The sequence below is a fragment of the Pseudoalteromonas sp. SA25 genome (assembly GCF_011378705.1).
GTDB lineage: Bacteria > Pseudomonadota > Gammaproteobacteria > Enterobacterales > Alteromonadaceae > Pseudoalteromonas > Pseudoalteromonas arctica.
In genome coordinates this window covers 1-114,639 of sequence record NZ_WTKV01000001.1, presented here as the reverse complement: position 1 = coordinate 114,639, position 114,639 = coordinate 1, and the positions used below count along the sequence as shown (strand labels likewise).

Genomic DNA, 114,639 nt, shown 5'->3' with positions numbered 1-114,639 from the left:
AATATTTAAATAGTACGGCGTAATTGTTTCAAGGCCGTATTTATCAGAGCTTGAAATAGTCGGGGTAAGTAAACCCGATTTACGGCGCTCATCTAGCGGGAATGTAAAATAAGGTAAATATAAAACAGGTGTATCGAGAATGCGTAATACGGCGTTATATGTTTCGCCCCAACCTTCTTCGCGCGAAAGGTTTATTTCGTCAGCTTCAATTTCCCATACTGGGGTGTCACTCGGGCAAGTAGTAAAGCTTGCATTCATGAGTAATAGGCCAGACTGATTAACAGTAAGCTTTTCAGCGCCGCCTTTACCTTGTTGTTCGGTTAGGCTGTAGTCGGCGCCTAACAAACTGACTTCTGAATTATTTAAATCGGCATTTAATCCGGTGCTGTTTACTTTACTTACGTAATCTTGATAAGTAATTGGCCCCGTTGCATTTAATAAACCACGCTGTTTGTCTATCAACGCAGTTTGTGCGGACAAACTCATCTTAAGGGTGTTAATATCAACATTGTCGGTAAATTCAGCGCTTTGAGTGCCAAGTAGCTCAACATCATCAGCTTGAATATCAACTTCACCAAGGTTAAGGCCTTCAAGTGGTTGCCAAGCTCTGGTTTGCATTGAAATGCCACAAAGGTTGTGTGCCAGTTCAGTTTCGGCAAGCGATGGTGCGCTAACTACGCTTAGCATCAATATGCCCCAGGTTTTGCTCATTTATCGACCTTAATACTGTGTGTTTAATATAATATACACATAATAAAGGAAAATAATGGCAATTACAGTAATTGACCTAATTAACTTAGTGAAAAATAGATATCTTATAAAATGACACGCTTTGAGAATTTACAACAATTTATAAACACACAGCTTAATGCCAAGTCGCATACTTTAAACGCGATCACGGGTGATGCTAGCTTTCGTCGCTATTACCGTTTAAATCACGATAATAAGCATTTAATAGTGATGGACTCAGATCCCAAAAAAGTGAATAACGAACCTTACATTTCGCTAAACCAGGTGTTTGTTGAGCAAGGTTTTTTACTTCCCACTATTATTGCAAGTGATGAAAAGCAGGGCTTTTTTGTTCTTAGTGATTTAGGGAGTACGCACCTAGCTGACATGCTTGATGATGCAAACCGCACCGAGCACTATCAAGCATTAATTAGTTTAAGCGCTCAATGGGCTAAAACGCCGGCAGCTTCTGCTATGCAAGCGTACAACGAAGATTTTATAACACTAGAACTTGATATATTTAGCCAGTGGTTAGTGAATGACTTTATTAATGAACCACTAAGCGCAGAGCAAAAAGTAATGTGGCAAACAAGTTCAGAGCTATTAATAAAGGCCATGCTTGAGCAGCCAACTGTTACCGTTCATCGCGATTACCATAGCCGTAATATTATGAACAGTAACGGCCAGTGGGCAATTATAGATTATCAAGATGCTGTACGCGGGCCGCTTTGCTACGATTTAGTCTCGCTACTACGCGATTGCTACTTTAAACTGCCTCAAAAAGAGTTAACAAGCTTGCTTGATTTTGCTTATCAGGAATTTACGGCTCAAAATTTACTGGCTAATACTTCATTTGGTGAGTTTAAATATTGGTTTGATTTAACTGGATTACAGCGCCACTTAAAAGCTGCGGGTATATTTTGTCGATTGTATTTACGCGATGGTAAAACAGGTTATTTAGATAATATTCTACCGACTCTTGATTACATTATTGAAGTAGCGGCAAATTACCCAGAGCTTAAAGCATTGAGTGAGTGGACAAAAAATACCATAGTGCCAAAAGTGACTGAAAAGTTAGCAAAGGAGCGCTCATGAAAGCGATGATTTTAGCTGCAGGGCGCGGACAACGTATGATGCCGCTTACGCAAAATATGCCAAAGCCAATGTTAAAAGTGGCCGAAAAGCCACTTATTGAGCACCATATAAATAATCTTAAAGCTGCCGGTATTACCGATATTGTAATAAACCTTGCGTGGCAAGGTGATAAAATAAAAGGCTACTTTAAAGATGGCAGCCAATTTGGCGTAAATATACTTTATAGCCAAGAAGTTGAAGGTGGCCTTGAAACTGCCGGCGGTATTATTGAAGCGTTACCGCTGTTGGGTGACTCGTTCATTGTAGTAAATGGCGATGTATACACCGACTACGATGTAAGTGCGCTAATGCAACTTCATTTACAACCCAGTGAGGCGCACATAGTGCTTATAGAAAACCCGCCACACAATCCAGATGGCGACTTTGCATTGAGTCATTTGCCGGCCGAGAGTCAAAAATATACATTTTCGGGGATTGGCAGATATCAGGCTGATTTTTTTAAAGGATTAACGCAAGGTATTCGCCCTTTAGGGCCTATTTTACGTGAAAAGCTAAATGAACATTTAGTCTCAACTGAGCTCTATATAGGGCAGTGGGATGACATTGGTACACCAGAGCGTTTAAACCAATTAAACAGGCGCCTTGAGGCGTAATAACTCAATTTTTAAGAAGGCAGTATTATAGATGTGGGGAAAAATTCTCGGTTTTTGTTTTGGCTTTATGTTTGGCAAAATATTTGGTGCCATTTTAGGTTTATACCTAGGTCATTTATTTGATAAAAGCTTAAAAAATAACTTTGATAAAGCAGGGGGCTTTTCTAGCTTATTTAGTGGTGACGATGTTCACGAGCGCCAAGCTTTATTCTTTTCAAGCTGCTTTGCTGTCATGGGGCACATTGCGAAGTCGAACGGCCGAGTCAGCGAAGTACATATAAAAGCGGCTAACTTGTTTATGGATGAAATGGGCTTAAAAGGCGAAGAACGCCGTGAAGCACAGCATGCATTTCAGTCAGGTAAAGAGAGCGACTTTTCACTTAAAGAAACAGTACACGATTTTAAAGAACGCTTTGCTAAACGAAACGATTTAATACAGTTATTTTTAGAAATACAAATTCAAATGGCGTTTTCTGACGGGGTGCTAGCCGAACAAGAAAAGCAATTATTAGCAGAAGTAAGTAAACAGCTAGGCATTTCTAAAACACACTTTGCATTTGTATTAAAACGTTATCAAGCTGAGTTTAACTTTAGAAAGCAACAACAGCGCTTTAATCAGCAGCAACAAAACCAAGGTCAAAGTAGTAGTTACCGTGAAGGTTCTGGCCAACATGTACCGCCAAATAATAATATGAACCGTGCGCAAGCATTGGCGTTATTAGGCTTAAGTAGCGATGCAACGCAGCGTGATATAAAAGTAGCGTACCGTAAACTTATGTCGCAACATCATCCAGATAAATTAGTATCGCAAGGTTTGCCAAAGCACATGATGGAACTGGCTGTTAAAAAGAGCCAAGATATTCAAGCTGCTTATGAGTATTTAAAAAAGTCGGCGTAAAAAACCGTCTATTTCTTTTGTTAGGCGTGCGTGTTGATCGGGTTGATCGCGCAAGCCAAACAACTGGCGTTGGCGGTAATCAAATTTTGCATTTCGGTCAACCCAGCGCTGACGATTTTTAAGGCTCATTAAAATGTCTGTGCTGTCATTTGCATAGTAAATATCAAGTAAGGCGGGTGTAACAAGTGATGCTGTTTGGCTCAAGCTTTCGTTACGCTTGGTATTAGGTAAGTAACTACTTAAACTGATAAATGCCTCAACTCTCTCGTCCGGAAAATCTGCATAGTACTCCAATAACACACCTGCACTCGTGCCTTGTGCTATAACCACTATATTACTGGAATCTTCCATAGCGGTTTGATAGAGCGCATTAAATCGAGAAATGAGATTTATTTTATAGTTATCAAGTATGTCGTCAGTTACTTTTTCAATTGCATTAACGTAATGAGGTTCTTCTTTTATTTTTGCAGGCTGCGATTGGGCGTTTGTTGCTGTGTCGGGTGATGCAAGTTCCTCGGCTTTACTAGGCGCAGCTTCGGTTTCGCTGGGCATTGCTTCGGCCATTTTACTTGCTTGCCAATCAATGTCGGGTACTGTCATTGCGTAGGTGCTGTAACCTAAATTATTAAGCTCTTTACGCAAGTAGCTCATACCTGAATTATTGGTAGGTGAAGAATGCCAGTCGGGTATAAGTATTACGATACCTCTAAAATCACTACTCATATACTCGCTGTAAAGGCTTAAAAATTCTGTTTCACCCGCCAATATAGGCTTTATTTCATCGCTTGGAAGTAGTCGCTCAATATCGCTATTTTCAATGCTTGATAGATTAGGTGGGGCAATATGTTCAGCCGCGCTGATGGGGTTAGCTAAAAGTAGGGCACAGCTGAGCTGTATATAAAAAGCCCTTTTTAAAAACCGTGGAAATAGCATAACGCACCTAACTAATGACAATTAGTTAGGTATCGGCAAGGTTATCTAAAAGTTTAATAGATAGAGCGAATTAGCTAGTGAATTTGAACCTGTTAAAACTCTAATTCGGCTTCAAAAGTAAGTACTTGCTCAGTTACGGGGTGCTTTAATTGCAGCATTTGTGCATGTAATTGTAAGCGAGGAGCGGCAGCAAGTGCCTCTTTGTGGGCGTAAAGTCTATCACCTAAAATAGGATGACCAAGGCTTAACATATGCACACGTAGTTGATGCGAGCGACCAGTGATGGGAGTTAGCTCTACACGGGTTGCATTTTCTTCACGCTCAAGTATTTTGAAATGCGTAAGCGAAGGTTTACCTCTGTCGTGATCAACCATTTGTTTTGGGCGATTAGGCCAATCACAAATAAGGGGTAAATCTACTGTTCCTGTTTCAGCTTCAAGTTGTCCGTATACACGTGCTATGTAACGTTTAGCTGTTTCGCGCTCTTGAAACTGCATACTTAAATGTCTGTGCGCTGCTTTATTCATGGCAAGGCACAGTATGCCAGAAGTCGCCATATCTAAGCGGTGCACTATTCTCGCTGTTGGAAAAACACGATTAACACGATTAATTAAGCTGTCGGCATGTTTAGGATCTTTACCTGGGACAGTTAATAACTCACTTGGTTTATTAACTATCAGTAAGTCGTCATCCTGAAAAAGTATTGTTAAATACGGACTCATAGGGGGATTGTAATTAACTAACACGGCCGACCTTAGTAATTTTGAAGGTCGCTATTTTAGTAGAGCAAGCCAACAGGCTCAAGTAAAAGTTTGGCTATATTGTTTTAACTAATAATCCAAGCCTTAGCTCCTTTAAAGCACTTTTATAGCTTAATTTCTTGCGCTGTTAATAATCGATATTCACCACTAGCCAAGTTTTCATCTAGGGTAATTTCCGCAATTTGCTCGCGATGCAGCTCAACTACTTTGTTATCTACCGCGTAAAGCATACGCTTAACTTGATGATATTTACCTTCACTTATTGATAAACGCAAGCCGTAATTAGCAAGTCTCTCTGCTATAGCTGGGCGGGTTAAATCTTTTTCGTTATGCAGCATGACGCCTGTACGTAATTGCTCAAGTGCTTCATCGGTAATAGGCTCTTGGGTTTCGACTAGGTAGGTTTTAAATTTATTGCTTTTAGGCGACGTAATTTTATGTGACCAATCGCCATCATTAGTAATAATAACTAACCCTGTGGTATCTATATCAAGACGACCTGCTACATGAAAGTCACTCATATTTGGCTCATCAAGTAAGTCAAAAACAGTTTTATGTAGCTCGTCACTGTTAGCACATACATAGCCAACAGGTTTATTTAGCATGTAATAGCGCTTACCTAAAAATACCAAAGGCGCACCTTGGTGCAGTACTTCATCTTGCTGGGCTAGCTGAAAATTATGTGATGTGATTACTTCGCCATTAACGCTTACTTCTTTTCGCTTAATACTCGCGCGAGCTTGGGTACGCGGTATTTCAGCTAAGTGGCTAATAAATTTATCTAAGCGGCAAGGGAATTTCATTTTGGTTCACATTTTTAGTCGGCTACAATGGGCGCGATTATAGCCGATAGTGAAATACCATGACAATGCACAGCACACAAATTTTAAACCTTTACCAAGCAAAAATAGACACAGGTGAACTGTGTTTTGATGCTGCGCAGCAAAATGCAGTGGAAGCTTTAAATACGCTAAGCGAGCAACTTCAAGCTCACACATCATGGTGGCAAAAAGCGACTTTAATAAAAGGTGTTTATTTATACGGACCCGTAGGGCGTGGTAAATCCATGTTAATGGATTTATTTTATAAAAACCTACCTATTGAGCAAAAGCAGCGGCTGCATTTTCATCATTTTATAGCACAAGTGCATGCCCAACTTTCGCAGCTACAAGGTCAAAAAAATCCACTAATCCTAATTGCAAAACAGTGGGCTAAAAGTATTCGAGTACTATGTTTTGACGAGTTTTTTGTAAGCGACATTGGCGATGCCATGATTATGGCCAGATTGTTCAATGCGTTGTTTGAACAAGGAGTTGTGCTGGTGGCCACATCGAACGCAAAGCCAGAGCAGCTTTATTACAACGGCCTGCAACGGGCGCGATTTTTACCTACTATCGATTTAATTAATAACCATTGCCATATAATTAACGTGGCAGGGGAGGACGATCACCGTTTTAGATATGGTAAAAACAGTCGTCACTATTTTATTAATTTATCAAATCACGATTTTGAAAGTAAGTTTTTAGCTTCGTATCCGGCTGTAACATGCTGCAATACAGTTAGTGTGCATGGGCGCAATTTACCTTATTTATTAAGAGCCGATAATGCCTTGATGATTGATTTTATGGCGCTATGTTCAGGCCCACGCAGTGCTAACGACTATATGTTTTTAGCAACGCAATTTGATGTGTTATATGTATCGAACGTGCCGCAAATGGGTGCTAAAGCAACGGGTAAAGTTATTGTTCACGGTATAGAAGATAGTTACCAACGCGAAAAACAAACACTTGATGAGCATACTTTTGACGACGAAGCACGGCGCTTTATTGCCTTAGTAGATGAGTTTTACGATTGCCATAAATTGCTAGTGATAAATGCGCAAACCGACATTGAACATTTATATAAAGGTAAAAAGTTGAGCTTTGAATATGCACGAACGCAATCACGCATAGTCGAAATGCAAAATTGGTAACGCTTTATATATATTGTAAACGAGCTTGCTCACGTGAGAAGCGCAGCTTTTAATATTTATAACTGATTACTTATTGGTTTCTCTAAAGCGAAGCACCCTCTAAACCTCTTTGTGAATAAATCACTTAAGATCTTATTGCACAAAGAGGAGTAAATGAGAAAACATTAAAGCATAGAAATTATGAGCTTTGCTCGTCACGCCAGCAAGCTGTGTCTACAAGAAAGTTTAACCACGGTGTTAAACTTACCCCTCTTGGCGCACTATATTCTCAAGGGCGCGAATATTAGTAATTAAGTCTTGGCGTTGTGGGTTAGCTTGTAATGCTTTTCTAAGATGCTTTAGCGCGCTCGGGTAGTCTTTAGAATCAATCGCTATTTGCGATAATCCAAGCCACGCCGATAGTTGGTAATCAGGTAGGGCTTGTGCACGAACGTACATAAGTTTTGCTTGGGTAAGTTGGCTTTTACTGCGATATATACTCGCTAAACTAAGTAGGGCATCACCTAAATTCGGGTTTATTTTAAGTGCGTTATTTAAGCTTTTAAGAGCACGTTTAGTATTACCTTGTTGCATAGCAATTTGTGCGCTGTATACAGAAAACTGGGCTTGTTCATCACGGGGTAGTTGCTTAGTTAATCTTTTTGCGCTGCCTATTAGATCTTTAGCTAAATCCCATTTTTGTTGAGATACAAGCCAGCCTAAAGTTTGCATCGTGGTATTAATAACCTCAACTTGCTGCTGTTTAGTGGCGTGTTTTAAACCTTGCTTTAATAAACTAACAGCGCGTTCACTGCTACCTTCACTTAAGTGCAACTGAGCTGCTAAAAGCTGGTTATTGGTATCTTTAGGGTTGAGCTTTAAGGCCACTTCAATAGCAGCAAGCGCTTGCTTTTTGTGATCAAGCTGTAATGCTATTTGTGCACGTTGCAACCAAAGTTCAGCATCATCAGGGGTTTTATTGAGTAATTCTTTTAATAATGCATTTGCCTGACTTAAATCACCCGATTCAATTAACGCAAACAATAGCCCTTGTTGATATTGGCTTGTTTCTGGCGCTAGCATGAGCGCCTGGCGGTACGCCGCTACTGCACTCCAAGGTTGGCTATGCTGCACGTGTATATAAGCAAGTTGCGCATAACTTTGTGCGTCAGCTTGGCCTAGTTCAATACTGTGAACTAGGTGTGTTTGTGCTTTGTCATACTTTGCTTGTTGCATGTATAAAAGGCTCAAACCTTGGTGAGCTTTTACTAAATCAGGTGAAGCTTTTAAACACGCTAAGTAAGCTAGTTCAGCGTTATTAAAGTCTTTTGTTGAAAGCAGAACTTGTGCACGTAATAAGTTTAAAGCAGTGCTATCTTGGCTTATATCACGGCCTTTAAATAGCGCAGCAACTTCACTGTAATTACCGGCTTGTATTAGTGGTTGTACTTGGCGAGCAAAACCGCGCTCGGTCGGCTCAATAAGGACCTCTGTAGGGCCTAGTAATTTATTATTTATAGCCAACTGCCATGTTGGATCGCTAGGCGATAACGTTACTTTTAGTGGCGTACTAGCAGCGCTTGCATGCACGCTACTTACACCTAATAAAGGGAGTGAGCACATTAAAGTAGTGATAACTGCGCGAGTTAATGGTTTTAGCGTTTTAAATATATTCATATTTTTCATTTTAATAGGCTTAAGGTTTAAATTCGATTGGCCAAATAAAGCGAGCGCGTACGGTTTCACCTTCTTTTTTAGGTGCACTAAAGCGGCTTTGTTTAATAATTTTGTCGATAGCTGGTTTAAGTTCAGGGTATGGGTTTTGTACTACCTCAATTAAACTTAACTTGCCACTTTCATCAATAAATACATCGAGTTTTACAGTAAATACATCAACACCTCGGCGGGTTAAGCTTTTTGGTAAAACGGCCTTGACGGGAGTAAGTAAAGTGGGGAGACCATCGAGTTGATTTAAGCTAAATGCATCCCAATTTACACTCATTGATTGCCACTGTGGCGCGCTTACTTTTACGTTAGGTGTATCGGGTTTTACAATACTTAAATTGCTGTTGATCTTAATTTTTACGGCTTGAATTGACGCGCCTGCACCTTCTACCGCTAAGCTTTGCATTGGCTCACTTGTTTGCTGTTGTGATATTGATGGAGGTGGGGGAGGTGGCAGTGCCACCATGGCAATCTCACGTACAACCACTTTGTCTTGTATATGGTGTTCGGCAAGTTGTCCAAGCCATAAAAGTAGTAATGCAGTACTAAGTACAATGAGGCTAAGGCCAAATGCAAAAAGTGGATGGCGATTGTTTTTTGTTTTTTGAGACGACTCAATCGTGTGCATATTATTGCTTCGTAGCTAAGTTAACTTGCGCCGCGCCTGCCAGCTTTGCTTCGTCAATTACTTGAACAAGTAACTCAGTAGGTACTGTTTTATCAGCTTGAATAACCACAGGGCGTTGTTGCTGTTTTAACATTTGCTCGACACTACTACGCACGCCAGCAACACCAATTTGGCTGCCATCAAAAAATACTTGTTGAGAGTCGGTTATTGCTAAAAATATAACTTGCTGCTCAAGGCGGCTGGCCGATACGGCTTGTGGTTTATCAACCTCAACTCCGCTTTCGCGTACAAATACGGTTGTAACAATAAAAAATATTAGCAATATAAATACTACATCAAGTAGCGGCGACATATCGATATGTTGCCCCGCTTCTTGCTCTAGCTTGTGCTTTAAACGTGATTGCATAGTGTTACCCTAACTGCTTACTTAACGTATGTAATTTAGGATTACGTTGTGAATACGCTAAATACGCTTGCATTAACCACGCGGGAATAGCGCACACAAGGCCCAATTGAGTTGTTAGTAATGCATCACCAATGGCGTCACTCATTAACTCGTTATGGCCCAGCGCCATTACTTTAAATGTATCAAGCAAACCAACAATGGTGCCTAATAAACCAAGTAGCGGAAGAGCGGCAGTTAAAATAGAGCTAACCTCTTGCCAGTAACCTTTGCGCTGCGCTTGGTATTGTTTAAGGTGCAGTAAGTCATGAAAAATCAGCTGGTATACAAATAAAGCGAGTAAAAGAATACACCAGCAAATAGGGTTACTAACGATTTTCTCAAACATTGGTTTCTCCTTTTTCTAGTTGACTTAGCTGTAATGCAAAGCCTTCTAGTTGGCTGTAGTACGCTTTTGCTTTACGTGATAACAGTGCATTTAATACCAATGCAGGGATGGCAACGACTAAACCCAATTCGGTTGTTATAAGTGCTTGTGCGATACCGCCCGATACAACTTCTGGGTCACCTGAGCCAAACAAGGTCATCATTTTAAATGTTTCGATCATGCCGCTAACAGTACCTAACAAGCCAAGTAGTGGAGCTACTGCAGCTGTAACGGCAATAGCGCCAATAAAGTTATCGAGTTTATGCTTATCGTGAATTAACTGATTAAATAATTGATCGTCTCGTACTTGGCCTTTTTCGCTTTGCAGCGTTAAGTTAAATAGCTGCTGCTGCATGCCTGCAAATTCACTGCTATTTTCAGCTTTAAAAAATTGCTGTAATTGCATTTGAGAGTGCATTTTAATTTTACTTAAACGTAGTAGCTGTGCGGCTTTTAATAGCGCAATGGTTAGTGCAAAGCAGGCAAATAAAATAATAGGGATAGCCCATAAACCGCCTTTTTCTAAGTGTTCAAGCGGACTTTCTTGTTGGGCTTGGCTAGTCACTAAGTGCGTTAAACTAGGATCAAAAGTAAGTAATGTTGAGCCTACACCGTTTTGCTTTAAAGTATTATCGAGTGGGTTATCGTCACTTGTTGATTGTACTAACGCTACTTTTAATGCATTAGATTCATCATCTAAATTTAATAAACCCATAAGTTTAGGTGTTTGCGTACTAAACCATGCAACAGGCCCTACTTGAAGGGTATTAGCTTGGCTTAATTCGCCATTACTTAGCACAACCGATTGTTTTTTAAACTGAGGATAAAGTGCCTGCTCTTGATTATTAATTTGCGATACAACACGGTTTAATAACTCGTTTTGGCTATTAGTCGACTCGTTACTGCTAGCACTATTGCTGGTATTTTTGCGCACAAAACGGCTAAGTAAGTTTAATTGATATTGCTGCTGCTGTTGCCAAGTGTCTAATCGGGTTTGTAACTGATCGAGGCTTAATGTGTTTTCGTCAGCTAAGCGGCGATTAACAGCTGCTTGTTCGCGTAATTTACTGAGCGATTGCTGCTTGGTAAAAATTTGCTTTGCAAGGGTAGCTTGCTCTTTTGAAATACTATTTTGAGTTTTATTTAGAGTACGTTGCGCTGTTTTTATATCACTTAAAATACTTTGTTTAGCATCATCACTGCTAGCTGCAAAAGAAATGTTTGCACTTAAAAGTAACACTGTGGCGCTAAATACTTTAATTATGCTGTTAGTAGCCATTATTTAGCCCCTTGCTGGTTTTTATTTACATAACTTAATATTGGGAGTGTTACCCAATCAGCAGCGCGCTTTTTTTGCTGTACAGCAATACCCAGTGCAACTTGCTCAGCATTAATGCTTGAGTCAAATTCCCACTGCCAACCTAAGTCACTTGGAAAACCAATACCTACGTAACTTAAATCTTCGCTTACAAACCATGCTTGTGCTGCACCTAAATAAAGCTGCTTTACCCACACTTCTTGCCCGTCAGGATGCTTAATAGCCATTTCGTGAATTGAAATACGTTGTTGAAAATCATTAAGTAGAGTCAGCATTTTTAGCGCTGTTTGTAATTTGTCAGTTGTACTGAGTTGTGAGTCGCTTAAATCACCAGTGTTATTCCAACTACTTAAAAGTGGCGGGGGTAATTGCACTTGTAATGAAAGTAATTGCTGAGAGATACGTGCTAGTTGATCATTTAATTGCTGTTGATCATTTTCAAGTTCTGATTGCTTAGTAACAAGTTGCTCGCGTTTTTGGGCAAGCTCACTGGTGCTTTTTTTTCTACGCTGATTAAGCTCGCTAAGTTGCTGCTGCTCAGCATTTAGAAGCGTTAAGGTTTGCTCCATGCTGCTTTTTTGTTCAAGCCAATGAGTATTTAATTCTGTGTTTTGATTTTCTATTTGTAGCCATTTATTAACGAGTTGTTCTAGCTCACTAACAGTGTCGGCTTTTACTGCCATGGTGCTACAAAGCGCGATAACTACGCTAATTGGTTTAATTAAGCTTCGCATTACTTAACAACAATCCTGAAAGTTACGACAAGCAATTACAGGGACGTAATTACTGTTAATTTTTGAGTGTGTATACAATATAGGAATTCACATAACAATGCAATTGATAACAGTTATCGTTTACATTGCGTTGTTTGAGTGGTAGGATTTCGCCGAAATTAAATATGTACCTTAAATTAACAATAGTTAAGTGCTTAATAAAAACTACGGAGTAACCATGAGTAAGCCATCGAATAAAGGGAATGCCTACATAAAGCCAATTGCAGCGGTTGTTACGGCAACGCTTTCAACTTGGGCAAGTGCACAGGATGTTCAAGAACTATCGGTAACTAAAGCAGAAACTAAAACTGAGTCTAGTTATGTTGTCGAAAAATCAACGTCGCATAAATACACTCAACCGCTACTCGATACAGCTAAAACTGTAACGGTAATTAACCAAGCGGTAATGAAAGATAGAAACGTAGATAGCCTACGTGATGCTTTGCGTAATGTTTCAGGTATTTCTTTAGCAGCAGGTGAGGGTGGCTCACCTACTGGCGATAGCATGTCGATTCGTGGTTTTAGTGCTACAAATGATATTTTTGTTGATGGTATTCGTGATGTTGCAGGTTACACACGTGATATTTACAACATTGAAGCCGTTGAAGTTGCAAAAGGCCCAGGCTCAGCAGTTTCTGGTCGTGGCGCAACAGGTGGTAGTGTTAATTTAGAAAGTAAAAAGGCGAAGTTGGACAATTTTAACGACGTTTCGCTACGTTTAGGCACAGAAAACGATTACCGTGGTCGTTTTGATACTAACATTCAAGTAAACGATACAAGCGCACTACGTATCAATCTTCTTACTGATAAAGGTGATGTTGCAGGTCGTGATCATGTTGAAAATGAAACAAATGCTGTTGCGCTTGCATTTGCAACAGGACTTGGTACAAACAGCCGTTTTGATTTAAACCTAGAGTATCAACGCCAAGATAATTTACCAGATTACGGTATTCCTTGGGTTTACAGTGATACGCCAGTAGCTGAACTTGCAGATAGCGCGCGCTCACCTTCTCCTGTCGACTTTGATAACTTTTACGGTAATATTTATCGTGATTACGAAGATATTGAAGCCTACTCAACAACAGCTCGTTATGAGTATGATTTTTCTCAAAATACTACGTTACGTGTGCAAGGTCGCTTAGGTAAAGTAAAACGTGAATCGGTAACAACTGCACCGCGTTATTTCTCGGTTACAACAGACACTGACATTACCTTTGCAGATGAAAAAACACGTGATACTGAAAATTCACTTGCTGCACTTCAAGTTGATTTAATTGGTAACTATGAATTTGCTGGCTTTACTCACGACGTAGTAGTGGGTGTTGAACTTGCAAATGAAACGTTTACACGCCATAACTTTGTTGCAACTACGCCTGATAACCTAATTGAAGATGGAATACGTAACGACTTATACAACCCTGATGCAACAATTGCATTTACGGGTGTGTACGGCCGTGACGGTACAAGCATTGAAGCTAAAGCTAAAAACCAAGCTATTTATGCATTTGATACAGTGACGCTTAACAAGCAATGGGAAGTTACAGGTGGAATTCGCTTTGATAGCTTCACTACGGATTATCACAACGATTACAATGATCCAAGCGCTTTAATTTCTACAAGTGACGATTTATTTAGCTGGAATGCAGCTGTAGTTTATAAACCTACAGAAAACGGCAGTGTATATTTAGGCGCAGGTAATTCATTCAATCCATCAGCGGAAAGCCTAACGGTATCTACGCGTTCAAATGCAGCTGATTTAGACGCAGAAGAAAGCCGCAGTTATGAATTAGGAACTAAATGGAGCCTGATGGATGGCCGCCTGCAAACTAATGCTGCACTTTTCCGTACTGAAAAAACCAATGCCCGTACTGATGACCCATTTGCAGATAGCTCAAGTGACGAAATACTCGGTGGTGAGCAGCGCGTTCAAGGTTTAGAGCTTTCAGCAACTGGCCTAATTACTAAAGAGTGGACTGTAATTGCTTCATACACTTACCAAGATAGCGAAGTAACTAAAGCATTAGGCGACGACGCAACTCAAATTGGTAACGAGCTTGCACGTACGCCTAAAAATAGCGCGAGTGTTTGGACTACGTACGATATGTCGGATAAATTATCGTTTGGTTTAGGTGCGCAATATGTAGGTGAGCGTTACAACGGTACTACGTCAACACGCTCTCGTGCGCCAGGTTATACTATTTTTGACCTGATGGTTGCGTATGACATATCAAAAGATTTGAGCCTGCAGTTTAATGGTGAAAACTTAGGTGATAAAGATTACGTTGATCAGTTAGGTGGTGGACACTTTGTACCAGGTGATGGTCGTAAGTTTAGCTTAACAGCGAGCTACTCTTTCTAAGAGTAAAATAAGTACGGCATAAAAGGGCAGAGTTAACTCTGCCCTTAATTATTTGATGAAAATGTGAGAGGGCGCACATGCTAGTTAAAATTCCAGAGCTACTAACGAAAGAAGAAGTGGCGTATTGTCATGAGGTTTTGCTTAAAGCGCAGTGGGCCGATGGCAGTATTACCGCAGGGCATCAATCAACCAAAGCAAAAAATAACTTACAGCTACCTGAAAATAGCCCTGAATGCCAAGAGCTTGGCGACATTATTATGGCAGCACTTGCGCGTAGTAATTTGTTTATGTCGGCAGCGCTCCCCGCAAAAATTTTTCCTCCGCTTTTTAACTGTTATCAAGGTGGGCAATCGTTTGGTGTGCATGTAGATAATGCGATTAGACAAGTGCCGGGTACGCCAGTAAAAATTCGTACAGATGTATCAATGACGTTATTTATTAATGACCCCGAAGACTATGAGGGCGGTGAACTTGTTATTGAAGACACTTATGGCTCACACAGCGTAAAGCTGCCAGCAGGCAGTATGGTGTTGTACCCTTCAACGAGTTTACATCGTGTAATGCCAGTAACGAGTGGGCGCAGATTAGCCTCATTCTTTTGGTTACAGAGCATGGTAAACAGCGACGAAAAACGTGGTTTACTCTTTGATTTAGATATGTCGATTCAAAGTTTGCGCAGCAAAGTAGAAGATAGCCCAGAGATTATTCAATTAACAGGGGTTTATCATAACTTGCTAAGACAGTGGGCGCAGACATAACGAAGATACTCGTTATTAAATATTGGATATTAGATACAAGTAATTAAAAGCTGTGCTTTTCGCGTGAGTAAGCTCTACGCCTACGACGCAGCCATAAAATTGAATTCGGTGTTTAAAATGCTCGGTATGCGCGGCTTGATGCCGCGCACCTATTGTAAGCGCAAAGCTTGTTTTACTTAACCCTTATAACCGTTAGGGTTATTTGACTGCCAACGCCATGTATCTTGCATCATTTCATCAATACCGCGCACTGCTTCCCAGCCAAGTTCATTAAGTGCTTTTTCTGGCGCTGCATAACACGCTGCAATATCACCCGGGCGGCGAGGTGAAACCTGATAGGGTACAGCTTGATCGCTTGCTTTAATAAATGCATTAACCATTTGTAGTACAGAGTAACCATTACCAGTACCTAGGTTATAAACTAATGCACCCGTGCTGCTGGCAATTTTATCAAGCGCTTTTAAGTGGCCAATAGCTAAATCTACAACGTGTATATAGTCGCGTACACCTGTGCCATCAATTGTGTCGTAGTCATCACCAAATACAGCGAGTTGCTTTAATTTACCTACCGCTACTTGTGCGATAAACGGTAAAAGGTTGTTTGGAATACCATTAGGATCTTCACCAATTAAGCCCGACTCATGTGCACCCACAGGGTTAAAGTAACGCAAAATAGCAAACGCAAAGCGCTCATCTGATTTGGCGATATCTTGTAGCATCATCTCAACCATCAGCTTAGATGTGCCGTACGGGTTAGTAGTACCGCCTACAGGAAAGTCTTCTTTAATTGGTAAGCTTGCAGGGTCGCCGTATACTGTGGCTGACGAGCTAAATACTAATTTAAATACACCAGCATCGCGCATTGCATCAACAAGCGTAAGCGTACCTTGTACATTGTTTTGATAGTACTCAATGGGCTTTGCAACCGACTCGCCTACTGATTTTAAGCCCGCAAAATGTATAACACTATCAACCGTGTGTTTTGCAAATACTGAATCTAAAAAGAATTTATCGAGAATATCGCCTTGGTAAAAAGTGGCCTCTTTGCCTGTAATATTCTTTACGCGCGCAAGTGATTCTTGTGATGAGTTACTTAAATTATCAATAACAACAACATCGTTACCTTGCTGTAAAAGTTCTAAAACAGTGTGCGAGCCAATATAGCCAGCGCCACCGGTTACTAAAATAGTCATGAAAGCTCCGTGGGTACCTTTTATCAATTGAGTTAATTTCACCATAAATAGAGGTGATTTACATGCTTTATCTGTAATTTCTATAGTTTAAATAACATCTTTTTTTAATAACGGTAAATTAAGTACTTTTGATTACATTTTACTCAGTACAAGTAACACTTTATACGTAAGATTAAGTTATAGTTAATAAACAAGTGCTAAAATGAGTCTAGTAATAGCTAATGCTAGGTTTACTCCAATCTACACTTTTGTGATTGGTCTACCTCTTTGGAGAAAGATATGAATTTAGTTAAAAAAATAGCAACAACAATGTGTATTGCATTACCTGCGCTTGCCCATGCTGGTGAGTCTGTTGTTAAATGGCATGACTTTAATGATTATCGTGATGTGCGAGCGTCAAACCAAACAAAGAGCTCATATCACAAAAGTGTGGCAGCAAGTTTCGAAAAGCATATGGCTAAACTAGCCGAGCAATTGCCAAAAGATTATAAATTAAACGTAGAGATTACAGATTTAGATTTAGCAGGTGATGTGCGTTATGGTGGTATGGACGAAATTCGTGTAGTAAAACCAATTTACTTTCCACGCATTAAGTTAAATTATTCGTTAACCGATAACGACGGTACAGTGCTAAGTAAAGATACTGATGTGGAGCTTAAAGATATGGGCTTTATGGATAAAATTAAAATGGGCCGCGACGAATCATTTTATTACGAAAAACGCTTACTAACAGAGTGGTTTGGTGAACAAATATTACCATTTTTATTTTTAAGCTTTACTTAAAAGTAGCTAACAACGTGAGTATTTGTTGTAACTTAATAACGGTTGTTTTCAGTTTTTCTTCATCAAAACCATCGTTAGATAAGCTTTCAACATCAGCGGCTACGTCAAGTACGTAAGGCTTAAAACGTTTAGCTTCAAAGCTAAAGCCTGAATCGGCAGTAAATAAGGCTTTAAACTTACCGTGACCTTGCTGTTGAAGCTCGTCGAGTTTTTTGTCAGCATCAAGTGCCTGACGATAAACAATTTTTAAGTTGGCATTGAGTTGTTCAATAATAGAATCCATGGTTTTCCTAAAGCTTTGCACTGCATTGCCGACATAATACTTGGATTACATTTAAAAGTCAGGTTTGTTATATGAATATATCAGGCACAAGTTTACCCGCTGTTTCTGGCTCAGGCCAAGGCAGTGAGCTTTACAGCGCTGCTTTATCTAAAAAGCAGCAGTTAGCAGATGGCGCGGCGGCTCTTGCACTTATTGAAGGTGCTGCACAATCGTCAAGTGCGCAAACACCGGCTAAATCGGTAACAGCATCATTGGGTAACAACGTAAATATATACGTTTAAATGCTGTTTTAAATTAGCTTAAGATCGATAGGTGTTTTGCTTTTTTGACCACCGATTTCTCTTACTAATTTAGGCACTAAAAATCCAGGCAGAGCTTTTAATAGCTCTGCCATTATCTCAATTGCTTGCGCTTCATTAATATCAAAGTGGCTTGCCCCTTCAACTTTATCTAGCAAATACAAATAATACGGCAATACGTCTGCGTCAAATAACGCTTCGCTTAAATTTATTTGCGCATCAACAGTATCGTTCACATCTTTTAAAATTACAGCTTGGTTTAGAAGCGTTACGTTTGCTTGTTTAAGCTTTTGCATGGCAGCTTTAAAATCAGCGTCTATTTCGTTGGCGTGGTTTATGTGATTAATAAAAATAATTTTTAATGGCGACTTTGCTAATCTCTCACATAACTCATCGGTAACTCGCGCAGGTATAACTACTGGCAAACGGCTATGAATACGCATTCGTTTAATTTGTGGTAATTGCTCAAGCTCATCTAAAAACCAGCTTATTGCGTCGTCTTTGGCCATAAGTGGATCGCCACCACTTAAAATCACTTCGTTTATATTGCAATCTGATTTTATATAGCTCAGTGTTTCAAGCAGGCTTTTTTTATTAAGTTGGTTTTCTTGATACGGAAAATGCCTTCTAAAGCAGTAACGACAATTGACTGCACAGCCGGTTTTAAACATTACTAAAACACGCGATTTATACTTATGTAAAAGGCCGGGTTGTTCGTTATCTTGCTCAAGTAGGGGATCTTTATTAAAACCCGACTTACTTAAAAATTCTTGATGGCGTGGCATAACTTGCAATAAAAGAGGATCGTTTGGATCGCCTTTGCGTATTTTTTTTATAAAAGGGATAGGCACGCGTACCGGAAATAAACTACGGGCTTTTAGGTCGTTTTCATGGACTTGGCTCGATAAACCGACCATTTCAAGCAAGGTTTTTGGGCAGGTAACTACATTTGCTAATTCTTTTTGCCAGTTTTTATGCAAATTTGCTTCATTTCTTTGTATCATTGGCATGTAGATTACTCGAAAAAATATAAATAGAGGAAACGATGGCGAATTATAGCACCAACGAGTTCAAGGGCGGCCTAAAAATTATGATGGACGGCGAGCCTTGCAGTATCTTAGAAAATGAAATGGTAAAACCTGGTAAAGGTCAGGCGTTTAACCGTGTTCGTATCCGTAAACTTATCTCTGGTAAGGTGCTTGAAAAAACCTTTAAATCGGGTGAATCAGTTGAAGGTGCTGATGTAATGGATACAGATTTAGCGTATCTATACACAGACGGCGAATTTTGGCATTTCATGAACAACGAAACATTTGAGCAAATTGCTGCTGACGAAAAAGCACTAGGCGATTCAGTAAAATGGTTAGTTGAAAATGATTTATGCACAATTACATTATGGAACGGCAGCCCTATTGCTGTTACACCACCTAACTTTGTTGAGCTTGAGATCACTGAAACAGATCCTGGCCTTAAAGGCGATACAGCGGGTACTGGTGGTAAACCAGCAACGCTTAGCACAGGCGCTGTGGTACGAGTTCCATTATTCGTACAAATTGGCGAAGTAATTAAAGTAGACACTCGTAACGGTGAATACGTAAGCCGTGTTAAGTAAGCTTTAACATTGTTTATAAAATCCCAGCTTACGCTGGGATTTTTTTTTGGAGAAAATATGTCAGCAGATCTTTGGGCCCCAAGCGCAAGCATTGAAACACTAAAACAACGCGCATCGATATTACGTAGCATCCGTGAATTTTTTTATGTACGTGATGTTTTAGAAGTAGAAACGCCAAGCTTAAGTGCTGCCAGTGTAACCGATGTGCACTTAGCTAGTTTTAATACCAAATTTGTAGGTCCAGGGCATGCTGGTGGGCTTCCTCTATTTTTACAAACATCTCCAGAGTTTGCCATGAAACGCTTGTTAGCAGCAGGCTCAGGCGCTATTTTTCAGCTTTGTAAGGCATTTAGAAATGAAGAAGCGGGTAGCCATCATAATCCTGAATTTACAATGCTGGAATGGTATCGCCCAGGCTTTGATGAATTTGCACTTATGGATGAAATGGATGAGTTAATGCAACTTGTTTTAGGCGTCGAGCCTGCAACTAGACTTACCTACCAGCAAGCGTTTGAAAAAGCACTCGGCCTCGATCCGTTAACAGCAAGCATAGAGCAATTAAAGCAACTAGCGTGTAAGCAGGGGTTTGCTGATATAGCCCAAAATGAAACGCATAAAGATACCTTACTGCAATTATTATTTTGTATGAAAGTGGAGCCAACAATAGGACAAGAAAAACCGTGTTTTGTTTATCATTTTCCAGCTTCTCAAGCGGCACTTGCACAAATTTGTGAACATGATGCACGCGTAGCAGGGCGCTTTGAGCTTTATTACAAAAATATGGAATTGGCTAACGGCTTTAACGAATTAACAAATGCTAGTGAGCAAGCTAAACGTTTTAATGAAGATAACACATACCGCGCTAACAACGGTTTAAAGCAAGTACCAATGGATACACGTTTAATTAAAGCGCTAGAACATGGATTACCACAATGCGCAGGGGTTGCTTTGGGTATAGATAGGCTTGTAATGCTCGCAACAAATAAAGAGAAAATTAAAGACGTAATAGCGTTTGATGTGCAAAGAGCGTGATGCTTAGCCTGTAGGCGTAGGTGGAATATTTGTAGGTGCGAATTTATTTCGCGCTCATGTAATTTAACTTTATAAAAAAGCGAGGTATAAAACCTCACCTACAATAAACATCAACCCCAACAACATACGCCAAACCTGTAGGTGCGAATTTATTGCGCGCTCGTGTAATTTAACTTTATAAAAAAGCGAGGTATAAAACCTCACCTACAAATAAACATCAACCCCAACAACATACGCCAAACCTGTAGGTGCGAATTTATTTCGCGCTCATGTAATTTAACTTTATAAAAAGCGAGGTATAAAACCTCACCTACAAATAAAAACACCGCGTTTAATTTAAACGCGGTGTTTTTATTTGCTTGCTGTAGCTTTCATTTGAAAGCCAACGGCTGTGCTTTACAGATTAAGCGTAAACGTAACACCTGCTACGCGAGGCTCACCTAATTGTGTGTAGGTATGCGTTGCGTAACCATCTTGTGGATCGTTACCAAACTCAAAGCCACGTGTAGGGACTGTTTCGTCAAACACGTTACGAGCCCATGCGCGAACTGCCCACATGTCAGCTTCGTAGCCAAAGCTTAAGTTAACTAAGTTGCTGCTTGGTGCCTGTGAGTTATGACTATCTGAGAAGTAGTAGTCGTCCTTACCTTCAACACCAATCATACCGTAAAGCTCACTTGTAAAGTTATAGCGAGCAGTAAACGCATACTGGTATTTAGGTGACTGAGCTTGCTCACGACCGTCTTGATTTAAACCTGATTGCGTTACAAAGTCGTCAATTTCAGTATTTAAGTAACCAGCACTACCCGTTAAAAATAGATTATCAGTTAGTTGGTAACTACCCTCAACTTCTAATCCGTAGTTGCTACCAGAACTTGCGTTATCAACATAACCGGTAAATTGCTGACCTTCTACTTGCCATGCTTTTAACTGAATATCGTCGCGGTGCATGTAAAATGCAGCTAAGCGAAGCGTAAATTTGTCATCAAGTGATGAACCTTTAACACCAAATTCGCCACTCCATAAATATTCAGGGTCGAAACTGGTGTGTTGCTGGAAAAAATCAGCGCTTAGGTTTAAGCCTTCATCTTTGGCTTTAGCAAGCGCTTCTGAGTTAATACCGCCAGCTTTGTAGCCACGCGTAATGCTGGTGTAGATCATAGTACGATCAATCACTTGATATTCAAGTGCTATTTTACCGCCAACCATCACGTCGTCAGTGTCTTGTATAAAGCCATTGCTATCGGTGTAGTCGCCTTGGTATTGCTCTACACGTAAACCTGTAATTAATGTTGTTTTAGGGCCAATTGGAGTCGCTACTTGACCATATACTGCAACGTTACTCGTTTCGTAAGTTGAAGAAAACGGGCTTGCTAACCATGTGTATTGGCGCTCTAAATCAACGTCACGGTTTTGGTAATAAATACCCGCAACCCACTTACCCGTTTTAGAATTAAACTGTAAATCTACAGACTGATCGTCGCGATCGCGGCTGTATAAATCAGTTGAGCTGTATCCATCTGGATGTAAGCCAGCAGCACATAACTTTGGCTCACTTGTATCGTTACATACCCAGTCTTCGTCAAAGCTGTAAAGTAATTCGGTATCGATAGCCGATAGGTTTAGATTTACATCAAAAGCGTCAAAACCCGTATAAGTATTCTTAACACCTATTGCGTAGCTTTCTTGATTATCTTGCCCTGGTTCATCAGCAACACTATTGCGGCTGTTATCAAGCGTAAACGCATCGTAGCCGTTGTTTATGTCAATATAGTGAAGGTTTAACTCAGTATTTAAATGCTTTGTAAGCTGGCTGTTTAATTTAAAACGCGCTACTTGTTCGTCTTGATTTTGTGTTTCGTCATTTAAGTACAGGTTATCTACGTAACCGTCTGACTTTCTACGAAAGTAGCTAACGCGTGCGCTAGTGTCATCTGTTAAGCCTGTGCTTGCTGCAATTCCTGCTTCGCGGGTGTTGTATGTGCCAGCACCTACTTGTAATTTTAAGCTTGGATCGCTTGTGGCTTTAGCTGAACCCATTTGGATCATACCGGCCATACCGTCTGCGCCAAAGCGTGTACCTTGTGGGCCACGATAAATTTCTACTTGGTCTATATCAAATAATAATGAGCTGCCACCAAGACCAGAATAGTTAATACCATCAATAACTAAGCCTACAGATGGATTAATAGGATCTACAAATTGTGAGCGAAGTCCCACGCCACGAATTTGGATGTAACGACCACGCGATGCACCAGATGCAAAATTTACATTGGCGGTACTGCCTAACATTTCGTCTAAGTAACTTGCACCACGTTGATTAATTTCATCTTCGCTGAATAAGCTCGCACTCGCGCTTAAAGTTTGAATGCTTTCGCGCTGAAAATCGCCGGTTACAACAATTCTTTCTAGGTCGCTATCATCAGCGTTAGCTGCAATTGGTGCACCAAGCAGCGGTAAAAGTGCGGCAGTAATTAAAGACAAACGTAAGTTCATTGGGTTACTTAACTCCATTTTAGGGACTCGTATGGTAGCAATTATTTAAACACATGTGCTATAAACGCGGCAATTATACGTTAAATAATCAGGATTACTAATATGACCTTTAAAGTTGACTTCAAAGTACGTGATTACGAATGTGACTTACAAGGTATCGTAAATAACAGTGTTTATTTTAATTATTTAGAGCATGCTCGCCATGAATTCTTGTACGCACACGGTATTGATTTTGCTCAATTAGCGAAAGATAAAATTAACCTAGTCGTGATGCGCAGCGAAATGGACTATAAACATTCACTATTACCAGGTGATGAATTTTATGTGGCTGTGGAGCCGCAGCGTATTAGTCGTTTAAAATTTGCGTTTAAGCAAACGGTTATACGTAAAAGCGATGAAAAAGTAATGCTCAATGCACTGGTTATAGGAACGTCTGTTAATGAAAAAGGTAGACCGTTTTTACCAGAGCAAATAGATAACGTATTTAAAACTACAACTTAGTACTTAATCGCATAACTTTTGAACTATCATAGAACAAAAATTTACATTTAAAACATGCATTTTTAACGGATAAAGGGCATAAATATTGTTACAATTACATTAATTAGACAATTAGTTAGTAGTAGCATGAAATTAGCAGCAATACCGATGCTTATAGTCGGTTTATGTGTTGGTTGCGCATCAACAGGGACGGTTACCAGTGAGCAGCTTAAATACACCCAATGGCAATTATCACGTGTTGATGGTTTAGCAATTCCACCTTCGTTTAATGCATCAATGAGCTTTATTGAAGCACTGCAAGTAAACGGTTTTGCTGGCTGTAACAAATTTTTTGGTGAAGGCTCGCTTGAAGAAAGTAACCTTACCGTAAGTAAATTAGGAATGACGCGCAAGTCGTGCGGCGAAGACCTTGATGAGTTTGAGCAGCAGTTATTACAAGCCTTAAAGCAAGGTGCCGAGCTTAAAATGCAAGGCCAGCAATTAGTCATGCAAGGCGAGCAAACATTTGTGTTTATCCCTAAATAATTTTAAGTTTTTGAAAAACAGCCCCTTGCGGGCAGTTTTTAACTGACGTACACTCAGCGCAGATTTGTTGGGTAACACCTTCAAATTAACGAACAGAATTTATATATCAATACTTGTCGGAGTGCCAAAGCTAAGTAATTAGTTTTTGGCTGAGATCGCGAAAGCGGGATCCGTGAACCTGATCAGGTTAATACCTGCGTAGGGAACAAGCTGCCTAAAATGGGACGCTTGTGCGTCTTTTTTTATGCGCACAATAAAGTGATTTTGTTTATTTTAGGCTGCAAAGTAGCATGTACGCTACTTTACGATCTTTCTCTATTCCTCGGAATATCTGACAAGACAACCCTTAAGCAATGAGGCAAGTCATGTCAAATACTACAAATAAAGCGTCACGCCGAGAAACTCGTGCTGCCGCGTCTGAATATATTTATAACTTAACGGGTCAACCGTTCCCAAATTCTCATAAAGTATACGTTGAAGGCACTCAACCTGGCGTGCGCGTTGGTATGCGTGAAATCACATTAAGTGATACGTTTATTGGCGGTACAGATGAAAACCCTGTTTATGAGTCAAACGATCCGCTACGTGTTTACGATACGTCGGGCCCGTATACCGATCCTAATTTTGAACTTGATGTACGCAAAGGCTTACCAAAATTTCGTGAACAATGGATTGAAAGCCGTGGTGACACTGAAATTTTAGAATCAGTGACGTCGCAATTTTCGCAGCAACGCATGGCAGATGAAGGGTTAGATCATATTCGCTTTGATCACCTTCCAAAAATTCGCCGTGGTGTCGCTGGTAAAAACGTAACGCAAATGCACTACGCACGCCAAGGGATTATTACTCCTGAAATGGAATACGTAGCCGTTCGCGAAAATATGGGACGTGCAGAAATTCGTAAAGAATTATTAGCAGCGCAGCATAAAGGCGAGTCGTTTGGCGCGAGTATTCCTGAATTTATCACTCCAGAATTTGTACGCGACGAAATAGCCCGTGGTCGCGCTATTTTACCAAATAATATAAACCATCCAGAAACAGAGCCTATGATTGTTGGGCGTAACTTTTTAGTTAAAGTTAACGCTAACATTGGTAACTCATCGGTTAGTTCATCTATTGAAGAAGAAGTAGAAAAAATGGTGTGGTCTACCCGCTGGGGTGCAGACACCGTGATGGACTTATCAACGGGTCGTTACATTCACGAAACGCGCGAATGGGTTGTACGTAACTCGCCTGTACCTATTGGCACAGTACCGATTTATCAAGCTCTTGAAAAAGTAAATGGTGTGGCTGAGGATTTAACGTGGGAAATTTTCCGCGATACGCTTATTGAACAAGCCGAGCAGGGTGTTGATTACTTTACTATTCATGCGGGTGTACTGCTTCGTTATGTACCAATGACCGCTAAACGTGTAACCGGTATTGTGTCGCGCGGTGGCTCAATTATGGCTAAGTGGTGTTTAGCGCATCATAAAGAAAACTTTTTATACACGCACTTTGAAGATATTTGCGAAATTTTAAAACAATACGATGTGTGTTTTTCACTCGGTGATGGACTTCGACCTGGTTCGATTGCTGATGCCAACGATGAAGCACAGTTTAGTGAGCTGCGCACATTAGGTGAACTGACTAAAATTGCGTGGAAGCACGACGTGCAGGTATTTATTGAAGGTCCAGGACATGTGCCAATGCACATGATTAAAGCCAATATGGACGAGCAATTAAAACATTGTGACGAAGCGCCATTTTATACATTAGGTCCGCTAACGACCGATATTGCACCAGGGTACGACCATATTACTTCTGGTATCGGGGCGGCTCAAATAGCATGGTACGGCTGTGCAATGCTTTGCTATGTAACACCTAAAGAGCATTTAGGTCTGCCAAATAAAGAAGATGTTAAAGAAGGCTTAATTACCTACAAAATAGCTGCACATGCCGCCGATTTAGCAAAAGGGCATCCTGGCGCGCAAGAGCGCGATAACGCCTTATCAAAAGCACGCTTTGAGTTTAGATGGCATGACCAATTTAATATTGGTTTAGATCCAGACCGAGCTCGCGAGTATCACGACGAAACTCTGCCGCAAGAATCAGGCAAAGTGGCTCACTTTTGCTCTATGTGTGGTCCTAAATTTTGCTCTATGAAAATTAGCCAAGAAGTACGCGATTACGCTAAAGATTTAGAAACACGCGGTATTGATCCTAATAACGCTGGCGACGCTATTGAAATAAAAATGGTTGATGTAGAAGCCGAAATGAAAGCTAAATCTGCCCAGTTTAAGCAAACAGGCTCAGAGATTTACCATAAAGCGGTATAAAGTAATTATCGCTAAAAGTTAGATGCAGACGTAGGTGAGGTGTTATACCTCGCTTCTTTAAAAGTTGAAGAAGTGCGAGTGAATTCGCACCTACTAATAACTGCTTTGGAGGTTTGTATGGTTTATAACATTGCGGTGGTTGGGTTTGGTTTAGCGGGCAGGTTAGCTGCGCTTACGCTGAGTAAACAGCACCATGTCACTGTTTTTGAAGCAGATGACGAGCATACTCAAAATAGCGCAGGTAAAGTGGCAGCAGCAATGCTTGCCCCGCTTGCAGAGTCGGTATTGTGCGAGGCTGATTTAGCTTTAATGGGTCTTGATTCAATGAAGCGCTGGCCCAGCATTATTGCCGAGCTTGAAAGTGACGTTTTTTTTCAGCAGCAAGGCACTTTGGTCATTGCGCACCAGCAGGACAAAGGCGATTTACAAAGCTTTGCACAGCGTATAAAACCGCTAGCTGATCACACTGCCGAGCATATAAATGCTCAACAAATTACAATGCTTGAACCTGAACTGGCAGGGCGCTTTAATCAAGGCTTATTTTTACCCTGCGAGGGGCAAATAGATAACCAAGCATTTTATAAAGCCAGCTTTGCACAGCTCAACAAACGCAAAGTAAAATTTGTATTTAATCAGCGCGTAACCATTAGCGACAACAAAATAAACAATCGACCATTCGATTATATTATTGATTGCCGTGGGCTTGGTGCTAAAAATACTCAAGATGATAAACCGCTTAGAGGTGTGCGCGGCGAAGTAGCAAGGTTATACGCACCAGAGGTAAGTTTAATAAGGCCCGTGCGTTTAATGCACCCGCGTTATCCAATTTATATAGCGCCTAAACCTAATCATGAATATGTAATTGGTGCGACTGAAATAGAGTCACAAGACAATGGTGCCGCTACAGTGCGCTCAACTCTTGAGTTACTTTCAGCGGCTTATACCGTACACAGCGGGTTTGCCGAAGCACGACTACTTAGTATTCAAACCGGATTACGCCCTGCATTTAGCGATAACCGCCCAGAAGTATCACAAGTTGGTAATGTAATTAGCATTAACGGTTTGTATCGACATGGTTATATGTTGGCGCCGGCATTAGTGGCGCAAGCAGTTTCACGAATAGAGTGAGAGTAGAATGAATATTACAATTAATGGCGAGCTACTTAATGTTAATAGCAAAGCACTCGTTGAGGTACTTCAAAGTTTTGGTGCAGTCGCGCCTTTTGCTGTGGCTGTTAATGGCGAATTTATTCCACAAAGTCGGCACAGTAACTATGTACTTAATGAAGGCGACAGTGTTGAGTTGCTGTCACCCATTCAAGGCGGATAAAGCTCATGCAAACTAAAGACTGTTTAACTATTTATGGAGAGCAAATAAAGAGTCGTTTATTAATAGGCTCTGCACTTTATCCGTCGCCCGACATTATGACCCAATCGATAGTCGCCTCTGGCGCTGAAATTGTAACTGTGTCGCTTAGGCGCCAACAAAGTGCAGCAGCGGGTGATGACTTTTGGCAGTTAATAAAAAATACCGGTTTGAAAATACTCCCTAATACCGCAGGGTGCCACAGTGTTAAAGAAGCGATAACGCTTGCAAAAATGTGCCGAGAGGTATTTGCCACCGACTGGATTAAGCTAGAGCTGATTGGCGATGATTACAATTTACAGCCAGACCCTTTTGCGCTACTTGAAGCCACAAAAATATTAATTAATGATGGCTTTAAAGTATTGCCTTATTGCACCGATGACTTAGTACTTTGCCAGCGCTTAAATGAACTTGGGTGTGAGGTACTTATGCCATGGGGGGCACCAATAGGCACCGGTAAGGGATTGTTAAATAGCTATAATTTAAAAACTATTCGAGAGCGCTTACCCGATACCACATTAATAGTAGATGCCGGTTTAGGTTTGCCATCGCATGCCTGCCAAGCACTCGAAATGGGGTATGATGCGGTATTATTAAATTCAGCCATTGCAGGGGCGGGTTGCCCAATTACTATGAGCCGCGCATTTAAAGCCGCAGTTGAAGCGGGGCGCTTTGCATACAAAGCAAGAGCGATGCCGGAAAAAGACGTTGCAGCCCCATCAACCCCAACAATGGGTATGCCATTTTGGCATCAGCAGTGAAGGAAAGAATATGAATAACGTAGTATGGACAATTGCCGGTTCTGATTCTGGCGGCGGTGCCGGTATTCAAGCTGATATAAAAGCAATGCAAAGTTTTGGTGTACATGGCTGCACAGCAATTACGGCGCTTACTGCACAAAATAGTTTAGGAGTAGAGGCTATTAATGCAGTGTCTACCGATATTATTGAATCGCAGTTACTAGCGCTTGAAAAAGACATGAAAGCCAAAGTGATAAAAATTGGCATGTTAGCCAATGTGCAGCAAATTCAGTTGATCAGCGAACATATAAGTCATTATAAAGCTAAATGGCCTGAGCCTCCCGTTATTGTATATGACCCTGTCGCTATTGCCTCAAGCGGTGACTTACTAACAGAAGAAGACACGGTAAGCGCAATAAAAGAATGCCTACTGCCGCTGGTGGATGTAATAACTCCAAATACACACGAAACACAGTTATTAACCGGTGTGTATTTAATTGGCCCGGCTGCAATAAAAGAAGCGGCTAATAAGCTATTAAGCTGGGGCGCAAAAGCCGTTGTTATTAAAGGCGGACATTGGGATTACCCAAGTGGCTACTGCATTGATTATTGTATTGATAGTAATACGCAAAGTGGTGAAGAATATTGGTTAGGCAATCAAAAAATACAAACACCGCATAACCACGGCACCGGGTGTAGCATGGCTTCGGTAATTGCTGCGTGTTTAGCTAAAGACTACCCATTGAAAGATGCCTTTATTTTAGCTAAGGCATATATAAACCAAGGGCTAAAACAGTCTGTTCGATACGGCGAGGGGATTGGACCGGTTGCTCATACATCGTTCCCTACTAATTTAGCTGACTACCCACAAGTAATTGAGCCAGGTAGCTGGCTGGGCGATGAACTAGATTTTGATGTGCCGCTTGATTTTAATATGGCTGCTGATTTTGCACCTTGTGAAAGTAAATCGCTGGGCTTATATGCGGTTGTTGATAGCACCGATTGGTTAGAAAAGTGTCTACAACAAGGCATTAAAACAGCGCAGTTACGCGTTAAAAATAAAACGCAAGACGAGCTGAATGAGCTCATTAAGCAAGCTGTTGAGCTGGGCAAGCAATACAACGCACAGGTATTTATAAACGATTACTGGCAGCTAGCTATTAAGCATGGTGCGTATGGTGTGCATTTAGGGCAAGAGGATTTAGACATTGCTAATTTAGCCGCTATTAAAGACGCTGGGCTAAGGCTTGGGCTTTCTACTCATGGCTTTTATGAAATGCTGCGTGCGCATAATTATCGCCCTAGTTATATGGCATTTGGTGCTATTTACCCAACCACAACAAAAGACATGACAGGGCAAATACAAGGTCTTGAAAAGCTGATTAAATTTGTACCGCTTATGCAAAGCTATCCAACAGTGGCAATAGGCGGTATTGACTTAAGCCGTGCTGAGCAGGTAGCGAAAACCGGCGTAGGCAGTGTTGCCGTAGTGCGTGCGATTACCGAGGCTGATAATTACGTAGAGGCTATAAGTGCTCTGCAAGTGGCCATAAGCAGTGCACATTAATATTAACAAGGGCAATACTAACAAGGCTGGTAAACGTGAATGAGCTAAGCGAAAAAGAAACCCTTCGTTATAGCCGCCATTTGTTGCTTGAAGAAGTTGGGCTTGAAGGGCAGTTAGCACTTAAATCCTCAACGGTTGCAGTAGTGGGGGCTGGTGGTTTAGGTAGCCCAGCACTTTTGTATTTAGCTGCGGCGGGCATTGGAACGCTTATTTTAATTGACGATGACGAAGTTGAGCTTTCAAATTTACAGCGCCAAGTGCTTTATAAAATAAACCACTTAGGGCAAAACAAGGTCGCTGCAGCGGGTAAAGTATTAGCGAGTCTTAATAATCAAATAGACATAGTAACGCATTGCCAAAAGTTAGATGAGAATAATGCAGTTAACATGCTAAAAGGTGCTGACATCGTACTTGATTGCTCTGATAACTTTAGCACTCGCTATAGTGTTAACCGTTATTGTATTGCTAATAAAACACCGTTAATTTCTGGTGCTGCATTGGCAACTAAAGGTCAGTTAATGGGCTTTGATTTTAGGCAAAGTGATAGCCCGTGTTATGGCTGTATTTTTCCACAAAGCGAAGCTACAGCGGTTATAAATTGCAGTAACGCAGGAGTAATTAGCCCGCTACTTGGTGTAATTGGCTCTATGCAGGCGCAACTTACGCTCAACTTATTACTGGGCTATGCAGAGGGATGTGTGTTTATAACCTTCGATGCGCTCACTTTAAAGCAACAGCACTTTAAAGTGATTAAAGATTCAGAGTGTAAAGAGTGTGGTAAATAGGTTTTTGAGGGGCTTGCGCCTGTTATTACATGTGGCGTTAAAAAATTAAAAGCTGCGCTTTTCGCGTGAGCAAGCTTCACGCCTACAGTACATCAAAACTCTTACACCAAGCTTGTATACGCACAGCTTGTATACGCACAGCTTGTATACGCACAGCTTGTATACGCACAGCTTGCTGGCGTGACGAGAAAAGCTCGTAATTTCTATGCCAGATGTCTTCTCTTTTGCTTCTCTTTGTGCAATAAGATCTTAAGTGATTTATTCACAAAGAGGTTAAGAGGGCGCTTCGCTTTAGAGAAGCCAATAAGTAAGTAAAGTATCAGTTATAAATATTAAAAGCGGCCCTTTTCGCGTAAGCAGGCTTTACGCCTACAAAAATAAAAAACCGCGTTTAAATAAACGCGGTTTTTTTATTTCTAATTAACGATTTATTTTAGTCGTTAATTTTTGCAAACGCAGTACCTAAGCGAGTAACCACTTCTGGTAGTTGATCGTCCAGTATTTCAGCTTTATCAGCACCCCATGCTAGTACCACAGTAGAGCCTAATTTAAAGCGACCCATCTCTTCACCCTTTTTAAGCGTGATAGCGTTATCGCCAGTGGTTGGGTATTTCCAACTAAATACATCGCTACCTGCTGGTGGCGTGACAGTGCCTGCCCAAATAGTTTCTATGCTGGCTACAATTGTTGCGCCAACAAGTACCATTGCAAGCGGACCAATTTCAGTTTCAAAAATTGCGACTACCCGTTCGTTACGTGCAAATAAGTTAGGCACGTTTTGCGCTGTAAGTGGGTTTACTGAAAATAAATCACCTGGCACATAAATCATTTTGCTTAGTGTGCCATCAACTGGCATATGAATACGGTGGTAATCTTTAGGCGCTAAATAAATAGTGGCAAACTTACCGCCTAAAAATGGTGTTGTATCATCTTGAGAGCCGCCTAGCAGCGCTTGTAAGCTGTAATCATGTCCTTTAGCTTGTATTAGCTGTCCGTCAACAATGTCGCCTAGCTGGCTGATTGCGCCATCCACTGGATGAATGATGATATTGCTATCTTCTACCATTGGGCGCATGCCGTCTTTTAAAGGGCGAGTAAAAAATTCATTAAAGCTTTTATAATGAGCCGGATCTGGGTATTGGGCTTCGCTCATATCTACTTTATATTGCTTAATAAATAGTTTAATTAAAGTAGTGGTTAAAGCACCCGCTTTTGCAGCAGCTAATTTGCCGACTACGCGTGAAATAAAATGTTTTGGCATTGCGTACTGCATTGCGATTTTAAATTTGTCTAAACTCACAGTATTTTTCCTAAATTATACGCGAGGCGCACGGGCGCCTGCACGGCCATCGGCCATTGTTTCTAAAATTCGGTGGTAGCTGTCAAAGCGCAATTGAGAAATTCTTCCATCGGCTACTGCTTCTTTAACGATGCAACCCGGATCGTTTAAATGTTTACAGTCTCTAAAGCGGCACCCGCCTATAAATTCTCTAAACTCTTTAAAGCACCACGTTACACGCTCAACATCTAAATGCCATAAACCAAACTCACGAATACCTGGCGAGTCGATTAGGTTACCGCCACTTGGTAAATGGTGAAGTCGCGAAACAGTTGTTGTGTGCTGGCCTAAGCCGCTGTTTTCAGATACTTCTTTAGTTAATATTTCAGCGTTAGGCAATACAGTATTAACGAGGGTTGATTTCCCCACACCACTTTGGCCAACAAAAATATTATTTTTATCAACAAGTACTTCTTTTAATTTATCAATACCATCGCCTGATATATTACTAACAAGGAGTACTTGGTAATCAAGTTTACGATAGGTATCGAGAACTTTTTGTATTTCGTTAAGGCCTGCTTCGTCAATTAAATCGGTTTTATTGAGCACTAAAATTGGCTCAATGCCCATATCTTCACAGGCTATTAAATAACGGTCGATAATACTGGGTGTAAACTCGGGTAATACAGCCGATACCATGAGTATTTGGTCAATGTTGGCTGCAATAACTTTAACACCGTCGTAAAAGTCAGGGCGGGTAAGTTGCGAGCGACGCTCTTGCGTGGCTTCAATTACACCGGCTAAATCACCCTCACTTACTTTGGCACGTCGAAATAATACTTCATCACCACATACTAAATTAGACACAGTACGGCGTATATTACAGCGAAGTACATCGCCATTTTCAGTTTCGACATCGGCGTGTTGGCCAAAACGACTGATCACAATTGCGCTCTCGACCTGACCTAAGTTATCGGTTTGCCATTCTTGCGCCCCTTTTTTAGCCGGTCTTGAGTCTGCGCTATTAATGCGCTTTTGGTGATTGGCCTTGATCTGACGCGATTGGCCTTTACTTAATTTTTTTTGTTTTGCCACTGGAGGCCTATAACCTTAGTTAAATGTCGCTTTTCCTAAAAAAAGCTTTAGCTCGACGGTTGATGCTAATATGATATATCGAAATGCGTTGGATCTAAAGGAAAGCACCGCTTAGGTAATTATGACTATTAATAAATCAAATTTAATTTGGCTCGATCTTGAAATGACAGGGCTCGAACCAGAGACCGATAAAATACTCGAAATTGCGACGGTTGTCACTGACGCAGACCTGAATATATTAGCCGAAGGGCCAACTATAGCTATTCATCAAAGTGATGAATTACTAAATGGCATGGACGAGTGGTGTACTACTCAACATGGTAAGTCGGGTTTAACAGCGCGCTGCAAAGCAAGTACCTTTGATGAAGCCTATGCTGTAGAGCAAACTTTAGCGTTTTTAAAGCAGTGGGTACCAGCAGGCACTTCGCCAATGTGTGGTAATTCAATTGGTCAAGACCGCCGCTTTATGAATAAATATATGCGCGAGCTTGAAGACTTCTTTCATTACAGAAATCTTGATGTGAGTACTATTAAAGAATTAGCACGTCGCTGGAAACCAGAAGTGCTTGCAAAAGTGAACAAAAAAGGTTCGCACCTTGCTTTGGATGACATTAAAGATTCGATTATGGAATTAAAAGTCTATAGAGAAAATTTCTTTAATTTGTAAAAAACACTTGCAAACAGACTGTATTATTGTAGAATCCTGCCCCGCTCAAGACGATAACCCACGCGGGGTTAGTGTGTTTGAGTTGTTTTTATTGTGGTCGTTTTATATCCATAATTAAAATGCGGTACTAGCTCAGTTGCTAGAATGTTGAACGCGACCTGTCGCGCACCAACGTAAAATAACTGAAGAAATAAAAAATGCGGTACTAGCTCAGTTGGTAGAGCGCGACCTTGCCAAGGTCGAGGTCACGAGTTCGAGCCTCGTGTACCGCTCCAATTTCTAACCAAAAGAAATTGTAGTGTTGAATGAAAATATAATGCGGTACTAGCTCAGTTGGTAGAGCGCGACCTTGCCAAGGTCGAGGTCACGAGTTCGAGCCTCGTGTACCGCTCCAATTTCTAACCAAAAGAAATTGTAGTGTTGAATGAAAATATAATGCGGTACTAGCTCAGTTGGTAGAGCGCGACCTTGCCAAGGTCGAGGTCACGAGTTCGAGCCTCGTGTACCGCTCCAATCTTTTTATATCCTTTCAAAATTTTCTGTATTAAAAATCATAAATAAAATTATAATTTAAAATCTCTCTTATCTACTTTATTCTATGTGCAATATTCAACATTGAAGTTTTGGTTGTTAGAAGCTATCGCTTCGCGCGAGATCAGCGCCTACAAGAAAGGTGTCGTACTTTGAAGTTATGAAATATGAGTGAGGTACAGAAGAGTTAATACTTTGAAACCTGAAGCTTTTGTTAAAATAGCTCCCCCTGAATAGTTGCTATAACTCGTCTAGAGCCACCAGAATCACGATGTTCACCTAAATAAATGCCTTGCCATGTACCTAACGCTAAATAACCATTTGAAATAGGAATACTTAGCTCGCAGCCTAATGTACTGGTTTTTATGTGTGCAGGCATGTCGTCGTCACCTTCATAATCGTGGCGATAATAAGGTTGACGCTCAGGAACGAATTTATTGAAATGGCTTTCCATGTCCATACGAACAGTGGGATCTGCATTTTCGTTTATTGTAAGGCTCGCTGAGGTATGCTGAATAAATAAATGTAACAAGCCAATTTTGTAACTCGCCAGTTCAGGAAGTTGAGATAATATTTCGTCATCAATTATATGAAAACCTCGCTGGCGAGGCTTTAATATAATTTGCTTTTGCTGCCAACTCATAGTTTATCGAAGCTAACTTCAATGTTTGCATTACCAGCATCACAACTAAATGGCATGATGATTTTTTTACCTTGGCTTTTATGAGTAATTGTATGACCTTTACCCGATACCACAATAGGCGTTGCCATATCAAAGTCGAAGCCTTTCTCGCCAAGTAAATTTTTAGCACCACCAGTTACCATGTTGGTTATTTCGCCAACCATATCGGTAACTTCTTCATCTATAGTATCAGGGCGTTCGCCAAGCATACGCTCCATGATGGTTAATGCTAATCCTTCATCAAATGTAATTGAAAATGATCCACGCGTTTGCGGGCCAACCATACCAATCAAACCTGATACATCACCACAGGCTATCTCATCAGTTTTAATGCGAGGTTTACCCGGCTTCAATTGAGTTTGAGCCATAGTGCTTAAAACATTAATTAAAGAAGATAAAAAAGGATTGATGAATTCTACATTCATAGTGGCTACTCTTAAATTTGTTCTGTGAAATGACTATATAGTTTGAGTATAGTCACTAAGGATAACTTTGAAGGATTATGATGCTCTGCAAGATTCACATTTACCATGTGCTTCTATTGTTTGCCCTGATACGACAAAGCCACCTTCGGCAGCTAGATTATTAAGCTCATGCGAAATTACACTCGAGTGTAATTCTTTAACAAAGCCACATGTATCGCAAATTAATAATTGTACCGGGTGAATATGATCAAAATGATGGCACAGCATAAATGCATTTGTGCTTTCAATTTTATGAATAAAACCTAGTTCAGCTAAAAAGTCTAATGCACGATAAATAGTTGCAGGTTTAGCACCTGTTTCAGTTACTTTTAATTGCTCAAGCAAATCGTATGCACCAACACCACCTTGTGCACTGGCTAATAGACGAAATACTTTCTCGCGGATAGGCGTAAAACGCGCACCACGGTTGTCACAAACTTGTTTTGCTTTACTTACGAGTGATTCTATATTCATCATTACTCTTATCCTTATGCTACCGTGATATACTAACATACTGTGTTGTAGTTGCAGCGTTTTTATTAAGCGCTTTTTACCTAGGAAACCCAGTAATGCACGAACTATTGGCTATATTTATTTTCTTTTTTGCGGTTATTGACCCCATTGGCACTGTACCTGTATTTATTGCAGTCACACGTGGTGATGATGAGAAATTTAAACGTAAAGTTATATTTAAAGCGGTAGGTGTATCTGCATTAGTGCTCTTATTTTTTGTACTCGCAGGTGAGCAATTACTTAACGCAATTGAAATTCCACTTTCGGCTTTTCAAATAGCCGGCGGTATCATATTACTTATTTTTGCGCTTTCAATGATATTTGGTGAAAGTAAGCCTGAAGCCGAAATTAAAAGTGTACGCGACAGCACTGAAACCGCTATTTTTCCGCTTGCGATTCCGTCTATCGCGAGCCCTGGCGCTATGTTAGGCGCCGTATTAATGACTCGTAATGAAGAATATACCTGGGTTGAGCAATTACTAACGTCTTCAATGATGCTTGCTGTATTAGCGGTTGTACTGGTTTTGTTACTGCTTGCAACGCATGTACATAAATTAATTGGTGATAGTGGTGCAAGTATAATAAGTAGAATTATGGGGCTTATTTTAAGCTCGGTTGCGGTTACCAATATTTTAAATGGCATAGCCCATTATTTTGGCTTGCAGGTATTCTCTTAACATTGATGCCTGCCAGGCTTTTGTGTAAAATGCAGCGCCTTTTAAGCTGTGCTTAATAACTTTAATACCCTGAGGTTTGCTTTGAATAAATGTACTTTGGATAGACGCTTTTCTGTGGCACCAATGCTTGATTGGACTGATCGCCATTGTCGTACTTTTCATCGCAAAATGACTAAACATACTGTGCTTTATACTGAAATGATAACCACAGGGGCTATTTTATTTGGTCGAGGCGACTACTTACATTTTAATAAACACGAAGGCCCAGTTGCACTGCAACTTGGTGGCTCTGATCCTAAAGCGCTTGCGCAATGTGCAAAGCTCGCAGGTGAGCGTGGCTATGACGAAATAAATTTAAATGTAGGTTGCCCGTCAGACAGAGTTCAAAATGGTCGATTTGGCGCATGCTTAATGGCTGAGCCTCAATTAGTTGCGGACTGTGTTGCAGCAATGAAAAACGAAGTAAGTATTCCTGTAACTGTTAAAACGCGTATTGGTATTGATGAGCAAGATTCGTATGAGTTTTTATGTGCGCTTATTGAAGCGTCTCATAAAGTAGGATGTGATGATTTTATTATTCATGCTCGTAAAGCATGGCTTAATGGTTTAAGCCCGAAAGAAAATCGTGAAGTCCCACCGCTTGATTACCCACGTGTTTATCAACTTAAAAAAGATTATCCGCAGCTAGACTTAAGCCTAAATGGCGGCGTTAAAACAATTGAGCAGAGCCTAGAACATCTACAACATATTGATGGTGTAATGATTGGGCGTGAAGCTTACAGTAACCCATTTATGCTCAATGACGTTGATGAGAAAATTTATGGTGATGCTGCAAACACACAATCACGCCACGACGTAGTGCGCTCAATGTACAGCTACATTGAAGAAGAAATGCGTTTGGGTGCTAATTTTTGGCATATTGCACGTCACATGCTCGGTATTTTTCAAGGGCAGCCTGGTGCACGAGGTTTTAGACGCCACCTTTCTGAAAGTGGTCATGGTAAGCAAGCTGATTTATCGGTAATGGATCAAGCATTAAGCTTTGTACCAGAATAAAGCTTAGCTTTAAAAGTTCTAAATTTAAGCCACTTTCGAGTGGCTTTTTTGATCCTAAATATTAGTCAAAAGCATAATTTATTGGCCAATTACACTCTATGTTGTTCAGCTGGAAGTCACTAAAACTAGAGTGCTTGTTGTTTATCACTATGATTTTAAATGTTTTATTTTTGTTTTGATGAACTTGGCACAACTCTTGGAATCTTCTTGTTGAAATTAATTAAAAATCAACAGGAGAATACCATGGGAATATTTAACCGCGTAAATGATGTAATTCAATCAAACATTGTGGCCATGCTTGATAAAGCAGAAGATCCAGAAAAACTTTTAAACCTAATGCTTACCGAGATGCAAGATGCGTTGAATGAGTGCCGTAGTACAGCAGCCGCTTTATTGTGTGAAGAGAAAATAATTAATCGCCAAATTGATACTAAAAAAACAGAATTAGCAGCTTGGCAAATTAAAGCAGAACGTGCGGTTGAGAAGGGCAGTGATGACCTTGCTAAGTCTGCCTTACTTGAAAAGCAGCGCGTTAACGAAAGCATTGAAAATAAGCAAACTCAACTAGAAACACTGCAAGAGTCTATTGCAAAAATTAAGGTTGATTGTGAGCGTCTGCAGCAAAAAATGGCTATGGCTAAAACTAAGCAAGCTCAGTTAATGCAGCGTCATAATGTTGCTATTGCTAGAGGGCGGATCAGTACGCAACTACAAAGCGATAAAGTAGCTCATGCGTTGTCTCGTTTTGAACAAATAGAGCAGCGTGTTGAAGGTATTGAAGCTCAAGTAGAGGCTTATGAGCTGACTGATACAGCAAGCTCTACGAGTGCCCAAATTGAGTCGTTAGTTAAAAATGAAAAAATTGATGCTGAACTGGTTCGCTTAAAAGCGAACTTAAATACTAATTTAAAACAAACTGCTTAGGAGATTGCTATGAACAGCTTTAATCGTCAACGAGGTTGGTATAAAGATACTCTAAATAAAAAAATATCAGGTGTGTGTAGTGGTTTAGCTCGTAGATTGGACTTTCCTGTATGGGCAACACGCGTAGTTACTATTTTGTTGTTTTTGAGTTTTCCGTTTGCAATTGCACTTGGTTATTTTATAGCGCATTGCTGCCTTGAAAATAAAGAGTATTAATACCAACAGGCATAAATATTTGAACAATTTAACAAATTAAATTACTTTATAACGTTGTTAAAAATTTTATGTAGAACAACTAGATATAAAAATTTTTGCCTAGTTATAGCGCAATTTTCTTATCGTTAAAGAGACCTCATATATAAGCCGGTTGGTATAAGGAGAATTACTATGAAAGCTTTGGCAGTATGTGTAATTATCTATTTATTACTGTTTACTGATTTAATAACGTTTGTGCAGATTGATTCTTGGCAGTTGCCGTTATGGATTGCTGATATTAGCTGGGCTGGGCTCGAGCTTGTAGGTGCTTTGGCCGCAATTGTTGCTGTAGTTGCTGTAGTGGCTTTAATTACTATGGGATTAGTTGGTGCAGGTGTAGTGGCATTAGCAGGGACTGTTTTAGCGCTTTTATTCGGATCTATAATGATTGCATGGCCGTTACTATTTGTTGCAGTGTTGTGTTGGCTTGTTGCCGATAACAAAAAAGTAGCCTCTTAATCCTTAATTTGACTGACTATTATAGGTTAACTATGTTAAATTTAGCCTGTAATTTAAAGTTTTCATAAGGATAAGAATGATGACGAAACTATGTTTTTCGATGGCTTCTGCATTAATATTTAGTTTTTTTTCGTCATCGTTGGCGGCGCACTCAGGGCACGATCATGGTTCTGATGTGGCTGTGCTCGAAGTAACTAACGCGCAAGTTAGAGAGTTTTTACCTGGCAGTACTTCAACTGTAGGTTATTTAACGCTAATAAATCACAGTGGAGCCGCAGCAACTTTAACTAAGGCAACTATTGATGGCTTAGGGCGTGTTGAAATACACGAGCATTCACATGTAGACGGCATGATGAAAATGCAACAAGTTGAATCAGTTGAAATTAAAGCGCACGAAAGTGTCAGTTTTCAACCTGGCGGTTATCATTTAATGGTATTTGAACCACAAGAGCCATTAAAAGTAGGGCAAGAACGCAAACTCACGCTATATTTTAGTGACGGTAATCGCTTGTTCACTAATGCTCAAGTCGTGTCGCTTGAAGCGCAAGCTACGCAGTCAAAACCATCTACTCAACACGCTCATCACTAGGAGTACACATGTCGCAACACAAAGGAAAAATAGCAGGAATAGTTGTTTTACTGCTTATCATATTTTACGCAATTGCTGTTTATTGGAGCACTGAGCCTTCACGTTTTGATGTTGTTGCAAACGCCAAAGAGCAAGCGCAGCTTCGTAATGAAAAAATAGTTACGGGTTACGTAACTACTTCTACATTAATTACAGTAGCAAATACCTTACTAGATAAACCCGGTGGCTACTTATCAAATGATGTAATACCACCAAGTATTATTATGGATGATATGCCGGCGTGGGAATATGGCGCGCTAGAAATGGTGCGTGATTTATCGCTTTCTATGCGAAAAGATTTTAGCCGTTCGCAATCACAGTCTACGGAACATGAAGCACTTAAAAAGGCGCAGCCACAGTTTAATATAAGCTCTGAAGCATGGGCATGGCCAAGTGCTGAAGGTGAGTATCAAAAAGGTATTGATTATTTAATGGTATATCGTGGACAAATTGCTAACGAGCATGAGCGCGATAGCCAATTTTACGCACGAGCAGATAACTTACGTAGTTGGCTTAAAGAAGCTGAAAAACGTTTAGGTAGTTTAAGCCAGCGTTTAAGCGCCAGTGTAGGCCAAGAAAAAGTGAATACCGATTTAGCAGGTAATTCATCTAATAAACAAGCAACTCTTGCTCCACTGCAGCAACAAGTAAGAACGCCGTGGTTAGAAATCGACGACGTGTTTTACGAGTCGCGCGGTGCTACTTGGGCGTTACTACACTTTTTACAAGCGATAGAGTATGACTTTAATGATGTACTTGAAAAGAAAAATGCGCGTGTAAGCGTTCAACAAATTATACGTGAGCTTGAGGCAACCCAAGAAACAGTGTGGAGCCCACTTATTTTAAACGGGAATGGTTTTGGCTATGTTGCTAACCACTCTTTAGTTATGGCAAATTATATTTCTAGAGCCAATGCGGCTTTAATCGAACTTAGCGAACTACTAGCTCAAGGATAAAAAATGAAAAAGTATTGTTTAGCAGCAGCCCTTTCAATGGCATGTTTAGCACCGGCAGCGCAAGCTGACACTCTACTAGGTTTATACGTAGGTGTTGATGGATGGAAGTCAGATAACGATGGCCAATTTTCTTACAAAAATAATGCATCTCAAGATTTTAATTTTGAAGATGAGACTTTTGTAAGTTATTACGCGGCGCTTGAGCACCCAGTGCCGTTAGTACCAAATATCAAATTAAAGTATACAGAGCTTGAGCTAAATGGTTCTGCGCTGCTTACAGATACATTTAGCTTTAATGGTTCTGATTATGTTGTTGGTTCTACTGTAAATACGGTAAGTGATTTAACGCATATTGATTATATTTTCTATTATGAAATTTTTGATAATGACTTAATTTCAATAGACCTAGGTTTAAATGCTAAACAGTTTGACGGTGATATTGTTGTAAGCGGCACTACCCAAAATGGTGGTACTAACTTTACCGAAACCAAAGACTTCTCTGGTTTTGTTCCTCTTGCATACGGCCGTGCCGAAGCTGGCTTACCATTTACTGGTTTAAGTGTATTTTTTGAAGGTAGCTTTTTGGCTATTGACGATAGCAAAGTACAAGATTACCAAGTAGGCGTAGCGTGGGAACTTATTGATAACCTAGCAGTAGATGTTGCTGTTAAAGCAGGTTACCGCTCTATGGTATTAGAACTTGATGATGTAGATGATATTACTACTGATATTGATGCATCTGGCCCATTTGCGGGTATTCAGGTTCACTTTTAATTAGTATTTTCTAATTAAACAAAGCGTGGCATATTATTTTATTGCGTGCCACGCTAAATCAAACTCTCCCTCTAGCGCATTATTAATCAACTGCTTATAGACCTTATTGACAGGGAAATTAATGAGTTTAGATAGCTCATCACCTGTTTGAGTAAATTTGTAATAGCTTAATACCAAATCACTACTCTTTGCTTTTAACGTTACTTTTTGCGATAAAAATGAAAGGGTAAGTTCTTGCCCCGCTTTAAGCACTGCAGATTCAATTTCTTTTCTATACAGTAAATTAAGATCCATGAGCGTTAAAATATCAGGAAAGCTAATACCCGTTTTTCCTAAATTTAAAGATACTTTATTTCCTTTTCGTAGCAAATCAAACAAGGACGGTTTTTTGTAAAAGCCGAGTAATATAAAGTGGCTGTCGTCTTTTTCGTTATAGCCTGAGAGCGACACACATTTTTGCAAAGAGTCTGCTTCTCGCTGTGTCATATGCTTTAAAGTTTGTAGGCTTTTAATTGAAAACGTACCAGGATTGAGTGTTTCTCCTGTTAAAATTTTTGCCCATAAAATTTGCATTGATTCATTAGAAGTATCTTCACACAGAGCTATAAAATGCTCTACCCAATCAACATCGGGCTGTTTACTACTTGCTACATCAGGGCAAAACCCCATAGCCATTGCTAAAATTGATTCTATATTTTGTTGTTGTTTAATAAGTAATAAATCTTGGCGTTTTTGAGCGCGAGCTAAAACAGAGTTTTCACTGTTGATATGATAAAGCGGCTTAATCTGGCCCTTAATATCGTAACTTTGCTCGTTAGTGGGTAGTACACCGTTACTACCTACTTTTGTTATAGGGTAACCAAGTAAGGATTCGATGATGTTGGCAAGATTAATTCTCGCCTGTGCTGTTTTGACTGTCATGACTGTGCATTATCCTTTGTGGATCACTAAGCTGTGCAACAGTTTGAAGGTTATTTAACCCCAGTGAAACTGTATTACTGAGTACGTACTCGCTTAAAATTGCAGTGTAACCAGATATTAAAGGAGCAGTTGTTTGACCTTTAATATTACATATTAACGTAACTATACCGTTTTGCTCGCTAAGGTTAAAAGTGCCTCTAATAATATGTTCAGCATTTAAAAGTATGTTGAAGCTGACTTTATTTTGGCTTACCGAAGTTATGATCATTTCACCATATCCCCATTTTCCTTTCCAAGACTGATGAGCCCCTAGGCCAGAATTGGGTTCGCCCAAAGTAAAACGTATGCTGGGGTCTACTTTTTCCCATGGAGACCATTTTTGCCATTGGCTAAAGTCGGTGATAAGCGGCTTTATTACTTTAAGATTGGCATTAATTTCGATTGTTTTATTTACACTATAACTTTGAGGCAGTATTAGCCCTACCAGTGCCAATACTAATAGTAATAACAGTACGCATTTGATTAATATTTTTAATGGTTTAATAAGCACACCTTTTATTAGTTTTTCAAGTTGAAATACAACAACTTTTTATTAATCGACTATAGTATGAATTAGATTATAAACCAAAAATAATTTATTGATTGCTACTTAGGAGAGCGAATGTCGTCAGATCAAAACGATTTTTTATTTTTTGAACAAGATTTTGAAGACGATGCTGTTGTTGAGCAGACTAAGTTTTGGGATATTTTAATTGTTGATGACGAACCTGAAATTCATTCTGTAACAAAATTAGCTTTGTCTGGCGTTGAGTTTTTAGGGGCTGGCTTGCGATTTCACGATGCTTATTCGGGTGCAGAAGCAATAGAAGTGCTAGCTAAAAATAAAAATATTTCGGTTATTTTTTTAGACGTTGTTATGGAAACTGACGATGCCGGTTTGCAGGTTGTAAAAAGGGTGCGTGACGAATTAAATAATCAACATGTAAGAATTATTTTAAGAACAGGGCAAGCAGGTATTACACCAGAAGAAAAAGTAATACGAGAATACGACATAAATGACTATAAAACGAAAACAGAGCTGACTCGTTCCAAGTTAGTAACTTCGCTTATAACCGCTATTCGCTCATACGAGCAGGTATGTCAGCTTGAATATCAAAGTGATGCAATGAACACGATTGTTTCAGCATCAAAGTCTATTTTAGGACTTACTGATGTTAAGCAATTATGCAAAGAAATCATCAAGCACATGAGTATTATTTTAAAATGTTCACCTAGAGGGCTTGTTTGCAGTAAGTTAGATGGCGATGATTTTATTCAGGTCTTAGGTGGTTGCGGGCATTACGAAAGCCATTTTGGTAAAAAATTAATTAATGTTGATAGCAAAGTATTTGAACAAGTTGAGTCGTGTTTTGGTTTGTCAAAGCACCAACACATAGACTCAAGTTCAACATTTATATTAAAAAGTAAGCATCGAAAAGCGGCTTTATATATAGAGTGCGACCACATTCCCTTACAAGCACAGCTACAATTTGCTGAAATTTTCTTAACTAATGTAAGTGTAGCACTTGATAACATAAGGTTATTTGTAAAGTTAAGAGATGCTGCTTATAAAGATGTGCTTACTGGTATTTCAAATCGTACTAACTTTATTGAGCGTGTGGTGAGTTATCAAAAGCCACACGTGAACGATCATGTATTTGTATTACTTGATGTAGTTAATTTTGCAGATATTAATAACGGCTTAGGGCAAGAGGTCGGCAATAAAGTATTAATTGGCATTGTGCAAAGGTTAAGAGAAAATTACCCAACAGCTAAATTATTATCACGTATTGGCGCTGATGTTTTTGGTTTTATTATTCGCCAAGACGAATTTGACTTAAAAAAGTTGAATGAGCAATTAGGTATTTCATTTTACGCAGAAGAACATTTACTCCCTATCGATTTTAGAGTGGGCTTATGCCAACAACAAGACTTTCAAAGTAGCGGTATTGATACACTGAAAGTTGCTTATATTGCACTTGACCAAGCTAAAAAAGCAAAGCATAAAGAAGGCGTTTATTACAATATTGATATGCAAGATAAGATGGCTTGGCGGATAGGGATTATTAGGCAGTTACGTCATGATTTTGCTCGAAATAAATTAGAGGTATGGTACCAACCTCAACTTGCACTAGATGACTTATCGCTAATTGGATGTGAGGCATTATTACGCTGGCCGGCAAGTGATGGCGTGTATATATCGCCGGCTGTGTTTGTGCCACTTGCAGAGGATGCGGGCTTAATTGTTGATATAGGGCAGTGGGTATTAGAACAAGCTTGCCAACAGCAAAAGCGCCTAGAAAATATGGGCACAGAAATTTGTATTGCAGTTAATGTGTCTGTTCCACAGTTTAAAGTAAAAGGTTATGCGCAAACTGTTAAAAATACATTGTTAAAATATGGTGTTAAGCCAAAAAACATAGAATTAGAAATCACCGAGAGCGTAGTAATGGATGAGCTGGAAACGGTTATTAGTACACTAAGCGAGCTAAAAGAACTCGGAATAGAAGTTGCTCTTGATGACTTTGGTACTGGTTTTTCGTCGCTGAGTTACATTCAAAGTTTACCTTTGGATCGGTTGAAAATAGATCGTGCATTTATTAAAGATTTACCAAATGACGACACTGGCGCTATTGCTGCCTTAGTTATATCACTTGGTGCTAAGTTGGGCTTAAAAACGATTGCTGAAGGGGTCGAAACACAAGAGCAAGCCCAGTTCTTAAAAAATTTAGGATGCGATGAAGTACAAGGTTTTATGTATGCTAAACCCATGCCTGAAAATGAATTAATAGAATTTATAAATAAACGCTAAAAAGATTAACTTATTATTTAAGCTAATGAACGATTTAGAATTTAAGGCGCGATATGCTTTGACTACTTTGTATATATAAACAATTTAGTAGGGTATAATTCGCGCCTTTTGTTATTCTACGGCCACAATTATGAGCACACTCAAAGCTAAGCGCGCCTTATTTTCATACCCTAAATACTGGGCTGAATGTTATGGCACCGCGCCATTTTTACCAACTACACGTGAAGAAATGGATGCACTTGGCTGGGATAGCTGCGACATAATAATAATTAGTGGCGACGCGTACGTCGATCATCCTAGTTTTGGTATGGCGGTAATTGGCCGTGTACTTGAAGCGCAAGGCTTTAGAGTGGGTATTATTGCCCAGCCAGCATGGGACTCTAAAGATGCATTTATGGAACTAGGCAGACCGAATTTATTTTTTGGTGTAACAGCTGGCAACATGGATTCGATGATCAATCGCTATACAGCTGAAAAGCGTATGCGCCACGATGATGCTTACACGCCAGATAACGTAGGTGGTAAACGTCCAGATCGCGCCGTAATGATTTACTCGCAAAAATGCCGTGAAGCATACAAAGGTATCCCAATTGTTATTGGCGGTATTGAAGCGAGCCTTCGTCGTATAGCTCATTACGACTATTGGCAAGAAAAAGTACGTCGTAGTATTTTGTTTGATGCAAAAGCTGATATTTTAATTTACGGTAACGCAGAGCGTCCGTTAGTTGAAGTTGCGCATCGTATTGCCGCAGGCGAAACAATGGATACTATTCAAGATATTCGCGGCACGGCTGTTATCAGAAAAGAACCTTTACCAGATTGGCGTGGAAGTGACTCCACCGCTATAGATAAAATTGGTAAAATTGATCCAATTCCAAATCCATACGGCGCTGATGATGTTGGCTGTAGTAAATCTGAATTTAAACAAGCCGGTATAGATTTAAAAGCAGAAGCTGCAAAACCGATTATGGTTCAGCCTGCGCGACCTAAGCCATGGGAAAAAACCTATGTTAAGTTACCTGCTTATGAGCAAGTAAGTGTTAACAAACCTTTATACGCCCACGCTTCGCGTATTCTACATCAAGAAACAAATCCTGGTTGTGCAAGAGCACTGTTTCAGCGACACGGCGATCGTTCTATTTGGGTAAACCCGCCAGCATACCCATTAGAAACACATGAGATGGATGCTGTGTTTGGTTTACCGTATCAGCGTATTCCTCACCCAAGTTACGGCGACTCTAAAATTCCTGCTTACGACATGATAAAAACGTCAGTTAATATTATGCGCGGCTGTTTTGGTGGGTGTTCGTTTTGCTCAATTACGGAGCATGAAGGGCGTATTATTCAAAGCCGTTCGCAAGAATCAATTATTGAAGAAATTGAACAGATTAGAGATAAAGTCCCCGGTTTTACTGGTGTTATTTCTGATTTAGGTGGTCCAACTGCAAATATGTATAAACTGCGTTGTACGAGCAAAAAGGCAGAAAGTACCTGTAGACGTTTATCATGTGTGTATCCTGAAATTTGTAAGCATATGGATACAGATCATACGCCAACAATAGACTTATATAAAAAAGCACGTGAAGTTAAGGGTATCAAAAAGGTATTGATTGCTTCTGGAGTTCGTTACGACTTAGCTGTACGCGACCCGCGTTACGTTAAAGAATTAGTAACGCATCATGTAGGTGGCTACTTAAAAATAGCGCCAGAGCATACAGAGGATGGCCCATTATCAAAAATGATGAAACCAGGTATGGGGGCGTACGATAAATTTAAAGAATTATTTGATAAGTATTCTAAAGAAGCCGGTAAAAAGCAGTATTTAATTCCTTACTTTATATCTGCTCACCCAGGGACAAAAGATGAAGACATGGTAAACATGGCTTTATGGCTTAAATCGAATGACTTTAAGCTTGATCAGGTACAAAATTTTTACCCATCACCGATGGCTAATGCGACGACTATTTACCACACAGAAATGAACTCTTTACGTAATATAAAAAACAATACAGAAGTTGTTCCAGTACCTAAAGGTGCTCGTCAACGTAGATTACATAAAGCTATTTTACGCTACCATGATGCAGCAGGTTGGCCGATGATACGTGAAGCACTGCGTAAAATGGGTAAAGCTAATTTAATTGGTAAAGGGCCTAACTGTTTAGTGCCTGAAGAAGGGCGTGATGAAAAAGCAGGTAAAGGTGGCAGTAAAGGCGGACGTCCTGCACTAACGCGACATACCGGTTTTAGCCAATTTAAAAAGGCAAACACTAAACCAAAAGTAGGCGGTAATCGTCAAAGTACACGTTAGTGATTCAATCTAATAACAACTAGTAGATTAGTTTAATTACGCTAAGGTTTTTTAAAACCTTTTTAATACGTAAATTAAGTAAACCTTGCTCTTTATTATCTATATTATTGTAGGTGATAAAGAGCGAGCTTTTAGAAACCCCTCTTGAGATAGCGCATATTTAGTGCCTATATACTTGCAGTTAGTTTTTTCTTAAAACATTGATGATAACCACAAACGTAATTTTAGTGACCATAACGGCTGAATGCCTGTTAGCCCTTGCGTCATTTTATTATCTTTTAAGATTATATAAGATGGCGTGACTTGCCCTTGCCAATCGGCAAATATCTCACCGTGTTGATCGTTGACAGTGGTAAAACTGTAGCCATGATCATTTAGATACTCATGTAGTTTTTGATCCGAGCCTGATTTTATTGCGATACTCACGACAGGGTAGTTATTCTCCTTTGCGAGTTCGTTTATGGCAGGGGAGGTAATACTACAAATAGGGCACCAAGTTCCCCAAAAATAGACAAGTGTTGGTTTATCTTGGCTCATTGCTGACAAATCAATGTTTTGCCCTTTATAATCTATTAATTGTAATTGAGGATTTGCTGGCATAACAGGTTGTCGCCACCAATTTACAGCGTTATAAATTACGAAAAATATGAAACCATATATCAACACACTTTTTAATATTGATAGGCCTTTTTGTTTTGGCGTTTTTTTAGGTGTGTCTTTTTTATTTTTGATATCCGTTGTCATAGTTGCAGCTTTACCCTAAGTGTTTTTTACTTTAGTTATTTGCAAAGGTTTCTAATTTAAACCAGCAACCAAGTAGCAGTACCTAAAAAGGCGAATATACCCACAATATCTGTCACCGTGGTTAGCACCACACTCCCTGCAAGTGCTGGGTCTATATTCATTCTTTTAAGAATAATAGGGATACTCGCACCAGCAACACCTGCCACCACTAAGTTCATAAACATAGCGAAGGCGAGTACGCCACCAAGCATAAAGTCCCATTGCCATAGGGCAATAACACCTGCTATTAACAACGACCACAAAACACCGTTTAACGCGCCAATAGCAAGCTCTTTCATCATTAAAAAGCGTTGGTTAGTTTGATTTATATGACCTACTGCAATACCACGAATAACAAGCGTTAATGATTGGCTACCTGCAACACCGCCCATAGAAGGGACAATACCGTTTAGTACAGCTAAAATAGGGAGCACATCTAAAGTGCCTTCAAAAAAGCTAGCTACAAAAGCAGCTGCAAGTGCAGTTAGTAAGTTGACACCTAACCAAACGGAGCGTTTTTTAGAGCTTTTTAGTACTGGCGCAAAGGTATCTTCTTCATCATCAAGGCCGGCTAAGCCCAATAAACTATGCTCAGCATCTTCGCGGATTACGTCAACGATGTCATCGATAGTGACACGACCAAGGAGCTGATCGTTATCATCAACTACGGGGGCCGATATCCAATTATGACGTTCAAATAATTGCGCGACTTCACTTTCATCCATTGAGATTGGAATGGATTCACAATCTTCATCCATTAAATCGCGAACAATTTTTTCTGGCGGGTTAGTTAATAATGTACTTAGCGATAAAGCGCCTATAAAGCAGTTATGCTTATCAACAACGTACAAGTCATCGGTACCTTCTGGCAACTCGCCGCGTAGCCTAATATACCTAAGTACAACATCGAGCGTAACGTCAGGGCGGATGGTCACCGTATCGGTGTTCATTAGCGCGCCAGCAGAACGCTCTTGATACGAAAGTGCTTGTGTTGCACGCTCACGGTCTTGAATGTCCATCGCGCTAACAACGTCTTTATAAACGGTGTCCGGTAGACTACGTAATACTTCACCTAAGTCATCGTGGCCCATATCTTCTGTTGCGGCTGCAATGTGCTTAGGTTCCATTTGGGCAATAATGCCTAAACGAACATCTTCTGAGAGTTCTTCAAGAACATCACCTTGCACATCAGGATCAACCAACTGCCAAAGGAGTCGGCGAATTTTATGTGGTGATGATTCTAATAATAATGCGGTATCACAAGGAGCTGTTTTTGCGAGCATGCGCCTAACTTGAACAAATTGACCACTATTGAGTGACTTAGTCACCTGTTTTAGTTGCTGTAGTGGGTAATCTTGTTCAAAAGCTTCAGGCATTGGCGTCCTTTATAAATTTTTATATTACTTTATGGGGAGAGGTGAGTTAACTGGCGTCACTAACCGTATTTATTTTATATATCTGTTTTAGTTGGGGCATTAGTAATGCGAGCATTATTTTTATAACTGTTTATTCTTGTTCATTAAAACGTTGTGCTATTAATTCTCCAACAGCATGTAAAGCTTGCTCAGAATCGGGGCCTTTACATACAACTTTTACTTCTTTGCCTTGGCTACTTTCAAGTAACATTAGTGCAAGTACGCTATCGCCTGCAGCTTCTTTGTCATCTTGAAATAATGTAATTGTCGCATCAAACTGCACTGCCAATTGGGCAAGCACGGTGGCTGCTCTGGCGTGCAATCCTAATTTGTTTTTTATTAAAAAAGTGTCTTCACAATGCATAACTTACTCTACCTAAGCTGAACAGGTGATTATTCAGCTATATTATTTTTCTTGTTCGCGATGGCGAATTTTCACATTGGGATGTGTCATTGCAAAACTTTCACCGATAGTTTGCGCTAAATATACAGAGCGATGTTGTCCGCCTGTACACCCAATAGCAATGGTTAAATAACTGCGGTTATTTCGCTCTAAGTGCGGTAACCATGTTTGTACAAATGTTTGAATTTGCCATGTGAATTTTTGCACTATGCTGTGATTGGCCAAATAATCTTTAACAGGTTGATCTAACCCATTTAAAGGTTTTAATTCAGGTTCCCAATGTGGATTGGGTAAAAAGCGTGCATCAAATACGTAATCTGCTTCTTTTGGTATACCGTATTTAAAACCAAACGATTCAAACGTGACAATCAGTTGCTTATCTTTTTTACCTAAAATCTTTTCACGAATAGATTCAGCAAGTTGATGAACACTCAAATCAGTTGTATCTATCATAAAGTCGGCGCGGGTGATTAATACATCAAGTAATTCTTTTTCTTTTTTGATGGCTAAATCAAGAGGCAACGAGTCAATTGATAGTGGGTGTAATCTACGAGTTTCAGAAAAACGTTTGATCAATGTTTGATCGTCGCTATCTAAATAAAATAAAGTAGGTTTTGCAAAGCCAGGCAAGTATTCAAGAATATCGTTAAATTCATCTTGTTGCTTAGGGATGTTACGCACATCAATGCTAACAGCAATTTTATCATAGCTATCAGACACACTGCGAACTAATGAAGGAAGCAAGTTAACTGGAATATTATCTACGCAATAATAACCTAAATCTTCTACAACGCGTAAAGCAACCGACTTTCCAGAACCAGAGCGACCGCTTATGATAATTAACTCCATTTAACACCCTTTATAAAACTATGATTGATTGACAATAACTTGGTAAAGCTCAGTATCTGATTTTGCACTGCGTAACTGTTTACAAAAATCTTTGTTGTTTAGTTTATCAGCAATGGTTGCTAGAGTCTTTAAGTGCTGCTGGTTATCGCCATCTGGTACGATGAGTGCGACGAAAATATCAACAGGGCGATTATCGATTGCATCAAAATTTATTGGAGTTTCGCTAACGAGTACTAAAGCCAAAGGCTCTTCTGCACCGCTCATTCTTCCATGAGGAATGGCAATGCCACGCCCTATACCTGTACTACCGAGTTTCTCTCTGCTCATTAAAGCATTAAGAATATCTTGTTGCGGTAAATACGGAAGTTTGTCGTGAGCAAGTTCGCTAATGAACTCTAAAATTCTTTTTTTGCTATTAAAAAGGACCGCAGCTTTGCTGCAGTCCTGGCATATAAGTGAGCTTAATTTCATCATATTAGTGTCGAGCAAGCTTCTCTTTGTGTTTAATTACTTGTCGATCGAGCTTGTCGATCAACGAGTCAATGGCGGCATACATATCTTGATGTTCTGTAGAGGCAAATAGCTCAGCACCGCTTACGTGTATGGTGGCTTCTGCTTTTTGATTTAATTTTTCTACATCGAGAATGACATGAACATTATTAATATGATCAGAGTGTCTTTCTAGCTTCGCAAATTTGGTATTAATATAGTCTCTTAGTGAATCGGTTAATTCTACGTGACGACCAGTTAAGTTTAGTTGCATAAGCATTACCCTCTTTTTTTGCGTCTTAAATCAAACTTTTACGTTGATTTGACGGTGGAATAGCCAGAGATTCGCGGTATTTTGCGATTGTACGTCTCGCTACTTTAATTCCTTGCTCAGCCAATATATCCGCTATTTTGCTATCACTCAATGGTTTTGCTGAGTTTTCTGCTGCGATTAATTTTCGGATAAGCGCACGGATTGCTGTAGATGAACATTCACCACCGTTTTCGGTGCTTACATGGCTTGAGAAAAAATATTTAAGCTCAAATATACCACGGGGTGTGTGCATATACTTTTGGGTTGTTACGCGCGAAATTGTTGATTCGTGCATTTCTACCATTTCAGCAACATCATTTAAAACCATTGGTTTCATGGCTTCAGGACCGTGTTCAAAAAAGCCTTGTTGTTGCTTAACAATACAATTTGTTACTTTTAATAGCGTGTCGTTTCTACTTTCTAAGCTTTTAATAAACCATTTAGCTTCTTGTAAATGCGAGCGAATAAACTGGCTGTCACCACTGGATTTTACAGTGCGAGACATTGCCGCGTATTGGCTATTAACACGAATTTTAGGCATGCTATCTGGGTTTAACTCAACAACCCAGCGGCCTTTAATTTTTTTAACTGACACATCAGGAATAACATACTCAGACTCTTCTCTTACAATAGTATCTGCAGGTTTAGGGCTAAGAGTATGTATTAATGTCATTACTTCTTTAAGCTCTTCTTCTTTGAGCTTAGTTTTCTTCATTAATGTACGATAGTCACGAGCAGCTAATAAATCAATATGCTCGGTTAAAATCATTTTTGTTTCATTAATGTAAGGTGTTTCTTTATCAAACTGGTTAAGCTGAATACACAAACACTCTTGTAAACTACGTGCAGCAATACCAACAGGATCAAACAGCTGGATGCGTTTTAATACAGCTTCAATTTCATCAAGTTCGACTTCGTTATCATCTTCGTTTTCTTGATTAAAGCTTTCTAAAATCTCTTCGCAGCTTAGTGTTAAAATACCTGAATCATCGACGGCTTCTACAATAGCAATAGCAATAGCTTCGTCTGTAGGGCTAAATGGCGTTAGTTGTAACTGCCACATTAAATACTCATGGAGCGTTTCAGTAGAGGCACCTTGGTATATTGATTCGTCTTCAGGCATCGGACCCGATGATGCTGCTGGGGCGGCACTCATGTACTCATCCCAACTAACATCCATAGCCATGTCGTCACTTAGCGTGTCTTTTGCAAGTGCTTCACCACTATCTTGTTCGTATTCGCTTGGAGCATCATCGGCAGATGCGCTAACAGTTATGTCATCTGTATCTGCTTTTTGCTCGTTTTTACCTGCAGCGTCTTCTGAATAGTCTGCTTCTTCAACCTCTAATAGCGGGTTGCTGTCGAGAGCTTCTTGTATTTCTTGCTGGAGATCCAATGTACTGAGTTGCAACAAACGAATAGCTTGTTGCAGCTGTGGAGTCATTGTAAGTTGCTGGCCCATGCGCAGCTGTAGTGATTGCCTCATGTATCTCTAACAATCCTTTTATGTTGTTATAATTAATACTAGCAGATGCTTAAAGACATGGCGTAAATGTTACAGCCTAAATTGCTCGCCTAAGTAAACATCGCGTACTGTTTTATCATTTAATACGTGTTCTGGAGTACCTGATGCAATCAGCTCCCCATGAGAAACAATGTAGGCTTTTTCACAAACATCAAGGGTTTCTCTTACGTTATGATCGGTAATTAATACACCAATCCCACGATTTTTAAGATGTTCTATTATTTTCTTTATGTCTAATACCGAAATAGGGTCAACACCTGCAAATGGTTCATCCAGTAATATAAATTTAGGATCTGCTGCCAGCGCACGTGCTATTTCAACACGACGACGTTCGCCACCTGACAATGCCATACCTTGGCTATCGCGAATGTGTTGTATGCTAAATTCATCTAATAATTTATCGAGAGTGTCTTCTCTAGCTTGTTTATTTAACTCTTTGCGCGTTTCTAAAATGGCCATTAAGTTTTGATAAACAGTCAGCTTTCTGAATATTGAAGACTCTTGCGGTAAGTAGCCAATGCCTAATCTAGCACGACTATGCATAGGTAAAAGAGTAATATCGTTATCGTCTATCGATATTTTACCTTTGTCGCTAGGTACAAGTCCTACTATCATATAAAACGTGGTGGTTTTACCTGCGCCGTTAGGGCCAAGTAAGCCAACAATACTGCCAGCTTTGACTTCAAGGCCGACGTTTTTTACAACTTCACGGCCTTTATAGCTCTTTGCTAATAGCTCTGCTTTTAATGTGCTCATGGTTAACCTTTGTCGCTTTTTTTACTTTTTTTAGTCTCGATTGGCACTAAAATTGTGTGAACGCGGTCAGTTGAGTTTTCATCTTTTTCGGCACTGATTAGCTGCTGCTCTATATCGTAGGTAATGCTTTTAGCATTTATTTTTTGTCCCGCTTGCGATACTTGTGCATTACCAACAAGCGTTAAAAAACGCTTAGATACATCATAACGTACTTCGTCAGCACTGGCGCTCATAGTTGTGCCATCTGATTGCTTTTCTTCAAAGTGCGCAGGGCTACCTGTAGCAATTAATAATTGTTTATTATCACCAAGTTCATCGCGTTTATGTACTTCTAAGCGGTCGGCTGTGATACGGCGGTTACCGTGAATAATTTCAACGTTTTTCTCAAAAATCCCGACATTAGCTTTTAATTGACCTTCTTGCTTGTCGGCACTTATTGAAATTTGATTTGCAGTCGGTTGCGTGTTTTGCTCTGCAGCACCACTATTAAACGCTAGTATAAGTGTAGGAATAATAAGTGATTTTAATATTTTATTGGTCATAATATATGGTTCGCGTATGGTTAATTAGTTTTATCACTTCGGTTTTTAAGTCGGCTTCTAGGCCTTTACCAGTGATTTTTAAATTGGGTCCAGTGATGATAACGGGTTGCTCCGAACGCATTGTTAATAGCTTTATATCTACCTGAATATTATCAGCATTGATTTTGTCTATCATGGCGTTATCGGTTAAGTTTTTGGCAACCACATTGCCTTCTAAAATTAATTGTTTGTCTTCGTATAATGTTGCTTCGTCTGCATTTATTTGCCACGTTTGCTTTTCGTTATATAAAGTAAAAATAGGTTTTTCAAAAAACGTAAAACCTAATTGTTGATATAGCTCCATTTTAGCCGCAGTGACTTTGTGACTAATTTTACCTTGTTCGTCATAGGCTGTTTGTTTGAGTTCTATGGCTATGTAATCAGGCTTGGCAATAACTTCAGGCTCAGTCTGAGGCACAATATTTGTTTGTGTAAAATAAGGGTACCAAAGCCAAACCATACAGCTAATGAATAAAACGCTTAATATTATGCGCGCTGCATTCATGAACTAGTGCCTTGTGTAGTCAATGCTTTACCATTTTCAAGCATGAGCAAGTCGGTGAGCTCTCTTACTGCACCAAAGCCGCCAGGCATTTGCGTTACATAGTGTGATAAACGTTTAATAAGTGGATGGGCATCATTTACTGCAACAGCAAAGCCGACTAATTCCATAACGGGCATGTCAGGACCATCATCACCGATATAAGCAATTTGTTCATCGCTAAGGTTGAGTTTGTCTTTTAATTCTTGATAGGCAATGAGCTTATTTTCTTGGCCTTGATAAATATGCTGTACGGTTAAGCTGCTCATACGTTGTTGCACTATTTGTGAATGACGACCAGTAATTACAGCCACTTCAAAGCCACTGTTTATAAGCGCTTTAATGCCAAAACCATCTTTTGTATTAAATGCTTTTAGCTCTTCACCTTGATTACCAAGATAAATACGGCCATCAGAAAATACACCATCAATATCGCATATAAGTAGCTTTACTTTTTTAGCGCGTGCTTTTGCATCATCGCTCAGCGGTTGATAGAGTTCTTCAAATTGCATTTATAACACTCCTGCTTTTAATAGGTCTTGCATGTTTAATGCGCCAATAGGTTGGTTTTTCTCATTGACGACGATTAAGCCATTTATACGTTTGTGTTCCATAATATTAAGCGCTTCAGCAGCCAAAATATCTTGCGTAGCCGTAGTACATGACTTAGTCATAACAACATCTATTTGTGTTGTATGAATATCAATTCTTTGCTCTAAAATACGACGCAAATCGCCATCGGTAAATAATCCCACGAGCTGCTGATTTTCATCAACAATGGCTGTCATACCTAAACCTTTAGCAGACATTTCAATGAGGGCGTCTTTAACTGTTTGTGAAACGCTAATAATAGGTGTATTTGCGCCGCTGTGCATAACATCTTTTAAAGTAAGTAATAAACGCTTGCCTAAACTACCACCTGGGTGAGATAGCGCGAAGTCATCAGCTGTAAACCCGCGAGCTTCTAATAATGCAACTGCCATGGCATCGCCCATCGCAAGCGTTGCAGTGGTACTTGATGTAGGAGCTAGACCCAATGAACAGGCTTCTTTTTCTACTTTAATACACACATGTACATTAGCAAGGGTCGCCATGGTTGATTGCGTATTGCCAGTCATCGCTATCATTTTGGCACCAAGTCGTTTTAAAACCGGAATGATATTTAAAACTTCGCTGGTCTCCCCTGAATTGGAAATAAGCATAACCACGTCATTTTTAGTGATCATACCTAAATCACCATGACTTGCTTCACCAGGGTGAACAAAAAATGCTGGACTGCCAGTACTTGCAAGGGTTGCCGCTATTTTATTGCCAATATGACCTGATTTACCCATACCAATGACAATAATACGGCCTTCGCAGTCGTACATTAATTGGCACGCGTTATGAAAATTTTCATCTACATATTGTGCAATATCACTAAGTGCTTGGCGCTCAACATCTAAAACGCGAAGGCCTTGTTCAATAAAATTTAGCGTTGCCATCATTTACCCTACTTGACTAAAAATATACCCTTGGTAACCTAAAAACGCTATTAGCAATAAGCCGCCTTCTACTCTATTGATACGTTGGGTGCCTCTAAAGTTCAATGACATAATAATGAGAGCAAGTGTTGCACCAATCATAATTAATACGTCTCGGCTTACTAATGATGGGTCAATGGCAGAAGGGTTAATAATACCGGCAAGTGGTAATACCGCTAGAATATTAAATATGTTTGAGCCAACAATATTACCTAGTGCTAAATCATCTTCATTTTTAAGTACACCTGCAACCGAAGCGGCAAGTTCAGGCAAACTAGTACCGATGGCAATAATTGTTAAGCCAATGACTAAGTCGCTTAAGCCGAAGTATTTAGCAATATCGACAGCCGAACCTATTAAAAAATGAGAACTAACAGGTAGGAGTATCATGCCGACAACTAACCAAAATACCGCTTTTTTCGTAGGTACATCGTTAGGGACGTCGTCGCAGGCTTCTGACACAAATGGATCATCTTGGTTTTTCGCACGCATAGATACAATAATTAACCCACCGATGAATACGATAAAGCCAACCAAAAGCGCAACACCTTCATTAAATGAAAAGTAGTTATCTGAGAACACATACCAAGTAACTAAAGATACGAGCATTACCAATGGCATTTCGCGTTTTAATGTACTTGATGAAACTGAAAGAGGGCGAAATAGAGCTGTGATACCTAACACAAGTAAAATGTTTGTAATATTAGAGCCAACAGCATTACCAACGGCTGTGTCGGTTTTATTAGCCAACGCGGCAGAGGCTGAAACCATCATTTCGGGTGCTGAAGAGCCCATAGCTACCACGGTTAAACCAACAATAAGTGTAGGTACACCAAAGTTTTTAGCAAGAGCCGCAGCGCCATAAACAAACCTGTCTGCACTCCAAACAAGAGCTGCAAAACCAAGAATTAAAATAACAAACGAGGTAACCATTGTGTTAAGCCAGTTATACAAAATACGGATGGCGCGAATAGTAACAAAAGCCAAGATGAAAGTATAAATAAAAGAGTAAGGTCAACTACGTAACAATGCTGCTTTTAAACAGTTAATTTAAAAATTTAAGCCGGGGTTAAGCTGTTTTGAGCGAGTCTTATAATCCTTTTCATGGGTGTATTACAAAATCTTACGAATTGTTTTTTCCATCTTTGACAAAAAAGCTTTAAAATAGGTGCACTAGTGAACATTTTTATGGAGAGCGACTTGTCGCAATCAATAGTAGAAGTCAAGGATGTTAGCTTTTCGAGAGGCAATAGAACTATATATAAAAATATGAGTTTTAGCGTTCCTAAAGGTAAAATTACTGCGATCATGGGGCCAAGCGGAATTGGCAAAACCACTATGTTGCGTTTAATTGGTGGTCAGCTTAAACCAGATTCAGGTGATATTTTATTTGAAGGTGGCAGCATTCCTAAAATGTCTCGTAAAGAGTTATACGAAGCACGTACTAAAATGAGCATGCTTTTTCAAAGTGGTGCGCTGTTTACTGATATGTCAGTATTTGACAATATTGCGTTTCCTATAAGAGAGCACACAAAGCTAAGTGAAGACCTTATCCGATTAGTTGTATTAATGAAATTGCAAGCGGTTGGGCTACGTGGCGCTAAAGATTTAATGCCCTCTGAGTTATCGGGCGGTATGGCAAGACGTGCTGCACTTGCGCGCGCTATAGCACTTGATCCAGAGCTAATCATGTACGATGAACCATTTGCAGGACAAGATCCTATTTCGATGGGCGTATTGGTCAAGCTAATTAAGTCGCTTAACGAAGTATTGAGTTTATCGTCTTTAATTGTGACACACGATGTGACAGAGGTAATGAGTATTGCCGATCACGTTATAATTATCGCCGATCAAGGTGTAATTGGTTGTGGTACTCCTGATGAAATGCGCAATCATGAATCTCCTTTAGTTCAACAGTTTTTAAAAGGCTTGTCGGATGGTCCAGTACCATTTCATTTTCCGGCTCAAGCTTATGCAGATGAACTGCTTGGAGAAAAAGCATAATGTTGGATTTATTTCAAAAGCTAGGGCATAAAACGCTAGGACGTTTTGCGGCTCTTGGCCGTTCGGCTTATATGCTGTTTAGTGCGCTTGCGCATGTTCCTAATTTTAAAAAAGGCACACCGTTACTTGTTCGCCAACTTTATATGGTGGGTTCGCAATCGTTACTCATTATCATGGTGTCGGGTTTGTTTATCGGCATGGTATTGGCTTTACAAGGTTACACCGTATTAGTTGGTTATGGCGCTGAGGATAGTTTAGGGCCGTTAGTGGCACTGAGTTTATTGCGAGAACTGGGCCCAGTTGTTACTGCATTACTATTTGCAGGACGCGCAGGTAGCGCATTGACTGCTGAAATTGGCTTAATGAAAGCAACAGAGCAACTTTCATCACTTGAGATGATGGCAATCGATCCGCTAAAACGTATTATTGCACCGCGCTTTTGGGCGGGTTTTATAAGCATGCCATTGCTTGCATTGATATTTTCAGCCGTAGCAATCATAGGCGCTCATTTAGTGGGTGTAGATTGGCTGGGGGTTGATACAGGTAGTTTTTGGTCAATCATGCAATCACAAGTGTCGTTTCAGCAAGACATACTAAACGGTATTATTAAGAGTTTTGTATTTGCCATAGTGGTGACCTGGATTGCGCTTTATAAAGGATATGACTGTGTGCCGACCTCAGAAGGGATCAGCAAAGCAACCACCGAAACGGTTGTTCATTCGTCATTAGCAGTTTTAGGTTTTGACTTTATTTTGACAGCGGTAATGTTTACCAGCTAATAGGGTATAGATAATGAATTCACGGAAATTAGAAATTTTAGTTGGTTTTTTTGTAGCACTTGGCATTTTAGCTTTTGCAATGCTTGCACTTAAAGTTGCCAATTCAGGTATTAGTGGCTCTGGCGAAACATATACGCTTAATGCCAAGTTTGAAAACATCGGCTCGTTAAAAGCGCGTGCACCGGTAAAAGTAGGTGGTGTTGTAATTGGTCGTGTTGAATCAATTTATGTTCACCCACAAGAATTTTTACCAGTCGTTAATATGACTATTGATGCACAGTACTTATGTCGCTTTTCAGACACAAGCTCAATTTCTATTTTAACGTCGGGTATTTTAGGTGAGCAGTACTTAGGTATTCACCCTGTCATTTCTCCAGATTCGGCTAAACAACGTTGTTTAGGCGAAACAGTGACTGAAAACAAGCAAGATGAAGCAATTGACGATTTATTTGGTGTGGAAAGTAAAGCACTAGGTGATGGCGATTCAATTACTGATACTAAGTCTGCCATTGTACTTGAAGAATTAATCGGGCAGTTTTTATTCAACCAAGGTAGTGAGTAATTATTATGTTGAAAAAGTTTTTAGCTATTGTAGCAATTGGCACAATGACGCTAACTCAAAGCGTAAGTGCAGCAGATGTTAAATTGGTTGATCCAAATAAAATGGTACGCCAAGTTGCCGATAATACATTTGCACGTATTAAAAAAGATCAGCCATTAATTGTTAAAAATCAAGAGCATCTTCGCGTAATCGTTGAAGAAGAATTAATGCCTTATATCGACTACAAATATGCAGCACTTCGCGTACTAGGTAGTGAAGTATCTAAAGTACGTGCAATTACCGACGAAGCTGAAAAAGCCAAAGCAATTAAAGAAATTCAACGCTTTATTGGTGTGTTTAGAGAGTATTTAGTTGCTACTTATGCAGGTGTATTCACTCAATATACAAACCAGAAAGTTGAGTTTGGTGCAGAACAAGCATTTAAAGGCAAAGATGTCGTTGTCGTTAAAACTAAAATTATTGAAGATGGTAAACCTGATATCAGAATCGATTTTAAAGTACGTGAAGACCGTGACGGTGAATGGCGCGCGTACGATATGATTGCTGAAGGTATTAGTTTACTAGATGCAAAACAAAGTGAGCTACAAGGTATTTTGCGTCAGCAAGGTATTGATAATGTAAGTAACCTTTTAGAGCAAAAGAGTCAGCTACCAGTTCAGTTTAGAGGCAGTAACTCGAATGACTAAATTGGCAATAAGCCAAGTTGATGGACAACATTTTCGAGTAAACGGTGAGCTTACTCGAAATTCAATTGGCGATGAACAGCTTCTAAACAACAAGCTATTAACCAAGCATAAAATCATCTATTTCGACCTAAGTGGTGTATCTAGGGTTGACACAGCGGGCTTAGCTTGGTTAATTCACTCTTTTGCAGAATTAAAGCAGCAAGGCATTCGCCTTGAATTGCAAAACTTACCTGAGCAATTGCAAAATTTAATGCAATTGGGTCAGGTTACAACCCTATTTGAGTGAGAGTTATGGAAACTAGCCAAGTCGAAACATTATTACGCGAAGAACTTCAATTAGCTGAAGTGCATGTAAAAGCCAATGGTAGTCATTATGAAGTTGTTGCAGTAGGTGAATGCTTTGACGGTTTAAGCCGAGTTAAAAAGCAGCAGCTAGTTTATGGCCCATTAATGAATACAATTTCAGATGGCACAATTCACGCAGTATCTATTCGTGCATTTACTCCTGTAGAGTGGAAGCGTGAACAAAAATTTATTTTACCGCAATAAATAGGGCCTCTTAATGGATCAATTTGTAATTCAAGGTGGTACTTCACTTGCTGGTGAAGTGACTATTTCTGGCGCTAAAAATGCCGCACTTCCTATTTTGTTTGCTTCATTATTAGCTGATGGAAAAAGTACATTTACTAATGTACCGCGCCTTCGCGATATAGTGACCACTGAAGCCTTATTAAAAACTCTAGGCGCTGATGTTAATTGGCACGGCGATACGCTAGTGATTGACGGCGCAACGGTTAATAAAACATTAGCGCCATACGACTTAGTTAAGCAAATGCGTGCCTCAGTACTTGCATTAGGCCCTTTAGTTGCACGTTTTGGTGAAGCTCAAGTGTCTTTACCTGGTGGGTGTGCTATTGGTGCTCGCCCTGTTGATATTCATATTCAGGGTTTGGAGCGCATGGGCGCGGTAATTAACGTTGAAAATGGTTATATTAATGCCAAGGTAAACGGTCGCTTAAAAGGCGCTGAAATCTTTATGGAAATGGTAAGCGTAGGCGCTACCGAAAATTTATTGATGGCAGCTGCCCTCGCTGATGGTAAAACCATACTTGATAACGCTGCACGCGAGCCCGAAATAATTGATTTAGCTAACTGCTTAATTGCTATGGGCGCTAAAATTACGGGTGCAGGTACTAGCCGCATTGAAGTTGAAGGCGTTGAGCGTTTAGCAGGATGCGAGCACAGCATTTTACCAGATAGAATAGAAACAGGTACGTTTTTAGTCGCTGCAGCAATGGCAGGCGGTGAAGTACTTTGCAAAAACACTGACTTTCATTCTCTTGAGCCTGTGATTGAAAAGCTACGTGCAACAAATGCACACTTAGAAGTACATAACGACAGTATTTATCTTGATATGCGCGGCCGAGAACTGAGAGCCGTAAATATTAAAACAGCTCCACACCCAGGTTTCCCTACGGATATGCAAGCTCAGTTTACAGCATTAAATGTAGTAGCGAGTGGTAGTGCGACTATTACAGAAACGATTTTTGAAAACCGTTTTATGCATGTACCTGAGTTGCAGCGTATGGGCGCTAATATTCGTTTAGAAGGGCATACCGCAATTTGTGGTGAGACTGAGAGCCTAACGGGCGCGCAAGTGATGGCAACCGACCTACGCGCTTCAGCTAGCTTAATCTTAACGGGTATAGTGGCACAGGGTGAAACGGTTGTTGACCGTATTTATCACGTTGATAGAGGCTATCAGCGCATTGAAGATAAGCTAAGTGCGTTGGGTGCAAATATTAAACGTCGAAGTAATTAAGTAGATATTTAACTAGCTAAGCTATTTTAAAAAGGTCGGATACGCAAATTGCTATCCGACCTTTTTATTGACGATTTATGAAAGTTGGTATTATTCTTTATTAAAGCTTTGTTTCAAGCTCAGCTACCACCACCATGATTTTTTCTATTTTACCATTCCGGTAAAGCTCAAATTCTATTTCTTTACCTGGTTCTGTATTACCTATTTCTTCCAGCACTTTTTGTGGATTTGCTACCGAAAGCCCTGCAATTTTAATAACAATATCTTGCTCTTCAATGCCCGCTTGCCATGCTGGTCCCAAAGGGTCTAAATTAGTAATACGCATGCCAGTAACTGGGGTTAGGCTGTCGTTTACTTCCTTGCCGGTACTATCTACTGCTGTGCCTTCAAAGCCTAAATAGCCGCGCACAACGCGACCATGACGAATGAGCTTACCCATTACTTTTTTAGCAAGTGAGTAAGGAACCGCAAAGAATATTCCTTGAATATTCAAGTTCTCACGCGTTTTAAACTGCGCAGAAGTAATGCCAACTAAATCACCATTGGAGTTAACTAATGCGCCGCCAGAGTTGCCCACATTAATAGCCGCATCCATTTGCAATAAGTTATTGTACGGGCTGTCTGTAATTTTTTGCTTACCCGTTGCGCTAATAATTCCTTGCGTGATTGTTTGGCCTAAATTAAGCGGGTTACCTATGGCAAGTACAACATCGCCTACATTGGATACATAGCTATCATTTACAGGAATTACCGGAAGGTGATCTGCATTGATTTTAAGTAAGGCTAGATCAGTAATAGTATCAAAACCAATTAGCTGTACATCAAAAAAGCGTCTGCCATCGGTTAGAATAACCATAATTTGATCTGCATTATTAACAACATGGTAGTTGGTAAGAATGTAACCGTCTTGCGACATGATGACGCCAGAGCCAAGCTCTTGTACCGTGTTTTTTCTTTTATAACGAGGTTCTTTGGAAATACTTTCTGAAAAAATAGTAACCACAGAAGGAGCTGCTCGTTTAACTGCATCAGAAAAACTTAGGTGACTCGAACTCATTGCGCTTGGTAGGGGAACATTTGGAAGTAAAGCCGCTCGCATATTAGGGCTGAAAAAAACCACTAAAAAAGCAATACTTAGGCCTGCAAATAAAGGGGGAAGAATAAATTTTATTAGTTTCAGCACGATTTTCTTATTATGTAAGTGAGCAATCTCTTTATGATGACATAAAAAAAATAACAGCGGCAAGTGCCACTGTTATTTTTATTACATTAATAGTGCTATTTATTACTGAATTAAAATAAATATAGACTCACGACCACGTTGCACGCCAAGTACGATATTACCTTTTGTACTGTCGATGATTTTATTCATGTCGCGAATCGTTTCAACTCGTTGACGATTCACTTGCATAATAATATCGCCTTCTTCAAGGCCAACACGGGCAGACGGTGAGCGAGGATCTACTGAAGTAACCTCAACACCTTTATTACTATTTTTTTGTACATTTTCAAGTGTCGCGCCTTGGAATGCAGGATGGAGTTCTTCACCGGTCGCTGTAACACCTGATGCACCATCAAGGGTTACTTTCACTGTTTTAATTTTACCATCGCGGTAAATGCCTAGTTTTATCTCACGGCCTTCACCTAGCGTAGCAATTTTGCTGCGTAGTTCATGAAAACCACTAATGTCGCCACCGTTTATGCTAACAATAACGTCACCAGCTTCAATTCCAGCCTTACTTGCGGCAGTGTCGTCCATTACTTGCATTACATAAGCACCTTGTTTGACATCAAGTTGCTGTGCTTTTGCAAGTCCAGCATCAAGTGGACGACCAGAAATGCCTAACGAGCCTCGACGCACTTCACCATGTTCAATAATTTGATCGACTAGATTTTTCATCATATTAGATGGAATCGCAAAACCAATGCCCACGTTGCCGCCAGAAGCACCTAAAATAGCTGTATTAATACCAATCAACTCACCATTGAGGTTAACTAAAGCACCGCCAGAATTACCTTGGTTAATAGCTGCGTCGGTTTGAATGAAATCTTCGTAGCCCTCAATGTTTAAACCACTTCGACCAAGGGCACTAACAATACCTGATGTAACTGTGTGACTAAGGCCAAATGGGTTACCAATCGCAACCGCAAAGTCGCCCACTCGTAAATTATCTGAGTTAGCGAGTTTAATTTCAGTTAAGTCATCAGCGTCTATTTGTAAAAGAGCGATGTCTGATTCTGTGTCAGTACCAATTTTAGTTGCTTCAAATTCACGGCCATCTTCGAGAGTAACTACCATTTTTTCGGCGTCTTGGATTACGTGGTTATTAGTCACTACATAACCCTCATCAGCATCAATAATGACCCCAGAACCTAATCCACTAAATTGGCGTTTTTGACTGCGAGGCTGTTGCTGTCCAAAAAAATATTCGAGAGGATCTGCACGGCGGCGTACTTCTTTAGAGCCTGAAACTTGGATACTTACAACACCAGGAGATATTTTCTCTAGCATGGGGGCAAGAGTGGGTAGTTGTTGACCATTTACTGCAATTGGCATTTTTGCATAAGACGCTACAGGGCTCATTAATAAGCTTGTAGATAGGATAGCTGCGCTGATAAGTGATAATTTCATTTTCATAGTCAGGGGTAACTCCACTTAAGATAAAGCAAAAACAAAAAAGGCTACTTTAAAAGCAGCCCTTTTCGATTTATTAAGATAAAACAACAAAGCTGTTATATCTAAAGACTATGGGGTCTAAAAAAAGTTCATCAAGATACTTTAGAATGTTCTGAACCTTTATTTTGACCAGCAAATAAACCAGATTCACCCGATACATAATCAGCTGGTTGCGCTGCGGCTGAAGAACGATCTGAACGACGCTCTTTTAAAGACGCTTGTAGTTGTTCTGTTGTTTCTTTAGAAAAATAAGGTTCTGCTGGTGCTTTATTTCTATCTTCTAGAAGAAGTTGGTTTGTTTCTTCAACGTGACTAAGCAGTTGATCATAGTTTTCTTTCATTTTATTTACGAGCTTGCCAGTATTCGCTAAATGATCAGCTACATCTTGACGATACTGCTCTAATGCATTTTCAGCTTGCTCTGCCTGCTCTTTTAATTCATCTTGTTTGAATTGTTTTTTAGTAACAAATGCGCCAATAAAAAATGCTACAACAGCAGCAATAACAATTAAACCTACCCACATAACTGTGCCCATAAAAACTACCCCTTTGGGAAAATAACTAACGAATGCCGATTCAATTATAAATCATACTAAGTGTAATATACCCCGAGTTATGATGCGTGTTAATATGCTTTGCAAATTAAACTGTGTTTTAACTGTAAATAGATATGACTCCTTGGCAAACATACCAACAAGACTTAAAGCGAGATGACTTTGTACACGACGCAGCACAAGAAAATGCTGTGCGCCATTTACAACGTCTATACGATGACCTAACTCAGGCAAAGCCAAAACAAAAAGGTTTTTTTGCTAAGTTATTTAGTAAAGATGAACCTGCGCCTATAAAAGGTTTGTACTTTTGGGGTGGAGTAGGGCGTGGTAAAACTTATTTAGTTGACACTTTTTACGAATCACTACCGGGTACACGTAAAATGCGCGTGCACTTTCATCGATTTATGCACCGAGTGCATAATGAGCTTAAAAAACTAAACAATACGGCTAATCCATTAGAAAAAATAGCCGACACTTTCAAAGCAGAAACAGACATAATTTGTTTTGATGAGTTTTTTGTTCAAGACATTACCGATGCTATGTTGCTAGGTGGCTTAATGGAAGCGCTATTTGCACGGGGTATAGTACTTGTTGCTACATCTAATATAGTGCCTGATGAGCTTTACAGAAATGGCTTGCAGCGTGCCCGCTTTGTCCCTGCTATAGAACTGGTTAAGCTCAATACAGAAATAGTTAATGTAGACTCAGGTATTGATTATCGGTTGCGTACCTTAGAGCAAGCCGAAATTTTTCATAGTCCGTTAGATAAAGAAGCGGATAAAAACTTATTTGAATACTTCGATAAGCTATCGTCAGAGCCTGGACAATTAGATGAGCCGATAGAGATAGAAGGTCGTTTAATCAAAACGCGAAAAGTAGCTAAATGCGTGGTGATGTTTGAGTTTAGTGAATTATGCGAAACAGCGCGTAGTCAGGTTGATTACATGGAGATTAGCCGCTTATATAATACGGTGATTATTTCTAACGTAAAACAGCTTGGGCAAACTAATGATGATGCCGCTAGACGCTTTATTGCTTTAGTAGATGAATTTTACGAGCGCCATGTAACTTTAATTATATCGGCTGAAAAACCTATTACCGAACTTTATACCCAAGGTAATTTAAACTTTGAATTTAAGCGCTGTATAAGCCGTTTGCAAGAAATGCAGTCTCTAGAGTATTTAGCTAGAGAGCATTTGGTTTAAATTAGTAGGTAAAAGTGTAATAGGTTAGCCATTAAAAATAAGAGGTGCATATATAGTACTTCTTATTTCTAAAATTTCTTGTGGAAAAAACAACCGGCGAGTAGCAATGTGTTTTAAGTGCTGGTATACTCCCGCGTCTGCCACGTTGCGTTCTATGCCCTCATATAGTCTAGCCACTTGTGAGCGGCGCAAAAGTCTAAAACTCGAAGGGGTTATAGCAAACTTAGAGCAGTAGTTAATATTAACTACTTGTGGTTTTAATTGAAAAACATTGGATTTTTATAAATGAAAACGTTTGTTGCTAAACCAGAAACAGTAAAACGTGACTGGTACGTAGTTGACGCTGAAGGTAAAACTTTAGGTCGCATCGCTACTGAAATCGCTCATCGCCTACGCGGTAAGCATAAAGTTGAATATACACCGCACGTAGATACTGGTGATTATATCATCGTTATCAACGCTGAAAAAGTTACTGTAACTGGTAACAAATTCAAAAACAAAGTGTACTATTCACACTCTGGTTTTCCAGGTGGTCTTAAGTCTACTACTTTTGATAAACTTCAAGCTGCAAAGCCTGAAATGATCATCGAGAAGGCTGTTAAGGGCATGTTGCCACGTGGTCCTTTAGGCCGCGCTATGTACCGTAAACTTAAAGTTTACACAGGTACTGAGCACAACCATGCTGCACAACAGCCTCAGGTTCTAGACATTTAAGGAGCACCATCATGGCAAATCAATACTACGGTACAGGTCGTCGTAAAAGTTCAAGTGCTCGCGTATTCTTACGCCCAGGCACTGGTAACATCGTAATCAACAAACGCTCTCTAGAAGAGTATTTTGGTCGCGAAACAGCACGCATGGTTGTTCATCAAGCTCTTGAGCTAGTTGATATGACTGAAAAATTTGACCTTTACATCACCGTTTCTGGTGGTGGTACAACTGGTCAAGCTGGTGCTATCCGTCATGGTATCACTCGTGCACTTATGGAGTTTGACGAATCATTACGTTCACAACTTCGTAAAGCAGGTTTTGTTACACGTGATGCACGTAAAGTTGAACGTAAGAAAGTGGGTCTTAAGAAAGCGCGTAAGCGTCCACAGTTCTCAAAACGTTAATCTATACGTTATCAAGAATTCAAAAACCCAGCTTATGCTGGGTTTTTTGTTTTTAAATCAAAATGTTTACATTTGCAACTTAATATAAAGTTATTTATATCGACGGTGATACTGGGTGATTGCAGCAATTAATGATGATCAAATTGATTAATAACTGCGTATTAATCAAACGAAAGTTAAAAAACACTCAGATAGCTGCAAAAAAGTTAAATAATTATCGTAATTAGTTTAAATCCATCAGTTAATTGGTGGAATTTTTTGCTACAATTGGCATTGAAGTAAAATGAGTGAGTTTAACCGCACTATGTACAGTTTTTACTGTTTCCTCTTAGTGGTGTTGATCTTGGTCAGTATATTGTTTTTACAGAAGCGTTATTATAGTCGTTCGGCTTTATTCTCGAACTTACTTAATCAAATTTTGATCAAGTTAGTTTTATTCGAGCATAGGGCTTTGAATAACCTTGTTTTAATCAAGGGTTTTAATTATGATCGCTTCTATTTTAAAAATTCGAATAATTAACCTGCTGTAACTGATGTTCTCAATATAGCAAGTGTTGAGAATCATAGTGGAGATAAGTGGATGAGCAATGCGCCTGTAGACAATGGCCGACGTCGCTTTTTAACCATAGCTACCTCTGTTGTAGGTGGTGTTGGTGCGGCTGGGGCTGCTGTTCCTTTTATTGCGTCTTGGAATCCAAGTGAGCGAGCTAAATCTGCGGGTGCGCCTGTAGAAGTAGATATCAGCAAACTTGAACCGGGACAATTAATACGTGTCGAGTGGCGTGGTAAACCTGTATGGGTTGTATCACGGACCCCAAAAATGCTTGAGCAAATGAAAGAACATGAAGGTCAACTTCGTGATCCGCATTCGCAAGAGCCACAACAATTAGAATCATCAACAAATGATTACCGTTCATTACGTCCAGAAATCTTTCTGGCTGTAGGTATTTGTACGCATTTAGGGTGTTCACCTGGCTTTTTCCAAGGTAACTTTAGTGAGAAAGTTGAAGGAACCGATGATGGCTTCTATTGCCCATGTCATGGTTCTAAATTTGATATGGCTGGCCGTGTATTTCAATCGGTACCTGCTCCATTAAACTTAGAGATACCACCTTATACTTTTCTTGATGAGACCACTATTTTAGTGGGCGAAGAAAAAGGGGCAGCCTAATGTTTGGTAAGATTATTGGTTGGATAGACGACCGTATCCCAATGACACGTGTTTGGAACATGCACATTGCACAGTATCCAGCACCTAAAAACTTTAACTTCTGGTACTTTTTTGGCTCATTAGCCATGTTGGTACTAGTAAACCAAATCCTAACAGGTATTTGGTTAACGATGAACTTTGTTCCGTCTTCTGAAGGCGCATTCGCTTCAGTAGAATACATCATGCGTGATGTAGAATATGGCTGGTTATTACGTTACTTGCACTCAACCGGTGCATCAGCGTTTTTCATCGTTGTATATATGCATATGTTCCGTGGCATGATCTACGGTTCTTATCAAAAACCACGTGAGTTACTGTGGTTATTTGGTATGTTTATTTTCTTAGCGCTAATGGCTGAAGCATTCATGGGGTATTTATTACCATGGGGGCAAATGTCGTTCTGGGGTGCACAGGTAATCATCTCCTTATTCGGGGCTATTCCGGTTATTGGTGATGACTTAACACTTTGGATCCGTGGTGACTATGTAATATCAGGTGCAACGCTTAACCGCTTCTTTGCATTACATGTAATTGCACTACCATTGGTTATCGTAATCTTAGTTTTCTTACACATTGTTGCTCTACATGAAGTGGGTTCAAATAACCCTGAAGGTATTGAGATTAAACGTAAGAAAGGCTCAGTAGCTGAAGAAGATAAGCCTAAATTTAAATTTCATGAGTATTACACTGACAAGAAAGATATTGTTGATGCGATACCATTCCACCCTTACTACACAGTTAAAGATATTGTGGGTGTGGTTGGTTTCTTAATATTGTTCTGTTGGGTTGTGTTCTTTATGCCAGCGATGAATGGCTTCTTTTTAGAAGGTCCAAACTTCGAGGCAGCTAACCCACTTAAAACACCTGAGCATATTTTCCCGGTTTGGTACTTTACGCCATTCTATGCAATCTTACGTGCAATCCCTGATAAGTTAATCGGTGTTGCGGCGATGGGTGCATCGATTGTGGTACTTGCGTTACTACCTTGGGTAGACCGTGGTAGAGTTAAATCGGTTCGTTACCGTTGTGGTTTCCATAAATGGAACATTGCAGGTTTTGTTGTAACTTTCGTTCTTCTAGGTTGGGTGGGCGCAACTCCACAAACTGATATGAAAACGATTATTTCTCAAATCTGTACTGTGACTTACTTTATGTTCTTCGTACTGTTGTTTGTATACAGTAAGAACGAAAAAACTAAGCCATTGCCAGAGAGGTTAACGAAATGATGAAGAAGCTTATTATTGGTTTATTTGCTTTATCAGTAAACTTGTTGCCGAACATGGTTATGGCAGCGGGTCCATCGGTTCCTTTAATGGAAGCGAACAACGACCTTACTGATCAACCATCTTTACAACGCGGTGCAAAGTTGTTCATGAACTACTGTCTTGGTTGTCACCAAATGCAGTATCAACGTTATGAACGTACTTTTCGTGATATCGGTATCCCAACAGAGGTTGGTTTAGAGCAGTTGATTTTTGACGGTTCTAAAGTTGGTAGTCATATTACTAACGCGATTACAAAAGACGATGCAGCAAAATGGTTTGGTGCGGCTCCGCCGGATTTAACTCTAATTGCTCGTGTAAAATCACCAGATTATATTTACACGTACTTAAAATCGTTTTATAAAGATGAATCTCGCCCGTTTGGGGTTAACAACATTGTTTTCCCATCGGTAGGTATGCCTCACGTTCTTCAAGAACTACAAGGTTTACCAACACCTATCACTAAAGAAGTACAAGAGCATGGTCACACTGTGACTAAAGTTATTGCTACTGAAACCGATGGTACGGGCGAATTAAGCATAGATGAATACGACCAAGCGGCTCGTGATTTAACAAACTTCCTTGAGTACGTGGGTGAACCTTCACGTCTTGAATCGGAAGCGCTAGGTATTAAGGTAATAGGATTTTTAATTATCCTGTTTATCTTGGCATTTATGCTTAAGAAAGAATACTGGAGAGATGTTCATTAGGTTGAACATTTTTAAAGGTAATTTTGCAATAGGGGCTTAAGCCCCTTTTGCTGTTTTAGTTATTTAATGGAGGTATAGGCATGGCCGTAGCTGCCAATAAGCGCCCTGTAATGACCCTTTTTTCTGGTGCTAACTGTATGTATAGCCACCAAGTACGTATTGTACTTGCGGAAAAAGGTGTAAGTGTAGATATTCATTTGGCTGAAAAAGATAACTTGCCAGAAGCACTTCACGAAATTAACCCTTACGGTACAGTGCCAACACTGATTGACCGTGAGCTTGGTTTATACCAGGCAAACATCATCATGGAATACCTTGATGAACGTTTTCCTCATCCTCCACTAATGCCTGTTTACCCGGTAATGCGTGGTCGTAGCCGCTTAATGATGCATCGTATTGATACTGATTGGTACAGCCTAGCTGACAAAATCAGTAACAACACGTCAGACGCTGCTCAAGCTCGTAAAGAGCTAACAGAAGCATTGCTTGCTGTAGCACCTATTTTTAGCGAAGCACCTTACTTTATGAGTGAAGAGTTTAGCTTAGTAGACTGTTATTTAGCTCCACTATTATGGCGTTTACCAGAGTTTGGTATTGAGCTTAATGGTGCAGGTTCTAAAGAGCTTAAAGAGTACATGATCCGTTTATTTGAACGTGAGTCATTCCAAGCCTCTTTAACTGAAGCTGAGCGTGAGATCCGTTTATAATGACGCCTAATCGTCCTTATTTATTACGTGCTTTTTTTGATTGGATAGTCGATAACGAGTGTACACCGCATTTAGTGGTAGACGCTGGATTTGCAAATGTACAAGTGCCAACACAATTTGCTCAAGACGGACAAATTGTTTTAAACATAAGTCCATCAGCGGTCACACAGTTTTCGTTAGACTTAACCCAACTTAGCTTCAGTGCGCGCTTTGGTGGTCAGCCAATGCAAGTGTATGTACCTCTAGGTGCTGTGCTTGCAATATACGCGCGTGAAAATGGCGAAGGAACAGTCTTTACCGCAGATGAGTTTTTAGAGGACGAAGACGATTTTGTGCCAGAGCTTGAAAGTGTTGATTCATCAGCTGAGTTTATTGATGATACACCACCAGAAAAGCCTGAGAAGAAAAAAGGCTCTCATTTACGCGTTATTAAATAATAAGTAAATGCCAAAAAAAACCGCTGAATAAGCGGTTTTTTTATGTCTGTATTTTGCTTTACATATATTCAAATACTTTAATTACACGCTCTACGCCAGAAACATTGCGGGCAATATTTACAGCTTGAGTTGACTCAGAGTCAGATACTAAGCCCATTAAAAAAACTTCAGCATTTTCTGTCACTACTTTAATGTTATTACTGCTAATGTCTTTTGCTGTTAGTAGCTGGGCTTTGACTTTAGAAGTTAGCCAAGAGTCGTGAGTTTGTGTAGTAATGCCAGTATTTGAGCCAATACGAATTTGGTTATGTATTTTACGAATACCTGAAACGCCCTCAATGGTGCGCTGCGCTTCGTTTCTCATTTCTTCGTTAGCAACTTGGCCAACAAGTAAAACAATACCGTTAACGCTTACAGCGCTTATATTGGCAAATTTTTCAAGACGTTCAACTTCGCTAAGTGCAATACTGGCTTTTATTTCAATATTGTTATCGTCAATTTGAGAGCCAATAGTACGGCGATCGTTCGCTGCAGTTACTGCACTGGCTGTACCTGCAACAACAGCGGCTGCGCAGCCTTGCAGTAATACAACAGTACCTAAAACAATAAGAGAGCGTTTAAACATAATTTTCATCCTGAGGGAAAAGCGTTAAATCAACAAGTTCGCTTAAACAATGTAAGTTAACTAAATGGGATTCGATAATGCGGCTAGGGCGTTTAGATGGCGATCTAATTTCAACATCGTTAGGGCCAAGTAGGCCTACCAACTCGCCACCATCATCACCAACCATAACTATGACCTTCATATCTTTAGTTAGTGCAGCTTCAACGGCAGAAATAACATGTTTTTCGTTACCGTTTATAGCCAGGACAAGCAATAAATCACCTTGTTGGGCAAAAGCGCGGACTTGGCGAGCAAATGTATCGTGATCGTCTACTTGAGTACTTTGCCCCAGATTAACGTTTTCTTGCGATAGAGCAATTGCAGGTAAGCAGGGACGTTCGGTTTCATAATGATTAACCAACACACCCGCCATATGCTGAGCGAGCATGTGGCAATTTGCAGTACCGCAGCAAATGAGTTTATTTCCGTTGATCAGACTTTGTGCAATAGTAAATGCAGCTGACTCAAGAGCACTAGGTAGCACTTCACCAGCAGCGATTTGAACTTGAATGCTTTCTGTAAAAATTTCTTTAATTGTGTCTTGCATAGCCTACCAATAATTTATCTTTGTATTTGCGTTTAAAATACATTTTTAAGCCAATTAATATTAGAAGATGCTTCTCCTGTAATGGCTACATAATCAATTCTTAGAGCTTGGTTAGTTAAATTTTTAGCTGCTAAGTAATGATAAATACTACGTTTTAATCGAGCTTTTTTTTGTGGACTAAGCGCATAGTTGGCACCGCCACGAGCATTATTTTTGCGAAACTTAACCTCAACGAATACAAGGGTATCGCCTTCTTTCATAATGACATCAAGCTCACCAAAGGGGCAGTAATAATTACGTTCAATGGGTGTTAGCCCTTGAGTAACTAAGTATTTTTGCGCTTCAAGCTCATAATACTGGCCTTTTTCGCGACTATTGTGCCACAGCTCTTTAAACCACGACATGCCGCCCCCTTAATTAAATTTAATTGATAGTTTGTATGTCACCCGCTGATTGCATAAACAATGGTACAGGGCGTTGTGTTTCTAATTGCACAGGCTTAATGCGACGGTTTGTATATTGAGCCCAGTCGAGCGTGCGTTCTATATGGCCGCTGGTATTAACAGATAACTTACCACTTAAACCACTATATTGATTGCCTGGCATTACGCTTAACTGCCTGATGTCATGTAATATTGATACAGCATCGTACGCCATTGCAAATAAGCGTTGGCTAATATCTACTTGCTCTGGCCATAACGAATCATACTGCTGGCGTAAGTTATGTTGTTTAATTTGCGAATCGAGCATCCACGGCAATTCAGTGAAGTATAGGCCGTCTAAGTCGCCTTTGTCAGTACTGTCAATTTGTTTACTATGACTTTTAGAGCTGGCATAAAGTGGAATACGATCTGCAAATGTACTTACGTTTACATCAAGGTAGGGTTTAATTAAGCGTGTTTCTATTGCATCACCCAAAATATAAATAACGTCTATATCACTACGCGAACGGGTTTCGTTTTCTACTTCCTGTTTAAATAGTGCTTTAATCGCTTTTATGCGCTCTTTTGATTTATCAACTTCTAACAAGCTGGTAATTGTATTAGGCATATCTTTTTTATCGTTATAAAAACCTATTTGCGGCTTGGTTTCGCTATAGCGTTGCCACTGTAAGTTAAAGTAATCAACCAAGCGTTGGCCATTTGCGTTATTTGGTGCAAGCAACATAGGTTTTTGATAGCCCTTAGTTAAAAAGTGTTCTAAGGCTTGTTGTACTTCGTGCTCAGGGTTTAGTGCAAAGTAATAATGCTGAAGCGAAATGCGCTCACCATCAAAGGTGTTTAAATGTAGTACCGGAGTATCAATAAGAGTTTGTGCATTGGCAAGTTTATCAATATTTGCTTTAAGTAGAGGACCAATTACAAAGTCAGGCTTTATTTCTTCAAGTTGCGCTGCAATTTCTTTTGTACTTAGGTTTTCATCAATAAAAATAGTGTCGTTGATATTTTGCGTATCAAGTGCAGCTAATACGCCAGCTTTAAGGGCATCACCTAAACGTTCGTTAGGGCCCGATTGTGGAAACAGCACAACTAAGCGCTCTATATTGATAGGAGCAAGTTCAGTAAGCATTTCATCTTGTTCAGGTAATACAGTAAAAGCCGGATGCCCAATATAGCGTCTGCGCCAATTGTTGATCGCTTGATCTAACTCTACGCCACTACTTGCATATACTTGATGATATAACGCTAGGTTAGCCCACCCTTGCTGAATAACCGAACCACGGTTAAAGCGTTCAAGCGCGTAAGAAGAAAGTTGCTTTAAGTTATCCCACAAATTTTGATTAAGTTGAGGGATTTCTATATTATTTTTTGTTGCTGTTTCAGAGGCCCTAAAAAAGTAGGGTGCAGCTTTTTTAGGAAAATTTTGCGATGCGTAAATGCTGGCCGTTAAAAACTGATGCCAAGCAAAATGCTCAGGTTGAGTCAGTTGTCCGTCTAGCGACTGTAAAATAACCAAAGCTTGATCATTTTTATTCTGTTGTTTTTGTGCAAATGCAATATAAAGGCGGTTCTGGATTTGATCAACACTTGCGGTTAATTCAAGCTCATTCCCAATTATCTCTAATAAAGGCCAGTTTTGCTCACTAATTGCTGCATCACGGGCGCTATACAATAACTGTATTTTATCGGCACCTTGGCGGTTTTGCGCCAATTGATAGATAGATTGCGCACTGGTTGCCTGATTTTGCAGTGCATTAGTGCGGTTACTTACGTTATCGCTGTTTTTAGTTGGTTTTTCGGTTGTGCTACACGCCGATAACCCTGACAATATAATTAATAGACTAACTAGTTTAAGTCGCACAATGATTTCCCAATACGTTAACGCGATTTGCTTATATTACTGACTGACGCAGGAGACCTCAATGTTAAATGAGGAGAATTCACAGAAAATTGGCACTCTTTACATTGTTGCCACCCCAATTGGCAATTATGACGACTTAAGTCACCGTGCCATTGCGACATTATCGCAAGTTGACTTAATAGCTGCTGAAGACACTCGCCATACCGGCAAGCTACTTAGCCACTTTGGAATTAAGGCAAAAACGTTTGCATTACACGACCACAACGAAAAGCAAAAAGCACAACAAATTATTGATCAACTTAATCAAGGTTTAAATATTGCTTTAGTATCTGACGCTGGTACACCACTAATTAGTGATCCAGGCTACGCTGTTGTAAATCTGTGTCGCGAACAAGGCGCTCATGTTACACCCGTTCCAGGTGCATGTGCTGCAATTACAGCCGTATGTTGTTCAGGCTTACCAACCGACCGCTTTCAGTTTATTGGTTTTACGCCAGCTAAAAGCAAAGCTCGCCAAGACTTTTTTATCGAAGCTGTTAACTCAGGCATTACCAGCATAATGTACGAAAGTACGCACCGTATTATGGCAAGCCTTGATGATTTAGCACTAGCCCTAGGTGATGAGCAGCAAGTTGTGTTTGCTAAAGAGCTAACCAAAACCTTTGAAACATTTTTTAATGGTAGTGTAAGTGAGCTTAAACAGTTTTTAACTGATGATCCTACCAAGCAGCGCGGCGAAATAGTGCTTATGCTTGCGGGCAAACCAAAGCAAATAGACGATGTTCCGCCTGAAGCGCGAAAAATGCTGGCACTTCTTGAAAGCGAAATGCCAATGAAAAAAGCCTGTGGCGTTGTTGCTGAATACTTTGGAATGAAGAAAAACGCTTTATACAAAACAATTATTGAAGAAAAAGAGTAAATTTTACTGCGCTTGGTATTAGCCTCATGTATACTGCGCGCCGAGTCAGCCAAGATGATCGCTGCCTGTGACGAAAATGATCAGGGGGAGGAAAGTCCGGGCTCCATAGGGCAGAGTGCCAGCTAACGGCTGGGGGGCGTGAGCCCACGACAAGTGCAGCAGAGAGGAGACCGCCAATCTTCGGATTGGTAAGGGTGAAAGGGTGCGGTAAGAGCGCACCGGGCCGCTAGTAATAGTCGGTTGCAAGGTAAACTCCACTCGGAGCAAGACCAAATAGGGTTCCTTATGGCGTGGCCCACGTTGGAACCGGGTAGGTTGCTTGAGCCATAGAGCGATTTATGGCCTAGACGAATGATTATCACTTTCTTCGGAAAGGACAAAACCCGGCTTATACGGCTGACTCACTCATTCAATAAAAAGCCCGCAGTTAACGCTGCGGGCTTTTTTGTGGTTGTAAATAAAATAAGTGTTCAACTCTCAGTCTCCGCTGTCAAATTAATGCTTTTTTGAGTTAACAGGTTTCAGATTTTAGGCTGAAACTGATCAAATTTTGTGTTTGGGTTATGCTGTAGGCACCGCTTTAGCGGCACTGGTTAAATTTAAGGGCTTACAAAAGTAAATTACTGAGCAAAGTTTAACACCCGTTTGTAAAAGTGAAACTAAACCCCAAAGTGACAGGTTTATCTGGCTAATCTTCATTTTAAATAAAAATAATAGCTAAATTGAGGGCACTATTTAGAGAAATACTCAGCTCTTCTTTTCAAGTATTCATTATACAGCGAGAGGCTAGATATTGCGCAGATGTCAGCAACCTGATCTAACCAGAAAAAGTAATCTACCTTGCGTTCAGGTGACCAACCAGAAGGTATTGTACAAGCATTAGAGCACAGGTCAGCTAATTTGATACGCTTTACCGAGATTGACTTACTCGGAAGCATTTTAAGCGTTTCTTCTCTTCGCTCCTCTAAAGATAGCGATTTATCGTCAGTAAGGGCTTCTACTAATTCCAGAACACGATTACCACAGGTTTTATAAATCTCCCCTCTTGTAATATCAGTGTCCTCTAAAATGTCATGCAGTATTGCGGCGCATAGCTCATCGTTTTCATCAATTTCAGCGATATCAGTTAGTAGGACTGCCACTTCTATCAAATGATTTATATAGGGTGACTCATCCGACTTTCGCTTTTGCTGCGCATGATATTTTGAAGCCAGATCCAGTGATTTAATTAAAAGCTTGTTTGAGCTCATTTTAGCAACCTTAAAGTAATATAAACTAAAGTCATAGTTGAGAATCCACGGTAAAAGTAACCCAGATCAACCTTTTTATCAGCGTAAAATAACACTATGAAAGTAGCTTCTTAATCTCGAAAGTGGTTAGTCTTGTTTAGCCACCCAAGTAAGAGTTATTTTATGTACTCATCATATTGACGTTGTAATTCCAACCAAGTTGCAGCGCTAATTTTAGTCGCTTTTTCTAGTTTGTCGGCTAGCACAGAGTTAACAGCCAAGTTAGCTACCATAAATTGTTTTAGAGTCTCGATTTCTATGTTTGTTTTATCAGCAAGGTCTTGAGTGCCTTTAGATTCAAATTTATCTAAGCAATTTCGCTTAAAAAAGTTCGAAGGGTGTTTGCGAAACCCACCACTGGGTCGCTTTACTAGTTTTAAATCCTTAAGGGGAGTAATTTTGCTGCGTTTTATAAAGTTATAATTATTTATGTGGTACCTCATAGCTCTTATGGATGTTTTGGCTAGTTAATTATGGGTAGTAAATTAAATATTTCATTGTCTCATTCATTTTTCGACTAACTACTCCTTCCTCTATAGTTAAGCGTTTTTTGATCAAAAAAAGGCCTACATCTAGTAGGCCATGATGAAAAAGTTTCTCACACTTTTTCTTCTGCTCCCTCACGGAAACAACACATGTTCATAATATAAAATACTTGCGACAGAATAAGTCGCAATGTTGTTTATATTAAATATTGGTCATTCAGTTACTCAACTTAGTAGGTTTAAGGAACCCACCCATGCATTATTTGAATCAGGCTTTCTGAGAGCGAAAACGAATAACTCTACGGAGCCTCCATTAATTAACATATTAGCAGTTGCTACAAATTGCTCGACATCGTGAGGCTCTGAAATAAGCGTGTCGTCATCTACAGACGCTTGCAAACCTAACTTAATATCAAAGTCTCGACGGTCTAAATTCAAGTAAACAATTGACTCATCTTGATGTTGCGCACGCAGTTTTTTAATTTCTATGGGGTGATCATCCTCACTTAACTCTTTTAAAAGAAAGTTGATTTGGTAGTCATTGATTTTGATCTGCCAGCCAAGGTCTGTTTTAATTGCTTTATTCTTTAACAAATCTTGTTCAAGGTCGTATTCGTCAATAGCTGATGGTTTATTTTCATGATAAAAATCCAATAAGTGTTGAGATAGCTTTTTACTTAATTGATATGCTTTTTTATCGATTAATGTATGGGTCAAACAATTTAAAGACTGCCATTTTCTCTGAGTCAAAGTATCAAATAACTCAGTAGCCACTTTTTCTGTAGGAAATTCGGCATAATCTTTGTGATTTTCATGCCCTTCGTACTGAACGGCAAATAACTCTTCATCGCTGTTGTTAACCTTCAAAATATCATCAACATAAATCCAGTGCGGCTTAGAGTGTTTATCGGTAACACCATTATTTGCTACTTTATAAGCTAATATCATTTGCTTAATTTTTATAGAATCGTTGGTATTTATTGGAACGATGTATTTTATTTTTTGACTAGGGGGGATTGATAATTCATCACTTTCAAATGAGCGGTACAACGTACTATTTTCATAGCTTCTAATGTGAAAGTCTGCTTTCATTAAGTTTCCTTGCTAAGTGTTTATTAAATGCTAGAGAAGCTTGGGGGCTTAAAAACATGGTTACGGGGCTTTTAAATAACTTCTAGATCATCGTTATCGCACGCAGATTAACCCAAAGCATTCTGCTATAAAAGTTCTTTTATATATAAAAAGAGTGAAATTCCCTATCTACAACCATAGGCTAACCTGCTGTTATCATTTAATTTATGATAATATATCTATAATTTTAAGTTATAATAAGAGCTCAAAGTTGATGCCAACGGCTAAAGGAAAGACTCTCCCTCGCATTATTAATATGATGCAACTTATCCCTATTACTCCTAGGTGGACAACAGCCAAAATTTTACAATTAGGCCTTGAAAATAGAGGTTTTACAGTCACAAAACGAACTGTAGAGCGAGACTTAGTGGAAGTAGCAGACTTATTTGGGCTAGTAAGTTCAGACTCGCCTGACGGGTACAAATGGTCTTATTCTAGAAAACGTTCTGATATTTTCTTACCTTCTATTTCTGCTGAGGAAGCTTTATCACTTCAGCTAGTCGAGCAACACCTTGAAGACTACTTTCCTAAAGAGGTATTTTCTCAGCTTAATGCAATTTTTAAAAAATCAAAAGATACGCTTGTGAGATCTAAATCATTGCACTCTTGGCCTTCGAAAATTGCGAACTTGCCACATGTTTTGGCTTTTAAACCATTAAATATTAATACTGAAATTAAATCCCTAATAACTCAAGGAATACTGGAGCAACGTAAATTAGAAATAACTTACGGGAACTCGGATTCTATTCACCTTATTTCACCAATAGGGATGGTGGTAAGAGACACTAAGTTGGTTCTTATTTGCTACTTTTATGATTATGAAGAACCTAGGCATCTTCTTTTTCATCGGGTTAATAGCGCCAAGCTGTTAAATGAAACGTTCGATACTGACTTTGATACTTCAAAATACATTCAAACAGGTGCAGTGGGTATATTGGTAAATGCAGAGCTAATTGATGTGAAACTCACAGTAAAAGGGTATGCCAAAGAGCTATTCCAAGAATCAGTCATTAATGTTAGCCAGAAAGTTAGTGACGAAAAGGCTTTTGCTAATTCGATTACTCAAGATGATTGGATCGATATTTCTATTCAGTTGCCTCATACCTTGGAATTAGAGAACTGGCTTATGGGTTTATCAGACCAGATTATTGTAAAGGCACCAAAGCAGCTAAAATCCAGAGTTATTAGGCGTATGATAAAATCATTGGGTCAGTATGGAGTTGAGGTCAAATAATAGCCATTTGTACTATCTTAGCGCTTTGAGCATTATAATTTCATCAGTGACTTCGAGTTACTTAGCAATCATTGTCGGTCAGTAACTCGAAACCCTCCCTGTAGGAAATTTGAACTTTCAAAATAAAAAAAAGACGCGACCTATTTTGTCGCTTTCTCCCATTACCTTATTAATTCGAGATAATTAAGGTAATGAGAGAAAGCGATGTCTTGTATTTGTGAAGCTAAAAATTTAGAAACATTTTTGAAAGTAAAAACCAGAAGATTGTCCATTCTGGTGTTTTTAATAATTATTACTAGCTGGTTTTCAAGTTACGCCCAAAACAAAAAGATAGTAGAACTTGAAGCTACAGTGCAAAAGTTGAGTAGTTCAGTCGAAGCGGTCAAAAGTAAAAATAGCTAAGTTACGCTTAACCACGTAGCCAGGCTGTAAAGCATGCAACTCATACTTCGAAATTACTAAAGTGCGTGTTTTAAAGGCACTAATGTATAAATACATATTAGTGCGACGTAAAGAAATTAAATAATATTTTTCCCTTGTTCTGGGTCGCGAGATTGCTCTGCTTGTTCACGTATTTCGTCGGTATCACTGCTTACATCATCAAGCGTTTTAGTTTGCTCAACAGTTTCACTTTTTTCGCTTTGTATTTGCGATGGTTGTTTTTCCTCTAAGCTAGAAGCACTTTCATTAGGGTCGGTGAGTATAATTCTCTCTCGTGCGTCATCAGGCATGCTGATGTTTTGTTTTGTGAACTCATTGACTAATTCGCGCATAAGCTGCGAGGCTACTTTTAATGGACTGTGCTGCTCGCTATTAACCCAAAAATATAAAACGAAGTTAATAGTAGATGAGCCTAAATTTTTTATTAAAACCTGTGCCGGCGGGTCGCTAAGCACCGCGTTTTGTTGATTGGCAATATCGAGGGCGAGGGTTTGTGCGCTGCGTATATCGTTATCGTAGCCTATACCAATTTCTACTTTGCCGCGCATTTTTGGATTGGCAGTTAGGTTTTTAATGGTATTTTTATATACAGTCGCATTAGGTATTTGAATATGATTGCCATCGTAATCAACAAGTGTGGTTGCTCTTGCGGTTACTTTTTTAACAATACCTAATCGGCCATCCACTTCAATTACATCGTCAATTTTAAAAGGTCTTTGTACGCTCAGTAATAAACTGGCAATAAAGTTCTCTGCTATGTCTCTAAAAGCAAAGCCGAGTATTAAACCTATTAACCCAGTCCCACTCATAATAGCAACAGCAAACTGAGTAAGCCCTGCTAAACGTAAAAATAAATATACCCCAAATAAAATTATTAGGGTGCTTATGCTGCGCCTTATGACTAAGTGAACAAGCTTGCTGTCAGTCATATAGTCAATGGGTTTGATTAGTAATCTAGAAAGTGGTCCTGAAATTAAGTAACTGAGTACTAAAAGCATTATGCCGAGTAAAAGAGTGGGTAATATTTGCGCTGTTACGTGAAGTAATTGCACGCCTTGCTCATAAAAGAAATTCCACGAAAGTGTATCAACTTTGATCACGTCAGTTATTGGTGTTGTATTATTTAGCGCTACACTGCTTTTTAGGGTACCGAGCATGGCTTATCTTCCGTGTTAGAGTCATTTATAGATAAATATTAGCAAGTTTGGTACCAAACGCTTATAACTTGGCAAATATTTTGCTGTAGTAATGTAATACAAATATTGAGGTTTAGAATGAAAGAAGCTAAACGAGGACAGCAAGCAGAGCAGCCTGCACATATCCCTTTTATAGGTTGGTGGGATATTGTTAAACGTATTTTTAAGCAAATGAGTGAAGATAACTTATCTATAGTGGCAGCCGGTGTGGCATTTTATGCGTTACTTGCTATTTTTCCAGCCATTGCGGCGATGGTATCAGTGTATGCGTACTTTTCATCCCCAACAGATATAAGTGAGCACTTAAGTAAAATAGTTACTTTGCTTCCACCAAGCACCAGTGAACTGATTTTATCTCAGGTTTCTAGCCTTGCTAAAACATCAAGTGCAAGCTTGAGCTTAAGTGCAATTGGTACGCTCATACTTACTATTTGGAGTAGTTCAAAGGGCAGCCAAGCACTTATTACTGCATGTAATATTAGTTATCGTGAATATGAAAAACGCTCATTTTTTCAGGCTCAACTAGTGCGCTTTTTATTTTCGGTAGGAGCGATTGTAGTCGCAATTTTTGCGCTATTAATTATTGGTATTTTACCTATTGTACTTAATTTAGTGGGACTAAAAGAAAGTATAGATTTATTAATTAAACTCATTTCTTGGCCATTATTGGCTTTTACCTTTAATTTTGCATTGGTACTTTTATATCGTTATGCCCCACATCGTAAACCTGCTAAATGGCGTTGGATCACAATGGGGTCGTCTATTGCTACCGTGCTGTGGATTTTAGCATCTATAGGTTTTTCATTTTATGTGTCGCGTTTTTCTAGTTACAACGAAACGTATGGCTCACTAGGTGGTGTAGTGATCATGCTGATGTGGTTGTATATCAGCGCTTATATAATCACATTAGGTGCTGTAATTAATGCAGCTACTGAGCAGCAAACAGGTAAAGATAGCACTGTAGGGCCGGCTAAAGAGCGTGGGCAGCGAGGCGCCTATGTAGCAGATCACCTCGATGTAAAAAATGAATAGCTATTAATTAGCTAAATTAGTAAGTGCAGTAATTTGCTCTTTAAATTCTTGTGCTGCAGGACCAAGCCTATCGTTGTCGTTGCACATTAAATATAAATTAAGAGTGCGGGTTGTACCTTGGTCTAAATTAAGTGCAATGAGGGTTTGATCTTCAATTAAGTGTGCAATTTGTGTTTTTGGCAGCCAAGCGTAACCTAAATTTTGACTAACCATATCAATAGAGTTACGTAAGTGGCTTACTGTCCAGCGCATATCTGCACCTAGCCAGCCTTCATTGTGACTGGTGTGGGTTGCTGAATCGCGCACTACTATCTGCCGGTGTAGCTTTAAATCACGAAAGTTGAGTTGTTCAGTATGCTGGTGTAATACATGGTCTTTATGCGCAACCGCTATAAACTCTATATCGCATAACGTACTGCAACTAATTCCATAGATAGGAATTGACGAAATAGCTAAATCAACCACTGAGTTATGCAGTAATTCGTTTGCACCTGTTAGCACGCTTTCTACTAAATCAATTTTTAAAAGAGGGTAAAGCTCACTCGTTTTAGCAAGTGCTTGATATAAAATAGCGTGTGGTAAAACCTCATCAACAGCTATTTTTAATGTGCTTTCCACGCCTTCGCTTAGTGTACTTGCTACCGATTCTATTTTAGTCGCTTCCTCAATTAAAAACTCGGCTCTGCGTAAAATCAGCTTACCGCTATCGGTTAAAAATGCTTTACGGCCTTTTACTTCAAGCAACTTAATTTGCAAGGCGGCTTCAAGTTTTTGCACAGCATGGTGTACGGTTGACTGACTTTTATGTACAGCTGCGCTTGCGCCTGCAAACCCGCCATGATCCACAACCGCTTTAAACATTCGCCATTGCTCTAATGTTGCTTTTGCCATTTTTAAATCCTGTTACTACTTTATATCTGATTGCTTAACTTGACCGCGCAGACGCATTATTTATTGCGTAACAGTGATTTTTTGTCTATTTATTTTAACAAAGCTACTTTTTTATCAGCTAGAAGTGCCATAAAACTGCTTTTATTTAAAGGTCTTGAAAATAAATAACCTTGACCGTAATCGCATCCTGCTTCAAGTAGTAGCTGCATTTGTAATTTAGTTTCAATTCCTTCGGCGATTACTTTTAAGCCCAACTGATGCGCCATAACAATGATGGCTTCACACAATGCAAGTTCTTGGCTGCCTACTTGAATATTATCAACAAAACGTTTATCTATTTTTAAATAGTCGGTGTCCATTTCTTGTAAGTAAGCGAGCGACGAATACCCGGTACCAAAGTCATCAAGAGCAAGCTGCATACCTGATTTTACTATTTCTTTTAGGCGTCTTTGCGTAAGTGCTTCAGGGTTAACCATTAAGCCTTCAGTTATTTCTGCGACAATTGACGAAGCAGGCAGCTTTGCTGCTTTTAGCATATCGTACCATTCATCTATGCCACTCTCTGGCGTGGATAATTGCACTGGCGATACGTTTACACTTATTTGAAAAGTATCATCGGTTAGTGTTTTTATATCGTTAAGTGTTTGCAAAGCTTGGGCAAATACAAATTGACCAATTGCATTTATTTGCCTGGTTTCTTCAGCAAGTGGGATAAATGCGATAGGGCTAATTAGGCCTTTTTCGGGATGTTGCCAACGAATAAGCGCTTCAGCTTTATGAATATGTAAATCATTTAAAGCAACTATAGGCTGATAAAATAACTCAAACTGTTCAAGTTCTATAGCACTTCGTAAGTCTTTTAATAGCACCATGCGCGCGTGTGCATATTCGCGCATGTCTGCAGAGAAAAACTCAAAACAGTTACGACCATTACTTTTTGCTTTATACATAGCCTGATCGGCTGCCTTTAAAAGCTGTTCAGTATTTTCACCATCATTAGGAGCGCAAGCAATGCCTATGCTTGCACTAATAAATAACTCTTCGTTTTCAAGATGCAAAGCTGACGATAGACTAAGTAAAATATTACTCGCAATTTGATTAATATGGCGCGTACTTTTAATGTGACTAAATACAATAACAAACTCATCTCCCCCAATTCGTGCCACAAACTCAGCGTTTTTTGCCGACTGGACTATACGCTGAGATACGAGTTTTAATAAGTTATCGCCATAGTGATGGCCTAATGTGTCATTAATATCTTTAAAGTGATCAATATCTAAAAGCATGACAACCAATTGATTATCTGGAGTAATAACATTTGAAAATCGTTGATTTAATCGCTCCTTTAATTCTAAACGATTTGGTAAGTCAGTTAGGTGATCAAAATGAGCTTGTCGCCAAATGGTTTCATCAGCTTGTTTTTTTTCTGTGAGGTCTGTGAATATCGCGATACGACGAATAGGTGCGTTGTTTGTATCATAAATAGTATCGATTGTGAGCCACTCAGAGTAAAGCTGCCCGTTCTTTTTACGGTTAATAACCTCGCCTTGCCAGCGGCCTGTTTGCTGTAATTCAGACCACATTTTATTGTAAAAATTCTTATCATGTTTTCCTGATGAAAGAATTGAAGAGGACCGGCCAATAACTTCTTCTTTACTATATAAAGTCGTTTTACAAAACGCAGGATTTACATCAAATATAATGCCCGTTGGATCGGTGATTGCCATGCCTTCACTACTGTTGTTATATACTAGTGAGGCAAGGTGGAGTGCTTCTTCATTTACTTTTCGTTGTGTTATATCTCGTAGCACAACAACGTATTCATTTTTACTTTGCATTGCGCTAATACGTGCTTCAAAGCTGCGTTTAGGATCTGATTTTTCGAGTGTGAATTCTAAATTGCTCGAAACATCAAGTTTAGATAACTGCGATAACAAAAGCTGAGCATTGCTGTGTGAAAGTATTGATGATAAATGAGGTACTGCAATGCTGTTTGGGTTTACTCGAGGCTTAAATTGCCCTGTTATGTTGAGAATGTCGCCATGGATATTAATTCTAACGTAGCTATCGGGCAGAGTATTAAGCAAGCTAGTAAGCTCATCATGCTTGTTTTTTAAATTAGCCTCAGCTGTTAACCGAGTTTGCGCCATTGATTTAAAACGCTGATAGAGAGTATTTAGCTCTGGATTATTGGGTTGTATTTTTTGTGCGGGCATCTCGCCCTTAGCCAATACGTTTGTTGCATTTGTTAGATTATTAATTGGGTCAATAATGCTGGTTTTAAGTAGTTTACGTGCAATTAAAGACAGTATCAGCAGCGATAAAATAAACACACCAATCGCTATAAAAAAATTATTATTTATTTGCTTTAAAGCATGTGTGACAGGAAGTGCGATATGTATATTTAAGCTGTTATTACTCGGATCGCTGTAAATAATAGAGTGGTGAAGCATTCGGGCTTCACCTTCAATAGATTTTATTTTTGTTGATGCCTCATTATCAATCGAAGAATCAGTTGCTAATAAAGTCTGTGCAATATTATCGCCAAGCGCGGCCGTTGTAGGAGGATAACGCGCTAAAATTTTTCCGTTAGAATCAGCAATTGCAGCAATAGAGCCTGGCGGAAGTTCAATGTCATTAAAAGCATTGTTCCACCAGTCAAGCGCAACAACGATAACTACAACGCCCTGAATTACATTTTTTTTATTAATAATAGGTAACGCAAAATTAAGGGTGTTTTTTTGCAGACTTCGGTCGTGCTGAAAATAACCGACCGACAATTGGTTACTTTTTAAGGCGTTTTGGAAATACGCCCGATCGGCAATATTAATTGTTTTGGCTAACCCGCTTGTTGTACATATAACAATGCCATTTGGATCTATAATCCCGATATTGGCAACATGTGCGTAAATAGATCTAAATTGATTAAAATAATTAGGGCAGGTCGTTGCTAGATTTTCTTTCTTACTTTCCTCTTTAGCCAAATAACGCGCTAAACGGTCAATATCATCGACTAAGTGCTTTTGCTGTAAAATTAATTGCTTAGCAATATTTTCTACTTTTTTTTCGCTTTGCTCAATAGAGTGATCGCGTTCAAGCAGCAGTGTAAAAATAATTACAGCGGTGCCCGGAATACTTAGCAAGATAAGTAAACGATAAAGCTGATGTTTGAGAGAATAAGTAAAAATAACCATTCCTTAGTTTTGTATTTTGCAATAACAATTGTAGCCAAATTCACTCCAAATAACCATAGTAATTATAAGGTTGAAAATGTAATCAATGAATCATTATAGTTCTATTTTTTGGAATGTTAAGGTCGATTTAAAGACATAGTTGTTTTGTTTAATGAATGATTTAATAACCTCATCAACTTATTCTTTAGAGTGAATTAATAAATGAAAATATCAAAAATACTTACAGCTTATGCAACTCAAGATGGCGATGGCGTGAGCATTAGCCGTATACCTGGGTTTGATGGTAAATATTTAGATCCCTTTTTAATGATTGATGAACTCAAGTCAGACGACAAAAAAGATTATATGGGAGGCTTTCCCGAGCATCCGCACCGAGGTATTGAAACGTTTACTTATATTCTAAAAGGTGGCTTTGAGCATCGTGACCAAATGGGTAACAGAGAAGCAATTAAAGCAGGTGATGTGCAATGGATGAGTACAGGGCGCGGCGTCATGCACAGTGAAATGCCACTCGCGGATGCTGTAGATGGACTGCATGGCTTTCAAATTTGGATCAACATGCCAAGCGCAGAAAAAATGCGTGATTCACGTTATCAAGATACGACTAAAAACCCAGCTCCGAGTTTTACAAATACGCAAGGTGTGACGTTAAAAGCACTTGCGGGATCGTGGCAGTTTGAAAGTGAAACGCTTACAAGCGCTCTGCAAAGTTTAGCTGCCAATGCGGCGCTCGCTGATATTACATTACCCGCTGGTAAAAGCATGAGTTTAGAGCCTCTTAGCCAACAAAAAGTAATGCTTTATATTCATAGCGGCTCACTAATAATGAGCGACAATCAAACAATACCAGCGGGCAAGTTACTTATTCTAGAACCAGACAGTGACATTAATATTAGCTCTGAACAAGGCGCTGGTGTTTTGGTTTTAGCAGGCGATCCACTTAATCAACCGATTGCTCATATGGGGCCGTTTGTAATGACGACTCAAGCTGAAGTACAACAAGCAGTGCGTGATTATCAAAACGGTGAGTTTGGCAAAATTTAACGGTATTTTTAGGAGAGTTTTATGGGATTATTAGTTAACGGTCAATGGCAAGATAAATGGTACGACACAGATTCAAGTAACGGTAAGTTTGAACGCGAAACGGCGCAGTTACGTCACTGGATAACTGCAGATGGTAGCGCTGGAATAACGGGCGAGGCCGGTTTTAAAGCTCAAGCGAACAGGTATCATTTATATGTGTCACTTGCGTGTCCTTGGGCGCATCGAACGCTTATATTTAGAGCATTAAAAGGGTTACAAGACTTAATTACGGTGTCGGTTGTTAGTCCTGATATGCTTAATAGTGGTTGGGCTTTTGATACGCAAAACCACAGTACTGGTGATGCTTTATTTGATAGTAACTACTTACATCAAGTTTATACAAAAAATAATCCAAAGTACTCCGGGCGAGTAACCGTTCCCGTATTGTGGGATAAAAAGCTGAATAAAATTGTCAGTAATGAGTCTGCCGATATTATACGTATGTTCAATAGTGCGTTTAATGAGTTAACAGGTAATAACGATGACTACTACCCTGAGGCACTGCAACCAAAAATTGACGAATTAAATGCACTGATTTATCCAAATATAAATAATGGTGTTTATCGTACGGGGTTCGCAACAACTCAGGATGCGTATGAAGAGGCATTTAATGATGCATTTAAAGCACTCGATACAGTAGAGGAGATACTGAGCAAACAGCGGTATTTAACAGGGGATAACCTCACAGAGGCAGATTGGCGATTATTCACCACTCTCATTCGGTTTGATAGTGTGTACGTTGGTCATTTTAAATGTAATTTACGCACAATTGAAAGCTATCCTGCACTGAGCGGATACCTTAGAGAGCTATATCAGGTTAAGGGAGTAGCAGAGACAGTTGATTTTTATCATATTAAGCGTCATTACTACTTTAGTCAGACAATGATCAACCCAACACAAGTTGTGCCAAGTGGTCCAAGTATTGATTACTTATCTGATCACGGTAGAAATGTTTAGCGTTTAAGCAAACAGCCTAACAAGCCAGCCGTATTTTCTTACCAAGCTGGTTTCGCCTTTCCCTGTTTGTACAGCTGCGCCGGCTAAAAAGGCACTTGTTAGTCCCACTTTAGTTGCGGCAAAACGCTCTAGTCTATATTGAAACGCTGCATGATGTTGGCGTTTTAACTCATTGCGCGTATCCATTTGCTTACTCAGAGCATCAACGTTTTCATTAGGTGCTTTAATTAAGTAGTTAACCAACATATTAATTTCCTTATAAGTTAAACAGTTGTTTTAAGCTTTTAAGTGTTTTACTAAAGCCAATTTTATTGCTTAGGTAAACCGTATTTTTCCAAAGCCATGCTAAACAAGCAACTTGCAGCAAAGTAGCTGTTGCAATACTTAGCCATACTGACCCAAAAAGATCATATACACCGTATCCAACAGCACCTAGAAATCCTGCCCACAACAAAACCAAACCACTGGCAAAACAGCCTAAAAATATAGTGATCAATGCAAGCGATCTAAGCGATAACCGCCATTCAGCTTTAGCAAGCTGATGGGTGATCTTTCCTTGAGTTTGGTAATCATCCTTGAGCTGCTTAGAGTACTCTAAAAGCTTTGCAATATGATCTTGCCAATCGTCCTTTTGGCTCTGCTGCTCAGTTGTTTGGTTTTGCGCTTCACCATCCTTGGCTGCGCTTGTTTGTGGGTTATTCATCACTGATTACTTACGACGAAATAGTGATGTAATCAGCATACCCGCAGCAAAAGCAATACCCGCGGTTGCTAATGGATTTTCAGAAGCAAATGCACGGGTTTTAGCTGTACATTCACTTAACTTTTCGCGTGCAATAAGTTGTTTTTCGCTTAGTGCTTCTGCTGAACTCGAAGCGCCTTTACGAACACTGCTTTCAGCTGTTGCTGCTTTGCTAGAAAGTGCATCTACCGCATCGTGCGCTGCTGATGTTGCTTTCTCTGTAAGAGGTGATTCAGTATTTGTTAGTTTAACGTCAGGCTTAACATCTGAAGTTGTGTTTGGTTTCGTATTTGTTGCAGTAGCCATAATCAATCCTTAATAAGTTAAAAATTTAAATAGTGATTTAGATGATGCAATGATTAAACCAAAACTGTTGTTTATTTTAAGTTGTTGAGTTTATTGGTTTTTATTGTTTATATATAACTTTTCATATTTGGTAATTTAAAGTAAACAGTAACTATTACTACACGGTTAGGTAAATTTTACAAAGGGAGTAAAAATGCTTAAAAAGTTGTAAATATTCATTGGTTATTCAGTAAGCAAAGCGTGTAAACAGAAAGTTATAAAAAACAGAATAGATATTTTTTTCATCACAATCCTACTTTTTCCCACGTAATTCAAACGCTTCGCTTGAGCCCTTATTTTTTCTAGCTTTGGGACTTACTAAAGCTGGTCAGCTTACTTGACAAAATGGCTTGTCAAGCCCTAAACTGGAGCACTGTGGTAAAAAGTGGTTTTTAGTGGATCACACTGGATAAAAATAAACAAAAGTTGAATAAAACAATTTTAAAGTAGGTTTTTTATGTTTCGTGGCGCGAGTTCACTGAGTTTGGATGATAAGGGGCGTTTTGCGGTACCGACTAAGTACCGAGAATCTCTATTGTCTGAAGATCAGGGAACGGTTATTTGTACCGTCGCATTAAATGAGCCGTGTTTATGGTTGTATCCGCTGGCTGAGTGGCTAGAAATAGAAAGCCGTTTAGCTAAAATCTCCAATATGAACCCACGAGCCCGTCGAATGCAGCGTATGTTGCTCGGGAATGCTACAGAATATCAACTTGATAAAAATGGTCGAATTTTGCTTGCGCCGTCACTGAGGGCTCATGCATCACTTGGCAAAAAAATCATGCTAGTTGGTTTGATGAATAAATTTGAAATTTGGGATGAGGCGCGTTGGCACGAGCAAATGCAGCAAGATACTGAGCTTGAAAGGCTTGGCGATTTTGAACCTAACCAAGATTTAGATAATTTTACACTCTAACAGCACAAAAAAAGGCAAATAATAGCTAATGACAGCGCAATTTGAACACGTATCCGTATTAATGGACGAAACCATCGATGCCCTCGCAATTAAGCCAGACGGTATATACATGGATGGTACGTTTGGACGTGGCGGCCACTCTGGACAAATTTTAGCACGCCTTGGTGATGAAGGTCGCTTGCAAGCAATTGACCAAGATCCACAAGCGATACAATCAGCCGAAAAATTTGCTGATGATCCACGTTTTGCGATTGCACATACTCGTTTTTCAAATTTATACGAAGTAGCAGAGCAGAACGATCTCATTGGTAAAGTGGATGGCATTTTATTAGACATTGGTGTCTCGTCGCCACAACTGGATGACGCTGCGCGTGGTTTTAGTTTCATGAAAGATGGGCCACTTGATATGCGCATGGACCCAACAACAGGTCGCAGTGCTGCGCAGTGGTTAGCAGAAGCTGAATTAGATGATATTACCCACGTAATAAAAAAACTGGGCGAAGAAAAGTTTGGTAAACGCATTGCACACAAAGTACTCGAAGTTCGTGAGCACACGCCAATCACAACAACCAAGCAACTTGCTGACCTTGTTGATGAAGCAGTACCGGTAAAAGATAAGTTTAAGCACCCTGCAACACGTACTTTTCAGGCGATTCGTATTTATATCAATAGCGAGCTTGAAGAGATTCAAACAGCGCTACAGTCTGCAGTTAAAGTGCTAAAGCCAGGCGGACGTTTAGTGGTGATTTCGTTTCACTCACTAGAGGATCGTATTGTAAAACAGTTTATTAGAAAACAGAGTAGGGGAGAAGTGTTACCCAGAGGTCTGCCTTTAACTGATGCACAAATAAATAAAAACCTGACGTTAAAAGCAGTGGGTAAGGCTGTTAAGCCAAGTACTGTTGAAGTAGAACGTAATCCACGTTCTCGTAGTTCTGTACTTAGGATTGCACAGAGGTTGGGATGAGTAAAAAAGCGAGCTATCGTCAACCCAATTTATTCTTTGAAATATTAAAAGGCCTAGGTGCTAACAAGCTAACCTCGGCCTTGTTGGTTGTGATATTCGCTTCTAGTTTAGCTGTTGTGCAAACAACACATTTAGCTCGTGGGCAACTTATAAAGCAAGATCAATTATTACAAGAACGTGATGAACTCGATTTAGAGTGGCGCTACTTACTTGTTGAAGAAGAATTTTATTCGCAACATGCACGCATTGAAGAAGTTGCTATATCACAATTAAAAATGAAACGACCTACGAGTCAAGATGAGCAGGTAATAATAGTACAATGAGAAATAGAGGCAAAAAACCAGTCACTAATTTAATCACATGGCGCTTTATGCTGGTGTGTACAGTTGTGTTTATGGTGTTTGTAACACTCGTATCTCGCGCTGCTTATTTACAAGTGATAGAACCTGATAAAGCACGTTCAGAAAGTGATAAACGTACGGTACGTGTTGAAAAACTGCATGTGCAACGCGGAATGATTTTTGACCGCAATGGTAAAGAATTAGCGGTAAGTGTGCCTGTGGTAAGTGTATATGCTGATCCTAAAGCATTACATAAATCGCTTGTTTCTAAAGTAATCAAACAAGCACGCAAAAGCGGCGAAGATCACTTATCTTTAACTGAAAACACTGTTGAGCTTGATAAACGTACTGCACTTTATTATAAAAACGATTTACGCTGGCGTGAGCTTGCAGATGTGCTGCGTATTGATCCTAAAAAGATTAATTCTCGACTCTTAAACGATCCTTCGCGTCGCTTTGTGTATTTAAAGCGCCAAGTTACTCCTGCCGTAGCAAATTATATTGGTGATTTACGCCTCCCTGGTATCCATTTACTAGATGAATCTAAACGCTACTACCCTGCAGGTGAAGTTACCGCGCATGTTATTGGTTTTACCAATATCGATGGCAAAGGCATTGAAGGTATTGAAAAACTATACGAAAACGCTTTAACGGGCGAGGAAGGCCGCCGTACCATTCGTAAAGACGCTCAAGGGCGTGAGGTAGAAGTACTTGACGAGCGTGAACGTGTAGAGCCAGAAAGTATAGAACTAAGTATTGATCAACGAATTCAAGCCATTGCGTACAAGGCCGTAAAATCAGCTGTACTGACTTATAAAGCCACATCGGGCTCAGCTATGGTAGTTGATGTTAAAACCGGTGAAGTACTGGCAATGGTAAATAGCCCTTCATTTAATCCAAACAACTTAAGCGATGCTGCACCTCATAAGCGTCGTAACCGCGCAATTACAGATTTGTTTGAACCAGGCTCAACTGTTAAGCCTCTAGCCATTTTGGCTGGGCTAGACTACGGCGCCATTCAGGCAGATGACACGATTGATACCTACCCAGGTTGGATGCGTTTAGGTGGTAGTTTAGTTAGAGATACTCGTAATCACGGCGAACTAACACTGCGCGAAATACTAAAGTACTCCTCAAACATGGGAGTTGCGAAGGTTACTCAGTTAGTGCCTAAAGATTACCTTGTTGGTTTATACCAAAAAGTAGGCTTTGGTAGTGATACTGGAACAGGCATGGTCGGTGAAAGCAGCGGTTTGTTTTATCCAAATCGTCGTTGGTCTGACTTTGAAATTGCCACTTTATCATTTGGTTATGCGATTTCGGTAAGTACTGCGCAAATGGCGCGCTTTTATACCATGTTAGGCGCTGGTGGAGTTAATCGACCACTGACTATTTTAAAGCAAGACAATATACCTGAAGGCGAACGTATTTTTAAACAAAAAGACGTAGAAGCCGTAGTCCATATGATGGAAAGTGTATTTGAAAAAGACGGCACTGCTCGCAACATAAAAGTTGATGGGTATCGTGCTGCTGGTAAAACAGGTACATCTAAAAAAGCCGTAGCAGGTGGTTATGGTGATGAATATGTAGGTTATTTTGCAGGTGTAGCACCGGCAAGTAATCCTCGTTTAGCCGTGGTAGTTATGATTAATGAACCAGGTGGTGATGTGTACTATGGAGGTGCCACCGCTGGCCCTGCATTTGCAGAAATCATCTCTAACGCATTAAGAATATTAAACGTAGCGCCTGACAAGGAAGAGGTTGCGTACGTACAAGGTAAAGATAACGATGCGTGATTTAAAGGATATTTTAAAATACATCGAAATAGATGCGCCCTCGCAACTGGTAAAGCATTTACGCCTTGATAGCCGTGAAGTAACGCCAGGTGATGTATTTGTTGCTATTAAAGGCCATTCACTTGATGGCGGACAATTTATTGCTAAAGCAATTGAAAATGGCGCAACAGCTATTATTGCTGACAGATTATGCGAATTTGAAACAAGTTTTGAGCCACTATATTTAGTTTCGGAGCTTGATAAAAAGCTTCCAGAATTAGCAAGTCGCTTTTATAGCCAGGCAAGTCAGGCTCTTGATTTAATTGGCGTGACAGGTACAAACGGTAAATCGACAACCACAGCAATGATTGCCCACTTAGCGCAATTTTGCAGTACTGATTCGGCTATTATTGGCACTTTAGGTTATGGTCATCCTGATAACTTAATTCCACTGATTAATACCACACCTTCAACGGTTGATTTACAGCATATTTTGAGCGATTTAAATTCGCAGCATAAAAAGCTGGTAGCCATGGAAGTGTCATCTCATGGATTAGTGCAGCAGCGTGTTGCTAAATGTCAGTTTAAAGCGGCTGTGTTTACTAATCTTTCGCGCGATCACTTAGATTACCATGGGGATATGGCAAGTTACGGTGATGCGAAACTAATGCTTTTCCGTGATTTTGAGCCGCAAGTTGTAGTGTTTAATCAAGATGATTCTCAAGCTGAGCAATGGCTTGAAAAGTATGATTTCAATAACTTAATCTGTTATGGCCGCAAAAACTTAGCCCCTAAGAATGCTCAGTACGTTTATTTTTCTGATGTTGAATATTCAAGTGAAGGTATTTCGGCGCAGTTATCGACTAGTTGGGGTGATATGTCGATTAAATCGCCTCTTTTTGGCGAATTTAATTTATATAACTTAACGGCCGCGGTCGCTACATTACTAGGGCTAGGTTATCCGCTTGAGCAGCTAGTTGCTGGTTGTGCGCAGTTACAGCCAGTCGCTGGTCGAATGCAAGCATTTAGTCAAGCTGGCATGCCAACGTGTGTTGTTGATTACGCCCATACACCCGATGCACTTGCACTTGCATTACAAGCATTGCAGTTGCATGTGCCAGGTGGTGTAAGTTGTGTATTTGGTTGCGGTGGTGACAGAGACAAAGGAAAGCGTGCATTGATGGCGCAAGCTGCAGAGCAAAACGCTAATAAAGTTATTATTACCAGTGATAACCCTCGCTCAGAAAACCCTGATGACATTATTGCAGATGTAGCTGGCGGTTTAACCCATCCTCAAAATGCACATTTAGAGGCTGATAGAGCAACTGCAATTCGTTTTGCTATAGAAAACGCTACAGCTGATGAGGTTATTTTGATTGCAGGTAAAGGCCACGAAGATTATCAAATTATAGGCGATAAGCGAATCGACTTTTGCGATCGCCGGTATGTACAAGAACAACTAAAAAAAGCAGTAAGAGGGATAACACAATGATCCCAATGGATTTTGATTGGTTAGCTAATGTGCTAACAACCGATTATCAAGGTGATAATCAACACGTGCTTAATATAAATACTGATACTCGTACAGTGTGCGATGGTGAAGTGTTTTTAGCACTGAAAGGGCCAAATTTTGATGGGCATAAATTTATAGCTGAGGCTAAACAAAAAGGCGCTATTGGCGCTATTGTTCAGCACAAAGTTGATGTAGATATTCCACAATTTATAGTAAGCGATACTCGTATTGCACTAGGTGCAATTGGCACCGCTGTTATGGCGCAAGTGGCGCCTAAAACAATTGCAATTACAGGTAGTGTAGGCAAAACCACCGTAAAAGAAATGTGTGCGGCAATTTTGTCGGTCCACGGTGATGTATTAGCGACTAAAGGTAATTTTAATAACGATATTGGTGTCCCACTTACGTTGTTGCGCTTAGAGCCTCAACATCGTTTTGCAGTAATTGAACTAGGTGCAAATCACTTAGGTGAAATTGCTTACACTACAGCAATGACAAAACCAGATGTAGCCGTTGTATGTAATGTTGCAGCAGCCCACTTAGAAGGTTTTGGTAGTTTAATGGGCGTCGCAAAAGCTAAAGGTGAGATTTTTGATGGCCTTAAAGATGACGGCGTTGCGATTGTTAACTGCGATAGTGAATTTAGCCAATATTGGTTAGATAAGCTTGAAGGGCGTAATGTTAAACGTTTTTCTACAACTGAAAAACTAGATATTTGGGCAGAGAACATCACGCTTGATGCCAATGCGCGTGCAAGCTTTACGCTTTGCACTAAAGATAAGCAGGTCCCTGTTACTTTGGCACTTCCGGGTAAGCACAATATTAGTAATGCACTTATCGCTGCTGCACTGACCAGTGAATTTAACGTAACCCTTGAAGAAATAGCCAATGCACTTGCCACAATGGCTGATGTAAAAGGGCGCGTTAATTTAATTGAAGTGTCTGATTTACTCACCGTGGTTGATGATACCTATAATGCCAATGTTAAGTCTGTAAAGGCTGCGATTGACTTGTTAAGTGATATGCAAGGTTACCGCATTTTAGCACTCGGAGATATGGGTGAGCTAGGTGAAGATGCACGTAAGTACCATCAAGAAGTTGGCGAGTATGCACTTGAGCAAGGGATTGATGAGTTATTTACATTAGGTGTATTAAGTAAATACGCAAGTGATGTGTTTGAACTACCTAATCGCCACTTTTCGAGCCGCGAACAGATGCAGCAAAAAATTCAAGAAAGTATTAATAAAGTGAATACTAAAACAACAATAGTAGTGAAAGGATCGCGCAGTTCTCGCATGGAATTATTAGTAACCGATTTAGTTAATGGCCAGCAACAAGCCATCAATGGAGTATCATAATGTTAGTTTGGCTGGCAGAGTATTTAACACAGTATTTTAGTGGTTTTCATGTTTTTTCGTATTTAACGCTACGTGCCATTTTAGGTATTTTAACTGCGCTAATTATGTCTCTTTATTTAGGACCTAAGTTAATTCGTGGTTTGCAACGTATGCAAATAGGCCAAACAGTTCGAGACGACGGTCCGCAATCGCATTTGTCTAAGTCGGGTACACCGACTATGGGTGGCTTACTTATTTTAGCGGCCATTTTTACCAGCACGCTACTTTGGGCCGATTTATCAAATAAATACGTATGGGCAACACTGTTTGTAATTGGCTCTTTAGGTATTGTTGGCTTTGTTGATGATTACCGTAAAGTTATTCGTAAAGATCCAAAAGGCTTAATTGCTAAGTGGAAGTACTTTTGGCAGTCGGTCATTGCATTAGTTGTAGCTACTGCTTTGTATTTTACCAGTGCACAAGCATCTGAAACATCACTTGTTGTTCCATTTTTTAAAGACGTGTTACCGCAATTAGGTTTGTTTTATATCGTGCTTACGTATTTTGCCATAGTAGGTACATCAAACGCGGTAAACCTGACCGATGGTTTAGATGGCTTGGCGATTGTGCCAATTATTTTAGTGGCTTCAGCGCTGGCAATTATTGCTTACTTAACAGGTAATATTAACTTTTCGGCTTACTTACATATTCCACATTTACCGCTGGCGAGTGAGCTTGTGGTTGTATGTACTGCCATTGTGGGCGCAGGGCTTGGCTTTTTATGGTTTAACACTTACCCAGCACAAGTATTTATGGGCGATGTTGGCTCATTAGCACTTGGTGGCGCATTAGGTATTATTGCTGTTTTAGTACGCCAAGAGTTACTGCTTATTATTATGGGCGGTGTATTTGTAATGGAAGCACTATCGGTGATATTACAAGTGGGGTCGTATAAATTACGCGGACAACGCATTTTTAGAATGGCGCCAATTCATCATCATTATGAATTAAAAGGTTGGCCAGAACCTCGCGTTATTGTGCGCTTTTGGATTATTTCTGTTGTGCTAGTGCTTGCTGGCTTAGCTACTTTAAAGATTCGATAAATGCAGTATTTAAACGAGATAAAAAACAAACAAATAACAGTGCTCGGACTCGGTGTAACCGGTCTGGGCATTGTGCGTTTTCTATTATCTCATGGCCTAACACCAAAGGTCGTTGATAGCCGAGTAACCCCGCCGGGGATTGATTGGTTAAAAGAGCACGCGCCAACTCTAGATACCCACTGCGGTAATTTGGATGACGCAGAGCTTTGTTCAAGCGATATGATTATTATAAGCCCTGGGCTTAGCTTAAAAATACCAGCTGTTGCAAATGCAATTAACGCAGGTGTTGAAGTGATTGGCGACGTTGAGTTATTTGCACGTATTAATTCAAAACCTGTTGTTGCAGTAACGGGCTCTAACGGTAAATCAACCGTGGTTACGCTCGCTTATGAAGTGTTAAAAGAAGCCGGCTATAAAGTTGCTTTGGGTGGGAATATTGGCACAGCGGTACTTGATTTACTCAATGATGATTTTGATGTGTATGTGCTTGAGTTATCGAGTTTTCAGCTAGATACCACAACGAGTTTAAAACCAGTAAGTGCAACGGTATTAAATGTGTCTGAAGATCACCTTGACCGCTACGACAGTTACCAAGCTTATATAGACTCAAAGCTTAGTATTTATAATTTCGCAGAGCTTATTGTTGTCAATGCAGACGATAGTCAAACACATCCTGTTGAGCGTGGTACGGCTCCTCTAATTAGCTTTGGTGCTCAACAAGGTGATTACCATTTAGCGCAGCACAATGGCGAAACTCACTTTATGGTTAAAGGCGATGCCTTTTTACCTGTTGATACACTTGCGGTAGTGGGTAAGCACAATTATTTAAATACGCTTGCAGTAATGGCGCTCTTAAGTCCGTTTGAAGTAAGCAAAGAGCAATATAAAAATGCGTTAGGTCAATTTAATGGGTTGGCTCATCGCTGCCAATTTGTAGCTGAGCTTAACGGTGTAAAGTATTTTAACGATTCAAAGGCAACTAATGTTGGAGCGACCATTGCTGCAATAGATAGTTTAGCTAGTGACGGTGAAAATCTGATTGTTATTGCTGGTGGCGATGCCAAAGGCGCTGATTTAAATGCGCTTAAACCTTACATAGAACAGCATGTAAAAGCATTAATTTGTTTTGGTAAAGATGCAAGTGACTTAGCTGCGATTACCAATAAGAGTTATTTAACTAACAATATGGAAGAAGCCGTTACTTTGGCCAAAGTACTTAGTAGTACAGGCAATATTGTTTTATTAGCACCCGCATGTGCCAGTATTGATATGTATAACAACTATATGCAACGCGGTGATGACTTTGTTCAGTGTGTAATGGCAGGGGCGTTATGATTGCTTTTGCCGATATAAGAGACGCATTAACACCTAAGCCTTCGGCGCAGTTATACGATGTACCGCTATTGTACTGCGTAATAATGCTAATTGGTGTTGGTTTTATCATGGTGACCAGCGCATCAATGCCTACCGCAGAGCGGTTATTTGATGACCCGTACCATATTACCATTCGCCACAGCATGTTTTTGGCAATGGCGTTTGTGCTTTTTTGGATAAGCGTTTGTGTGCCAATGGAGTGGTGGAAACGATCAAACCCTTATCTATTAATACTAGGCATGGTGCTATTAATAGCGGTATTGATTATTGGGCGCGAAGTAAACGGCGCTAAACGATGGATACCTATTGGACCTGTTGGTTTTCAGGTGGCTGAGGCCGCTAAGTTGTACTTTTTTAGTTATATTGCGGGTTATTTGGTAAGAAAACGTGAAGAAGTACAAGAAAATATTAAAGGCTTTGCAAAGCCAATTGCTGTATTTGCAGTGTATGCACTGCTTATTCTGCTGCAGCCAGATTTAGGCACAGTGGTTGTTATGTTTGTAACAACGGTTGGTTTATTGTTTTTAGCTGGTGCTAAGTTATGGCAGTTTTTTGTACTTATTTTAACGGGCGTTGGTCTGGTTGTATTACTTATTATTGTTGAACCCTATCGTATGGCACGTGTTGTTGGCTTTTTAGACCCTTGGGATGATCCTTTTGGAAAGGGTTATCAGTTGGTGCAATCGCTAATGGCATATAGCCAGGGGGGGTGGTTTGGCCAAGGCTTAGGTAACAGTGTACAAAAGCTACAATATTTACCTGAAGCACATAACGATTTTATTTTTGCCGTTATAGGTGAAGAACTTGGCTTAATAGGCGTTGCAAGTATTTTAGCTGTACTTGCGACCCTAGTATTTAGAGCGTTATTAATAGGCCAGCAGGCACTTAAATGTGGCAAAGAGTACGAAGGTTATTTTTCGTTTGCCATTGGTATTTGGTTTGCATTTCAAACCATGGTGAATGTAGGTGCGAGCGCGGGTATTTTACCGACGAAGGGTTTAACCCTGCCGTTTATTTCTTATGGTGGCTCAAGCTTATTAATTATGACGATTGCCACGGGTATTTTATTACGCGTAGATTTTGAAACCAAAATGGCAACCAAACAAGCCACCTCACGCGGAGGTAAGCGATGAGTAAAAAATTAGTAGTAGTGGCTGGTGGAACTGGCGGACACATTTTTCCCGGTATTGCAGTGGCCGATTATTTAAAACAGCAGGGCTGGCAAGTTAGCTGGATCGGCACACCAGATCGAATGGAAGCGAGCGTTGTACCTAAGCACAATATAGATATTGATTTTATTAACGTTAAAGGTGTTCGTGGTAACGGATTAAAGCGTCTTATTAAAGCCCCATTCATGGTAATTAATGCAGTATTGCAGGCGCGTAAGGTATTGAAAGAACAGCGTCCTGATGTAGTACTTGCAATGGGCGGTTATGTTACGGGGCCAACGGGAATTGCCGCAAAAAGTTTAGGTATCCCGCTGGTTATTCACGAGCAAAACGCTGTAGCGGGTATGAGCAATAAACTGCTAGCTAAGGTGGCTACACGAGTATTAGCTGCATTTCCAAGTGCTTTTGCACAGGGTCAAGCCGAGCTAGTAGGTAACCCAGTTCGCCAAAGCGTTATGAATATAGCCAAACGCGATGTATCAAGCCCTATTAATATTTTAGTAGTGGGCGGCTCGCTTGGTGCGCAAGTGCTTAATCAAACATTACCAGAAGCATTTAAAGTACTAAATAATACAGCTCCAATAAGTATATGGCATCAAACAGGTAAGGGTCATTTAACTACCGTAGAAGCCGCTTATAAAATGCATGCTTTTACAGGCAGTAATACAAAAATAGCTGAATTTATTGATGATATGGACGCAGCGTATAGCTGGGCTGACATTGTTGTTTGCCGTGCTGGTGCGTTAACTGTTAGCGAAATTGCAGCGGCAGGTAAAATGGCCGTTTTTGTTCCGTTTCCACATGCTGTGGATGACCATCAAACAGCGAACGCACAATATTTAGTGATGGCTAATGGCGCATTATTAATGCCACAAGGGCAGTTTAATAAACAATCAATTGTTGAACTATTAAGCCCGTATTTAGCCCAACCTTCATTAATTACTGAAATGGCTACAAATGCAAAAAAACAAGCCATTTTAGATGCCACAGCAAGCGTAGCAACGCACTGTGAGCAAGTAACAAATAAGAGAAAATAAGTGAAAGAAACGTCAGTACAAGAAAAACACACACGCCCTGCAATGCGCCGAATAGAAACCATTCACTTTATTGGTATTGGTGGAGCAGGTATGGGCGGTATTGCTGAAGTACTCGCTTTTGAAGGCTACCGTATTACTGGTTCTGACATTGCCCATAGCGCGATGACAGATCGTTTAATTAAAGCCGGTGCAGAAGTATTTATAGGCCATCATGAAAATAACGTGAAAGATGCCAATGTAGTGGTTGTTTCAAGCGCGATTGATGAAACAAATCCTGAAATTATTGCAGCCAAAGCCGCAAGAGTTCCTGTTGTTCGCCGCGCAGAAATGTTGGCTGAGTTAATGCGTTTTCGCCACGGTATAGCAATTGCGGGTACGCATGGTAAAACAACGACAACAAGCTTAATTGCGAGTATTTATGGACAAGCAGGGCTTGATCCAACCTTTATTATTGGTGGCTTGTTAAATAGCGCAGGTAGTAACGCAAAAGTAGGCAAAAGTGATTTCTTAATTGCAGAAGCTGATGAAAGCGACGCGTCGTTTTTACACTTACAGCCAATGGTCTCGGTGATCACAAATATTGAAGAAGATCACATGGATACTTATGGCGGCAGTCTTGAAAAAATGAAAGACACGTATGTAGATTTCATTCATAACTTGCCGTTTTATGGTTTAGCTGTTGTATGTATTGATTCTGAAGTTGCTGCTGAACTTATCCCGCGCTTTGGTCGCCCAGTTATTACGTATGGCGAATCGAAGGATGCTGATTATCGCATGAGCGACTTTAGCCAATCAGCTAATACATGCACATTTACAGTAACTAACAAGCAAGGTGAGTGTTTAACTGCCACGTTGAATATGCCAGGTAGACACAACGCACTTAATGCAACCGCTGCGATTGCTGTGGCAAAAGATCAAAACATTGCGAATCATGCAATTTTAGAAGCGCTGCAGAAGTTTGAAGGTATTGGTCGTCGTTTTCAACACTATGGTGAATTTGAAAACGAGCGTGGCAATGTGATGTTAGTTGATGATTACGGGCATCATCCTTCAGAAGTTGCAGCAACAATTGCAGCAGTACGTGAAGGTTGGCCTGATAAGCGTTTAGTAATGGTATATCAACCTCATAGGTTTTCTCGCACACGCGACTTATACGAAGATTTTGTAAAAGTACTTGCTGATGTAGATCAGTTGCTACTGCTTGATGTGTATAGCGCTGGGGAAGAGCCTATTGTAGGCGCAGATAGCAAAAGCTTATGCCGTAGCCTTCGTCAACGTGGCAAAGAGCCGCTGCATGTAGCAACAAATGCAGAGCTTGCAGGCGTTTTGGCCGCAAATTTACAAAATAATGATTTAGTATTAACCCAAGGCGCTGGTAATATAGGTCAGTTAGTTAAAACATTAGCTGCGACGGGTATGTCGATAGAAAAACTTAAGCAAGGTGAAGTATGACTCAGGTAAACACACAATTTGGTAAAGTAGCGGTACTGCTAGGTGGTAACTCAGCAGAACGTGAAGTGTCTTTACGATCGGGTCAGGCTGTTTTAAATGCGCTGCAAAATAGTGGCATTGATGCAATTGCATTTGACCCGCAAAGTCGTTCTTTGTGGGAGTTAAAAGAATTAAATGTAGAGCGCGTTTTTATTGCTTTGCATGGTCGTGGTGGCGAAGACGGAACTGTACAAGGTGCGCTTGAATTTATGAACCTGCCTTACACGGGCAGTAATGTACTGGGTTCAGCACTTGCTATGGATAAAGTACGTTGTAAGCACTTATTTAAATCAGCGGGTTTAAGCACTGCACCTTATGCCGTAGTTGACGCTAAAAAAGGCTTTGATGCTGCAGCTATTATGGGTGAGTTTAAAAAGGTAATGGTTAAGCCATCGCACGAAGGCTCAAGCATAGGTATGGCGCAAGCAAGTACAGCACAAGAACTTGAAGACGCACTAGCTAATGCATTTAAGTTTGATAATCAAGTGCTTGTAGAGCAGTGGATCACGGGACGTGAATTCACAGTTACAGTGCTTGGCGATGAAGTACAACCAGTCATTGAGATGACGACACCTAATGGTTTTTACGATTACCAAGCTAAGTATCAATCAAATACAACGCAGTATCATTGCCCTGCAGATTTATCAGAGCAAGATACTAAGTACTTACAAGCTATATCGCTAGATGCATTTGATTTAGTGGGCGCAAGTGGTTGGGGCCGTGTTGATGCGATGCAAGACGAGCAAGGTAACTTTTATCTCCTTGAAGTAAATACAGTACCAGGCATGACTGAAAAGTCGTTAGTGCCAATGGCGGCAAAAGCGAATGGGGCAACTTTTGAACAATTAGTTGTTCGCATTTTAGAGCAAACGCTTTAATATGCATCCCCTTTTAGAAAAAGCTCAAGAAATCAAACTGAAGCTTAATTGGTCTCTGATTTTTGGTGTGAGCTTTTTTCTGATAGTTGTAATTGGCTTAGTGCAAATTACGACAGGTGTATCGGATTGGTTAGTTGAAAACAAAGATGCTCAAATTAAGCACCTTACAGTGCAAGGGCAGCCTAAATACACAGATGAAACGGCAATTATAAAAGCGATTAAAAAAGCCGATTTAAGTAGTTTTTTTGAACTTGATGTTAAGCATGTGCAGCAGCTAGTTCAAGACTTACCCTGGGTTGCTACCGCTTCGGTGCGTAAACAATGGCCTGATACTATACAAGTATATGTTGTTGAACATGAAGTAGTAGCACATTGGAATAGCGACTTATTGCTCAACCAAAGTGGTCAAGCATTTCAAGCCAGCAGCGATAAGTTAGATGATGACTTACCGCAGTTATACGGCCCAGAAGGCAGCGAAGAAGAAGCGTGGATTGCTTTTAAGCAATTTGATGAAATGCTAAAAGTTAACGGCTTAACGTTAACAAGTTTGGCATTGTCGGAGCGTTTTTCGTGGCAACTATGGCTAGATAACGGAATACGTTTAAATTTAGGACGTAAAGATAAAGCCAAGCGTGTACAACGTTTTATAGACGTTTATCCACGAATGGAACAACGTGCAGATGCACAAGTAGATACAATAGATTTACGGTATGATACCGGCCTTGCAGTCAGCTTTAAGCCAGTGCAAGAAGAACAATTACAAAATAAGAGTAAGGCATGACTAAGTCAGCAGAAAGAAACCTAGTAATAGGGTTAGACGTTGGCACCTCGAAAGTGGTTGCCACGGTAGGTGAAATCACCGCAGATAACAAGCTCAGCATTGTTGGTGTGGGCAGCCAAGTATCTCATGGTATGGATAAAGGCGGCGTTAACGATTTAAACTTAGTGTCTGAGTCTATTCGCCGAGCAATAGACGAAGCCGAGTTAATGGCTGATTGTCGTATTAGCTCTGTGTACTTGGGTATTTCTGGCAAACATATACAGTGTCAAAATGAAAGTGGCGTGGTGGCAATTAATAACACTGAAGTCACTGACGAAGACATTGAAAATGTAATTCATATTGCGCGTTCTGTGCCTATTTCGGCAGAACGTAAAATGCTGCATGCATTGCCGCAAGAATACAGTATCGACATGCAAGAGGGCATTAAAAACCCACTTGGTATGAGTGGTGTTCGTATGGAAGCGCGTGCACACATTATTACGTGTTCAAACGATATGGCAAAAAATATCGAGAAATGCGTAGAGCGCTGTGGTCTTGAAGTCGATCAACTTATCTTTACTGCATTAGCGTCATGTTATTCTGTACTAACAGATGACGAAAAAGAGCTAGGTGTTGCAGTACTTGATATTGGTGGCGGCACTATGGATATCACCATTTATATTAATGGCGCACTTCGTCACTCTGCGGTTATTCCAGTGGCGGGTAACCAAGTTACTGGTGATATTGCAAAAATATTTCGCACACCTATATCACATGCCGAGTCACTCAAAGTACAATATGCATGTGCTAGTAGCCAAATGGCAAGTAGCGAAGACACAATTGAAGTACCAAGTGTAGGCGGACGACCAGCAAGGTTAATGTCGCGCCATACATTATCTGAGGTGGTAGAGCCTCGTTTTAGAGAATTATTTGAGCTTGCGATGGAAGAAATTCGTCGTTCAGGCTTAGAAGACCAAATTGCGGCAGGTCTCGTTATTACAGGCGGAACTGCTAAAATGACTGGCGCGATGGAAGTGGCAGAAGACATCTTCCAAATGCCAGTAAGAATAGGCAAACCAATCGGGATGGTTGGTTTGACAGACTATGTAGATGATCCTTCGTACGCAACCGCTGTTGGTTTGTTACAATACGGGCGTACCATGCAATCGATGAATGCACAAAAGTCGAAAGCAGAGGATAACAATAATTGGTGGAACCGCATTACTAAATGGTTCCAAGGCGAGTTTTAAGACTCAAGTCGGAGAGTAAACATGTTTGATATAATGGAACAACACAGCGAAGAAGCTGTAATAAAAGTAATCGGCGTGGGCGGTGGTGGCGGTAACGCTGTTGAGCACATGGTTAAACAACAAATAGAAGGCGTGCGTTTTATAGCCGCAAATACGGATGCGCAAGCATTACGTAACTCTGCTGCCGATATTACAGTTCAGCTAGGCACGCAAATAACCTCTGGGTTGGGTGCGGGCGCAAACCCTGAAGTAGGCCGTAAGTCGGCTGAAGAAGATGCAGATACAATTCGTGCCAGTCTTGAAGGCGCCGATATGGTATTTATTGCAGCCGGTATGGGCGGCGGTACAGGTACTGGTGCAGCACCGGTAGTCGCTAAAATTGCTAAAGAACTCGGTATTTTAACCGTTGCAGTTGTAACACGTCCTTTTGATTTTGAAGGTAAAAAACGTGCAGCAGCCGCTGAACAAGGCATTAACGAATTGTCAGAAATTGTAGATTCACTTATTACAATTCCGAACAATAAATTGCTTAAAGTTTTAGGAAAAGGGACTACACTTCTAGATGCCTTCGCTAAAGCTAATGACGTATTATTTGGTGCGGTACAAGGTATAGCAGAGCTAATTACACGTTCTGGTTTAATTAACGTGGATTTCGCCGATGTTAGAACTGTAATGTCTGCAATGGGTACTGCAATGATGGGAACGGCGTCTGCGTCAGGTCCTGATCGTGCACAAGAAGCAGCAGAAGCCGCTATCTCAAGCCCACTACTAGAAGACGTTGATTTAACAGGTGCTAAAGGTATCTTAGTTAATATCACCGCAGGTATGGACATTGCGATTGAAGAATTTGAAATTGTTGGTAATCACGTTAAAGCACTTGCGTCAGAAAACGCAACGGTTGTTGTTGGTGCGGTAATCGACCCAGAAATGACTGATGAGCTACGTGTGACGGTTGTTGCAACTGGCTTAGGCGGCGATCGTCGTCCACAGTTTGGTATTGTTGATAACGGCTTTAAAAAAGCATCAGGTTCTGATGTTGCAAGCACATCAAACCAAACGAGCAGTATGTACGTACCAAGCTTTGCAAGCCAAGATACAAACACTGAAGAAAACACTGCTAAAGCGCAAACGCAAAGCAAAGAAAAAGCGCCTACAACTAGTTCAAGCAGTGCATCGAGCTCTTCAGCACAAAACAGTAAAAAAGCGGATAAATCAGAAGGTGGTGATTATTTTGATATCCCCGCTTTTTTACGTAAGCAGGCTGATTAACATTTAATAATACTTTTGTTTGAAATATGTACAAATATTGAAAGGCAAAAGGATTTATGTTAAAATCCGCCATATAACTGTAACTGATTTAAAAGTGAGCATACCTATGATTAAACAGCGTACGATTGCAGAAGTAGTCAAAGCCATAGGAATTGGACTTCATAAAGGTGAGAAGGTCACAATAACTCTCCGACCTGCGAGCGCAAATACTGGGATTGTATTTCGTCGTGTCGACCTTGATCCGGTTGTTGATTTTGAAACAACACCTGAAGCCGTTGGTGATACGCAGTTGTGTACCTGTTTAATTAACAAAGATGGTGTTCGCTTATCGACTACTGAGCATCTTATTGCAGCCGTTGCTGCAATGGGAATTGATAATCTAATTGTAGAATTAGATAGCTCAGAAGTGCCGATTATGGATGGTAGTGCATTACCATTCATATATCTGTTACAAAAAGGCGGAATTGAAGAGCAAAACGTTGCTAAACGCTTTATCCGTATTAAAGAAAAAGTACGCATTGAAGAAGGTGATAAGTGGGCTGAAGTTGAACCATATGATGGTTTTCATATCGACTTTGAGATTGCATTTAACCACCCAGCTATCAATGAAAGTCGCCAACGTATTGGGTTGGATATAACAACGCAAAGCTTTATTGAAGAAATTAGCCGTGCGCGTACTTTTGGATTTATGAAAGATATTGAATACATGCATGCAAACAACCTAGCGCTAGGTGGTAGCATGGATAGTGCTGTGGTACTTGATGAGTTCAAAGTTTTAAATCCTAACGGTTTGCGTTATAGCGACGAGTTTGTTAAGCACAAGATATTAGACTGTGTTGGTGACATGTTTATGACAGGCCATAACCTTTTAGGTAAAGTAACTGCATTTAAATCGGGTCATGATTTAAATAATAAATTACTTCGTAAAATTATGGCTACAGAGTCAGCATGGGAGTGGGCAACATTTGAAACGCCTGTGACGATGCCTGCACCCGGTCTTGAGTTAGCTCCAGCCTAAAAGCAGTAAAAGAGCAGCTCGAAAAACAGTTATAAAAAATGACGCTAATTAGCGTCATTTTTTTGTGTGAAATTTAATAGCTCTATACTTTATTATAGCTCCAAAAGAGCTTGTAACTGATTTAAACTAGCTACGGTATAGGTTGGCTTTATTCCGTCGGCTAATTGCTCACCAGGGTGCTGTAACCAGCAAGTATCAATACCAACATTGTTGCCGCCAAGTATGTCACTTGCAGCAGTATCACCCACCATAAGTATCTCGCTTTTATCTGGGTTACCCATTAGCTCAAATGTGTGCTCGAAAATCGCTTTATTCGGTTTTGCTATACCTACAAGTTCAGATATAACTAACCATTCAAACATATCTTTTAAGCCAGTATGCTCAAGGCGTACGGTTTGTAAGCGGGCAAAACCGTTAGTAATAATACCTAATCTAGCATTTGGCTTAAGTTTATTTAAAAGCTCAATAGCACCAGGTAATGGCTCGCAAATTTGCGCCATAGAATCTAAAAAAGCATCGTTTAGCTCTTTTGCTGGCACATTAAGTTTTGAAGCCCACTCATTAAAGCGTGTCACTTGTAAGTAATCTGCGCTAATAGTGCCATTTTGATAATCAACCCACAGCTGCTTATTGGTTTTTTGATAATGAATATAATCGTCTTGGCTAAAATCTACGTTGTAAGCTTTAAACATGCGAGTCATGCCCGCTAAAATATCAAACCTAAATAAGGTTTCGTCTGCATCAAACAATACATAGTTGTACTTCATTAAACTTCCTAAATTAATTTGTTTGGCCGTATAGCTCAGGGTGTAAAAAAGGCGCCATAGCTAAAGTGAGTGCTTGTGTATAGGTACTTTCGCGCGTGGCATGATTGTTGGTAAGTAGACCAATAGCGCCACCTTTTTGTTTAACGTTGGTGGTATTAAATGCTTTGTCCATTACATCGCCAAGTTCTTCACCTTTAAGTAATGCATTATAAAGTACTTGGGGTAGAGGAAGGTTGCTGCTACGCCCTACAACTTGATTTAAGGCATTATCAATAACTACGTAAGCAAAGGTTGCTGCACCATAGCTAAATTGCTCAGCACCGCCTTCCATTGCAACGTAATAGTGAGCTTGGTGGTGCTCTTTGCAATAATTAACACGGTTTTGCGCGCCAATACGTGTTTCGTCTTCGCCAATAGGCTGATCGGGCACGTCTGAGGGAGCATTCACACCTTCACAGTCAATGATACATTCTGGAAAATACATAGTAAAAATATGTTTAGCGGCATTTATTTTTACAGGATTTTTAGAACCGACAATAATTTTTAATTGTTGTGACATGCTGATCTCACCTTGAGCAAAATCAGCAGTGTACGTGAGTTAGCTTTAACAAAAAAGAGTCGGTAATCAAATAGGTAAATCGAGTGGTGCTAGGTTTTCCAGTGCACGCTTTTTCAAAATAATATCTTTAATTAATGGGGTAAGCACAAGCTCCATAGCCAAGCCCATTTTACCGCCTGGTACTACAAGTGTATTTATACGAGACATAAAACTGCCTTCGATCATCCGTAAATAATAAGGAAAATCAACATCATCAATACCCCTAAAGCGAATAACTACAAAGCTTTCATCAAGAGATGGAATATCTTTGGCGCTAAATGGATTTGAGGTATCAACAGTAGGCACCCGCTGAAAATTAATATGGGTACGAGAAAACTGCGGGGTAATATGATTTATATAGTCATCCATACTGCGCACAATAGAGCCCATAACCGCTTCGCGAGAATGGCCTCGTTCGGATGTGTCGCGTATTAATTTTTGAATCCACTCAAGGTTAATAATTGGAACCATGCCTATTAATAAATCGACATGCTTTGCAACGTCTACATCTTGATCAACTACGCCGCCGTGTAACCCTTCATAAAACAATATATCAGTATTACTATCAAGGTCTTGCCAAGGAGTAAATGTACCCGGTAATTGATTATATGGGACGGCTTCATCAAAGGTGTGTAAGTATCGGCGTAACTTACCTTGGCCTGTTTCACTATAGTTTTCAAACAACGCTTCTAAAGCACCAAAGTCATTTGCTTCTCGGCCAAAGTAACTAATGTGTTTATTCTCTTGTTGTGCTTCACGTACTTTTTTATCCATTTCAGGGCGAGTGTAACGATGAAAGCTATCTCCTTCGATAAAAGCCGCTTCAATATTAAGGCTACGGAAAATATGTTTAATTGCATTGGTTGTGGTGGTTGTACCCGCACCAGACGAACCCGTAATCGCAATAATAGGATTTTTAGCTGACATGTTAATTCTCTTTTTTAGGACCAGGTTTTATAACCAGACTAAACTTAACATTATTTTAAGCCGTTTGGGTATCTTGAGAGTTGACTGACTTAGCTCAAGTGACGTCATCAGCAAATAACGTTATCATGAGGTGCTTAAAATTAAAACGAGAGAAAGCATGAAACTTATTAAACCATTACTTGGGATATTTTCTATAGCAGCGCTTAGCCCAATTATGGCGCAGGCTAGCATGCCAAAAAGCCAAGTATTACTTGCTGATTTAAATACGCCTTATGGGGTACAAGTTAATATAGTGAGTGATAAAAACAGTTATAACAACCAACCGCACTTAACAAGTACAGGTTTATACTTTACTCATGAGGTGATTGCAGGTGAGCAAAGCCAAACCGATATTGCTTATTACGATTTAACATCAAAAAAAGTTATTAATATCAGTAACTCTCCCGTAAGCGAATATTCACCAACGGTTATGCCAAGTGGTGATGCAGTATCAGCGATTGTTGTAGAGGCAGATGGTAAGCAAAAACTGTGGCAATACCCACTCAAAATCGAAGATGCGCCAAGTCGTATTTTTGATTGGATTGAACCTGTTGGGTACCATGCATGGGGTGTTCAAAATGATTTAGTAATGTTTATTTTAGGAAAGCCTCATACTCTTCAATATACTTCTGTTGCACAAGCGAAGGGGAAAATAGCTGCCAGTAATATTGGCCGAACGCTTATTTATAACAACTCTACAGCTGCATTTTTATTTAGTTACACTAAAAACGAGCAACATATTTTAGCGAGTTTTAATCCACAGGATAAACAAGTTGAAGACCTACTAAGGTTACCTGCTCAAGTTCAAGATTTTATTTTGAAAGATGATGAAACTATCGCTTATGCTATTAAAAACCGCGTTTATCAGCGTAAACTTGATGGAAGTGATGAAGTATCGCAATGGCTTAATTTAAGCACCTACTGCGAAACAAATATAACAAGAATGAGTTACAACAATGAAAAACTCGCTTTTGTATGTGATATAACGCAGTAAAGCAGACAAATAAATTCAGATTTTATTGTGTATGCGTTAATCTAATACGCAAATTAACTAATAGGGATTACACGTGGCTTATAGTGCAGACGAGCTGACAGAACAGCTCATTAAATTACAGTGCAGAAGTAATTTTAAGATTAAAAATATTGCAGAGTACATGTTAGTAAACTCTAAAGAAGCATTTTATACCCACAGCGAAAGCGGCAAGGGTAAAATAGTAATTCGGCCCGCATTTGAAGTATTTAGCGATGATTTTAGTGATATTGATGGCGTAACGCGTGCGCAAGGCTACTTTCATAGCAGCGAGATGACACGCTTTCCTACACGTATTTTTAAAAGTGCTCAGCCTATTCACTACGGTGTGGCGTTTAAAATAAATTCTGAGCAAGCAGCCAAAGACTTTATAGCCAAGCTAACGATGATTATTGGTAACTAGTAAAACATAAACGTAAAAAGCCGCTGAATTTATATTCAGCGGCTTTTGTGTTTTTATTGTCTCGTCCTGAAATGTGTTTACACATTTAGGATTTATTATGACCAAGTCAAATAATACACCGATCAAACGAACACAACGAGATTATTCATTAGGCTTTAAATTACAAGTTGTCGACGCTGTAGAAAAAGGCGATATGACTTATAAACAAGCCCAAAAAATTTATGGCATACAAGGTCGTTCTACCGTGCTTACTTGGTTAAGAAAACACGGTAAGATGGATTGGACTCAATCACCTAAGATAACTATGCCTACATCACCTAAAGCCAAAGAAAGTCCCGCTCAAAAAATAAAACGCCTCGAGCGAGAGCTTGAAGATGAGCACTTACGTAACCTGTTACTCAATGAAGTGGTTAATATCCTTGACGCTGAGCATGGAACAAGCCTTCGAAAAAAGTATATTGCCAAGGAGCAAGAAGCCTTCAAAAGCAAAAAATAGTTAGCTTAGAACGTGCTTGCATGCTGCTTGGTATAACGAGACAAGCGATATATCAACGAGAGAGCAGAGCTAAACTGCGTGCTATTGAACTAGCACCAGTTAAAGCGATGGTATTGGAAATACGACGTTTTATGCCGCGCTTAGGTGGAAGAAAGTTGTATTTTTTACTTAAACCAAAATTCATAGAGCGAGGCATAAGTTTAGGTCGAGACGCTTTTTTTAGTTATTTGAAAAATGAACGTTTATTGGTTAAACCTAAGCGTAGTTACATTAAAACTACTTTTAGTAAACATTGGATGAAAAAGCATCCTAACTTGCTAAAAGATGTGCAACCATCGCGGCCAGAAGAGGTTTTTGTAAGCGATATAACCTATGTTCAATCAGAGCAAGGTGTTCACTATCTATCGCTAGTAACTGATGCGTATAGTCGCAAAATTATGGGTTATGAACTCAGTGATGAAATGAAGGCGACAGATGTTGTTAAGGCATTAGATATGACAATCAATAATCGTCAGTATCAATGTAGTACGATTCATCATTCAGATAGAGGGTTGCAGTATTGCTCGCAGGTATATCAAATAAAGCTTAATGAAAATGGCATTATTCCATCAATGACCGATGGCTATGACTGCTATCAAAATGCACTGGCGGAGCGTATTAACGGCATATTGAAGCAGGAGTTCTTACTCTATAAATGCCAAAATCTAAAAGAGCTACGTGAACTCGTCGAAGAATCAATATTAATATACAATGAAATGAGGCCGCATTTGAGTTTGGGAATGAAAACACCAAACCAAGTGCACAAAAAAAGCCAGGAGCAAAAGCTACTGGCCTTCAATTAAAACCGTCAACGTATTTTAGGACGGGACAT

At 39.9% G+C, this 114,639-nt stretch carries 121 protein-coding genes, 3 tRNA genes, 1 other RNA gene and 1 riboswitch (1 of these 126 only partly in view); of the genes, 72 read left to right on the top strand and 53 right to left on the bottom strand.

What is annotated here, in order from left to right; translation table 11 throughout:
• Positions 1-711, bottom strand: the 5' portion of a protein-coding gene (gene lptD / locus GQR45_RS00625; protein WP_165724778.1) for an LPS assembly protein LptD. The gene continues 1,542 nt to the left of window position 1, outside the view; only the first 711 of its 2,253 coding nucleotides appear in the window; it begins with the start codon at positions 709-711; its stop codon lies beyond the left edge, outside the window.
• Between the two features lie 111 nt (positions 712-822).
• Here lptD and GQR45_RS00620 point away from each other — a divergent pair, with 111 nt between their 5' ends.
• From GQR45_RS00620 to djlA, 3 genes are read left to right on the top strand one after another with little or no spacing between them, the layout of a single operon-like run.
• A complete protein-coding gene (locus GQR45_RS00620) occupies positions 823-1,824 on the top strand; it encodes a phosphotransferase (protein ID WP_165724777.1) in 1,002 nt (333 codons plus the stop codon).
• A complete protein-coding gene (murU, locus tag GQR45_RS00615; RefSeq protein ID WP_165724776.1) occupies positions 1,821-2,477 on the top strand; it encodes an N-acetylmuramate alpha-1-phosphate uridylyltransferase MurU in 657 nt (218 codons plus the stop codon). Before GQR45_RS00620 ends, murU begins: the two co-directional genes overlap by 4 nt.
• Positions 2,478-2,508: 31 nt before the next feature.
• Entirely contained in the window at positions 2,509-3,375 is an 867-nt protein-coding gene (djlA, locus tag GQR45_RS00610; protein WP_165724775.1) for a co-chaperone DjlA, read from the top strand.
• On the opposite strand, the gene GQR45_RS00605 is transcribed toward djlA, so the two are convergent.
• The 3 genes from GQR45_RS00605 to rsuA all read right to left on the bottom strand — a co-directional run bounded on the left by GQR45_RS00605 (position 3,358) and on the right by rsuA (position 5,872).
• Entirely contained in the window at positions 3,358-4,308 is a 951-nt protein-coding gene (locus GQR45_RS00605) for a DUF3530 family protein (protein ID WP_165724774.1), read from the bottom strand. The two genes, djlA and GQR45_RS00605, sit on opposite strands and share 18 nt — an antisense overlap.
• A gap of 92 nt (positions 4,309-4,400) precedes the next feature.
• Positions 4,401-5,054 (bottom strand): bifunctional tRNA pseudouridine(32) synthase/23S rRNA pseudouridine(746) synthase RluA, encoded by a 654-nt coding sequence (gene rluA / locus GQR45_RS00600; protein WP_165724773.1) that lies wholly within the window; start codon positions 5,052-5,054, stop codon positions 4,401-4,403.
• A 119-nt stretch (positions 5,055-5,173) separates the two neighbouring features.
• Positions 5,174-5,872, bottom strand: coding sequence for a 16S rRNA pseudouridine(516) synthase RsuA (gene rsuA / locus GQR45_RS00595; RefSeq protein ID WP_121953663.1), 699 nt, complete (start codon positions 5,870-5,872; stop codon positions 5,174-5,176).
• Positions 5,873-5,931: 59 nt separating this feature from the next.
• Here rsuA and zapE (GQR45_RS00590) point away from each other — a divergent pair, with 59 nt between their 5' ends.
• Positions 5,932-7,041, top strand: a complete 1,110-nt coding sequence (gene zapE / locus GQR45_RS00590) for a cell division protein ZapE (protein WP_165724772.1) — start codon at positions 5,932-5,934, stop codon at positions 7,039-7,041.
• Positions 7,042-7,284: 243 nt separating this feature from the next.
• On the opposite strand, the gene GQR45_RS00585 is transcribed toward zapE (GQR45_RS00590), so the two are convergent.
• From GQR45_RS00585 to GQR45_RS00560, 6 genes are read right to left on the bottom strand one after another with little or no spacing between them, the layout of a single operon-like run.
• On the bottom strand, positions 7,285-8,697 hold the full coding sequence (locus GQR45_RS00585; protein ID WP_165724771.1) for a tetratricopeptide repeat protein: 1,413 nt from the start codon (positions 8,695-8,697) through the stop codon (positions 7,285-7,287).
• A 19-nt stretch (positions 8,698-8,716) separates the two neighbouring features.
• Positions 8,717-9,373 carry an energy transducer TonB gene (locus tag GQR45_RS00580; protein ID WP_165724770.1) on the bottom strand — a complete coding sequence of 219 codons (657 nt, stop codon included), beginning with the start codon at positions 9,371-9,373 and terminating at the stop codon, positions 8,717-8,719.
• Position 9,374: 1 nt separating this feature from the next.
• Positions 9,375-9,779, bottom strand: coding sequence for a biopolymer transporter ExbD (locus GQR45_RS00575; protein WP_010555259.1), 405 nt, complete (start codon positions 9,777-9,779; stop codon positions 9,375-9,377).
• Positions 9,780-9,783: 4 nt separating this feature from the next.
• Positions 9,784-10,164, bottom strand: coding sequence for a MotA/TolQ/ExbB proton channel family protein (locus GQR45_RS00570; protein ID WP_002960812.1), 381 nt, complete (start codon positions 10,162-10,164; stop codon positions 9,784-9,786).
• Positions 10,157-11,482, bottom strand: coding sequence for a MotA/TolQ/ExbB proton channel family protein (locus tag GQR45_RS00565; RefSeq protein ID WP_165724769.1), 1,326 nt, complete (start codon positions 11,480-11,482; stop codon positions 10,157-10,159). Before GQR45_RS00565 ends, GQR45_RS00570 begins: the two co-directional genes overlap by 8 nt.
• On the bottom strand, positions 11,482-12,255 hold the full coding sequence (locus GQR45_RS00560) for a DUF3450 family protein (protein WP_165724768.1): 774 nt from the start codon (positions 12,253-12,255) through the stop codon (positions 11,482-11,484). The genes GQR45_RS00565 and GQR45_RS00560 overlap by 1 nt, the downstream gene beginning before the upstream one ends.
• 217 nt (positions 12,256-12,472) lie before the next feature.
• On the opposite strand from GQR45_RS00560, the gene GQR45_RS00555 reads away from it, so the two are divergent.
• Both GQR45_RS00555 and GQR45_RS00550 read left to right on the top strand, forming a co-directional pair.
• Entirely contained in the window at positions 12,473-14,653 is a 2,181-nt protein-coding gene (locus GQR45_RS00555) for a TonB-dependent siderophore receptor (RefSeq protein ID WP_165724767.1), read from the top strand.
• A 77-nt stretch (positions 14,654-14,730) separates the two neighbouring features.
• Positions 14,731-15,411 (top strand): Fe2+-dependent dioxygenase, encoded by a 681-nt coding sequence (locus GQR45_RS00550; RefSeq protein WP_007585050.1) that lies wholly within the window; start codon positions 14,731-14,733, stop codon positions 15,409-15,411.
• 176 nt (positions 15,412-15,587) lie between these two features.
• On the opposite strand, the gene galE is transcribed toward GQR45_RS00550, so the two are convergent.
• Positions 15,588-16,604, bottom strand: coding sequence for a UDP-glucose 4-epimerase GalE (gene galE / locus GQR45_RS00545; RefSeq protein WP_165724766.1), 1,017 nt, complete (start codon positions 16,602-16,604; stop codon positions 15,588-15,590).
• 279 nt (positions 16,605-16,883) lie between these two features.
• Between galE and GQR45_RS00540 the strand changes: the two genes are divergently transcribed.
• Entirely contained in the window at positions 16,884-17,387 is a 504-nt protein-coding gene (locus GQR45_RS00540; RefSeq protein WP_165724765.1) for a DUF3016 domain-containing protein, read from the top strand.
• Here the strand turns inward: GQR45_RS00540 and GQR45_RS00535 are convergent.
• On the bottom strand, positions 17,380-17,670 hold the full coding sequence (locus GQR45_RS00535; RefSeq protein ID WP_165724764.1) for a prephenate dehydrogenase: 291 nt from the start codon (positions 17,668-17,670) through the stop codon (positions 17,380-17,382). The two genes, GQR45_RS00540 and GQR45_RS00535, sit on opposite strands and share 8 nt — an antisense overlap.
• Positions 17,671-17,741: 71 nt before the next feature.
• On the opposite strand from GQR45_RS00535, the gene GQR45_RS00530 reads away from it, so the two are divergent.
• Positions 17,742-17,951 (top strand): hypothetical protein, encoded by a 210-nt coding sequence (locus GQR45_RS00530; RefSeq protein ID WP_002960797.1) that lies wholly within the window; start codon positions 17,742-17,744, stop codon positions 17,949-17,951.
• Between the two features lie 8 nt (positions 17,952-17,959).
• On the opposite strand, the gene epmB is transcribed toward GQR45_RS00530, so the two are convergent.
• Positions 17,960-18,973 (bottom strand): EF-P beta-lysylation protein EpmB, encoded by a 1,014-nt coding sequence (gene epmB / locus GQR45_RS00525; RefSeq protein WP_165724902.1) that lies wholly within the window; start codon positions 18,971-18,973, stop codon positions 17,960-17,962.
• A 41-nt stretch (positions 18,974-19,014) separates the two neighbouring features.
• Here epmB and efp point away from each other — a divergent pair, with 41 nt between their 5' ends.
• Together efp and epmA are read left to right on the top strand one after the other, a co-directional pair.
• On the top strand, positions 19,015-19,581 hold the full coding sequence (gene efp / locus GQR45_RS00520) for an elongation factor P (RefSeq protein ID WP_010555265.1): 567 nt from the start codon (positions 19,015-19,017) through the stop codon (positions 19,579-19,581).
• Positions 19,582-19,638: 57 nt separating this feature from the next.
• Positions 19,639-20,613, top strand: a complete 975-nt coding sequence (epmA, locus tag GQR45_RS00515) for an elongation factor P--(R)-beta-lysine ligase (protein ID WP_024589783.1) — start codon at positions 19,639-19,641, stop codon at positions 20,611-20,613.
• A 396-nt stretch (positions 20,614-21,009) separates the two neighbouring features.
• Here epmA and GQR45_RS00510 read toward each other — a convergent pair whose 3' ends face one another.
• Positions 21,010-23,127 carry a TonB-dependent receptor gene (locus GQR45_RS00510; RefSeq protein ID WP_206008470.1) on the bottom strand — a complete coding sequence of 706 codons (2,118 nt, stop codon included), beginning with the start codon at positions 23,125-23,127 and terminating at the stop codon, positions 21,010-21,012.
• Between the two features lie 84 nt (positions 23,128-23,211).
• Between GQR45_RS00510 and GQR45_RS00505 the strand changes: the two genes are divergently transcribed.
• The 8 genes from GQR45_RS00505 (at position 23,212) to GQR45_RS00470 (ending at position 30,911) form a co-directional block, all read left to right on the top strand.
• Positions 23,212-23,610: an acyl-CoA thioesterase gene (locus GQR45_RS00505; RefSeq protein WP_010555268.1), complete on the top strand. Its 399-nt coding sequence runs from the start codon at positions 23,212-23,214 to the stop codon at positions 23,608-23,610.
• Positions 23,611-23,736: 126 nt separating this feature from the next.
• Positions 23,737-24,135, top strand: a complete 399-nt coding sequence (locus GQR45_RS00500; protein ID WP_306344991.1) for an META domain-containing protein — start codon at positions 23,737-23,739, stop codon at positions 24,133-24,135.
• 107 nt (positions 24,136-24,242) lie between these two features.
• A riboswitch (TPP riboswitch) is annotated at positions 24,243-24,357 on the top strand.
• Between the two features lie 143 nt (positions 24,358-24,500).
• Complete coding sequence (gene thiC, locus GQR45_RS00495) at positions 24,501-26,453, top strand: phosphomethylpyrimidine synthase ThiC (RefSeq protein WP_165724763.1); 1,953 nt, start codon at positions 24,501-24,503, stop codon at positions 26,451-26,453.
• A gap of 117 nt (positions 26,454-26,570) precedes the next feature.
• Entirely contained in the window at positions 26,571-27,581 is a 1,011-nt protein-coding gene (locus tag GQR45_RS00490; RefSeq protein ID WP_165724762.1) for an FAD-dependent oxidoreductase, read from the top strand.
• A 7-nt stretch (positions 27,582-27,588) separates the two neighbouring features.
• A complete protein-coding gene (gene thiS, locus GQR45_RS00485) occupies positions 27,589-27,783 on the top strand; it encodes a sulfur carrier protein ThiS (protein ID WP_002960781.1) in 195 nt (64 codons plus the stop codon).
• Between the two features lie 5 nt (positions 27,784-27,788).
• Complete coding sequence (locus GQR45_RS00480) at positions 27,789-28,580, top strand: thiazole synthase (protein WP_165724761.1); 792 nt, start codon at positions 27,789-27,791, stop codon at positions 28,578-28,580.
• Positions 28,581-28,590: 10 nt separating this feature from the next.
• A complete protein-coding gene (gene thiE, locus GQR45_RS00475; protein WP_165724760.1) occupies positions 28,591-30,126 on the top strand; it encodes a thiamine phosphate synthase in 1,536 nt (511 codons plus the stop codon).
• Positions 30,127-30,161: 35 nt separating this feature from the next.
• Positions 30,162-30,911 (top strand): HesA/MoeB/ThiF family protein, encoded by a 750-nt coding sequence (locus tag GQR45_RS00470; RefSeq protein ID WP_165724759.1) that lies wholly within the window; start codon positions 30,162-30,164, stop codon positions 30,909-30,911.
• A 433-nt stretch (positions 30,912-31,344) separates the two neighbouring features.
• On the opposite strand, the gene asd is transcribed toward GQR45_RS00470, so the two are convergent.
• Both asd and rsgA read right to left on the bottom strand, forming a co-directional pair.
• Entirely contained in the window at positions 31,345-32,211 is an 867-nt protein-coding gene (gene asd / locus GQR45_RS00465) for an archaetidylserine decarboxylase (RefSeq protein ID WP_024608018.1), read from the bottom strand.
• A gap of 15 nt (positions 32,212-32,226) precedes the next feature.
• Positions 32,227-33,285, bottom strand: a complete 1,059-nt coding sequence (rsgA, locus tag GQR45_RS00460; protein ID WP_165724758.1) for a small ribosomal subunit biogenesis GTPase RsgA — start codon at positions 33,283-33,285, stop codon at positions 32,227-32,229.
• Positions 33,286-33,406: 121 nt separating this feature from the next.
• Here rsgA and orn point away from each other — a divergent pair, with 121 nt between their 5' ends.
• From orn to GQR45_RS00440, 4 genes are all read left to right on the top strand, one after another.
• A complete protein-coding gene (gene orn / locus GQR45_RS00455) occupies positions 33,407-33,952 on the top strand; it encodes an oligoribonuclease (RefSeq protein ID WP_007585019.1) in 546 nt (181 codons plus the stop codon).
• Between the two features lie 199 nt (positions 33,953-34,151).
• A tRNA-Gly gene (locus tag GQR45_RS00450) sits at positions 34,152-34,227 on the top strand.
• A gap of 43 nt (positions 34,228-34,270) precedes the next feature.
• Positions 34,271-34,346 (top strand) — tRNA-Gly (locus tag GQR45_RS00445).
• Positions 34,347-34,389: 43 nt separating this feature from the next.
• Positions 34,390-34,465 (top strand) — tRNA-Gly (locus tag GQR45_RS00440).
• Between the two features lie 232 nt (positions 34,466-34,697).
• Here GQR45_RS00440 and GQR45_RS00435 read toward each other — a convergent pair.
• From GQR45_RS00435 to GQR45_RS00425, 3 genes are all read right to left on the bottom strand, one after another.
• Complete coding sequence (locus tag GQR45_RS00435; RefSeq protein WP_024613048.1) at positions 34,698-35,126, bottom strand: secondary thiamine-phosphate synthase enzyme YjbQ; 429 nt, start codon at positions 35,124-35,126, stop codon at positions 34,698-34,700.
• Complete coding sequence (locus GQR45_RS00430; RefSeq protein WP_007580265.1) at positions 35,123-35,590, bottom strand: chemotaxis protein CheX; 468 nt, start codon at positions 35,588-35,590, stop codon at positions 35,123-35,125. Before GQR45_RS00430 ends, GQR45_RS00435 begins: the two co-directional genes overlap by 4 nt.
• 75 nt (positions 35,591-35,665) lie before the next feature.
• Complete coding sequence (locus GQR45_RS00425; RefSeq protein WP_007580267.1) at positions 35,666-36,103, bottom strand: transcriptional repressor; 438 nt, start codon at positions 36,101-36,103, stop codon at positions 35,666-35,668.
• A gap of 95 nt (positions 36,104-36,198) precedes the next feature.
• Between GQR45_RS00425 and GQR45_RS00420 the strand changes: the two genes are divergently transcribed.
• From GQR45_RS00420 to GQR45_RS00385, 8 genes are all read left to right on the top strand, one after another.
• Positions 36,199-36,819, top strand: a complete 621-nt coding sequence (locus GQR45_RS00420; RefSeq protein ID WP_024589771.1) for a MarC family protein — start codon at positions 36,199-36,201, stop codon at positions 36,817-36,819.
• A 123-nt stretch (positions 36,820-36,942) separates the two neighbouring features.
• The gene (gene dusA / locus GQR45_RS00415) at positions 36,943-37,875 is read left to right on the top strand and encodes a tRNA dihydrouridine(20/20a) synthase DusA (protein ID WP_240920095.1); all 933 of its coding nucleotides are present in this window, start codon (positions 36,943-36,945) and stop codon (positions 37,873-37,875) included.
• Positions 37,876-38,118: 243 nt separating this feature from the next.
• Positions 38,119-38,799: a PspA/IM30 family protein gene (locus tag GQR45_RS00410; protein WP_165724756.1), complete on the top strand. Its 681-nt coding sequence runs from the start codon at positions 38,119-38,121 to the stop codon at positions 38,797-38,799.
• A 9-nt stretch (positions 38,800-38,808) separates the two neighbouring features.
• On the top strand, positions 38,809-39,015 hold the full coding sequence (locus GQR45_RS00405) for a PspC domain-containing protein (RefSeq protein ID WP_010554259.1): 207 nt from the start codon (positions 38,809-38,811) through the stop codon (positions 39,013-39,015).
• Between the two features lie 171 nt (positions 39,016-39,186).
• A complete protein-coding gene (locus GQR45_RS00400) occupies positions 39,187-39,513 on the top strand; it encodes a hypothetical protein (protein ID WP_010554260.1) in 327 nt (108 codons plus the stop codon).
• Positions 39,514-39,589: 76 nt separating this feature from the next.
• A complete protein-coding gene (locus GQR45_RS00395; RefSeq protein ID WP_080671213.1) occupies positions 39,590-40,102 on the top strand; it encodes a copper chaperone PCu(A)C in 513 nt (170 codons plus the stop codon).
• An 8-nt stretch (positions 40,103-40,110) separates the two neighbouring features.
• A complete protein-coding gene (locus GQR45_RS00390) occupies positions 40,111-41,097 on the top strand; it encodes a DUF2333 family protein (protein WP_010554262.1) in 987 nt (328 codons plus the stop codon).
• Positions 41,098-41,100: 3 nt separating this feature from the next.
• Positions 41,101-41,871, top strand: coding sequence for a TIGR04219 family outer membrane beta-barrel protein (locus tag GQR45_RS00385; RefSeq protein WP_007580285.1), 771 nt, complete (start codon positions 41,101-41,103; stop codon positions 41,869-41,871).
• Positions 41,872-41,904: 33 nt separating this feature from the next.
• Here GQR45_RS00385 and GQR45_RS00380 read toward each other — a convergent pair whose 3' ends face one another.
• The gene (locus GQR45_RS00380; RefSeq protein WP_024594005.1) at positions 41,905-42,792 is read right to left on the bottom strand and encodes a TIGR03899 family protein; all 888 of its coding nucleotides are present in this window, start codon (positions 42,790-42,792) and stop codon (positions 41,905-41,907) included.
• The gene (locus GQR45_RS00375; protein WP_165724755.1) at positions 42,761-43,342 is read right to left on the bottom strand and encodes an SRPBCC family protein; all 582 of its coding nucleotides are present in this window, start codon (positions 43,340-43,342) and stop codon (positions 42,761-42,763) included. The genes GQR45_RS00380 and GQR45_RS00375 overlap by 32 nt, the downstream gene beginning before the upstream one ends.
• A 111-nt stretch (positions 43,343-43,453) precedes the next feature.
• Here GQR45_RS00375 and GQR45_RS00370 point away from each other — a divergent pair, with 111 nt between their 5' ends.
• Entirely contained in the window at positions 43,454-45,643 is a 2,190-nt protein-coding gene (locus tag GQR45_RS00370) for an EAL domain-containing protein (RefSeq protein ID WP_165724754.1), read from the top strand.
• Positions 45,644-45,773: 130 nt separating this feature from the next.
• Entirely contained in the window at positions 45,774-47,951 is a 2,178-nt protein-coding gene (locus GQR45_RS00365; RefSeq protein ID WP_165724753.1) for a YgiQ family radical SAM protein, read from the top strand.
• A 192-nt stretch (positions 47,952-48,143) separates the two neighbouring features.
• Here the strand turns inward: GQR45_RS00365 and GQR45_RS00360 are convergent, their stop codons facing one another.
• The 13 genes from GQR45_RS00360 to GQR45_RS00300 all read right to left on the bottom strand — a co-directional run bounded on the left by GQR45_RS00360 (position 48,144) and on the right by GQR45_RS00300 (position 58,062).
• A complete protein-coding gene (locus GQR45_RS00360) occupies positions 48,144-48,695 on the bottom strand; it encodes a protein disulfide oxidoreductase (protein WP_165724752.1) in 552 nt (183 codons plus the stop codon).
• 56 nt (positions 48,696-48,751) lie between these two features.
• Positions 48,752-50,110, bottom strand: a complete 1,359-nt coding sequence (gene mgtE, locus GQR45_RS00355; protein ID WP_010554268.1) for a magnesium transporter — start codon at positions 50,108-50,110, stop codon at positions 48,752-48,754.
• Between the two features lie 130 nt (positions 50,111-50,240).
• Positions 50,241-50,513, bottom strand: coding sequence for an HPr family phosphocarrier protein (locus GQR45_RS00350; RefSeq protein ID WP_002957937.1), 273 nt, complete (start codon positions 50,511-50,513; stop codon positions 50,241-50,243).
• A 42-nt stretch (positions 50,514-50,555) separates the two neighbouring features.
• Positions 50,556-51,401, bottom strand: a complete 846-nt coding sequence (rapZ, locus tag GQR45_RS00345; protein ID WP_010554269.1) for an RNase adapter RapZ — start codon at positions 51,399-51,401, stop codon at positions 50,556-50,558.
• 18 nt (positions 51,402-51,419) lie between these two features.
• Positions 51,420-51,872 (bottom strand): PTS IIA-like nitrogen regulatory protein PtsN, encoded by a 453-nt coding sequence (ptsN, locus tag GQR45_RS00340; RefSeq protein WP_024590190.1) that lies wholly within the window; start codon positions 51,870-51,872, stop codon positions 51,420-51,422.
• Between the two features lie 4 nt (positions 51,873-51,876).
• Positions 51,877-52,164, bottom strand: a complete 288-nt coding sequence (gene hpf, locus GQR45_RS00335; RefSeq protein WP_007580301.1) for a ribosome hibernation promoting factor — start codon at positions 52,162-52,164, stop codon at positions 51,877-51,879.
• 25 nt (positions 52,165-52,189) lie between these two features.
• Positions 52,190-53,689, bottom strand: coding sequence for an RNA polymerase factor sigma-54 (locus GQR45_RS00330; protein ID WP_007580303.1), 1,500 nt, complete (start codon positions 53,687-53,689; stop codon positions 52,190-52,192).
• Between the two features lie 69 nt (positions 53,690-53,758).
• On the bottom strand, positions 53,759-54,484 hold the full coding sequence (gene lptB, locus GQR45_RS00325; RefSeq protein WP_007580304.1) for an LPS export ABC transporter ATP-binding protein: 726 nt from the start codon (positions 54,482-54,484) through the stop codon (positions 53,759-53,761).
• A gap of 2 nt (positions 54,485-54,486) precedes the next feature.
• Positions 54,487-55,026: a lipopolysaccharide transport periplasmic protein LptA gene (gene lptA / locus GQR45_RS00320; RefSeq protein WP_165724751.1), complete on the bottom strand. Its 540-nt coding sequence runs from the start codon at positions 55,024-55,026 to the stop codon at positions 54,487-54,489.
• Positions 55,016-55,570, bottom strand: a complete 555-nt coding sequence (lptC, locus tag GQR45_RS00315; RefSeq protein ID WP_007580308.1) for an LPS export ABC transporter periplasmic protein LptC — start codon at positions 55,568-55,570, stop codon at positions 55,016-55,018. Before lptC ends, lptA begins: the two co-directional genes overlap by 11 nt.
• A complete protein-coding gene (kdsC, locus tag GQR45_RS00310) occupies positions 55,567-56,118 on the bottom strand; it encodes a 3-deoxy-manno-octulosonate-8-phosphatase KdsC (protein ID WP_007580311.1) in 552 nt (183 codons plus the stop codon). Before kdsC ends, lptC begins: the two co-directional genes overlap by 4 nt.
• Entirely contained in the window at positions 56,119-57,090 is a 972-nt protein-coding gene (locus GQR45_RS00305) for a KpsF/GutQ family sugar-phosphate isomerase (RefSeq protein WP_007580312.1), read from the bottom strand. It lies immediately after the preceding gene.
• A gap of 3 nt (positions 57,091-57,093) precedes the next feature.
• Entirely contained in the window at positions 57,094-58,062 is a 969-nt protein-coding gene (locus tag GQR45_RS00300) for a calcium/sodium antiporter (protein WP_010554272.1), read from the bottom strand.
• 255 nt (positions 58,063-58,317) lie between these two features.
• On the opposite strand from GQR45_RS00300, the gene GQR45_RS00295 reads away from it, so the two are divergent.
• The 7 genes from GQR45_RS00295 to murA are packed head-to-tail and all read left to right on the top strand — an operon-like array spanning position 58,318 to position 62,982.
• Entirely contained in the window at positions 58,318-59,133 is an 816-nt protein-coding gene (locus GQR45_RS00295; protein WP_076916424.1) for an ATP-binding cassette domain-containing protein, read from the top strand.
• A complete protein-coding gene (mlaE, locus tag GQR45_RS00290; protein ID WP_002957949.1) occupies positions 59,133-59,912 on the top strand; it encodes a lipid asymmetry maintenance ABC transporter permease subunit MlaE in 780 nt (259 codons plus the stop codon). The genes GQR45_RS00295 and mlaE overlap by 1 nt, the downstream gene beginning before the upstream one ends.
• A 13-nt stretch (positions 59,913-59,925) precedes the next feature.
• Positions 59,926-60,474 (top strand): outer membrane lipid asymmetry maintenance protein MlaD, encoded by a 549-nt coding sequence (mlaD, locus tag GQR45_RS00285; RefSeq protein WP_002957950.1) that lies wholly within the window; start codon positions 59,926-59,928, stop codon positions 60,472-60,474.
• Between the two features lie 5 nt (positions 60,475-60,479).
• Positions 60,480-61,160: an ABC transporter substrate-binding protein gene (locus tag GQR45_RS00280; RefSeq protein ID WP_101163629.1), complete on the top strand. Its 681-nt coding sequence runs from the start codon at positions 60,480-60,482 to the stop codon at positions 61,158-61,160.
• The gene (locus GQR45_RS00275) at positions 61,153-61,446 is read left to right on the top strand and encodes an STAS domain-containing protein (RefSeq protein ID WP_010554274.1); all 294 of its coding nucleotides are present in this window, start codon (positions 61,153-61,155) and stop codon (positions 61,444-61,446) included. The genes GQR45_RS00280 and GQR45_RS00275 overlap by 8 nt, the downstream gene beginning before the upstream one ends.
• A gap of 5 nt (positions 61,447-61,451) precedes the next feature.
• The gene (locus tag GQR45_RS00270; RefSeq protein WP_002957953.1) at positions 61,452-61,709 is read left to right on the top strand and encodes a BolA family protein; all 258 of its coding nucleotides are present in this window, start codon (positions 61,452-61,454) and stop codon (positions 61,707-61,709) included.
• Between the two features lie 13 nt (positions 61,710-61,722).
• Positions 61,723-62,982, top strand: a complete 1,260-nt coding sequence (gene murA / locus GQR45_RS00265; RefSeq protein ID WP_165724750.1) for a UDP-N-acetylglucosamine 1-carboxyvinyltransferase — start codon at positions 61,723-61,725, stop codon at positions 62,980-62,982.
• Positions 62,983-63,082: 100 nt separating this feature from the next.
• Here murA and GQR45_RS00260 read toward each other — a convergent pair whose 3' ends face one another.
• The 3 genes from GQR45_RS00260 to GQR45_RS00250 form a co-directional block, all read right to left on the bottom strand.
• Positions 63,083-64,165, bottom strand: a complete 1,083-nt coding sequence (locus GQR45_RS00260) for a trypsin-like peptidase domain-containing protein (RefSeq protein WP_024590199.1) — start codon at positions 64,163-64,165, stop codon at positions 63,083-63,085.
• Between the two features lie 102 nt (positions 64,166-64,267).
• Positions 64,268-65,620, bottom strand: coding sequence for a Do family serine endopeptidase (locus GQR45_RS00255; RefSeq protein ID WP_010554276.1), 1,353 nt, complete (start codon positions 65,618-65,620; stop codon positions 64,268-64,270).
• A gap of 131 nt (positions 65,621-65,751) precedes the next feature.
• Positions 65,752-66,195, bottom strand: coding sequence for a YhcB family protein (locus GQR45_RS00250; RefSeq protein ID WP_165724749.1), 444 nt, complete (start codon positions 66,193-66,195; stop codon positions 65,752-65,754).
• A 134-nt stretch (positions 66,196-66,329) separates the two neighbouring features.
• Here GQR45_RS00250 and zapE (GQR45_RS00245) point away from each other — a divergent pair, with 134 nt between their 5' ends.
• The 8 genes from zapE (GQR45_RS00245) to GQR45_RS00210 all read left to right on the top strand — a co-directional run bounded on the left by zapE (GQR45_RS00245) (position 66,330) and on the right by GQR45_RS00210 (position 72,859).
• Positions 66,330-67,418 carry a cell division protein ZapE gene (zapE, locus tag GQR45_RS00245; protein WP_010554277.1) on the top strand — a complete coding sequence of 363 codons (1,089 nt, stop codon included), beginning with the start codon at positions 66,330-66,332 and terminating at the stop codon, positions 67,416-67,418.
• Positions 67,419-67,703: 285 nt separating this feature from the next.
• A complete protein-coding gene (gene rplM, locus GQR45_RS00240; protein WP_007378318.1) occupies positions 67,704-68,132 on the top strand; it encodes a 50S ribosomal protein L13 in 429 nt (142 codons plus the stop codon).
• 8 nt (positions 68,133-68,140) lie between these two features.
• Positions 68,141-68,533, top strand: a complete 393-nt coding sequence (gene rpsI, locus GQR45_RS00235) for a 30S ribosomal protein S9 (RefSeq protein WP_024590200.1) — start codon at positions 68,141-68,143, stop codon at positions 68,531-68,533.
• Between the two features lie 580 nt (positions 68,534-69,113).
• Entirely contained in the window at positions 69,114-69,704 is a 591-nt protein-coding gene (gene petA / locus GQR45_RS00230; protein WP_007580333.1) for a ubiquinol-cytochrome c reductase iron-sulfur subunit, read from the top strand.
• Positions 69,704-70,969 (top strand): cytochrome b N-terminal domain-containing protein, encoded by a 1,266-nt coding sequence (locus tag GQR45_RS00225; RefSeq protein WP_007580335.1) that lies wholly within the window; start codon positions 69,704-69,706, stop codon positions 70,967-70,969. Before petA ends, GQR45_RS00225 begins: the two co-directional genes overlap by 1 nt.
• Positions 70,966-71,715 carry a cytochrome c1 gene (locus tag GQR45_RS00220; RefSeq protein WP_007580337.1) on the top strand — a complete coding sequence of 250 codons (750 nt, stop codon included), beginning with the start codon at positions 70,966-70,968 and terminating at the stop codon, positions 71,713-71,715. Before GQR45_RS00225 ends, GQR45_RS00220 begins: the two co-directional genes overlap by 4 nt.
• An 80-nt stretch (positions 71,716-71,795) precedes the next feature.
• Positions 71,796-72,422 carry a stringent starvation protein SspA gene (sspA, locus tag GQR45_RS00215; protein WP_002957965.1) on the top strand — a complete coding sequence of 209 codons (627 nt, stop codon included), beginning with the start codon at positions 71,796-71,798 and terminating at the stop codon, positions 72,420-72,422.
• Positions 72,422-72,859, top strand: coding sequence for a ClpXP protease specificity-enhancing factor (locus GQR45_RS00210; protein WP_165724748.1), 438 nt, complete (start codon positions 72,422-72,424; stop codon positions 72,857-72,859). The genes sspA and GQR45_RS00210 overlap by 1 nt, the downstream gene beginning before the upstream one ends.
• 58 nt (positions 72,860-72,917) lie before the next feature.
• Here GQR45_RS00210 and dolP read toward each other — a convergent pair whose 3' ends face one another.
• From dolP to GQR45_RS00190, 4 genes are read right to left on the bottom strand one after another with little or no spacing between them, the layout of a single operon-like run.
• Positions 72,918-73,484 carry a division/outer membrane stress-associated lipid-binding lipoprotein gene (dolP, locus tag GQR45_RS00205; RefSeq protein WP_121953723.1) on the bottom strand — a complete coding sequence of 189 codons (567 nt, stop codon included), beginning with the start codon at positions 73,482-73,484 and terminating at the stop codon, positions 72,918-72,920.
• Positions 73,477-74,070, bottom strand: coding sequence for an SIS domain-containing protein (locus tag GQR45_RS00200; protein WP_002957968.1), 594 nt, complete (start codon positions 74,068-74,070; stop codon positions 73,477-73,479). Before GQR45_RS00200 ends, dolP begins: the two co-directional genes overlap by 8 nt.
• A 32-nt stretch (positions 74,071-74,102) precedes the next feature.
• Positions 74,103-74,474 carry a YraN family protein gene (locus tag GQR45_RS00195; RefSeq protein WP_024607456.1) on the bottom strand — a complete coding sequence of 124 codons (372 nt, stop codon included), beginning with the start codon at positions 74,472-74,474 and terminating at the stop codon, positions 74,103-74,105.
• A 19-nt stretch (positions 74,475-74,493) separates the two neighbouring features.
• Complete coding sequence (locus GQR45_RS00190; protein ID WP_165724747.1) at positions 74,494-76,371, bottom strand: penicillin-binding protein activator; 1,878 nt, start codon at positions 76,369-76,371, stop codon at positions 74,494-74,496.
• Between the two features lie 61 nt (positions 76,372-76,432).
• On the opposite strand from GQR45_RS00190, the gene rsmI reads away from it, so the two are divergent.
• On the top strand, positions 76,433-77,290 hold the full coding sequence (rsmI, locus tag GQR45_RS00185; protein ID WP_138488543.1) for a 16S rRNA (cytidine(1402)-2'-O)-methyltransferase: 858 nt from the start codon (positions 76,433-76,435) through the stop codon (positions 77,288-77,290).
• Between the two features lie 42 nt (positions 77,291-77,332).
• Positions 77,333-77,697, top strand: an RNA gene (gene rnpB, locus GQR45_RS00180) — RNase P RNA component class A.
• Positions 77,698-78,021: 324 nt separating this feature from the next.
• Here the strand turns inward: rnpB and GQR45_RS00175 are convergent.
• The 3 genes from GQR45_RS00175 to GQR45_RS00165 form a co-directional block, all read right to left on the bottom strand.
• Positions 78,022-78,540 carry an HD domain-containing protein gene (locus GQR45_RS00175; protein ID WP_010554280.1) on the bottom strand — a complete coding sequence of 173 codons (519 nt, stop codon included), beginning with the start codon at positions 78,538-78,540 and terminating at the stop codon, positions 78,022-78,024.
• Between the two features lie 155 nt (positions 78,541-78,695).
• Positions 78,696-79,022, bottom strand: a complete 327-nt coding sequence (locus GQR45_RS00170) for a hypothetical protein (protein WP_010554281.1) — start codon at positions 79,020-79,022, stop codon at positions 78,696-78,698.
• Between the two features lie 267 nt (positions 79,023-79,289).
• On the bottom strand, positions 79,290-80,156 hold the full coding sequence (locus GQR45_RS00165) for a hypothetical protein (protein WP_010554282.1): 867 nt from the start codon (positions 80,154-80,156) through the stop codon (positions 79,290-79,292).
• A gap of 253 nt (positions 80,157-80,409) precedes the next feature.
• Here GQR45_RS00165 and GQR45_RS00160 point away from each other — a divergent pair, with 253 nt between their 5' ends.
• Positions 80,410-81,429 (top strand): WYL domain-containing protein, encoded by a 1,020-nt coding sequence (locus tag GQR45_RS00160; protein WP_010554283.1) that lies wholly within the window; start codon positions 80,410-80,412, stop codon positions 81,427-81,429.
• A 518-nt stretch (positions 81,430-81,947) separates the two neighbouring features.
• Here the strand turns inward: GQR45_RS00160 and GQR45_RS00155 are convergent.
• Entirely contained in the window at positions 81,948-83,027 is a 1,080-nt protein-coding gene (locus GQR45_RS00155; protein ID WP_010554284.1) for a mechanosensitive ion channel family protein, read from the bottom strand.
• Between the two features lie 117 nt (positions 83,028-83,144).
• Between GQR45_RS00155 and GQR45_RS00150 the strand changes: the two genes are divergently transcribed.
• A complete protein-coding gene (locus GQR45_RS00150; RefSeq protein WP_007582878.1) occupies positions 83,145-84,098 on the top strand; it encodes a YihY/virulence factor BrkB family protein in 954 nt (317 codons plus the stop codon).
• A 3-nt stretch (positions 84,099-84,101) separates the two neighbouring features.
• On the opposite strand, the gene GQR45_RS00145 is transcribed toward GQR45_RS00150, so the two are convergent.
• The gene (locus GQR45_RS00145; RefSeq protein WP_165724746.1) at positions 84,102-84,989 is read right to left on the bottom strand and encodes a LysR family transcriptional regulator; all 888 of its coding nucleotides are present in this window, start codon (positions 84,987-84,989) and stop codon (positions 84,102-84,104) included.
• An 89-nt stretch (positions 84,990-85,078) separates the two neighbouring features.
• Complete coding sequence (locus GQR45_RS00140; RefSeq protein ID WP_165724745.1) at positions 85,079-88,183, bottom strand: EAL domain-containing protein; 3,105 nt, start codon at positions 88,181-88,183, stop codon at positions 85,079-85,081.
• 201 nt (positions 88,184-88,384) lie between these two features.
• Between GQR45_RS00140 and GQR45_RS00135 the strand changes: the two genes are divergently transcribed.
• Together GQR45_RS00135 and GQR45_RS00130 are read left to right on the top strand one after the other, a co-directional pair.
• Positions 88,385-89,227, top strand: coding sequence for a pirin family protein (locus GQR45_RS00135; protein ID WP_165724744.1), 843 nt, complete (start codon positions 88,385-88,387; stop codon positions 89,225-89,227).
• Between the two features lie 21 nt (positions 89,228-89,248).
• Positions 89,249-90,223 (top strand): glutathione S-transferase family protein, encoded by a 975-nt coding sequence (locus tag GQR45_RS00130; protein ID WP_165724743.1) that lies wholly within the window; start codon positions 89,249-89,251, stop codon positions 90,221-90,223.
• Positions 90,224-90,226: 3 nt separating this feature from the next.
• On the opposite strand, the gene GQR45_RS00125 is transcribed toward GQR45_RS00130, so the two are convergent.
• The 3 genes from GQR45_RS00125 to GQR45_RS00115 are packed head-to-tail and all read right to left on the bottom strand — an operon-like array spanning position 90,227 to position 91,271.
• Complete coding sequence (locus tag GQR45_RS00125) at positions 90,227-90,469, bottom strand: hypothetical protein (RefSeq protein WP_165724742.1); 243 nt, start codon at positions 90,467-90,469, stop codon at positions 90,227-90,229.
• 10 nt (positions 90,470-90,479) lie between these two features.
• The gene (locus GQR45_RS00120; protein ID WP_024590208.1) at positions 90,480-90,926 is read right to left on the bottom strand and encodes a hypothetical protein; all 447 of its coding nucleotides are present in this window, start codon (positions 90,924-90,926) and stop codon (positions 90,480-90,482) included.
• A 6-nt stretch (positions 90,927-90,932) separates the two neighbouring features.
• Positions 90,933-91,271: a hypothetical protein gene (locus GQR45_RS00115; RefSeq protein ID WP_010554292.1), complete on the bottom strand. Its 339-nt coding sequence runs from the start codon at positions 91,269-91,271 to the stop codon at positions 90,933-90,935.
• Positions 91,272-91,767: 496 nt separating this feature from the next.
• Here GQR45_RS00115 and mraZ point away from each other — a divergent pair, with 496 nt between their 5' ends.
• The 16 genes from mraZ (at position 91,768) to lpxC (ending at position 109,508) form a co-directional block, all read left to right on the top strand.
• Positions 91,768-92,226: a division/cell wall cluster transcriptional repressor MraZ gene (mraZ, locus tag GQR45_RS00110; RefSeq protein ID WP_007582904.1), complete on the top strand. Its 459-nt coding sequence runs from the start codon at positions 91,768-91,770 to the stop codon at positions 92,224-92,226.
• Positions 92,227-92,254: 28 nt separating this feature from the next.
• A complete protein-coding gene (rsmH, locus tag GQR45_RS00105) occupies positions 92,255-93,193 on the top strand; it encodes a 16S rRNA (cytosine(1402)-N(4))-methyltransferase RsmH (protein WP_165724741.1) in 939 nt (312 codons plus the stop codon).
• On the top strand, positions 93,190-93,516 hold the full coding sequence (gene ftsL / locus GQR45_RS00100) for a cell division protein FtsL (RefSeq protein ID WP_007582915.1): 327 nt from the start codon (positions 93,190-93,192) through the stop codon (positions 93,514-93,516). Before rsmH ends, ftsL begins: the two co-directional genes overlap by 4 nt.
• Positions 93,513-95,330 carry a peptidoglycan glycosyltransferase FtsI gene (locus tag GQR45_RS00095; protein WP_010554293.1) on the top strand — a complete coding sequence of 606 codons (1,818 nt, stop codon included), beginning with the start codon at positions 93,513-93,515 and terminating at the stop codon, positions 95,328-95,330. Before ftsL ends, GQR45_RS00095 begins: the two co-directional genes overlap by 4 nt.
• Entirely contained in the window at positions 95,323-96,801 is a 1,479-nt protein-coding gene (gene murE, locus GQR45_RS00090; RefSeq protein WP_165724740.1) for a UDP-N-acetylmuramoyl-L-alanyl-D-glutamate--2,6-diaminopimelate ligase, read from the top strand. The genes GQR45_RS00095 and murE overlap by 8 nt, the downstream gene beginning before the upstream one ends.
• On the top strand, positions 96,798-98,180 hold the full coding sequence (murF, locus tag GQR45_RS00085) for a UDP-N-acetylmuramoyl-tripeptide--D-alanyl-D-alanine ligase (protein ID WP_165724739.1): 1,383 nt from the start codon (positions 96,798-96,800) through the stop codon (positions 98,178-98,180). The genes murE and murF overlap by 4 nt, the downstream gene beginning before the upstream one ends.
• Entirely contained in the window at positions 98,180-99,262 is a 1,083-nt protein-coding gene (gene mraY, locus GQR45_RS00080) for a phospho-N-acetylmuramoyl-pentapeptide-transferase (protein WP_007582922.1), read from the top strand. Before murF ends, mraY begins: the two co-directional genes overlap by 1 nt.
• Entirely contained in the window at positions 99,263-100,597 is a 1,335-nt protein-coding gene (murD, locus tag GQR45_RS00075; RefSeq protein ID WP_010554296.1) for a UDP-N-acetylmuramoyl-L-alanine--D-glutamate ligase, read from the top strand.
• Positions 100,594-101,769: a cell division protein FtsW gene (gene ftsW / locus GQR45_RS00070; RefSeq protein WP_165724738.1), complete on the top strand. Its 1,176-nt coding sequence runs from the start codon at positions 100,594-100,596 to the stop codon at positions 101,767-101,769. The genes murD and ftsW overlap by 4 nt, the downstream gene beginning before the upstream one ends.
• Positions 101,766-102,842 (top strand): undecaprenyldiphospho-muramoylpentapeptide beta-N-acetylglucosaminyltransferase, encoded by a 1,077-nt coding sequence (gene murG, locus GQR45_RS00065; protein ID WP_007582929.1) that lies wholly within the window; start codon positions 101,766-101,768, stop codon positions 102,840-102,842. Before ftsW ends, murG begins: the two co-directional genes overlap by 4 nt.
• A complete protein-coding gene (gene murC / locus GQR45_RS00060; RefSeq protein ID WP_165724737.1) occupies positions 102,843-104,294 on the top strand; it encodes a UDP-N-acetylmuramate--L-alanine ligase in 1,452 nt (483 codons plus the stop codon).
• A complete protein-coding gene (locus tag GQR45_RS00055) occupies positions 104,291-105,211 on the top strand; it encodes a D-alanine--D-alanine ligase (RefSeq protein ID WP_010554298.1) in 921 nt (306 codons plus the stop codon). The genes murC and GQR45_RS00055 overlap by 4 nt, the downstream gene beginning before the upstream one ends.
• A 1-nt stretch (position 105,212) precedes the next feature.
• Positions 105,213-105,992 carry a cell division protein FtsQ/DivIB gene (locus GQR45_RS00050; protein WP_007582934.1) on the top strand — a complete coding sequence of 260 codons (780 nt, stop codon included), beginning with the start codon at positions 105,213-105,215 and terminating at the stop codon, positions 105,990-105,992.
• Positions 105,989-107,221, top strand: a complete 1,233-nt coding sequence (gene ftsA / locus GQR45_RS00045; RefSeq protein ID WP_007582937.1) for a cell division protein FtsA — start codon at positions 105,989-105,991, stop codon at positions 107,219-107,221. The genes GQR45_RS00050 and ftsA overlap by 4 nt, the downstream gene beginning before the upstream one ends.
• Before the next feature lie 21 nt (positions 107,222-107,242).
• Entirely contained in the window at positions 107,243-108,490 is a 1,248-nt protein-coding gene (ftsZ, locus tag GQR45_RS00040) for a cell division protein FtsZ (RefSeq protein WP_007582938.1), read from the top strand.
• Positions 108,491-108,596: 106 nt separating this feature from the next.
• Positions 108,597-109,508, top strand: coding sequence for a UDP-3-O-acyl-N-acetylglucosamine deacetylase (gene lpxC / locus GQR45_RS00035; RefSeq protein WP_007582940.1), 912 nt, complete (start codon positions 108,597-108,599; stop codon positions 109,506-109,508).
• A gap of 92 nt (positions 109,509-109,600) precedes the next feature.
• Here the strand turns inward: lpxC and yjjG are convergent, their stop codons facing one another.
• From yjjG to GQR45_RS00020, 3 genes are all read right to left on the bottom strand, one after another.
• Positions 109,601-110,275 (bottom strand): pyrimidine 5'-nucleotidase, encoded by a 675-nt coding sequence (gene yjjG / locus GQR45_RS00030; protein WP_165724736.1) that lies wholly within the window; start codon positions 110,273-110,275, stop codon positions 109,601-109,603.
• Between the two features lie 13 nt (positions 110,276-110,288).
• A complete protein-coding gene (gene yjjX, locus GQR45_RS00025) occupies positions 110,289-110,834 on the bottom strand; it encodes an inosine/xanthosine triphosphatase (RefSeq protein ID WP_121954449.1) in 546 nt (181 codons plus the stop codon).
• A 66-nt stretch (positions 110,835-110,900) separates the two neighbouring features.
• Entirely contained in the window at positions 110,901-111,800 is a 900-nt protein-coding gene (locus GQR45_RS00020) for a phosphoribulokinase (protein ID WP_007579904.1), read from the bottom strand.
• A gap of 157 nt (positions 111,801-111,957) precedes the next feature.
• Here GQR45_RS00020 and GQR45_RS00015 point away from each other — a divergent pair, with 157 nt between their 5' ends.
• From GQR45_RS00015 to GQR45_RS00005, 3 genes are all read left to right on the top strand, one after another.
• Positions 111,958-112,833: a hypothetical protein gene (locus GQR45_RS00015; protein ID WP_165724735.1), complete on the top strand. Its 876-nt coding sequence runs from the start codon at positions 111,958-111,960 to the stop codon at positions 112,831-112,833.
• 73 nt (positions 112,834-112,906) lie between these two features.
• Entirely contained in the window at positions 112,907-113,272 is a 366-nt protein-coding gene (locus tag GQR45_RS00010) for a hypothetical protein (protein ID WP_007579906.1), read from the top strand.
• 97 nt (positions 113,273-113,369) lie between these two features.
• Positions 113,370-114,610 (top strand): IS3 family transposase gene (locus GQR45_RS00005; RefSeq protein ID WP_240920078.1). Its coding sequence is split into 2 segments (ribosomal slippage): positions 113,370-113,733 and positions 113,733-114,610, totalling 1,242 coding nucleotides; the frame shifts between segments, so codons are not numbered across the junction.
• Positions 114,611-114,639 lie beyond the last annotated feature (29 nt).

Excerpts from the sequence above, each read along its gene's own strand:
- GQR45_RS00620 (WP_165724777.1), top strand. The coding sequence starts at position 823 with ATGACACGCTTTGAGAATTTACAACAATTTATAAACACACAGCTTAAT.
- murU (WP_165724776.1), top strand. The coding sequence starts at position 1,821 with ATGAAAGCGATGATTTTAGCTGCAGGGCGCGGACAACGTATGATGCCG.
- djlA (WP_165724775.1), top strand. The coding sequence starts at position 2,509 with ATGTGGGGAAAAATTCTCGGTTTTTGTTTTGGCTTTATGTTTGGCAAA.
- GQR45_RS00605 (WP_165724774.1), bottom strand. The coding sequence starts at position 4,308 with ATGCTATTTCCACGGTTTTTAAAAAGGGCTTTTTATATACAGCTCAGC.
- rsuA (WP_121953663.1), bottom strand. The coding sequence starts at position 5,872 with ATGAAATTCCCTTGCCGCTTAGATAAATTTATTAGCCACTTAGCTGAA.
- zapE (WP_165724772.1), top strand. The coding sequence starts at position 5,932 with ATGACAATGCACAGCACACAAATTTTAAACCTTTACCAAGCAAAAATA.
- GQR45_RS00585 (WP_165724771.1), bottom strand. The coding sequence starts at position 8,697 with ATGAATATATTTAAAACGCTAAAACCATTAACTCGCGCAGTTATCACT.
- GQR45_RS00580 (WP_165724770.1), bottom strand. The coding sequence starts at position 9,373 with ATGCACACGATTGAGTCGTCTCAAAAAACAAAAAACAATCGCCATCCA.
- GQR45_RS00575 (WP_010555259.1), bottom strand. The coding sequence starts at position 9,779 with ATGCAATCACGTTTAAAGCACAAGCTAGAGCAAGAAGCGGGGCAACAT.
- GQR45_RS00570 (WP_002960812.1), bottom strand. The coding sequence starts at position 10,164 with ATGTTTGAGAAAATCGTTAGTAACCCTATTTGCTGGTGTATTCTTTTA.
- GQR45_RS00565 (WP_165724769.1), bottom strand. The coding sequence starts at position 11,482 with ATGGCTACTAACAGCATAATTAAAGTATTTAGCGCCACAGTGTTACTT.
- GQR45_RS00560 (WP_165724768.1), bottom strand. The coding sequence starts at position 12,255 with ATGCGAAGCTTAATTAAACCAATTAGCGTAGTTATCGCGCTTTGTAGC.
- GQR45_RS00555 (WP_165724767.1), top strand. The coding sequence starts at position 12,473 with ATGAGTAAGCCATCGAATAAAGGGAATGCCTACATAAAGCCAATTGCA.
- GQR45_RS00550 (WP_007585050.1), top strand. The coding sequence starts at position 14,731 with ATGCTAGTTAAAATTCCAGAGCTACTAACGAAAGAAGAAGTGGCGTAT.
- galE (WP_165724766.1), bottom strand. The coding sequence starts at position 16,604 with ATGACTATTTTAGTAACCGGTGGCGCTGGCTATATTGGCTCGCACACT.
- GQR45_RS00540 (WP_165724765.1), top strand. The coding sequence starts at position 16,884 with ATGAATTTAGTTAAAAAAATAGCAACAACAATGTGTATTGCATTACCT.
- GQR45_RS00535 (WP_165724764.1), bottom strand. The coding sequence starts at position 17,670 with ATGGATTCTATTATTGAACAACTCAATGCCAACTTAAAAATTGTTTAT.
- GQR45_RS00530 (WP_002960797.1), top strand. The coding sequence starts at position 17,742 with ATGAATATATCAGGCACAAGTTTACCCGCTGTTTCTGGCTCAGGCCAA.
- epmB (WP_165724902.1), bottom strand. The coding sequence starts at position 18,973 with ATGATACAAAGAAATGAAGCAAATTTGCATAAAAACTGGCAAAAAGAA.
- efp (WP_010555265.1), top strand. The coding sequence starts at position 19,015 with ATGGCGAATTATAGCACCAACGAGTTCAAGGGCGGCCTAAAAATTATG.
- epmA (WP_024589783.1), top strand. The coding sequence starts at position 19,639 with ATGTCAGCAGATCTTTGGGCCCCAAGCGCAAGCATTGAAACACTAAAA.
- GQR45_RS00510 (WP_206008470.1), bottom strand. The coding sequence starts at position 23,127 with ATGGAGTTAAGTAACCCAATGAACTTACGTTTGTCTTTAATTACTGCC.
- GQR45_RS00505 (WP_010555268.1), top strand. The coding sequence starts at position 23,212 with ATGACCTTTAAAGTTGACTTCAAAGTACGTGATTACGAATGTGACTTA.
- GQR45_RS00500 (WP_306344991.1), top strand. The coding sequence starts at position 23,737 with ATGAAATTAGCAGCAATACCGATGCTTATAGTCGGTTTATGTGTTGGT.
- thiC (WP_165724763.1), top strand. The coding sequence starts at position 24,501 with ATGTCAAATACTACAAATAAAGCGTCACGCCGAGAAACTCGTGCTGCC.
- GQR45_RS00490 (WP_165724762.1), top strand. The coding sequence starts at position 26,571 with ATGGTTTATAACATTGCGGTGGTTGGGTTTGGTTTAGCGGGCAGGTTA.
- thiS (WP_002960781.1), top strand. The coding sequence starts at position 27,589 with ATGAATATTACAATTAATGGCGAGCTACTTAATGTTAATAGCAAAGCA.
- GQR45_RS00480 (WP_165724761.1), top strand. The coding sequence starts at position 27,789 with ATGCAAACTAAAGACTGTTTAACTATTTATGGAGAGCAAATAAAGAGT.
- thiE (WP_165724760.1), top strand. The coding sequence starts at position 28,591 with ATGAATAACGTAGTATGGACAATTGCCGGTTCTGATTCTGGCGGCGGT.
- orn (WP_007585019.1), top strand. The coding sequence starts at position 33,407 with ATGACTATTAATAAATCAAATTTAATTTGGCTCGATCTTGAAATGACA.
- GQR45_RS00435 (WP_024613048.1), bottom strand. The coding sequence starts at position 35,126 with ATGAGTTGGCAGCAAAAGCAAATTATATTAAAGCCTCGCCAGCGAGGT.
- GQR45_RS00430 (WP_007580265.1), bottom strand. The coding sequence starts at position 35,590 with ATGAATGTAGAATTCATCAATCCTTTTTTATCTTCTTTAATTAATGTT.
- GQR45_RS00425 (WP_007580267.1), bottom strand. The coding sequence starts at position 36,103 with ATGAATATAGAATCACTCGTAAGTAAAGCAAAACAAGTTTGTGACAAC.
- GQR45_RS00420 (WP_024589771.1), top strand. The coding sequence starts at position 36,199 with ATGCACGAACTATTGGCTATATTTATTTTCTTTTTTGCGGTTATTGAC.
- dusA (WP_240920095.1), top strand. The coding sequence starts at position 36,943 with ATGCTTGATTGGACTGATCGCCATTGTCGTACTTTTCATCGCAAAATG.
- GQR45_RS00410 (WP_165724756.1), top strand. The coding sequence starts at position 38,119 with ATGGGAATATTTAACCGCGTAAATGATGTAATTCAATCAAACATTGTG.
- GQR45_RS00405 (WP_010554259.1), top strand. The coding sequence starts at position 38,809 with ATGAACAGCTTTAATCGTCAACGAGGTTGGTATAAAGATACTCTAAAT.
- GQR45_RS00400 (WP_010554260.1), top strand. The coding sequence starts at position 39,187 with ATGAAAGCTTTGGCAGTATGTGTAATTATCTATTTATTACTGTTTACT.
- GQR45_RS00395 (WP_080671213.1), top strand. The coding sequence starts at position 39,590 with ATGATGACGAAACTATGTTTTTCGATGGCTTCTGCATTAATATTTAGT.
- GQR45_RS00390 (WP_010554262.1), top strand. The coding sequence starts at position 40,111 with ATGTCGCAACACAAAGGAAAAATAGCAGGAATAGTTGTTTTACTGCTT.
- GQR45_RS00385 (WP_007580285.1), top strand. The coding sequence starts at position 41,101 with ATGAAAAAGTATTGTTTAGCAGCAGCCCTTTCAATGGCATGTTTAGCA.
- GQR45_RS00380 (WP_024594005.1), bottom strand. The coding sequence starts at position 42,792 with ATGACAGTCAAAACAGCACAGGCGAGAATTAATCTTGCCAACATCATC.
- GQR45_RS00370 (WP_165724754.1), top strand. The coding sequence starts at position 43,454 with ATGTCGTCAGATCAAAACGATTTTTTATTTTTTGAACAAGATTTTGAA.
- GQR45_RS00365 (WP_165724753.1), top strand. The coding sequence starts at position 45,774 with ATGAGCACACTCAAAGCTAAGCGCGCCTTATTTTCATACCCTAAATAC.
- GQR45_RS00360 (WP_165724752.1), bottom strand. The coding sequence starts at position 48,695 with ATGACAACGGATATCAAAAATAAAAAAGACACACCTAAAAAAACGCCA.
- mgtE (WP_010554268.1), bottom strand. The coding sequence starts at position 50,110 with ATGCCTGAAGCTTTTGAACAAGATTACCCACTACAGCAACTAAAACAG.
- GQR45_RS00350 (WP_002957937.1), bottom strand. The coding sequence starts at position 50,513 with ATGCATTGTGAAGACACTTTTTTAATAAAAAACAAATTAGGATTGCAC.
- rapZ (WP_010554269.1), bottom strand. The coding sequence starts at position 51,401 with ATGGAGTTAATTATCATAAGCGGTCGCTCTGGTTCTGGAAAGTCGGTT.
- ptsN (WP_024590190.1), bottom strand. The coding sequence starts at position 51,872 with ATGAAATTAAGCTCACTTATATGCCAGGACTGCAGCAAAGCTGCGGTC.
- hpf (WP_007580301.1), bottom strand. The coding sequence starts at position 52,164 with ATGCAACTAAACTTAACTGGTCGTCACGTAGAATTAACCGATTCACTA.
- GQR45_RS00330 (WP_007580303.1), bottom strand. The coding sequence starts at position 53,689 with ATGAGGCAATCACTACAGCTGCGCATGGGCCAGCAACTTACAATGACT.
- lptB (WP_007580304.1), bottom strand. The coding sequence starts at position 54,484 with ATGAGCACATTAAAAGCAGAGCTATTAGCAAAGAGCTATAAAGGCCGT.
- lptA (WP_165724751.1), bottom strand. The coding sequence starts at position 55,026 with ATGACCAATAAAATATTAAAATCACTTATTATTCCTACACTTATACTA.
- lptC (WP_007580308.1), bottom strand. The coding sequence starts at position 55,570 with ATGAATGCAGCGCGCATAATATTAAGCGTTTTATTCATTAGCTGTATG.
- kdsC (WP_007580311.1), bottom strand. The coding sequence starts at position 56,118 with ATGCAATTTGAAGAACTCTATCAACCGCTGAGCGATGATGCAAAAGCA.
- GQR45_RS00305 (WP_007580312.1), bottom strand. The coding sequence starts at position 57,090 with ATGGCAACGCTAAATTTTATTGAACAAGGCCTTCGCGTTTTAGATGTT.
- GQR45_RS00300 (WP_010554272.1), bottom strand. The coding sequence starts at position 58,062 with ATGGTTACCTCGTTTGTTATTTTAATTCTTGGTTTTGCAGCTCTTGTT.
- GQR45_RS00295 (WP_076916424.1), top strand. The coding sequence starts at position 58,318 with ATGGAGAGCGACTTGTCGCAATCAATAGTAGAAGTCAAGGATGTTAGC.
- mlaE (WP_002957949.1), top strand. The coding sequence starts at position 59,133 with ATGTTGGATTTATTTCAAAAGCTAGGGCATAAAACGCTAGGACGTTTT.
- mlaD (WP_002957950.1), top strand. The coding sequence starts at position 59,926 with ATGAATTCACGGAAATTAGAAATTTTAGTTGGTTTTTTTGTAGCACTT.
- GQR45_RS00280 (WP_101163629.1), top strand. The coding sequence starts at position 60,480 with ATGTTGAAAAAGTTTTTAGCTATTGTAGCAATTGGCACAATGACGCTA.
- GQR45_RS00275 (WP_010554274.1), top strand. The coding sequence starts at position 61,153 with ATGACTAAATTGGCAATAAGCCAAGTTGATGGACAACATTTTCGAGTA.
- GQR45_RS00270 (WP_002957953.1), top strand. The coding sequence starts at position 61,452 with ATGGAAACTAGCCAAGTCGAAACATTATTACGCGAAGAACTTCAATTA.
- murA (WP_165724750.1), top strand. The coding sequence starts at position 61,723 with ATGGATCAATTTGTAATTCAAGGTGGTACTTCACTTGCTGGTGAAGTG.
- GQR45_RS00255 (WP_010554276.1), bottom strand. The coding sequence starts at position 65,620 with ATGAAAATGAAATTATCACTTATCAGCGCAGCTATCCTATCTACAAGC.
- GQR45_RS00250 (WP_165724749.1), bottom strand. The coding sequence starts at position 66,195 with ATGGGCACAGTTATGTGGGTAGGTTTAATTGTTATTGCTGCTGTTGTA.
- zapE (WP_010554277.1), top strand. The coding sequence starts at position 66,330 with ATGACTCCTTGGCAAACATACCAACAAGACTTAAAGCGAGATGACTTT.
- rplM (WP_007378318.1), top strand. The coding sequence starts at position 67,704 with ATGAAAACGTTTGTTGCTAAACCAGAAACAGTAAAACGTGACTGGTAC.
- petA (WP_007580333.1), top strand. The coding sequence starts at position 69,114 with ATGAGCAATGCGCCTGTAGACAATGGCCGACGTCGCTTTTTAACCATA.
- GQR45_RS00225 (WP_007580335.1), top strand. The coding sequence starts at position 69,704 with ATGTTTGGTAAGATTATTGGTTGGATAGACGACCGTATCCCAATGACA.
- GQR45_RS00220 (WP_007580337.1), top strand. The coding sequence starts at position 70,966 with ATGATGAAGAAGCTTATTATTGGTTTATTTGCTTTATCAGTAAACTTG.
- sspA (WP_002957965.1), top strand. The coding sequence starts at position 71,796 with ATGGCCGTAGCTGCCAATAAGCGCCCTGTAATGACCCTTTTTTCTGGT.
- GQR45_RS00210 (WP_165724748.1), top strand. The coding sequence starts at position 72,422 with ATGACGCCTAATCGTCCTTATTTATTACGTGCTTTTTTTGATTGGATA.
- dolP (WP_121953723.1), bottom strand. The coding sequence starts at position 73,484 with ATGTTTAAACGCTCTCTTATTGTTTTAGGTACTGTTGTATTACTGCAA.
- GQR45_RS00200 (WP_002957968.1), bottom strand. The coding sequence starts at position 74,070 with ATGCAAGACACAATTAAAGAAATTTTTACAGAAAGCATTCAAGTTCAA.
- GQR45_RS00195 (WP_024607456.1), bottom strand. The coding sequence starts at position 74,474 with ATGTCGTGGTTTAAAGAGCTGTGGCACAATAGTCGCGAAAAAGGCCAG.
- rsmI (WP_138488543.1), top strand. The coding sequence starts at position 76,433 with ATGTTAAATGAGGAGAATTCACAGAAAATTGGCACTCTTTACATTGTT.
- GQR45_RS00175 (WP_010554280.1), bottom strand. The coding sequence starts at position 78,540 with ATGAGCTCAAACAAGCTTTTAATTAAATCACTGGATCTGGCTTCAAAA.
- GQR45_RS00170 (WP_010554281.1), bottom strand. The coding sequence starts at position 79,022 with ATGAGGTACCACATAAATAATTATAACTTTATAAAACGCAGCAAAATT.
- GQR45_RS00165 (WP_010554282.1), bottom strand. The coding sequence starts at position 80,156 with ATGAAAGCAGACTTTCACATTAGAAGCTATGAAAATAGTACGTTGTAC.
- GQR45_RS00160 (WP_010554283.1), top strand. The coding sequence starts at position 80,410 with ATGCCAACGGCTAAAGGAAAGACTCTCCCTCGCATTATTAATATGATG.
- GQR45_RS00155 (WP_010554284.1), bottom strand. The coding sequence starts at position 83,027 with ATGCTCGGTACCCTAAAAAGCAGTGTAGCGCTAAATAATACAACACCA.
- GQR45_RS00150 (WP_007582878.1), top strand. The coding sequence starts at position 83,145 with ATGAAAGAAGCTAAACGAGGACAGCAAGCAGAGCAGCCTGCACATATC.
- GQR45_RS00145 (WP_165724746.1), bottom strand. The coding sequence starts at position 84,989 with ATGGCAAAAGCAACATTAGAGCAATGGCGAATGTTTAAAGCGGTTGTG.
- GQR45_RS00140 (WP_165724745.1), bottom strand. The coding sequence starts at position 88,183 with ATGGTTATTTTTACTTATTCTCTCAAACATCAGCTTTATCGTTTACTT.
- GQR45_RS00135 (WP_165724744.1), top strand. The coding sequence starts at position 88,385 with ATGAAAATATCAAAAATACTTACAGCTTATGCAACTCAAGATGGCGAT.
- GQR45_RS00130 (WP_165724743.1), top strand. The coding sequence starts at position 89,249 with ATGGGATTATTAGTTAACGGTCAATGGCAAGATAAATGGTACGACACA.
- GQR45_RS00125 (WP_165724742.1), bottom strand. The coding sequence starts at position 90,469 with ATGTTGGTTAACTACTTAATTAAAGCACCTAATGAAAACGTTGATGCT.
- GQR45_RS00120 (WP_024590208.1), bottom strand. The coding sequence starts at position 90,926 with ATGAATAACCCACAAACAAGCGCAGCCAAGGATGGTGAAGCGCAAAAC.
- GQR45_RS00115 (WP_010554292.1), bottom strand. The coding sequence starts at position 91,271 with ATGGCTACTGCAACAAATACGAAACCAAACACAACTTCAGATGTTAAG.
- mraZ (WP_007582904.1), top strand. The coding sequence starts at position 91,768 with ATGTTTCGTGGCGCGAGTTCACTGAGTTTGGATGATAAGGGGCGTTTT.
- rsmH (WP_165724741.1), top strand. The coding sequence starts at position 92,255 with ATGACAGCGCAATTTGAACACGTATCCGTATTAATGGACGAAACCATC.
- ftsL (WP_007582915.1), top strand. The coding sequence starts at position 93,190 with ATGAGTAAAAAAGCGAGCTATCGTCAACCCAATTTATTCTTTGAAATA.
- GQR45_RS00095 (WP_010554293.1), top strand. The coding sequence starts at position 93,513 with ATGAGAAATAGAGGCAAAAAACCAGTCACTAATTTAATCACATGGCGC.
- murE (WP_165724740.1), top strand. The coding sequence starts at position 95,323 with ATGCGTGATTTAAAGGATATTTTAAAATACATCGAAATAGATGCGCCC.
- murF (WP_165724739.1), top strand. The coding sequence starts at position 96,798 with ATGATCCCAATGGATTTTGATTGGTTAGCTAATGTGCTAACAACCGAT.
- mraY (WP_007582922.1), top strand. The coding sequence starts at position 98,180 with ATGTTAGTTTGGCTGGCAGAGTATTTAACACAGTATTTTAGTGGTTTT.
- murD (WP_010554296.1), top strand. The coding sequence starts at position 99,263 with ATGCAGTATTTAAACGAGATAAAAAACAAACAAATAACAGTGCTCGGA.
- ftsW (WP_165724738.1), top strand. The coding sequence starts at position 100,594 with ATGATTGCTTTTGCCGATATAAGAGACGCATTAACACCTAAGCCTTCG.
- murG (WP_007582929.1), top strand. The coding sequence starts at position 101,766 with ATGAGTAAAAAATTAGTAGTAGTGGCTGGTGGAACTGGCGGACACATT.
- GQR45_RS00055 (WP_010554298.1), top strand. The coding sequence starts at position 104,291 with ATGACTCAGGTAAACACACAATTTGGTAAAGTAGCGGTACTGCTAGGT.
- GQR45_RS00050 (WP_007582934.1), top strand. The coding sequence starts at position 105,213 with ATGCATCCCCTTTTAGAAAAAGCTCAAGAAATCAAACTGAAGCTTAAT.
- ftsA (WP_007582937.1), top strand. The coding sequence starts at position 105,989 with ATGACTAAGTCAGCAGAAAGAAACCTAGTAATAGGGTTAGACGTTGGC.
- ftsZ (WP_007582938.1), top strand. The coding sequence starts at position 107,243 with ATGTTTGATATAATGGAACAACACAGCGAAGAAGCTGTAATAAAAGTA.
- lpxC (WP_007582940.1), top strand. The coding sequence starts at position 108,597 with ATGATTAAACAGCGTACGATTGCAGAAGTAGTCAAAGCCATAGGAATT.
- yjjG (WP_165724736.1), bottom strand. The coding sequence starts at position 110,275 with ATGAAGTACAACTATGTATTGTTTGATGCAGACGAAACCTTATTTAGG.
- yjjX (WP_121954449.1), bottom strand. The coding sequence starts at position 110,834 with ATGTCACAACAATTAAAAATTATTGTCGGTTCTAAAAATCCTGTAAAA.
- GQR45_RS00020 (WP_007579904.1), bottom strand. The coding sequence starts at position 111,800 with ATGTCAGCTAAAAATCCTATTATTGCGATTACGGGTTCGTCTGGTGCG.
- GQR45_RS00015 (WP_165724735.1), top strand. The coding sequence starts at position 111,958 with ATGAAACTTATTAAACCATTACTTGGGATATTTTCTATAGCAGCGCTT.